This is a genomic window from Nocardioides sp. NPDC087217 (genome assembly GCF_044744805.1).
GTDB lineage: Bacteria > Actinomycetota > Actinomycetes > Propionibacteriales > Nocardioidaceae > Nocardioides.
Map to the genome: position 1 here is coordinate 1,289,433 of NZ_JBIUZB010000002.1, position 111,704 is coordinate 1,401,136.

General features: G+C 69.3%; 113 protein-coding genes (2 of these 113 cut by a window edge). 43 read left to right on the forward strand and 70 right to left on the reverse strand.

Translation table 11 applies throughout. The features are described 5' to 3' along the window. Positions 1–119: the 3' portion of a neutral zinc metallopeptidase gene (locus ACIO3S_RS13605; protein ID WP_350840439.1), read on the forward strand. It extends 835 nt beyond the left edge of the window; 119 of the gene's 954 nt are visible here — the last part of the coding sequence; the start codon falls outside the window, past its left edge; it ends in the stop codon at positions 117–119. 120 nt (positions 120–239) lie between these two features. Here ACIO3S_RS13605 and ACIO3S_RS13610 read toward each other — a convergent pair whose 3' ends face one another. Beyond that, the gene (locus ACIO3S_RS13610) at positions 240–1,157 is read right to left on the reverse strand and encodes a phosphotransferase (protein ID WP_400464211.1); all 918 of its coding nucleotides are present in this window, start codon (positions 1,155–1,157) and stop codon (positions 240–242) included. 102 nt (positions 1,158–1,259) lie between these two features. Between ACIO3S_RS13610 and ACIO3S_RS13615 the strand changes: the two genes are divergently transcribed. Continuing rightward, entirely contained in the window at positions 1,260–1,688 is a 429-nt protein-coding gene (locus ACIO3S_RS13615; protein WP_160022651.1) for a hypothetical protein, read from the forward strand. A 4-nt stretch (positions 1,689–1,692) separates the two neighbouring features. Here ACIO3S_RS13615 and ACIO3S_RS13620 read toward each other — a convergent pair whose 3' ends face one another. The 6 genes from ACIO3S_RS13620 to ACIO3S_RS13645 are packed head-to-tail and all read right to left on the reverse strand — an operon-like array spanning position 1,693 to position 6,041. After that, on the reverse strand, positions 1,693–2,307 hold the full coding sequence (locus tag ACIO3S_RS13620) for an acVLRF1 family peptidyl-tRNA hydrolase (protein ID WP_400464215.1): 615 nt from the start codon (positions 2,305–2,307) through the stop codon (positions 1,693–1,695). 9 nt (positions 2,308–2,316) lie between these two features. Beyond that, complete coding sequence (locus ACIO3S_RS13625; RefSeq protein ID WP_400464218.1) at positions 2,317–2,679, reverse strand: MmcQ/YjbR family DNA-binding protein; 363 nt, start codon at positions 2,677–2,679, stop codon at positions 2,317–2,319. A gap of 23 nt (positions 2,680–2,702) precedes the next feature. Further along, positions 2,703–3,236 (reverse strand): ASCH domain-containing protein, encoded by a 534-nt coding sequence (locus ACIO3S_RS13630; RefSeq protein WP_400464221.1) that lies wholly within the window; start codon positions 3,234–3,236, stop codon positions 2,703–2,705. Positions 3,237–3,261: 25 nt separating this feature from the next. Then, the gene (locus ACIO3S_RS13635) at positions 3,262–4,107 is read right to left on the reverse strand and encodes a GNAT family N-acetyltransferase (protein ID WP_400464224.1); all 846 of its coding nucleotides are present in this window, start codon (positions 4,105–4,107) and stop codon (positions 3,262–3,264) included. A 20-nt stretch (positions 4,108–4,127) separates the two neighbouring features. After that, a complete protein-coding gene (locus ACIO3S_RS13640; protein WP_400464227.1) occupies positions 4,128–4,763 on the reverse strand; it encodes a maleylpyruvate isomerase family mycothiol-dependent enzyme in 636 nt (211 codons plus the stop codon). A gap of 12 nt (positions 4,764–4,775) precedes the next feature. Further along, on the reverse strand, positions 4,776–6,041 hold the full coding sequence (locus tag ACIO3S_RS13645; RefSeq protein WP_400464230.1) for a dicarboxylate/amino acid:cation symporter: 1,266 nt from the start codon (positions 6,039–6,041) through the stop codon (positions 4,776–4,778). 311 nt (positions 6,042–6,352) lie between these two features. On the opposite strand from ACIO3S_RS13645, the gene ACIO3S_RS13650 reads away from it, so the two are divergent. Further along, positions 6,353–6,694, forward strand: coding sequence for a WhiB family transcriptional regulator (locus tag ACIO3S_RS13650; protein ID WP_400464233.1), 342 nt, complete (start codon positions 6,353–6,355; stop codon positions 6,692–6,694). Between the two features lie 60 nt (positions 6,695–6,754). On the opposite strand, the gene ACIO3S_RS13655 is transcribed toward ACIO3S_RS13650, so the two are convergent. From ACIO3S_RS13655 to ACIO3S_RS13690, 8 genes are all read right to left on the reverse strand, one after another. Further along, positions 6,755–7,090 carry a metal-sulfur cluster assembly factor gene (locus tag ACIO3S_RS13655; protein ID WP_160028798.1) on the reverse strand — a complete coding sequence of 112 codons (336 nt, stop codon included), beginning with the start codon at positions 7,088–7,090 and terminating at the stop codon, positions 6,755–6,757. A gap of 140 nt (positions 7,091–7,230) precedes the next feature. Next, positions 7,231–7,683: a Fe-S cluster assembly sulfur transfer protein SufU gene (gene sufU, locus ACIO3S_RS13660; protein ID WP_160022635.1), complete on the reverse strand. Its 453-nt coding sequence runs from the start codon at positions 7,681–7,683 to the stop codon at positions 7,231–7,233. Then, positions 7,683–8,936 (reverse strand): cysteine desulfurase, encoded by a 1,254-nt coding sequence (locus tag ACIO3S_RS13665; RefSeq protein ID WP_400464236.1) that lies wholly within the window; start codon positions 8,934–8,936, stop codon positions 7,683–7,685. Before ACIO3S_RS13665 ends, sufU begins: the two co-directional genes overlap by 1 nt. Before the next feature lies 1 nt (position 8,937). Beyond that, entirely contained in the window at positions 8,938–9,696 is a 759-nt protein-coding gene (gene sufC / locus ACIO3S_RS13670; RefSeq protein WP_141805059.1) for a Fe-S cluster assembly ATPase SufC, read from the reverse strand. Continuing rightward, complete coding sequence (gene sufD / locus ACIO3S_RS13675) at positions 9,693–10,877, reverse strand: Fe-S cluster assembly protein SufD (RefSeq protein WP_400464240.1); 1,185 nt, start codon at positions 10,875–10,877, stop codon at positions 9,693–9,695. The genes sufC and sufD overlap by 4 nt, the downstream gene beginning before the upstream one ends. Then, on the reverse strand, positions 10,877–12,295 hold the full coding sequence (gene sufB / locus ACIO3S_RS13680) for a Fe-S cluster assembly protein SufB (RefSeq protein WP_160022627.1): 1,419 nt from the start codon (positions 12,293–12,295) through the stop codon (positions 10,877–10,879). Before sufB ends, sufD begins: the two co-directional genes overlap by 1 nt. Beyond that, positions 12,292–13,023 (reverse strand): metalloregulator ArsR/SmtB family transcription factor, encoded by a 732-nt coding sequence (locus ACIO3S_RS13685; protein WP_350840457.1) that lies wholly within the window; start codon positions 13,021–13,023, stop codon positions 12,292–12,294. Before ACIO3S_RS13685 ends, sufB begins: the two co-directional genes overlap by 4 nt. 118 nt (positions 13,024–13,141) lie before the next feature. Continuing rightward, on the reverse strand, positions 13,142–13,525 hold the full coding sequence (locus ACIO3S_RS13690) for a hypothetical protein (protein ID WP_400464245.1): 384 nt from the start codon (positions 13,523–13,525) through the stop codon (positions 13,142–13,144). Positions 13,526–13,628: 103 nt separating this feature from the next. Between ACIO3S_RS13690 and ACIO3S_RS13695 the strand changes: the two genes are divergently transcribed. Further along, complete coding sequence (locus tag ACIO3S_RS13695; RefSeq protein ID WP_400464248.1) at positions 13,629–14,273, forward strand: methyltransferase domain-containing protein; 645 nt, start codon at positions 13,629–13,631, stop codon at positions 14,271–14,273. Between the two features lie 98 nt (positions 14,274–14,371). Here the strand turns inward: ACIO3S_RS13695 and ACIO3S_RS13700 are convergent, their stop codons facing one another. The 4 genes from ACIO3S_RS13700 to ACIO3S_RS13715 form a co-directional block, all read right to left on the reverse strand. After that, positions 14,372–15,568: a PQQ-binding-like beta-propeller repeat protein gene (locus tag ACIO3S_RS13700; protein WP_400464251.1), complete on the reverse strand. Its 1,197-nt coding sequence runs from the start codon at positions 15,566–15,568 to the stop codon at positions 14,372–14,374. 144 nt (positions 15,569–15,712) lie between these two features. Then, positions 15,713–16,912: an RtcB family protein gene (locus tag ACIO3S_RS13705; protein WP_400464254.1), complete on the reverse strand. Its 1,200-nt coding sequence runs from the start codon at positions 16,910–16,912 to the stop codon at positions 15,713–15,715. Positions 16,913–17,190: 278 nt separating this feature from the next. Continuing rightward, positions 17,191–17,661 (reverse strand): PPOX class F420-dependent oxidoreductase, encoded by a 471-nt coding sequence (locus ACIO3S_RS13710; protein WP_400464257.1) that lies wholly within the window; start codon positions 17,659–17,661, stop codon positions 17,191–17,193. Then, entirely contained in the window at positions 17,627–18,268 is a 642-nt protein-coding gene (locus tag ACIO3S_RS13715) for a glyoxalase (RefSeq protein ID WP_400464260.1), read from the reverse strand. The genes ACIO3S_RS13710 and ACIO3S_RS13715 overlap by 35 nt, the downstream gene beginning before the upstream one ends. A gap of 247 nt (positions 18,269–18,515) precedes the next feature. Here ACIO3S_RS13715 and ACIO3S_RS13720 point away from each other — a divergent pair, with 247 nt between their 5' ends. Genes ACIO3S_RS13720 through ACIO3S_RS13730 form a run of 3 tightly spaced genes read left to right on the forward strand, consistent with a single transcriptional unit; the run spans position 18,516 to position 21,158 of the window. Beyond that, the gene (locus ACIO3S_RS13720; RefSeq protein ID WP_400464263.1) at positions 18,516–19,478 is read left to right on the forward strand and encodes an ABC transporter ATP-binding protein; all 963 of its coding nucleotides are present in this window, start codon (positions 18,516–18,518) and stop codon (positions 19,476–19,478) included. Beyond that, positions 19,471–20,262: an ABC transporter permease gene (locus ACIO3S_RS13725; RefSeq protein WP_400464266.1), complete on the forward strand. Its 792-nt coding sequence runs from the start codon at positions 19,471–19,473 to the stop codon at positions 20,260–20,262. The genes ACIO3S_RS13720 and ACIO3S_RS13725 overlap by 8 nt, the downstream gene beginning before the upstream one ends. Further along, the gene (locus ACIO3S_RS13730; RefSeq protein ID WP_400464269.1) at positions 20,259–21,158 is read left to right on the forward strand and encodes a heme A synthase; all 900 of its coding nucleotides are present in this window, start codon (positions 20,259–20,261) and stop codon (positions 21,156–21,158) included. Before ACIO3S_RS13725 ends, ACIO3S_RS13730 begins: the two co-directional genes overlap by 4 nt. Before the next feature lie 21 nt (positions 21,159–21,179). Here ACIO3S_RS13730 and ACIO3S_RS13735 read toward each other — a convergent pair whose 3' ends face one another. Together ACIO3S_RS13735 and ACIO3S_RS13740 are read right to left on the reverse strand one after the other, a co-directional pair. Continuing rightward, positions 21,180–21,965 (reverse strand): GNAT family N-acetyltransferase, encoded by a 786-nt coding sequence (locus ACIO3S_RS13735; RefSeq protein ID WP_400464642.1) that lies wholly within the window; start codon positions 21,963–21,965, stop codon positions 21,180–21,182. A 130-nt stretch (positions 21,966–22,095) separates the two neighbouring features. Further along, positions 22,096–23,034 carry a heme o synthase gene (locus ACIO3S_RS13740; RefSeq protein ID WP_160022609.1) on the reverse strand — a complete coding sequence of 313 codons (939 nt, stop codon included), beginning with the start codon at positions 23,032–23,034 and terminating at the stop codon, positions 22,096–22,098. Positions 23,035–23,204: 170 nt separating this feature from the next. On the opposite strand from ACIO3S_RS13740, the gene tkt reads away from it, so the two are divergent. The 6 genes from tkt (at position 23,205) to ACIO3S_RS13770 (ending at position 31,286) form a co-directional block, all read left to right on the forward strand. Continuing rightward, positions 23,205–25,316 carry a transketolase gene (gene tkt / locus ACIO3S_RS13745; protein ID WP_400464272.1) on the forward strand — a complete coding sequence of 704 codons (2,112 nt, stop codon included), beginning with the start codon at positions 23,205–23,207 and terminating at the stop codon, positions 25,314–25,316. Positions 25,317–25,319: 3 nt separating this feature from the next. Further along, the gene (gene tal / locus ACIO3S_RS13750; RefSeq protein WP_400464275.1) at positions 25,320–26,426 is read left to right on the forward strand and encodes a transaldolase; all 1,107 of its coding nucleotides are present in this window, start codon (positions 25,320–25,322) and stop codon (positions 26,424–26,426) included. Continuing rightward, positions 26,423–28,078 (forward strand): glucose-6-phosphate isomerase, encoded by a 1,656-nt coding sequence (pgi, locus tag ACIO3S_RS13755; RefSeq protein ID WP_400464278.1) that lies wholly within the window; start codon positions 26,423–26,425, stop codon positions 28,076–28,078. The genes tal and pgi overlap by 4 nt, the downstream gene beginning before the upstream one ends. Next, entirely contained in the window at positions 28,075–28,815 is a 741-nt protein-coding gene (pgl, locus tag ACIO3S_RS13760; RefSeq protein ID WP_160022601.1) for a 6-phosphogluconolactonase, read from the forward strand. Before pgi ends, pgl begins: the two co-directional genes overlap by 4 nt. Positions 28,816–28,963: 148 nt before the next feature. After that, a complete protein-coding gene (locus ACIO3S_RS13765; protein ID WP_400464282.1) occupies positions 28,964–30,148 on the forward strand; it encodes an endonuclease in 1,185 nt (394 codons plus the stop codon). 169 nt (positions 30,149–30,317) lie between these two features. Continuing rightward, the gene (locus tag ACIO3S_RS13770) at positions 30,318–31,286 is read left to right on the forward strand and encodes a type IV toxin-antitoxin system AbiEi family antitoxin domain-containing protein (RefSeq protein WP_400464285.1); all 969 of its coding nucleotides are present in this window, start codon (positions 30,318–30,320) and stop codon (positions 31,284–31,286) included. Between the two features lie 94 nt (positions 31,287–31,380). On the opposite strand, the gene ACIO3S_RS13775 is transcribed toward ACIO3S_RS13770, so the two are convergent. The 11 genes from ACIO3S_RS13775 to ACIO3S_RS13825 all read right to left on the reverse strand — a co-directional run bounded on the left by ACIO3S_RS13775 (position 31,381) and on the right by ACIO3S_RS13825 (position 45,896). Next, the gene (locus tag ACIO3S_RS13775; protein WP_160022595.1) at positions 31,381–31,740 is read right to left on the reverse strand and encodes an RNA polymerase-binding protein RbpA; all 360 of its coding nucleotides are present in this window, start codon (positions 31,738–31,740) and stop codon (positions 31,381–31,383) included. 132 nt (positions 31,741–31,872) lie between these two features. Continuing rightward, entirely contained in the window at positions 31,873–32,103 is a 231-nt protein-coding gene (gene secG, locus ACIO3S_RS13780; protein WP_008357155.1) for a preprotein translocase subunit SecG, read from the reverse strand. 43 nt (positions 32,104–32,146) lie between these two features. Further along, the gene (tpiA, locus tag ACIO3S_RS13785) at positions 32,147–32,956 is read right to left on the reverse strand and encodes a triose-phosphate isomerase (protein ID WP_400464290.1); all 810 of its coding nucleotides are present in this window, start codon (positions 32,954–32,956) and stop codon (positions 32,147–32,149) included. Beyond that, positions 32,956–34,179: a phosphoglycerate kinase gene (locus tag ACIO3S_RS13790; RefSeq protein WP_350714764.1), complete on the reverse strand. Its 1,224-nt coding sequence runs from the start codon at positions 34,177–34,179 to the stop codon at positions 32,956–32,958. The genes tpiA and ACIO3S_RS13790 overlap by 1 nt, the downstream gene beginning before the upstream one ends. A 38-nt stretch (positions 34,180–34,217) precedes the next feature. After that, positions 34,218–35,216, reverse strand: a complete 999-nt coding sequence (gene gap / locus ACIO3S_RS13795) for a type I glyceraldehyde-3-phosphate dehydrogenase (RefSeq protein ID WP_400464294.1) — start codon at positions 35,214–35,216, stop codon at positions 34,218–34,220. A 186-nt stretch (positions 35,217–35,402) separates the two neighbouring features. After that, positions 35,403–36,389, reverse strand: a complete 987-nt coding sequence (gene whiA, locus ACIO3S_RS13800) for a DNA-binding protein WhiA (protein WP_045547796.1) — start codon at positions 36,387–36,389, stop codon at positions 35,403–35,405. A gap of 60 nt (positions 36,390–36,449) precedes the next feature. Then, a complete protein-coding gene (gene yvcK / locus ACIO3S_RS13805) occupies positions 36,450–37,430 on the reverse strand; it encodes a uridine diphosphate-N-acetylglucosamine-binding protein YvcK (protein ID WP_400464298.1) in 981 nt (326 codons plus the stop codon). 2 nt (positions 37,431–37,432) lie between these two features. Further along, positions 37,433–38,299, reverse strand: coding sequence for an RNase adapter RapZ (gene rapZ, locus ACIO3S_RS13810; protein ID WP_091041005.1), 867 nt, complete (start codon positions 38,297–38,299; stop codon positions 37,433–37,435). A 3-nt stretch (positions 38,300–38,302) separates the two neighbouring features. Beyond that, positions 38,303–40,279, reverse strand: coding sequence for an excinuclease ABC subunit UvrC (uvrC, locus tag ACIO3S_RS13815; protein WP_400464302.1), 1,977 nt, complete (start codon positions 40,277–40,279; stop codon positions 38,303–38,305). A 57-nt stretch (positions 40,280–40,336) separates the two neighbouring features. Beyond that, a complete protein-coding gene (locus tag ACIO3S_RS13820) occupies positions 40,337–41,647 on the reverse strand; it encodes a reverse transcriptase family protein (RefSeq protein WP_400464305.1) in 1,311 nt (436 codons plus the stop codon). A gap of 322 nt (positions 41,648–41,969) precedes the next feature. Continuing rightward, positions 41,970–45,896: a GH92 family glycosyl hydrolase gene (locus ACIO3S_RS13825; protein WP_400464308.1), complete on the reverse strand. Its 3,927-nt coding sequence runs from the start codon at positions 45,894–45,896 to the stop codon at positions 41,970–41,972. Positions 45,897–46,128: 232 nt separating this feature from the next. Here ACIO3S_RS13825 and ACIO3S_RS13830 point away from each other — a divergent pair, with 232 nt between their 5' ends. Both ACIO3S_RS13830 and ACIO3S_RS13835 read left to right on the forward strand, forming a co-directional pair. After that, positions 46,129–47,163, forward strand: coding sequence for a LacI family DNA-binding transcriptional regulator (locus ACIO3S_RS13830; protein WP_400464311.1), 1,035 nt, complete (start codon positions 46,129–46,131; stop codon positions 47,161–47,163). A gap of 60 nt (positions 47,164–47,223) precedes the next feature. Further along, positions 47,224–48,507, forward strand: coding sequence for a pyridine nucleotide-disulfide oxidoreductase (locus ACIO3S_RS13835; protein ID WP_400464314.1), 1,284 nt, complete (start codon positions 47,224–47,226; stop codon positions 48,505–48,507). Between the two features lie 121 nt (positions 48,508–48,628). On the opposite strand, the gene ACIO3S_RS13840 is transcribed toward ACIO3S_RS13835, so the two are convergent. Both ACIO3S_RS13840 and uvrA read right to left on the reverse strand, forming a co-directional pair. Next, the gene (locus tag ACIO3S_RS13840) at positions 48,629–49,051 is read right to left on the reverse strand and encodes a Rieske (2Fe-2S) protein (protein WP_400464317.1); all 423 of its coding nucleotides are present in this window, start codon (positions 49,049–49,051) and stop codon (positions 48,629–48,631) included. Positions 49,052–49,126: 75 nt separating this feature from the next. Then, positions 49,127–52,096, reverse strand: coding sequence for an excinuclease ABC subunit UvrA (gene uvrA, locus ACIO3S_RS13845; RefSeq protein WP_400464320.1), 2,970 nt, complete (start codon positions 52,094–52,096; stop codon positions 49,127–49,129). 150 nt (positions 52,097–52,246) lie between these two features. On the opposite strand from uvrA, the gene ACIO3S_RS13850 reads away from it, so the two are divergent. Next, complete coding sequence (locus ACIO3S_RS13850) at positions 52,247–52,930, forward strand: MBL fold metallo-hydrolase (protein ID WP_400464323.1); 684 nt, start codon at positions 52,247–52,249, stop codon at positions 52,928–52,930. Here ACIO3S_RS13850 and ACIO3S_RS13855 read toward each other — a convergent pair whose 3' ends face one another. Then, entirely contained in the window at positions 52,931–53,407 is a 477-nt protein-coding gene (locus ACIO3S_RS13855) for a hypothetical protein (RefSeq protein WP_400464326.1), read from the reverse strand. Positions 53,408–53,517: 110 nt separating this feature from the next. Beyond that, a complete protein-coding gene (locus ACIO3S_RS13860; protein WP_400464329.1) occupies positions 53,518–53,982 on the reverse strand; it encodes a hypothetical protein in 465 nt (154 codons plus the stop codon). A gap of 263 nt (positions 53,983–54,245) precedes the next feature. On the opposite strand from ACIO3S_RS13860, the gene ACIO3S_RS13865 reads away from it, so the two are divergent. Beyond that, complete coding sequence (locus ACIO3S_RS13865; RefSeq protein WP_400464332.1) at positions 54,246–54,566, forward strand: helix-turn-helix domain-containing protein; 321 nt, start codon at positions 54,246–54,248, stop codon at positions 54,564–54,566. A 24-nt stretch (positions 54,567–54,590) separates the two neighbouring features. Here ACIO3S_RS13865 and ACIO3S_RS13870 read toward each other — a convergent pair whose 3' ends face one another. Together ACIO3S_RS13870 and ACIO3S_RS13875 are read right to left on the reverse strand one after the other, a co-directional pair. Beyond that, positions 54,591–55,196 (reverse strand): ClpP family protease, encoded by a 606-nt coding sequence (locus tag ACIO3S_RS13870; RefSeq protein ID WP_400464335.1) that lies wholly within the window; start codon positions 55,194–55,196, stop codon positions 54,591–54,593. Then, positions 55,193–55,825, reverse strand: a complete 633-nt coding sequence (locus ACIO3S_RS13875) for a ClpP family protease (RefSeq protein ID WP_400464338.1) — start codon at positions 55,823–55,825, stop codon at positions 55,193–55,195. The genes ACIO3S_RS13870 and ACIO3S_RS13875 overlap by 4 nt, the downstream gene beginning before the upstream one ends. A 120-nt stretch (positions 55,826–55,945) precedes the next feature. Between ACIO3S_RS13875 and ACIO3S_RS13880 the strand changes: the two genes are divergently transcribed. Genes ACIO3S_RS13880 through ACIO3S_RS13890 form a run of 3 tightly spaced genes read left to right on the forward strand, consistent with a single transcriptional unit; the run spans position 55,946 to position 58,289 of the window. Then, entirely contained in the window at positions 55,946–56,614 is a 669-nt protein-coding gene (locus tag ACIO3S_RS13880) for a hypothetical protein (RefSeq protein ID WP_400464341.1), read from the forward strand. A gap of 21 nt (positions 56,615–56,635) precedes the next feature. Further along, positions 56,636–57,586 carry a D-2-hydroxyacid dehydrogenase family protein gene (locus ACIO3S_RS13885; protein WP_400464344.1) on the forward strand — a complete coding sequence of 317 codons (951 nt, stop codon included), beginning with the start codon at positions 56,636–56,638 and terminating at the stop codon, positions 57,584–57,586. Further along, positions 57,579–58,289, forward strand: coding sequence for a transporter substrate-binding domain-containing protein (locus tag ACIO3S_RS13890; protein ID WP_400464347.1), 711 nt, complete (start codon positions 57,579–57,581; stop codon positions 58,287–58,289). Before ACIO3S_RS13885 ends, ACIO3S_RS13890 begins: the two co-directional genes overlap by 8 nt. On the opposite strand, the gene ACIO3S_RS13895 is transcribed toward ACIO3S_RS13890, so the two are convergent. Continuing rightward, complete coding sequence (locus ACIO3S_RS13895) at positions 58,290–59,063, reverse strand: GNAT family N-acetyltransferase (RefSeq protein WP_400464350.1); 774 nt, start codon at positions 59,061–59,063, stop codon at positions 58,290–58,292. Positions 59,064–59,177: 114 nt separating this feature from the next. On the opposite strand from ACIO3S_RS13895, the gene ACIO3S_RS13900 reads away from it, so the two are divergent. From ACIO3S_RS13900 to map, 3 genes are read left to right on the forward strand one after another with little or no spacing between them, the layout of a single operon-like run. Beyond that, entirely contained in the window at positions 59,178–59,621 is a 444-nt protein-coding gene (locus ACIO3S_RS13900; protein ID WP_400464353.1) for a YciI family protein, read from the forward strand. Continuing rightward, positions 59,618–60,868: an RNA polymerase sigma factor gene (locus tag ACIO3S_RS13905; RefSeq protein ID WP_400464355.1), complete on the forward strand. Its 1,251-nt coding sequence runs from the start codon at positions 59,618–59,620 to the stop codon at positions 60,866–60,868. Before ACIO3S_RS13900 ends, ACIO3S_RS13905 begins: the two co-directional genes overlap by 4 nt. Before the next feature lie 48 nt (positions 60,869–60,916). Then, positions 60,917–61,684, forward strand: coding sequence for a type I methionyl aminopeptidase (gene map / locus ACIO3S_RS13910; RefSeq protein ID WP_355227830.1), 768 nt, complete (start codon positions 60,917–60,919; stop codon positions 61,682–61,684). A 62-nt stretch (positions 61,685–61,746) separates the two neighbouring features. Here the strand turns inward: map and ACIO3S_RS13915 are convergent, their stop codons facing one another. The 3 genes from ACIO3S_RS13915 to ACIO3S_RS13925 form a co-directional block, all read right to left on the reverse strand. After that, entirely contained in the window at positions 61,747–64,083 is a 2,337-nt protein-coding gene (locus ACIO3S_RS13915; RefSeq protein ID WP_400464358.1) for a M4 family metallopeptidase, read from the reverse strand. A 372-nt stretch (positions 64,084–64,455) separates the two neighbouring features. Next, positions 64,456–64,740, reverse strand: coding sequence for a DUF3263 domain-containing protein (locus ACIO3S_RS13920; RefSeq protein ID WP_160022554.1), 285 nt, complete (start codon positions 64,738–64,740; stop codon positions 64,456–64,458). A gap of 201 nt (positions 64,741–64,941) precedes the next feature. Continuing rightward, a complete protein-coding gene (locus ACIO3S_RS13925; RefSeq protein WP_400464362.1) occupies positions 64,942–66,036 on the reverse strand; it encodes a potassium channel family protein in 1,095 nt (364 codons plus the stop codon). A 38-nt stretch (positions 66,037–66,074) separates the two neighbouring features. Between ACIO3S_RS13925 and ACIO3S_RS13930 the strand changes: the two genes are divergently transcribed. Then, entirely contained in the window at positions 66,075–67,724 is a 1,650-nt protein-coding gene (locus tag ACIO3S_RS13930) for an acyl-CoA dehydrogenase family protein (protein ID WP_400464365.1), read from the forward strand. A 69-nt stretch (positions 67,725–67,793) separates the two neighbouring features. Here the strand turns inward: ACIO3S_RS13930 and ACIO3S_RS13935 are convergent, their stop codons facing one another. From ACIO3S_RS13935 to ACIO3S_RS13945, 3 genes are read right to left on the reverse strand one after another with little or no spacing between them, the layout of a single operon-like run. Then, positions 67,794–68,633, reverse strand: coding sequence for a carbohydrate ABC transporter permease (locus ACIO3S_RS13935; RefSeq protein WP_160022548.1), 840 nt, complete (start codon positions 68,631–68,633; stop codon positions 67,794–67,796). Further along, positions 68,633–69,628 carry a carbohydrate ABC transporter permease gene (locus tag ACIO3S_RS13940; RefSeq protein ID WP_400464369.1) on the reverse strand — a complete coding sequence of 332 codons (996 nt, stop codon included), beginning with the start codon at positions 69,626–69,628 and terminating at the stop codon, positions 68,633–68,635. Before ACIO3S_RS13940 ends, ACIO3S_RS13935 begins: the two co-directional genes overlap by 1 nt. Next, a complete protein-coding gene (locus ACIO3S_RS13945; protein ID WP_400464372.1) occupies positions 69,625–70,926 on the reverse strand; it encodes an ABC transporter substrate-binding protein in 1,302 nt (433 codons plus the stop codon). Before ACIO3S_RS13945 ends, ACIO3S_RS13940 begins: the two co-directional genes overlap by 4 nt. Positions 70,927–71,258: 332 nt before the next feature. Here ACIO3S_RS13945 and ACIO3S_RS13950 point away from each other — a divergent pair, with 332 nt between their 5' ends. Further along, positions 71,259–71,531 carry a hypothetical protein gene (locus tag ACIO3S_RS13950; RefSeq protein WP_400464375.1) on the forward strand — a complete coding sequence of 91 codons (273 nt, stop codon included), beginning with the start codon at positions 71,259–71,261 and terminating at the stop codon, positions 71,529–71,531. Between the two features lie 55 nt (positions 71,532–71,586). On the opposite strand, the gene ACIO3S_RS13955 is transcribed toward ACIO3S_RS13950, so the two are convergent. Further along, complete coding sequence (locus ACIO3S_RS13955) at positions 71,587–72,936, reverse strand: cation:dicarboxylate symporter family transporter (RefSeq protein WP_400464378.1); 1,350 nt, start codon at positions 72,934–72,936, stop codon at positions 71,587–71,589. A gap of 142 nt (positions 72,937–73,078) precedes the next feature. Here ACIO3S_RS13955 and ACIO3S_RS13960 point away from each other — a divergent pair, with 142 nt between their 5' ends. From ACIO3S_RS13960 to ACIO3S_RS13975, 4 genes are all read left to right on the forward strand, one after another. Then, a complete protein-coding gene (locus ACIO3S_RS13960) occupies positions 73,079–74,683 on the forward strand; it encodes an ATP-binding protein (protein WP_400464381.1) in 1,605 nt (534 codons plus the stop codon). Then, positions 74,680–75,372: a response regulator gene (locus ACIO3S_RS13965; RefSeq protein ID WP_400464383.1), complete on the forward strand. Its 693-nt coding sequence runs from the start codon at positions 74,680–74,682 to the stop codon at positions 75,370–75,372. The genes ACIO3S_RS13960 and ACIO3S_RS13965 overlap by 4 nt, the downstream gene beginning before the upstream one ends. A gap of 63 nt (positions 75,373–75,435) precedes the next feature. After that, a complete protein-coding gene (locus tag ACIO3S_RS13970; RefSeq protein WP_400464386.1) occupies positions 75,436–76,176 on the forward strand; it encodes a class I SAM-dependent DNA methyltransferase in 741 nt (246 codons plus the stop codon). 84 nt (positions 76,177–76,260) lie between these two features. After that, positions 76,261–76,803, forward strand: a complete 543-nt coding sequence (locus tag ACIO3S_RS13975; RefSeq protein ID WP_400464389.1) for a Uma2 family endonuclease — start codon at positions 76,261–76,263, stop codon at positions 76,801–76,803. A gap of 5 nt (positions 76,804–76,808) precedes the next feature. Here ACIO3S_RS13975 and ACIO3S_RS13980 read toward each other — a convergent pair whose 3' ends face one another. The 5 genes from ACIO3S_RS13980 to ACIO3S_RS14000 are packed head-to-tail and all read right to left on the reverse strand — an operon-like array spanning position 76,809 to position 80,161. Further along, positions 76,809–77,102, reverse strand: a complete 294-nt coding sequence (locus tag ACIO3S_RS13980) for a hypothetical protein (RefSeq protein WP_400464392.1) — start codon at positions 77,100–77,102, stop codon at positions 76,809–76,811. Continuing rightward, positions 77,099–77,392 (reverse strand): hypothetical protein, encoded by a 294-nt coding sequence (locus tag ACIO3S_RS13985; protein WP_400464395.1) that lies wholly within the window; start codon positions 77,390–77,392, stop codon positions 77,099–77,101. Before ACIO3S_RS13985 ends, ACIO3S_RS13980 begins: the two co-directional genes overlap by 4 nt. A 9-nt stretch (positions 77,393–77,401) precedes the next feature. After that, positions 77,402–78,172: a nucleotidyltransferase domain-containing protein gene (locus ACIO3S_RS13990; protein WP_400464398.1), complete on the reverse strand. Its 771-nt coding sequence runs from the start codon at positions 78,170–78,172 to the stop codon at positions 77,402–77,404. Positions 78,173–78,177: 5 nt separating this feature from the next. Continuing rightward, entirely contained in the window at positions 78,178–78,714 is a 537-nt protein-coding gene (locus ACIO3S_RS13995; RefSeq protein ID WP_160022524.1) for a GNAT family N-acetyltransferase, read from the reverse strand. Between the two features lie 4 nt (positions 78,715–78,718). Further along, the gene (locus tag ACIO3S_RS14000) at positions 78,719–80,161 is read right to left on the reverse strand and encodes a glycine hydroxymethyltransferase (protein WP_400464403.1); all 1,443 of its coding nucleotides are present in this window, start codon (positions 80,159–80,161) and stop codon (positions 78,719–78,721) included. A gap of 463 nt (positions 80,162–80,624) precedes the next feature. Here ACIO3S_RS14000 and ACIO3S_RS14005 point away from each other — a divergent pair, with 463 nt between their 5' ends. The 4 genes from ACIO3S_RS14005 to ACIO3S_RS14020 are packed head-to-tail and all read left to right on the forward strand — an operon-like array spanning position 80,625 to position 84,055. Beyond that, a complete protein-coding gene (locus ACIO3S_RS14005; protein ID WP_400464406.1) occupies positions 80,625–82,349 on the forward strand; it encodes a nitrite/sulfite reductase in 1,725 nt (574 codons plus the stop codon). Further along, a complete protein-coding gene (locus tag ACIO3S_RS14010; protein WP_350659041.1) occupies positions 82,346–82,516 on the forward strand; it encodes a hypothetical protein in 171 nt (56 codons plus the stop codon). Before ACIO3S_RS14005 ends, ACIO3S_RS14010 begins: the two co-directional genes overlap by 4 nt. Then, a complete protein-coding gene (locus ACIO3S_RS14015; RefSeq protein ID WP_141792939.1) occupies positions 82,513–83,256 on the forward strand; it encodes a phosphoadenylyl-sulfate reductase in 744 nt (247 codons plus the stop codon). Before ACIO3S_RS14010 ends, ACIO3S_RS14015 begins: the two co-directional genes overlap by 4 nt. A 55-nt stretch (positions 83,257–83,311) precedes the next feature. After that, complete coding sequence (locus ACIO3S_RS14020; protein WP_160022518.1) at positions 83,312–84,055, forward strand: CbiX/SirB N-terminal domain-containing protein; 744 nt, start codon at positions 83,312–83,314, stop codon at positions 84,053–84,055. Positions 84,056–84,137: 82 nt separating this feature from the next. Here ACIO3S_RS14020 and ACIO3S_RS14025 read toward each other — a convergent pair whose 3' ends face one another. The 8 genes from ACIO3S_RS14025 to ACIO3S_RS14060 form a co-directional block, all read right to left on the reverse strand. Continuing rightward, positions 84,138–84,548 (reverse strand): DUF3037 domain-containing protein, encoded by a 411-nt coding sequence (locus ACIO3S_RS14025; protein WP_400464411.1) that lies wholly within the window; start codon positions 84,546–84,548, stop codon positions 84,138–84,140. Beyond that, a complete protein-coding gene (locus ACIO3S_RS14030; protein WP_400464414.1) occupies positions 84,548–85,330 on the reverse strand; it encodes a HipA family kinase in 783 nt (260 codons plus the stop codon). The genes ACIO3S_RS14025 and ACIO3S_RS14030 overlap by 1 nt, the downstream gene beginning before the upstream one ends. Beyond that, entirely contained in the window at positions 85,327–86,169 is an 843-nt protein-coding gene (locus ACIO3S_RS14035) for a PPK2 family polyphosphate kinase (protein ID WP_400464417.1), read from the reverse strand. The genes ACIO3S_RS14030 and ACIO3S_RS14035 overlap by 4 nt, the downstream gene beginning before the upstream one ends. An 18-nt stretch (positions 86,170–86,187) precedes the next feature. Continuing rightward, a complete protein-coding gene (locus ACIO3S_RS14040) occupies positions 86,188–86,883 on the reverse strand; it encodes a GNAT family N-acetyltransferase (protein WP_400464420.1) in 696 nt (231 codons plus the stop codon). Positions 86,884–86,906: 23 nt separating this feature from the next. Beyond that, positions 86,907–87,407: a phosphoribosyltransferase gene (locus ACIO3S_RS14045; RefSeq protein ID WP_091040933.1), complete on the reverse strand. Its 501-nt coding sequence runs from the start codon at positions 87,405–87,407 to the stop codon at positions 86,907–86,909. Beyond that, a complete protein-coding gene (locus tag ACIO3S_RS14050) occupies positions 87,404–88,165 on the reverse strand; it encodes a regulatory protein RecX (protein ID WP_400464424.1) in 762 nt (253 codons plus the stop codon). The genes ACIO3S_RS14045 and ACIO3S_RS14050 overlap by 4 nt, the downstream gene beginning before the upstream one ends. 67 nt (positions 88,166–88,232) lie before the next feature. Next, positions 88,233–89,291, reverse strand: a complete 1,059-nt coding sequence (gene recA, locus ACIO3S_RS14055; protein ID WP_091040930.1) for a recombinase RecA — start codon at positions 89,289–89,291, stop codon at positions 88,233–88,235. Positions 89,292–89,539: 248 nt separating this feature from the next. Then, the gene (locus ACIO3S_RS14060) at positions 89,540–90,277 is read right to left on the reverse strand and encodes a DUF4396 domain-containing protein (RefSeq protein WP_400464428.1); all 738 of its coding nucleotides are present in this window, start codon (positions 90,275–90,277) and stop codon (positions 89,540–89,542) included. Between the two features lie 132 nt (positions 90,278–90,409). Between ACIO3S_RS14060 and ACIO3S_RS14065 the strand changes: the two genes are divergently transcribed. Together ACIO3S_RS14065 and ACIO3S_RS14070 are read left to right on the forward strand one after the other, a co-directional pair. Next, on the forward strand, positions 90,410–90,853 hold the full coding sequence (locus ACIO3S_RS14065; RefSeq protein WP_400464431.1) for a DUF6153 family protein: 444 nt from the start codon (positions 90,410–90,412) through the stop codon (positions 90,851–90,853). A 93-nt stretch (positions 90,854–90,946) separates the two neighbouring features. Beyond that, a complete protein-coding gene (locus ACIO3S_RS14070) occupies positions 90,947–91,591 on the forward strand; it encodes a DUF305 domain-containing protein (protein WP_400464434.1) in 645 nt (214 codons plus the stop codon). A gap of 53 nt (positions 91,592–91,644) precedes the next feature. Here ACIO3S_RS14070 and ACIO3S_RS14075 read toward each other — a convergent pair whose 3' ends face one another. The 7 genes from ACIO3S_RS14075 to ACIO3S_RS14105 form a co-directional block, all read right to left on the reverse strand. Then, positions 91,645–92,883 (reverse strand): MFS transporter, encoded by a 1,239-nt coding sequence (locus tag ACIO3S_RS14075; RefSeq protein WP_400464437.1) that lies wholly within the window; start codon positions 92,881–92,883, stop codon positions 91,645–91,647. Beyond that, complete coding sequence (locus ACIO3S_RS14080; RefSeq protein ID WP_160022500.1) at positions 92,880–93,074, reverse strand: DUF3046 domain-containing protein; 195 nt, start codon at positions 93,072–93,074, stop codon at positions 92,880–92,882. Before ACIO3S_RS14080 ends, ACIO3S_RS14075 begins: the two co-directional genes overlap by 4 nt. A gap of 15 nt (positions 93,075–93,089) precedes the next feature. Then, positions 93,090–94,232, reverse strand: coding sequence for a methyltransferase domain-containing protein (locus ACIO3S_RS14085; protein ID WP_400464441.1), 1,143 nt, complete (start codon positions 94,230–94,232; stop codon positions 93,090–93,092). Between the two features lie 71 nt (positions 94,233–94,303). Next, on the reverse strand, positions 94,304–95,116 hold the full coding sequence (locus tag ACIO3S_RS14090; RefSeq protein WP_400464444.1) for an ABC transporter permease: 813 nt from the start codon (positions 95,114–95,116) through the stop codon (positions 94,304–94,306). Between the two features lies 1 nt (position 95,117). Next, positions 95,118–95,948, reverse strand: coding sequence for an ABC transporter permease (locus ACIO3S_RS14095; RefSeq protein ID WP_400464446.1), 831 nt, complete (start codon positions 95,946–95,948; stop codon positions 95,118–95,120). After that, entirely contained in the window at positions 95,948–96,862 is a 915-nt protein-coding gene (locus tag ACIO3S_RS14100) for an ABC transporter ATP-binding protein (RefSeq protein ID WP_141806655.1), read from the reverse strand. Before ACIO3S_RS14100 ends, ACIO3S_RS14095 begins: the two co-directional genes overlap by 1 nt. Positions 96,863–96,932: 70 nt before the next feature. Next, positions 96,933–97,253 (reverse strand): hypothetical protein, encoded by a 321-nt coding sequence (locus ACIO3S_RS14105; RefSeq protein WP_350840555.1) that lies wholly within the window; start codon positions 97,251–97,253, stop codon positions 96,933–96,935. Positions 97,254–97,429: 176 nt separating this feature from the next. Between ACIO3S_RS14105 and ACIO3S_RS14110 the strand changes: the two genes are divergently transcribed. Together ACIO3S_RS14110 and ACIO3S_RS14115 are read left to right on the forward strand one after the other, a co-directional pair. Continuing rightward, entirely contained in the window at positions 97,430–99,493 is a 2,064-nt protein-coding gene (locus ACIO3S_RS14110) for a HelD family protein (protein WP_400464449.1), read from the forward strand. Beyond that, positions 99,490–100,074, forward strand: coding sequence for a GNAT family N-acetyltransferase (locus ACIO3S_RS14115; RefSeq protein WP_400464452.1), 585 nt, complete (start codon positions 99,490–99,492; stop codon positions 100,072–100,074). Before ACIO3S_RS14110 ends, ACIO3S_RS14115 begins: the two co-directional genes overlap by 4 nt. On the opposite strand, the gene ACIO3S_RS14120 is transcribed toward ACIO3S_RS14115, so the two are convergent. After that, positions 100,064–100,759 (reverse strand): aspartate/glutamate racemase family protein, encoded by a 696-nt coding sequence (locus ACIO3S_RS14120; protein WP_400464455.1) that lies wholly within the window; start codon positions 100,757–100,759, stop codon positions 100,064–100,066. The genes ACIO3S_RS14115 and ACIO3S_RS14120 overlap by 11 nt on opposite strands. A gap of 653 nt (positions 100,760–101,412) precedes the next feature. Further along, positions 101,413–102,687 (reverse strand): DUF222 domain-containing protein, encoded by a 1,275-nt coding sequence (locus tag ACIO3S_RS14125; RefSeq protein WP_400464458.1) that lies wholly within the window; start codon positions 102,685–102,687, stop codon positions 101,413–101,415. 400 nt (positions 102,688–103,087) lie between these two features. On the opposite strand from ACIO3S_RS14125, the gene ACIO3S_RS14130 reads away from it, so the two are divergent. Continuing rightward, the gene (locus tag ACIO3S_RS14130) at positions 103,088–103,507 is read left to right on the forward strand and encodes a pyridoxamine 5'-phosphate oxidase family protein (protein ID WP_400464461.1); all 420 of its coding nucleotides are present in this window, start codon (positions 103,088–103,090) and stop codon (positions 103,505–103,507) included. On the opposite strand, the gene ACIO3S_RS14135 is transcribed toward ACIO3S_RS14130, so the two are convergent. Further along, the gene (locus ACIO3S_RS14135) at positions 103,417–104,580 is read right to left on the reverse strand and encodes an NAD(P)-binding domain-containing protein (protein ID WP_400464464.1); all 1,164 of its coding nucleotides are present in this window, start codon (positions 104,578–104,580) and stop codon (positions 103,417–103,419) included. The genes ACIO3S_RS14130 and ACIO3S_RS14135 overlap by 91 nt on opposite strands. Positions 104,581–104,704: 124 nt before the next feature. Here ACIO3S_RS14135 and ACIO3S_RS14140 point away from each other — a divergent pair, with 124 nt between their 5' ends. From ACIO3S_RS14140 to ACIO3S_RS14160, 5 genes are all read left to right on the forward strand, one after another. Beyond that, on the forward strand, positions 104,705–106,045 hold the full coding sequence (locus ACIO3S_RS14140; protein ID WP_400464467.1) for a cytochrome P450: 1,341 nt from the start codon (positions 104,705–104,707) through the stop codon (positions 106,043–106,045). Between the two features lie 8 nt (positions 106,046–106,053). Continuing rightward, positions 106,054–107,643, forward strand: coding sequence for a succinic semialdehyde dehydrogenase (locus tag ACIO3S_RS14145; RefSeq protein WP_400464470.1), 1,590 nt, complete (start codon positions 106,054–106,056; stop codon positions 107,641–107,643). Then, the gene (locus tag ACIO3S_RS14150) at positions 107,640–109,181 is read left to right on the forward strand and encodes a class I adenylate-forming enzyme family protein (protein WP_400464473.1); all 1,542 of its coding nucleotides are present in this window, start codon (positions 107,640–107,642) and stop codon (positions 109,179–109,181) included. Before ACIO3S_RS14145 ends, ACIO3S_RS14150 begins: the two co-directional genes overlap by 4 nt. Then, entirely contained in the window at positions 109,178–110,008 is an 831-nt protein-coding gene (locus ACIO3S_RS14155; RefSeq protein ID WP_400464476.1) for an SDR family oxidoreductase, read from the forward strand. The genes ACIO3S_RS14150 and ACIO3S_RS14155 overlap by 4 nt, the downstream gene beginning before the upstream one ends. A gap of 85 nt (positions 110,009–110,093) precedes the next feature. Continuing rightward, positions 110,094–111,404, forward strand: a complete 1,311-nt coding sequence (locus tag ACIO3S_RS14160; protein WP_400464479.1) for an APC family permease — start codon at positions 110,094–110,096, stop codon at positions 111,402–111,404. Here ACIO3S_RS14160 and ACIO3S_RS14165 read toward each other — a convergent pair. Continuing rightward, positions 111,327–111,704 carry the 3' end of a PLP-dependent aminotransferase family protein gene (locus tag ACIO3S_RS14165; RefSeq protein ID WP_400464482.1) on the reverse strand. Its footprint extends 1,014 nt past the window's final position, so 378 of the gene's 1,392 nt are visible here — the last part of the coding sequence; the start codon falls outside the window, past its right edge; its stop codon occupies positions 111,327–111,329. The genes ACIO3S_RS14160 and ACIO3S_RS14165 overlap by 78 nt on opposite strands.

Sequence of the window (111,704 nt, forward strand, 5' to 3'; positions counted from 1 at the left end):
CGCAGTACACCCACGGCTCCTCCGAGCAGCGGATCGCCTGGTTCCGGAAGGGCATGACCACGCCCGACTCGATCGCCGGCTGCGACACGTTCAAAGCGCGGGATCTCGACAACCCGTAGGCCCGGTGCAGGGATACCCGGTTAACCGGGTATCCCTGCACTTCTCGGGCATTGCAACACCTGAGAAGTGCAGGCATTGCCTGAGCGGTGTTGCAGATGTGACGCCTGCGACCGAGCGGCTCACATCTCGAGCAGCGCCTCGACCAGCGGTGCCTGCTTCTGCAGGGTCCGCAGGTGGGGCGCGACGGCGGGGTGGCGGAACTTCGCGAGCAGCGGTCCCTCCCCCGGCTTGATCCGGCTCAGCGCCCACTCGGCTCGGCTCAGCGCGGTGTAGACGGCGCTGATCTGCGCACCGAGCGTCACCTCCTCACGAGTTGCGACGCCGGCAGGCAGCCCCAGGACGTACGCCTCCAGCAGCGGCTCGAACGACTCCCGGGCGTGCAGCAGATAGAGCCCGAGGTCACCGCCGACGGGGCCGTGGCCCAGGCTCGACCAGTCGATCGCGATCAGCCGCTCGCCGTCGTCGGTGCGGCCGAGGAGGTTCTGCGGCGCGGGGTCGCCGTGCTGGGCGACCTGGGGCAGCTCGTCGAGGAGGTTGGTGAAGCGCCCGCGCCGCTCCCAGAGGGTGTGGGCGATGTCCGCAGCTGTCGTGCGCATCATCGTCGGCCAGCCGCCGTTGTACTCCACCCGCGCGATCCGGTCGCGGAACTGGTCGCGCGCCAGCCAGCGCGCCTCGCCCAGGTCCGCGCCGGCGAAGCGGCCCATGGAGAGCGCCGCGAAGAGCCCGGAGTTGGCGGCGTCCTCGACCCACTCGCTGGTCAGGGTGATGCCCTCGTCGTCCTCGGCGACGCTCGTACGCGCGCCGATCATGCCGGGGGTGTCGTCGACGAGCCCCGAGGTGGCGACGTCCGCCGCCCGCCGCCAGTAGGCGAAGTGTCGCCGGCGGCTCAGTTCGGCCGGATCGTACGCCCCCGGCTGCCCGAGCCGCTTGACCACGACCGGCTCCTGCTCCTCGCCCACAGCGGTGCGCCAGACCCCCAGCGTGGAGGGTCCGGTGCCGCCGGGGAGGACGAGCCACCCTGGGTCGGGCTGCCACATGCTTGCCAAAGTAGCGCATCCTCGCAGGTCGCAACGGCACTCACCGCCGGGAGGCGACGACGGGATGCTGAGTTTGATCCTGGGGCCGATATGGTTGAGCCGATGTCCGAGACTGACTACTGCGAGCTGTGTGACCTGCCGAAGTCACAGTGCATCCATGGGCGGCCCCCGGCCCCGCCCGCTCCGGCTCCAGTGAAGAAGCCGACAACCCGGGTACGCAAGACCACGACGAGCTCGACGGCCGCCGCGCCGAAGGTCGTCACCAAGTCCGCTCCCCGCAAGTGGACCCCGCCGGCCGCCTTCGCGCCACTCATCCTGGAGATCCTCGAGACCGCCGGCGGCTCGATGTCTGCCGACGACGTTCTCGACGAGCTCGAGAGCCAGCTGGCCGACAGCCTCCTCCCGGGCGACTTCGAGACCACCCCGGAAGGCGAGCTCCGCTGGCGCTACGCGGCACGCCGTGCCCGTCAGACGCTGCTGACCGACGGCCTGATGGTCAAGGGTTCGCCAGGAGTCTGGCAGCTCCCCTGACGCGTCAGCTGTCGGCGTTGAGGACCTCGATCCGCACCTTCTGGGCCTCCTCGATCGCCTGATCGAGCACCGCGCGGTTGGGGTCCTGCACGGCCAGCCACGGTCCGGCCACCCTGAGCGACGCCAGCCGCCGATCCTCGAGCACGTCGTCGACGCCGCCGTGGTCGCCGCCGGTGACGAGAGGGCCTCGCAGCCCGTCGAGGATCCGGGCGGCGTGCTCGGCCGCCGCCTCGTACGCGGCACTGGCCTGGTTGGCGCGGCGCCGGGCGAAGCGCTGCTGGCTCCAGCCGCCCGCCTTGGTCTTCCCCTGGACGTGCCGCCGCCCGATCTTGTGGTCGGCGATCTCGCCGCCGCTCATCCGGGCGATCGCGAAGCCGCCCTTGCGCACCAGCAGCAGGCCCCAGTCCTGCGGCGGAGCCGAGGCGGCGATGAACGCCTCGAGATCGGCCGGCCCGGCGTACGTCTTCTCGAACGGCAGCGCCGCGATGAACGAGGATCCGTCGGCCGCGGCACCGGTCAGCGCGCCGGAGTCGACCCCGAGCCGGGTCTCGCCGTGGCGCGCGGCGAAGTTGTCGACCCAGCGCTGGATCCGAGCGACCGGGACGGCGACGTTGGGCATGTCCGTACGCTACCGGTCCAGGCCACGCAGCAGCCGAGGCGGCGCGATGTGACGATAGGCGTCCTCGCAGATCTCGGCGACCTCGTCCCAGTCGACGTCACCGTCGAGCCGCATGCCGACCCAGCCACGCCCACCGACATAGGGAGGTACGAAGAAGCGCTCGGGATCGTCACCGATGACCTCGGCCTGCACCCCCGCCGCGGCGGCCGCCCACAGATGCGGCTCGCCGCGCCCGTGATGTCCCTGCGGCCACAGCATCACGAACTGCTTCTTCACGAAGAACCCGGGCGCGCCGTGGGTGACCCGCTCAGCGCTCTCCGGGAACCCGAGGCAGATCTCTCGGACCCGCTCGGTCAGCTCGGTCGGTGTCATCCGCCCATCATCCGGGTTCCGGATCAGTCCGGCTTCGGCCAGACGAGCTCGAACTGCTCCATCACGACCGGCATGTCCTCGCTGAACTCGTTGTCGGGACCGGCGAACTCGGTGAAGAAGCGTTCGTGCACCTCGCGCCAGTACTCGAGCGACAGGTCGCCCTCGCCCTCCAGTCGCGCAAACTCCGCAGGGACCTCCCGGAACGGGGCGACGTCGACCTGAGTGGTGGCGATGAGGGCTCGTGGATGACCGGAGCCGTCGAGGATGATGCTCATGCCACCCACGGTCGGGAACGGTTCGTCTCCGCTCTCGAAGTCCCACTGCGCCGTGGCCGTCGCCGTCTTCACCCCTTCGAGAACGAGCTCGAGCAGCCCGTCTGCCTCTTCCGGCGTCCCGCCGAACGCCCACGCCGGTGGCTGCAGCGCTTCCAGCGGGGACGCACCGAAGTAGCCCGGCGCGGCGCTGAGGTGGGCGTGATGCTTCACGTCCTCCCAGAACGCAGCAACCTCTGCCTCTTGCTCAGGGTTGTCGGGAACCATGACGGCGTCGTCGCTCATAGGCGACACTCAACCACAGTTGGCACTAGCCGTGCCGGGACTCGACGGAGGTACGCGGCGTGGCTGATCGCGCGGTCACCAGACTGGCCCGGGCGCGCCAGCCGAGGCCGGCGTAAAGGGGCTCGCCCATCTCGCTGGCGACCAGAAGGCCATGGACGGCACCGGCCTCGCGGGCGGCCGAGACGAGCAGGCTCATCACCGCACCGCCGAGACCGCGGCGCCGGTGGTCGGGCTCGGTCTGGATCCGGTCGGCGACGGCGTCGGCACCGATGACGGCGATCCGCCCACGGGCCGCGACATCCTCGCCCACGCGGACCGTCACGGTGATGACGCCGCCGTCGCGATCCACCTCGGCGCGATAGCCCTCCGGAAGCCGCCGGAACGCGTGGTCGGCGAGCTGGATCGACATCAGCGCCTCTTCGCCATCGCTGGCGACCAGTCCAGCCTCGACGAACCATGGGCGTACGCCCGCGGGCGACTCGGTCACCACCGACAACCACGCCTCGGGCGTGGCCCGGGCGGTGTCGACGAGCATGGCGAGCGTGTCCGCGTCGTCGGTCGCCACCCACTCGACCCGGCGTCCCGGCTCCCCCACCTCCACGCGTACGCCTCCGGGCACCGCCGCAGGGCGGGGAAAGCCCCGGGCGTAGGCCCAACCGCGGACCCATCGGGAGACCAAGTCCGCAAGGTCGGTGTCCGCCGCCGCAGCGGACAGTGCGGCCTGACGGCCGCGGTACCACTCCCCCAGCACCGTCGCGACCAGCACGGCGACGGCCAGGCCGAACGCGAGCGGATCCAGGGTGAACAACCCGATCACCGCGAGGCCCACCGCGGCGACGTACCCGAACCAGATCCGACCAGGAGCCTCCACGTCCGGGGAGCCTACCCGGGTCAGCCGATCCGCTCCCGCAACGTCGCCACCCCTGGTCCATCGAGATCCGCCAGAGCGACCGAACGTCCGGAGAGAGCCATCGCCAGGGCCTCGCTGGGCCCCGAGACCTCCACCCCGTCCGGCGCCGTCCAGAACCAGTCCTGGTCGGTCGCGCGCAGCGCGAGCCCGTCGAGCCGGCCAGCCGGGACCACCCCCAGCGAGGCCTGCTTGGTCGGCAGCCAGTCGAGCACCGCGTGCCAGTCCTCGAGCGGGACGTCGGTGTCGAAACCGAGCGGTCGGGCGCAGTCACGCAGGTGGATGCAGTGGTCGGTGAACTGTCCCATCGGACCGACGCCGGGCGCCGGCACCCGCTTGGTGGCGTACGTCCTCAGCAGCCCGGTCAGCTCGGCCACCGGCCGCCGCGCCTGCTCCTCGGCGATCGCGGCCGAGGCCCGGTCGATGGAGCCTGTGGCCAGCAGCGTGCGCCACAGCAGCCGCCCGATCCCGACCGAGAACGGCATCGCGCTGTGGCCCAGCACCTCCCTCACCGTCCAGGCCGAGCAGAGGCCCTGTGCCTCCAGCTGGGTCTCGTCGAGGCCGTCGAAGAAGTCGGCGAGCAGGCGGCGGTTGGCTGCGGTGCGGGCGGCTACGTCCATGACTCCATCGTGTCAGGCCGCCGCCTCCGCGACAGACTCCACCATCGGCTTCGTCCCGGCGTACACGTCCCGGTCGATCTCATCCGCGCCGTGCGCCACCAGCAGAGCGACCATGGTGTCTCCGTTCACGTTGAGGAACGTACGCAGGATGCCGGTGAACCAGTCCACCGCGATGAGCAGCCCGGCGGCCTCGATGGGTAGGTCCAGGGACGTGGCCAGGAAGATGGCGACGACCGGGAACCCGCCGGGCACCGTGATCGTGCCGATGTTGAGCAGCACCGCGAGCGCCATCCCGAGCGCGATGTCGCCCGGAGAGAGCGAGACGCCGGAGGCCTGGGCGAGGAAGAGCACCACGATCGTGTAGTTGAGCACCGCGCCGCACGAGCCCATCGTCATCCCCAGGCAGAGCGTGAAGTCCGCGACCCGCTTCGAGATCCCGAACTTCTCGACCGCGTTCTTCAGCACCGTCGGGAAGGTGACCGCCGACGACGTCGTGGTGACGGCCACGACGGTCTGCTCGGCGAGCTTCGCGGGCAGGCGCAGCGGGTTGAGCCGGGTGACGGCGACGACCACGATGACGTAGAGGGCGGAGATGATCACCACGCCGGCCAGGGTCGTGCCCAAGTACGCGAGCGCGGTGGTGACCACCCCGAAGCCGACGCGGCCGGCGAGGTCGGCGAGGAGGCAGAAGACGCCGATCGGCGCCAGGAACATGACGTACCTGATCATCAGCAGAACGATCGCCTGGATCTGCTCGAAGAAGGTGAGTACGACGGTCGGGCCGTTCATCGCGGTGTAGCGGTTGAGCGCGAGACCGAAGATCAGGGCGAAGACGATGATCGGCACCATCGCGCCGGTGGCCATCGCCTCGACCACGTTGGTGGAGACGAAGCCGGTCACCGTCTGCTGCCACCCGACCGCGGTCGCCGCGGCCGAGTCGGTCAGGGTCGGGTCGAGCTCGCCGTCATAGCGCATCCCCGCTCCCGGCTCGATCAGCTCCGCCAGCCCCCAGCCGACGAAGGCGGCGACCACCGCGAACCCCAGCATCCAGCCGAAGGTCGCCCCAGCCAGCCGGCCGGCGCCCGCCCCGGTCATCGCGCCCGTCGCGACGATCACCGACGAGGCGACCAGCGGGACGATCGACATCTGGATCAGCCTGATGAAGATGTCGCCGACGAACTTGAGGTTCGCCGCCCACTCCCCCACCACCAGGCCGAAGACGATGCCGGCGACCGCACCGGCGAGGATCAGGACGGCTGGGGACTTCAAGACCTTCATCGGGTCTCCTAAGCGTCGGGGACGATGGATCCCGGACGCTAACGAGGCCGCGTACGCAGCCGGTTAAGCCGCCGTCACCGGCACGTTTCCCGCGACAAACCAGTGGTCCCGGCTGGGGCGGGGTGAATACCATTGATGTCATGCGCGAGACCACGATCTGCAAGCACCTGGGCCGACCGGTCCAGGACGTGGAGTTTGCGCGCTCGGAGCCGCAACGAACGTAGGTGCTCACCGCATCCACCAGGGCCGCTCCGATCGAATCGGAGGCGGCCCTTTCTCATGTCCAGCAGCATCACCAGGAGGTGAACGAGATGGAGATCATCACACTCTTCGGAGAGGGCAACAGCTCGAAGACCTATGAGCTGACGCTGAAGCACCCGACTCCCCGGACCGACGAGTGGGCCTGCGTGGGCGAGGACCCGGAGCTCTTTCATCCCGAGGACCTCACCCAGCTCGCCGAGGCGCAGGAGGTCTGCGCCGCCTGCCCGATGCGGCAGACCTGCCTCGAGCTCGGCACCGCCCGGCGGGAGTGGGGAGTCTGGGGCGGCGTGCTCCTGGAGAGCGGCAAACCTCGGGACACTCCCAGAACTCCCGGACGAAAGCCCTACAAGCGCAGCCAGGAAGCGATCGCGCGCGCCCGTCGCGTCGCCTGAAATGACGTGGGAGTCCTGAGGTCACCCAGTGACCTCAGGACTCCCACGTCGGGCGAACCCTCAGACGTTGAACCCGAGCGCGCGCAGCATCTCGCGGCCGTCGGGGGTGATCTTGTCCGGGCCCCACGGCGGCATCCAGACCCAGTTGATGTGCACGTCGTTGACCATGCCCTCCAAGGCCTGCGAGGTCTGGTCCTGGATGACGTCGGTCAGCGGGCAGGCCGCCGAGGTCAGCGTCATGTCGATGACCACGTTGGAGTGGTCCTCGATGTGCAGGCCGTAGATCAGACCCAGGTCGACGACGTTGATGCCGAGCTCGGGGTCGACGACGTCCTTCATCGCCTCCTCGACGTCCTCGATCTTCAGGCTCGCGCCCTCGACCGTGGACGTACGCATCCCCTGCCACTCAGGCGCCTCGTGACCGTGCCCATGGCCGTGGCCCGAGTGGTCATGACCCGAGTGATCATGGCCGGAGTGGTCATGACCCGCGTGGTCGTGTCCCGCATGATCGTGCTCAGTGTGGTCGGTCTCAGTCATCAGTTCTCCTCGGCGACAGTCTTCGCGGCGGCGTCTTTCCAGGCCATCCACGACAGCAGCGCGCACTTGATCCGGGCGGGGAACTTGGCGACGCCGGCGAAGGCGATGCCGTCCTCCAGAATGTCCTCGTCGGGCTCCACCTGGCCCTTGCCCTGCATCAGCCGCAGGAACTCCTCGTGGATCACCATCGCCTCGTCCACCGTCTTGCCCACGACCAGGTCGTTGAGCACGGAGGCCGAGGCCTGCGAGATGGAGCAGCCGAGGGCGTCGTAGGAGATGTCCTCGATCTTGCCGCCGTCGACGTGGAGCCGCAGGGTGATCTCGTCACCGCAGGTCGGGTTGACGTGGTGAACCTCCGCCTCGAAGGGGTCGCGAAGACCCTTCCCGTGCGGGTTCTTGTAGTGGTCCAGGATGATCTCCTGGTACATGCTCTCGAGGTTCGCGGCAGTCATCACTTGTCCAACTTGAAGAACGTGCGTACGTATTCCAACCCCTCGACCAGCGCGTCGATCTCGGCGGGCGTGGTGTAGAGGTAGGACGACATCCGGTTGGAGGCCTGGACGCCGAACCGCTGGTGGGCGGGCTTGGCGCAGTGGTGCCCGGCGCGGATGGCGACGCCCTTGGAGTCGAGCACCTGGGCCACGTCGTGCGGGTGCACGCCGTCGAGCTCGAAGGCGATCGCGCCGCCGCGCTTGGCGGCGTCGGCCGGGCCGAGCACGGTCACACCCGGGACGGTCGCGAGACGCTCCAGCGCGTAGGCCGTGATCGCCTGCTCGTGGGCGTGGACGTTCTCCATCCCGACGTGCATGAGGTATTCCAGCGCCGCACCGAGACCCACTGCCTCGGCGATCGGCGGGGTGCCGGCCTCGAACTTGTGCGGGATCGGCGCGTAGGTCGACTTCTCCATCGTCACCGTCGCGATCATCTCGCCACCACCGAGGAACGGCGGCAGCGCCTCGAGCGCGGCACGCCGGCCCCACAGGACGCCGATGCCGGTCGGGCCGACGACCTTGTGGCCGGTGAAGGCGAGGAAGTCGGGACGCTCCTCCTCGGCCATCGAGGCCAGGTCGATCGGCAGCACCGGGGCGGCCTGTGCAGCGTCGACGACGACCAGCGCACCGACCTCGTGGGCCTTCCGGGCGATCTCGGCGATCGGGTTGATCGTGCCGAGCATGTTGGAGACCCAGGTCAGCGCGACGATCTTGGTCGCCGGCGTGATCAGCTCGTCGATGTTCGACAGGTCGAGCTCACCGGAGTCGGTGAGTCCGAACCACTTCAACGTCGCACCCGCGCGCTGTGTGGCGAGCTGCCACGGAACGATGTTGGAGTGGTGCTCCATCTCGGTGGTCACGACCACGTCGCCGGCGGCCAGCGGCACGGTGTTGGCGACCAGGTTGAGCGCCTCGGAGGCGTTCTTGGTGAAGATCACCTCGTCGCGCTCGGGCGCGCCGAGGAAGCGCGCGACGGTGTCGCGCGCCCCCTCGAACGCCTCGGTCGCCTCGGCACCCAGGTGGTGCATCGCCCGAGCGATGTTGGCGTTGTGCCGCTCCAGGTGATCGACCATGGTGTCGATCACGATCTGCGGCTTCTGCGAGGTGTTGGCGCTGTCGAGGTAGACCAGCGGGGTCTCGCCGCCGTCGAAGGTGCGCTCCAGGATCGGGAAGTCCTTGCGGACCAGATCCAGGTCGGGCAGCAGACCCTTCATGTCAGACCCCTGCCGCGACGTACTTCTCGTAGCCGTTGGCCTCCAGCTCCTCGGCCAGGTCCGGGCCACCCGACTCCGCGATCCGGCCGGCCACGAAGACGTGCACGTGGTCAGGCTTGATGTAGCGCAGGATGCGGGTGTAGTGGGTGATCAGCAGGACCGACTTGCCATCGCGGGCACGGAAGTCGTTGATCCCCTCGGAAACGACCTTGAGCGCGTCGATGTCGAGGCCGGAGTCGATCTCGTCGAGCAGCGCGAAGGCCGGGTCGAGGATGTCGAGCTGGGCGATCTCGTGGCGCTTCTTCTCGCCACCGGAGAAGCCCTCGTTGACCGAGCGCTGCGAGAAGGTCGGGTCCAGGTGCATCTTGTTCATCGCACCGTTGACGTCCTTGACCCACGTACGCAGCTTGGGGGCCTCGCCGTCCAGCGCCGTCTTCGCGGTGCGGAGGAAGTTGGCCACGCTCACGCCGGGAACCTCGACGGGGTACTGCATCGCCAGGAACAGCCCGGCCTTGGCGCGCTCGTCGACCGACATCTCCAGGACGTCCTCACCGTCGAGGGTGACAGTGCCGCCGGTGATGGTGTACTTCGGGTGGCCGGCGATCGAGTAGGCAAGCGTCGACTTGCCCGAGCCGTTGGGGCCCATGATCGCGTGGGTCTCGCCGGAGTTGATCGTCAGGGTCACGCCCTTGAGGATCTCCTTGGCACCGTCCTCGGTGTTCACCGAGACCGTGAGGTCCTTGATCTCAAGCGTGCTCATGCGGTTGCGTCCTTCTCGATAAGGGTGTTGATGTTCTTGGCGAGCTCGGCCTCGACCGTGCTGGTCAGCTTCTCCTCGAGCTCGGGGACACCGATCTGACGGATCAGGTCGTTGAAGAAGCCGTGCACGACCAGGCGCTTCGCCTCGGTCTCGGAGATGCCGCGGCTCTGGAGGTAGAAGAGCTGCTCGTCGTCGAACCGGCCGATCGCCGACGCGTGACCCGCGCCCTCGATCTCGCCGGTCTCGATCTCCAGGTTGGGCACGGAGTCGGCCCAGGCACCGTCGGTGAGGATGAGGTTGCGGTTCTCCTCGTACGTCTCGATGCCCTCGGCCTCCTTGCGGATCAGCACGTTGCCGATCCAGACCGCGTGGGCCTTCTCGCCCTGCAGCGCGCCCTTGTAGACCACGTGGGACTTGGTCTTCGGGGCGGTGTGGTCGACGAAGAGACGGTGCTCGATGTGCTGACCGGCGTCGGCGAAGTAGAGGCCGAGCGACTCCACGGAGCCGCCGGGGCCGGAGTACTCCGCCGAGAAGTCGTGGCGCACCACGTCGCCACCGAAGCTCACCGAGACGTGCTTGAGGTTGGCGTCGCGGCCGACCTTGGCGTGCTGGGTGGAGAGGTGGACGGCGTCGTCGGCCCAGTCCTGGACGGAGACGACGGTGAGGTCGGCACCGTCCTCGACGACGATCTCGATGTTGTCGGCGACGACGGCAGAGCCCTCGAAGACCAGCACGACGGTCGCCTTGGCGAACTTCTCCGCCACGATCACCGCATGACCGGCGCCGGCGGTCTCCGAGCCGGTGCCGTGGTGGCGGATCACGGTCGCGCCCTCGACGACGGTGTCGGTCGGGACCCGCACGACGGTCGCGCCGGTGCTGGCCGCCCAGGCCCGCGCCGAGACACGGTCGGTCGGGACGAGGCCCGAGCTGCCGCGTACGTCATCGTCGGCCGCGACGGTCTCGACGGTCACGCCCGTGGCCGCCTCGACCTCCACCTTGGTCGCACCGTCGGCGAACGGGGCGTTGTCGTGGATGCCCTTGAGGCGCTTGAGCGGGGTGAACCGCCAGATCTCCTCGCGACCCTTCGGCACCTCGTGCGCCTCGACGTCGAAAGAGCCTTCCGGGTGGAGGTGGGACTCGACCTTGTCGAGCTCCAGGGCCTCCTGCACAGCTGCGGTCATCAGCCGACCGCTCCTTCCATCTGCAGTTCGATCAGGCGGTTGAGCTCGAGGGCGTACTCCATCGGGAGCTCCTTGGCGATCGGCTCGACGAAGCCGCGCACGATCATCGCCATCGCCTCGTCCTCGGCCATGCCGCGGGACATCAGGTAGAACAGCTGGTCGTCGGAGACCTTCGAGACCGAGGCCTCGTGACCCATCGAGACGTCGTCCTCGCGGATGTCGACGTAGGGGTAGGTGTCCGAACGCGAGATCTGGTCGACCAGGAGCGCGTCGCAGAGCACGTTGGACTTCGAGCCGTGCGCGCCCTCGTTGATCTGGATCAGGCCGCGGTAGGAGGTGCGGCCACCGCCACGCGCAACGCTCTTCGACAGGATCGACGAGGAGGTGTTCGGAGCGGCGTGCACCATCTTGGCGCCCGCATCCTGGTGCTGACCCTCGCCTGCGAAGGCGATGGAGAGCGTCTCGCCCTTGGCGTGCTCACCCATCAGGTAGACCGCCGGGTACTTCATGGTCACCTTGGAGCCGATGTTGCCGTCGACCCACTCCATGGTCGCGCCCTCCTCGCAGGTGGCGCGCTTGGTGACCAGGTTGTAGACATTGTTCGACCAGTTCTGGATGGTCGTGTAGCGAACGCGGGCGTTCTTCTTCACGATGATCTCGACGACCGCGGAGTGCAGCGAGTCCGACTGGTAGATCGGTGCGGTGCAGCCCTCGACGTAGTGAACGTAGGAGCCCTCGTCGGCGATGATCAGGGTGCGCTCGAACTGGCCCATGTTCTCGGTGTTGATCCGGAAGTAGGCCTGCAGCGGGATGTCCACGTGGACGCCCTTGGGCACGTAGATGAAGGAGCCACCCGACCACACGGCGGTGTTCAGCGCGGCGAACTTGTTGTCGCCGACCGGGATCACCGTGCCGAAGTACTCCTGGAAGATCTCCGGGTGCTCCTTGAGCGCGGTGTCGGTGTCGAGGAAGAGCACGCCCTGGGCCTCGAGGTCCTCGCGGATCGAGTGGTAGACGACCTCCGACTCGTACTGCGCGGCGACACCGGCGACCAGGCGCTGCTTCTCCGCCTCGGGGATGCCGAGCCGGTCGTAGGTGTTCTTGATGTCCTCGGGCAGGTCCTCCCACGAGGTGGCCTGCTTCTCCGACGAGCGCACGAAGTACTTGATGTTGTCGAAGTCGATGTCCGAGAGGTCGGAGCCCCAGGTGGGCATCGGCTTGCGGCCGAAGAGCTTGAGGCCCTTCAGGCGCAGGTCGAGCATCCACTGCGGCTCAGACTTCTTGCCGGAGATGTCGCGGACGATGGCGTCGTTGAGACCGCGCTGTGCCGCAGCACCGGCGACGTCCGAGTCGGACCAGCCGAACTCGTACTTGCCGATGCCCTTCAGCTCGGGGTTGAGCTCCTCGATGGAGGTCATGTCGTGACCTGCTCCTTCTTCTTCGAAACTTCGCCGGGACCGGAGGATCCAGGAGGGATGTGCGTCGTGCAGACTCCGTCGCCGTGGGCGATGGTGGCCAAGCGTTGTACGTGGGTGCCGAGCAGCTTCGCGATCGCCTCTGTCTCCGCCTCGCAGAGCTCGGGGAACTCCTGGGCGACGTGGGCGACCGGGCAGTGCTGCTGGCACAGCTGCTCACCTGCGTCATGGCCGTTGATCAGCGGCAGCTCCCTGACGGAGGCCGCGTAGCCGTTGGCCGTGAACACATTCGCGAGCACCTGCGCGGGGCTGAGATCCGTCTCGCCGGCGGCGATCCGGTCCAGTCCCTGCTTGATGAACGCCGCGCGGCGCTCCGCGAATTCCCGCACGGCCTCTTCGCCGGCCACCTCGGAGAGGAACCGCAGCGCCTCGACCGCCAGGTCGTCGTACTTCTTCTCGAAGCCGTCCCTACCCTGGTCGGTGAGCGCGAAGAGCTTGGCCGGGCGGCCCCGCCCACGCGTGGACGCGGTGCGCGGCTCACGCTGCTCCACCGCCTCCTCCTCGGCCAGCGCGTCCAGGTGGCGCCTGACCGCGGCCGGGGTGAGATCGAGTCGCTTGGCCAGCGTCGCAGCGGTCTGCGGGCCGTCGACAAGCAGCGACCGAGCGACCCGCTGGCGGGTGCTCTCCTCGCTGGTCTCTGCGGGCTGCAGAGTGCTCTCGTCGAATTTCACAACACCATTGTGACGTTATTCCCCCAGGCGATTCAACGAAGGCAACCCTTACTTGCTCGCTGGCCGGTGACGACGTGTCGTACGTCACCACCGCATCCTCACGGACACCTCGCCCGGATCAGCCCGTCGGCATCCCGTCAAGGGTCGGAGAGGCAAGGGCGGCGACGCCGACGTAGACGGCGTCGGGCGGCAGCCAGCGGGTGCCGCGGTCGGAGCGCAGGACCGTGCGACCGCGTTCGAGGTCGAAGATGCCGACCCGGATGCGGCCGCCGGAGCGTACGACCGCCACCTCACCACGCTTGGGCCGGCGGGGGTTGATCACGAGGTCGGAGCCGGGCGGGAGACCGCGCGAGGTGAGGTGGGCGCCGACAAGACGGTGGACCAGAGTCTCGTCCTCCGGCGCGGGCGCAGGTGCCCGCCGCGCGGGCGTGGGCAGAGCACCGGGAACGACGTCGAACGGCAACGGTACGTCGCACCGGGACGCGCCGCCAGTCGATCTCATGTTCGAAAGCGTACCGGTCGGCGACGGCACACGGAACCGGGAACGCGGACTCGTCATGCGCCCTGCTCTCCCATTCGTCGCGCCGGCTGGAGAGACTGTGGCCATGACCGTCAACGACCCCACCGACTGGGACACCGCATACATCCGCGGCACGACCGGCTGGGACCTCGGCGCCCCCTTGGCCTACATCGAGGAGAACGCGACACTCCTCGGCGAGCCCGGCACCGCCTTCGCGCCCGGCGCCGGCCGAGGGCACGATGCGGCAGGACTGGCGGCTGCCAGATGGCATACGACGGTTGTCGACCTCTCCCCCACGGCGGCCGCCTACGCCGCAGAGCACTACCCGAATCTCACCTACGCGGTCGGCGACGCCCTCGATGCCGACGTCGTCCTGGCCGCGACCGGCGGGCCGGTCGACCTGCTGTGGGACCACACCTTCTTCTGCGCGCTGCCGCCCGACTGGCGCGGCCGCGTCGGCGACCTGGCCCGCGCGGTCGTACGCCCCGGCGGGCGGGTCGCGTCGGGCATCTTCCCGATCGACCGTCCGAGGACGGAGGCGGGCCCGCCGTGGACGTACGTCCCCGAGGACATGACCCGCGCCCTCGGCCCGGACTTCGACCTGGTCCACGTCTCCGAGCCGCGCCGACTGAACCCACGGATGCCGTGGAGCCACCGCCTCGGGATCTGGCAGCGCCGCCTCAGCGTTCACGCAGCGGCGTCCTTGCGGCACTCGACACCCTCGGTCTGAGCGGCAGGTCGGCGACGGTGAAGGTCTCCTTCGCCTTCGTGCGCGACATCCTCCGCCCCGACCCATGGGAGGCGGAGCATGGTTGACGCCACGGCCCCTCAGCTCGAGGGCAGCTGGTAGGCCGTCGTCTCGCTGTCCTCGCGCGCCGCGTCGACGCCGCCCACCAGCAGCAGGTCACCGACCTTCGTCACCACGGCGGGTGTGTTCTCGACGGAGCCGACGACTTCATCGGAGCCGTCATCGAGGTCGCGACGGAGCACGCTGTAGCCGGCCTCGGACCGGGTGTCACGACCGATGTAGACGCCCTTCTCGTCAGCCCCCAGGAAGATGTCGCCGGCTTCGCTCGCCCGACTCCAAGCCTCCGTGCCCGAGGTCAGATCCCACGTTCGCACGGCGCCGTCCGCGGCGGCGTCGGACCCGGACAGCTCCTCGTCGTAGGCGCCGGCGATCCGGTCTCCCACGACGTCGGCCAGCCCGAGCGTCGGCGTCGCAGCGCCAGCATCCAGGGACCGGCCGACGATCCTTCCCAGCTGACCGGTGGGTGGGTCGATCATGCGAACGCCTTGCATCCCGTCGACCCACACGTCGGCGACGATCGGTTCGGTGGCGTAGACGGCGCCCACCTGTGGGCGGTCGCCGGCGACCGTCCACAGGCGCTTGCCGGTATCGACGTCGAAGCCACTGAGGCCGTCCTTCTCTGGGACCAGCGCGGTGTTGCCCGTGGTGGCGACCCGGCACCCGAACGAGCCCAGCTCGGCGGCACCGTCGCGAGCCATCAGCGGCTCCAGGCGATCACCGGACGCCGCCTCCCAGCGTTCGACTGCGCAGTCGGTCGTAACCGACACGGTCGTCTCGGTCAGCCCGACCATGCCACCGCCCTCGGAGCGTCCACCGATCGACTCGAAACTCTCCGACCACAGGGGGTCGCCGTCGGAGGTGTCCACGACCGTGACCCGGTTGCAGCCATGAGAGCCCGGTGGGTGGTCACGCACCGCGACGAGCCCGGCCTGGTTCACCGGCGAGATCTCGCACACGTTCTCCTCGAGAGGCAGGTGCCAGGCTTCCTCGCCGTCGGCAAGGCGTACGGCTTCGATCCGGGAGGAGTCGATGTTGGCGTAGATCCACAGCTCGTCGGTCGCCGTCCAGGAGCCCGAGGACAGGAACTCGCTCTCCGGACCGCCTGCTCGAGACCACTTCTCGACCAGCGCTGACCCCGCTCCGCCCGTCTCGCCGCAACCGACGAGCAAGGTGCCGGCCAACACGAACGTCGCCAGCAACCTCTGCTGAGATTTCATGGGCCTCAACGCTAAGACCCCTCACGATCGCGGTGTCGGCTTTCCAGAAACCAGCCACGCTGCAACTCCACCGGAGAAGTGGTCATTTTGGGCCCTCGGCAGGGTCGCCTTCGGGCCCAAATTGGCCACTTCCTGTTTCCTGCCTCAGCCCTTCACACAGAGCAGCGTGCGCAGCCGAGCCTCCACGGAGACCAGATCCGTCTGTGCCTCGATGACGCTCTCCAGGGACTTGTACGCACCGGGGATCTCGTCGACGACACCGGCGTCCTTGCGGCACTCGACTCCCTCGGTCTGCGCGGCGAGGTCGGCCACGGTGAAGGTCTTCTTCGCCTTCGTACGCGACATCTTCCGTCCCGCGCCGTGGGATGCGGAGCAGTAGGACGCCTCGTTGCCGAGCCCGCGCACGACGTACGAACCGGTGCCCATCGATCCCGGGATCAGCCCGTACTCGTCGGACTTGGCCGAGATCGCGCCCTTCCGGGTGACGACCAGGTCCACGCCGTCGTACGTCTCCCGGGCGACGTAGTTGTGGTGGGCGTTGACCTCCCGGCCCCACACGACCTCGGGGAAGAAGCGCGCGAAGACGCTCTTGACCGTAGCCATCATGATCCGCCGGTTGAGCTTGGCGTAGTCCTGGGCCCAGTAGAGGTCGTGCAGGTAGGCGTCCATCTCCGCGGTGCCGGCCAGGAAGACCGCCAGGTCGCGGTCGGGCAGGCCGAGGTTGTGCTCGAGCCCCTTGGCCGCGTAGATGTGCCGCTCGGCGATCTCCTTGCCGATGTTGCGGCTGCCGGAGTGCAGCATCAGCCAGATCACGCCGTCGTCGTCGGCGGTCACCTCGATGAAGTGATTTCCACCGCCGAGCGAGCCGCACTGCGCGACCGTCCGCTTGTGCCGGTCGCCGAGCTTCGGCGCCCGCAGCTCCTCGAAACCGCCGAAGAGCTTGTCGAAGGCGACCTTCAGCGTCAGGTCCTTGCGGACGACGCCGGCCTGGCCGTCGTTCGCCTGGAACCCGACCGGGACCGCCTCCTCGATCGCCGAGCGCAGCGGGCCGAGGTCGTCGGGCAGGTCGCTGGTCGTGACGGAGGTCTTGACCGCCATCATCCCGCAGCCGATGTCGACGCCGACCGCGCTCGGCGAGACGGCGTCCTTCATGGCGACCACGGAGCCGACCGTGGCGCCCTTGCCGAGATGCACGTCCGGCATGACACGTACGCCGTGCACCCAGGGCAGCTTGGAGATGTTGCGCAGCTGGTCCTGGGCGGCGTGCTCGATCTCGTGCGGGCGCGCCCACATCAGGGTCTCGGCCTTGGCACCGGCCAGGGCGATCGGGAACTCGTTCGTCATCTCTTTCTCTCCTTCGACAGGGCCGGGGCATGCGAAAGGGCCGCTCCGGCCGGGTTCTTGCGGCGGGAGCGGCCCTTTGTCGGCGCTGATGCTCAGCGCGTCGTCGGCTCCTGGCCGATGCGGTCCGAGCGGAGGTCGGAGCGCAGGCGGGCTTCGCTCGCCAGACCGGGGTTCCCGGCGGCGGAGCGGATCTCGACCGACCTGCGCATGCTCATCTCCTCGTGGTGTTCCTGTGTGCTGGAAACGGTAGTCAGCGGCGTACGTCTGGTGCCACTGGTTTACGCAAGGCGGGCGGGGAAGCCGCCGGTGGCGACCGGGCCCCAGCGCTTCGGGGTGATCCGGAGGAGGGACTTGCCCTGGTCGACCATCGCCTGGCGGTACTCGTCCCAGTCCGAGTGCTCGCCGGAGATGTTGCGGAAGTAGGTGACGAAGGCGTCCAGGGCCTCCTCGCCCGCGGTCGCGTCGAGCACCTCGGCGTCGCCGTCGACCTGGACCCAGGCGCCGTTCCACTCCTCGGAGAGGACCATCACGCTCACCTGCGGGCGGCGGCGGGCGTTGCGGGTCTTGGCGCGTTCGGGGTAGGTCGCGATCACGATCCGCCCGTCGTCGTCGACGCCACCGGTGACCGGCGAGAGCTGCGGGGACCCGTCGGCTCGGCTGGTCACCAGGATCATCTGGTGGCGGGGACGTACGAACTCCAGGAGCCCCTCGAGATCAACGGTCGTGTTCGTCGCGATCGTGCGTGCCATGGTCACCAGCCTGCCAGGTGAACCCGTCCGGGTCGGTGAAGGCCTCGCTGCCGCCACCCAGGACGATTCCGTACGCAGCGTCCGGGTCGACCGCGACACCGGTCTCCTTCTCCAGAGCACGCCGGGGATAGATCGCGAGCTGGACGGCACCGGGAGCGGCCTCGAACTCGGCGTACTTGCCCCCGAAGCTCCGCTTCACGCCCAGTCCGTGCTCGGCGTAGAACCGCTTGGTCGCCTTGACGTCGGCGACGCCGAGGAGCAGGACGATGTCGTCGATCTCGCGGGTGGCGGGGCCGTTGTCCTTCTTCGCCGAGGTGGCGATCTTCCAGATCGAGCCGTCGGGAGCCTGGACGATGCCGCCGTAGCCCCAGAACGACTTCTCGACCGGCTTGAGGGAGGTGGCGCCGGCCGCGAGCGCGGAGTCGACGAGGCTGTCGACCGTCGAAGGCTGGCCGACGACCAACGAGATGGTGAACGGCCGGCCGGTGCCGGTGCCCGGGCCCTGGCGTACGGAGATCTGGTCGGTGAGCCCGAAGGCCTTCTCGTAGAACGCCCGGGCGTCCGTGGGGTCTGCAGCGTCGAGGGTGATGGTCTGAAGTGTGAACATGTCTCGACCTTAGGAATCCCGGGGCCTTGCGGGCTTCTCGATTCCTGACCGCCTTGCTTGTTGATCTCCTGAGCAGAAATTGTGTCTGAGACACCGCGTCATAGGACTGGGGGCATCGCGTCTCATCCCCGCGTTGGCCGTCCTTCGGTGGGAGTTGGGCGGCCAACGTCCTGACAGACACCTAAGAATCCATAGGATCGCACCTAGGCGATTGGGCCGGTGGCGTACGCCTTCTTAGACTGCCGCCGTGGACTCTTCCGTCGCCAGGCCTGCTGTCGAGGTACGCGACCTGCGCATGACCTATGGCGACAAGACGGCCGTCGACGGACTCACGCTGAGCGTCGCGGAGGGCTCGATCACGGCCGTGCTCGGGCCCAACGGTGCCGGCAAGACGACGACCCTGGAGACCTGCGAGGGCTACCGGAAGCCCCAGCAGGGGACGGTTCGCGTCCTCGGGCTCGATCCCATCGCCGACCGCAAGCAGCTGCTCCCCCGGATCGGGGTGATGCTGCAGGGGCAGGGCGCCTGGAGCGGCGTACGCGCCATGGAGATGCTCAAGCACATCGCCCGGCTGCACGCGCATCCGCTCGACGTCGACTACCTGGCCGAGCGGCTCGGCCTGGGCGAGTGCGGCCGCACCCCCTACCGGCGACTCTCCGGCGGGCAGCAGCAGCGGCTCGGGCTGGCGATGGCGCTGGTGGGCCGTCCGGAGCTGGTGTTCGTGGACGAGCCCACGGCGGGGATGGACCCGCAGGGGCGGCGTACGACCTGGGAGCTGCTGCGCGAGCTCAGGCAGGACGGCGTCACCGTCGTGCTGACGACGCACTACCTGGAGGAGGCCGAGGAGCTGGCCGACCAGGTGCACATCATCGACCGTGGCCGGATGATCGCCTCGGGCACTCCGCTGGAGCTCACCAGGGGTGGTGCGACCGCCACCGTGAGACTGGTCGTGACCAAGCCGTTCCCGCCCGGTGCCCGCGAGTCGCTGCGCAAGGCACTCGGTGAGGACACCGAGGTCACCCTGCTCGACGAGCGCTCGATGCGGGTCACCGGCAAGGCCGACCCGACCACGCTCTCCAAGGTGAGCCGCTGGTGCGAGGAGAACGACGTCCTCCCGGAGTCGCTGACCCTTGGCCGCAGGAGCCTCGAGGACGTCTTCCTCGATCTCACCGGCGGCCTTCACCTCACCGAGGGGATCGAGCATGTCTGAGGTCGCCACGGGGACCTTCACCCCCAAGCCCGGCGGTGCGCCGATCACCCAGCAGGTGGTCGCCCAGGCGCTGATGGAAGCCAAGCTGATGCTCCGCAACGGAGAGCAGCTCCTGCTGGCCGTCGTGATCCCGGTGATGGTGCTCGTCGGCGGCGTCACCGCCGGCAACGCCATCGACCTCGACCTCGGCACCGACCGCCCGCTGGTCGACCTCCTGACCCCCGGCGTCCTTGCGCTGGCCATCATGTCGACGAGCTTCACCAGCCTCGCGATCGCGACCGGGTTCGAGCGGCGCTACGGCGTGATCAAGCGCCTCGGCGCCTCACCGCTCCCCCGGATCGGCCTGCTCGCCGGCAAGGTGCTCGCGCTCGGCTGCGTACAGCTCGTGCAGCTCTTCGTCATCGGCGGCGTCGGCCAGATCCTCGGCTGGACTCCCGCCGCGGGGTTCGGCACCGTTCTCGCCTTCTTCCTCGCCATCGCGATGGGCACGCTGGCCTTCGCCTCGCTCGGGCTCTTCGTCGCCGGGGTGTTGCGCGCCGAGGCGACCCTGGCCGCCGCCAACCTCATCTATCTGCTCCTCCTGGCCGGCGGTGCCGTGGTGCTGCCGCTGACGGCCTACGGCGCCTACGGCGATGTCGCCCGCTGGCTCCCCTCGGGCGCGCTCGGAGAGGCGGTACGCACCGCCTTCCTCGACGGCGTCCCGGCCTGGCGGGACCTCGGGGTGCTCCTCGTCTGGGCCCTCCTCGGCTCGACCCTCACAGCTAGGACCTTCAAGTGGGAATGACCACCACCGAACCTTCCACCGACCCGGGCCGCTCGGCCAAGGACAAGGTCCTCGGCTGGCTCCGCGCGCATGCGTTCGGGCTGGCCATCGCCAACCTCGTCGCCAACATCGGGATCGTGGTGACCGGTGCGGTGGTCCGGCTGACCGGCTCCGGCCTCGGCTGCCCCACCTGGCCCAAGTGCACCGAGGAGTCCTACGTGGCTCACGAGGCGCTCGGGATCAACGGCGTCATCGAGTTCGGCAATCGGCTGCTGACCTACGTCCTGGCCGCGATCGCCATCACCGTCGTCATCGCCGTCTGGAACCGCCGGGGCACCATCCGCACCCTGGCGATCGTCATCGCCCTCGGTGTCCCGCTGCAGGGTGTCATCGGCGGCATCACCGTCCTCTCCGAGCTCAACCCGTACGTCGTCGCGCTCCACCTGCTCGCCTCGATGGCAATGGTCGGCCTGTGCGTGTGGCTGCTCGACGACCTCCGCTCGCCGGAGCGTGAGGCCGCGCCGCGCAACGTACGCATCGCCGCCGTGGTCACCTTCGTCGTCGGCTGGCTCTCCCTCTGGCTCGGCACGGTCGTGACCGGCTCCGGCCCGCACTCCGGCGACCTCGAGTCCCGCCGGACCGGCCTCGACCCGGCGCTGATGTCCCACATCCACGCCTACGCCGTCTACGCGCTCATCGCTGCGACCCTGGTCACGCTGTGGCTGGGCCGCAAGCACGCGTACGTCCGTCAGGTCACGCTCGTCCTGCTGGTCATCGAGCTCGCCCAGGGCCTGATCGGCTGGGTGCAGTACCTCACCGACCTTCCCGTCCTCCTGGTCGGCTTCCACATGCTCGGCGCCGCCCTCATCTCCGCCGGCCTCGCCCGCGTCGTCTGCTCGGTCCGCGCCCACGCCTAGCCCCGACGTGGTCGGCTCCCGTCAGAGCAGCGCGCCGTTGTGGATGTACGTCGTGGGCGGAGCCATCCCGCGAACCCCCAGGTAGCCGTCGGTGCCGAGGCTCAGGCGACAGGCGAGCCCGACGTCCGTCGCCCACTGGTTGGCGGCGGTGACATGGCCGACGACGGCCCGCTTGTCCGTGGTGCGCGCCAGGCACTCCCACAGCAGCCGGACTGCGGTCTCCTCGTCGAGGGCGGCGAGCAGCGCGGGGCCGCTGGTGCCGCCATAGGCATACCCACGACCCGCGGTGTCGACGACCAACGTGCCCATCGACGCGAGTGCCTCGTGATCGGGACCGTGGCCCGCGCCGCGGGCGATCCGGTCGATGCGGTCGAGGAGCCCGACGTCGTCCAGCGAACCCTGCCGCAGTCCGCCGACGGCCGGCAGGGCTGAACGGTCGACCTGGCCCCACAGGACCATCTGCGGGTGCAGGTCGAAGCCTGCCAGCCGGTAGCGCCGGACCGCCTTCGGATCATCGCTCGCGGACAGCATCCACCGCGGGCAGCCCGCACCGTGCCGGGCGGCCAGGGAGAGGATGCGCTTACCGACCCCTTGCCCCTGCAGCCCGGGACGTACGGCATAGGTCGCCAGCGCCCACACCGCATCGTCGCGGCGGATCGAGGTCGCGAAACCGGCGAGTCCGTGCTCGTCGACCGCGACGACACACCCCGCCGGGTCGGTGTCCAGGAACCGCTGCGTACGCCGGTTCCACTTCTCCGCCTGCTCGGGGGACCGCTTCTCCGGCTCGGTCTCGTGCGGCCGCGGGATCCGTACGTCGAGCTCGTAGAACGCCTCCGCGCTCCGCCAACGGGACGTCCTCGGGCTGCATCGACCGGATCTCCACGCCGGAACCCTATCGAGCCACGCAGCGGGTCGTTCAGCCCTGCGGGCGGAGGTCTCAGCGCAGGAGCGGGTCGACCGCGAGGGCGACGAAGAGCAGGCTCAGGTAGAGGTTGCTCGAGTGGAAGAGCTGCATCGGGCGGATCTTGGTGAGGTCCTCGGTGCCCTTGGCTCGCGCGTGCAGCTGGTGGGCCTGGACGAGGAAGACGGCGCCGAGGCCGATCGCTGCGACCGGGTAGAGCCAGCCGGTGGAGGCGAGGGGCCACAGCAGCAGCGAGGTGGCGACCATGACCCAGGAGTACGCCACGATCTGAGCGCCCACGTAGCGGGCGGACTTGACCACCGGCAGCATCGGCACGTCGACCTGGGCGTAGTCCTCGCGGTAGCGCAGCGCCAGGGCCCAGGTGTGCGGCGGGGTCCAGAAGAAGACGACCATGAACAGGATCAGCGGCTCCCAGTTCACCGAGTTGGTGACCGCGGTCCAGCCGATCAGGGTCGGGAAGCAGCCCGCGATGCCGCCCCAGACGATGTTCTGCGTGGTGCGCCGCTTGAGCAGCATCGTGTAGACGAAGACGTAGAACGCGTTGGCGGCCACCGACAGCCCGGCGGAGAGCCAGTTGACGAAGAGGCCGAGCACGACCACCGACAGCACCGCGAGGACCGACCCGAAGATCAGCGCCGCCCGCGGGGTGACCACGTGCCGCGGCAGAGCCCGGCGTCGCGTACGCCTCATCTGCTCGTCGATGTCGCGGTCGTAGACGCAGTTGAAGACCGAGGCCGAGCCGGCCGAGAAGATCCCGCCGACGACCGTGGCCGCGACCAGGCCGACGCCCGGCACACCCTGGGCGGCGAAGAACATCACCGGCACGGTCGTGAGCAGCAGCAGCTCGATCACGCGGGGCTTCGTCAGGGAGACGTACGCCGAGATGACATCGCGCATTGACGCGCGGTCGCTACGCTGGTCGAGGTCGGGGACCGGCTGTTCGACGTGCGTCACTGAGAAGATCCTTCTCGATCGGGTTGAGGCTTCACATGCGGCTCATACAGGCAGTTCACAGCATGCGGCTCGCAGTCTAACCCGGGGCGTGAGTAGGCTCGGATTCGGCAGCCCCCCACGGCCAGCCCAAGAACTTCCCAAGTGGACTCTCCGATTTGAAAAGGCACCTCGTGAGCACCAAACCTGTACTCGAGTGGACCGATCTGGACAGCAAGGCCGTGGACACCGTCCGCGTTCTCGCCATGGACTCCGTGCAGAAGGTCGGCAACGGCCACCCTGGCACCGCGATGAGCCTGGCCCCTGCTGCCTATCTGCTCTTCCAGAAGGTGATGAAGCACAACCCGGCCGACACCGACTGGCTCGGTCGCGACCGGTTCGTGCTCTCCGTCGGCCACTCGAGCGTCACCCTCTACATCCAGCTCTACCTCGGCGGCTTCGGTCTCGAGCTCGGCGACCTGGAGAGCCTGCGCACCTGGGGCTCGCTGACCCCGGGCCACCCGGAGCGCGGCCACACCCGCGGCGTGGAGGTGACCACCGGCCCGCTCGGCCAGGGCGTCGCCAACGCCGTCGGCATCGCGATGGCCCAGCGCCGGCTGCGCGGCCTGCTCGACCCGGACACCCCGGTCGACCAGCCGAGCCCGTTCGACCACAAGACGTACGTCCTGGCCGGCGACGGCGACCTGCAGGAGGGCGTCAGCAGCGAGGCGAGCTCGATCGCCGGCACCCAGAAGCTCGGCAACCTCACGATGATCTACGACGCCAACCGGATCTCGATCGAGGGTGACACCAACGTCGCGTTCACCGAGGACGTCGCGGCTCGCTACCGGGCCTACGGCTGGCACGTCCAGGAGGTCGACTGGACCCACGACGGCACCGGCTACGCCGAGGACGTCCCGGCGCTGTTCGACGCGATCAACGCCGCCGGCGAGGTCACCGACCAGCCGTCGCTGATCGTGCTGCGGACCATCATCGCCTGGCCCGCCCCGAACGCGCAGAACACCGAGGCGGCCCACGGTTCGGCGCTCGGCGCCGAGGAGGTCGCCGCGACCAAGGAGATCCTGGGCTTCGACCCGGCGAAGTCCTTCGACGTCGACCCCGAGGTGCTCGCCCACACCCGCAAGCTCATCGAGCGCGGCGAGAAGGCCGAGCAGGCCTGGCGCGCCGAGGAGGCCGCCTGGGCCGAGGCCAACCCGGAGGGCGCCAAGCTGCTCGAGCGGATGCAGGCAGGGGAGCTTCCCGCCGACGTCGCCGACGCGCTGCCGTTCTTCGAGGCCGACGCCAAGGGCATCGCCACCCGTGCCGCCTCCGGCAAGGTGATCAACGCGCTGGCGCCGGTGCTGCCCGAGCTGTGGGGCGGCTCGGCCGACCTCGCCGGCTCCAACAACACCACCATCGCCGGTGCGCCCAGCTTCGTCCCCGAGGACCGTTCCACTCACGAGTGGAAGGGCGACCCCTACGCCGGCCGCGTGCTCCACTTCGGCATCCGCGAGCACGCCATGGGCGCGATCCTCAACGGCATCGTGGCCCACTCGCCCACCAAGGCCTTCGGCGGCACGTTCTTCCAGTTCTCCGACTACATGCGCGGTGCCGTACGAGTCGGGGCGCTGTCCAAGCTGCCGGTGATCCACGTCTGGACCCACGACTCCGTCGGTCTGGGCGAGGACGGCCCGACCCACCAGCCGGTCGAGCACCTCGCCGCGGTCCGGGCGATCCCGGGTCTCGACGTGGTCCGTCCCGCCGACGCCAACGAGACCGCCGCCGCCTGGCTCGAGGTGCTCAAGCACCACGACCGCCCCTCGGCGCTCATCCTGACCCGTCAGGCGCTGCCGACCTTCCCCCGCGGAAAGGACGGCTACGCGACCACCGAGGGTGTAGCCAAGGGTGGCTACGTACTCCTCGACTCCCCCACCGGCACCGTCGACGTCGTCCTGCTCGGCACCGGCTCCGAGGTGCAGTACGCCGTCGCCGCCCGCGAGGAGCTGGCGAAGGAGGGCATCGGCGCCCGCGTCGTCTCGCTGCCCTGCCTGGAGTGGTTCGAGGCCCAGGAGCAGGACTACCGCGACTCGGTGATCCCGCCCAACGTCAAGGCGCGCGTCAGCGTCGAGGCCGGTGTGAAGCAGGGCTGGCGGGAGTACGTCGGCGACGCCGGCCGGATCGTCTCGCTCGAGCACTTCGGCGCCTCGGCGTCCGGTGCGCTGCTGTTCAAGGAGTACGGCTTCACCCCCGAGGCGGTCGTCACGGCCGCCAAGGAGAGCCTCGCCGCCATCAACAAGGGAGCATGAAACATGTCTGACCGTCTCAAGGCGCTGGCCGAGGCCGGCGTATCCATCTGGCTCGACGACCTCTCCCGCGAGCGGATCGAGACCGGCAACCTCGCCGATCTCGTCAAGGAGAAGTCCGTCGTCGGGGTGACCACCAACCCGACCATCTTCGCCGCTGCGATCGCCAACGGTGAGCGCTACGACGAGCAGCTGCGCTCGCTGGTGGCCGACGGCAAGAACGTCGACGAGGTCATCTTCGGCCTCACCACCGAGGACGTACGCAACGCCTGCGACATCCTCGCGCCGGTGGCCGAGTCCACCAAGGACGACGGCCGGGTCTCGATCGAGGTCGAGCCCACCCTGGCCAACGACACCGAGGCGACCATCGCCTCCGCGAAGGCGCTGTGGGCCGCGGTCGACCGCCCCAACGCGCTGATCAAGATCCCGGCGACCCTGGAGGGGCTCCCGGCGATCACCGCCGCGATCGCCGAGGGCATCTCGGTCAACGTGACCCTGATCTTCTCGGTCGAGCGCTACCGGGCCGTGATGGACGCCTACCTGACCGGTCTGGAGCAGGCCAAGGCGGCCGGCAAGGACCTGTCCACGATCCGCAGCGTGGCGTCGTTCTTCGTCTCCCGCGTCGACACCGAGATCGACAAGCGGCTCGAGGCGATCGGCACCCCCGAGGCCAGCGCTCTGCTCGGCAAGGCCGCGGTGGCCAACGCGATCGCCGCCTACGCCGCCTTCGAGGAGGTCCACGCCGGCGAGCGCTGGACCGCGCTGGCCGCTGAGGGCGCCAACGCCCAGCGCCCCCTGTGGGCCTCGACCGGGGTCAAGAACCCGGCCTACCCCGACACCCTCTACGTCACCGACCTGGTCGTCGCCGACACGGTCAACACCATGCCGGAGAAGACCATGGAGGCCTTCGCCGACCACGGCGAGGTCAAGGGCGACGTCGTCACCGGCAAGGGTGCCGAGGCGGCCACCGTCTTCGAGTCGCTCCGCTCGGTCGGAGTCGACCTCGATGACGTCTTCCTGGTGCTGGAGACCGAGGGCGTGGACAAGTTCAAGGTCTCCTGGACCGAGCTCGTCGACACCGTCGTCGCCCAGATCGAGGCGGCCAAGCAGTGAGCGAAGGCCCGGTCGACGCGACGACGACGGACGCTTGGAAGGCACTCACCGAGCGGCGGGCCGGCTTCGAGCCGGACCTGCGCTCGTGGTTCGCCGATGATCCCGGCCGGGCCTCACGCTTCACCTTCGAGGCCGCCGATCTCCACGTCGACCTCTCCAAGGATCTCATCACCGACGACCTCCTGGCCGATCTGCTGGCGCTCGCCGAGCAGGTCGGCCTGGAGGCGCGGCGCGACGCGATGCTCGCCGGCGAGCACATCAACGTCACCGAGGACCGCGCAGTGCTCCACACCGCCCTGCGCCTTCCCGCCGACGCCTCGCTCGAGGTCGACGGCACCGACGTGGTGCCCGCCGTCTACGAGACCCTGGCGAAGATGTACGCCTTCGCCGACCGGGTCCGCTCCGGTGAGTGGAAGGGCGTCACCGGTGAGCGGATCCGCACCGTGGTCAACATCGGCATCGGCGGCTCCGACCTAGGCCCGGTGATGGCGTACGAAGCGCTCGAGCCGTTCCGTCACCCCGAGATCGAGTGCCGGTTCATCTCCAACATCGATCCCACCGACGCCGGCCAGAAGCTGAAGGGGCTCGACCCCGCGACCACGCTGTTCGTCGTCTCCTCCAAGACCTTCTCGACGCTGGAGACGCTGACCAACGCCCGCCTCGCGCGCACCTGGCTGCTCGACGCGCTCGGTGACGATGTGGACGCCGCCGAGGCCGTCGCGAAGCACTTCGTGGCCGTCTCCACGGCCCTGGACAAGGTCGCGGCCTTCGGGATCGACCCGGAGAACGCCTTCGGCTTCTGGGACTGGGTCGGCGGCCGCTACTCGGTCGACTCCGCGATCGGCACGTCCCTGGCGATCGCCATCGGGCCGGAGGGGTTCGCCGAGTTCCTCGGCGGGTTCCACGCGATCGACGAGCACTTCGCGAAGACCCCGCTCGCGCAGAACGTGCCGGCGCTGATGGGTCTCCTGAACGTCTGGTACGTCAACTTCCTCGACGCTCAGACCCACGCCGTGCTGCCATACTCCCAGCTGCTGCACCGGTTCCCTGCGTACCTTCAGCAGCTGACGATGGAGTCCAACGGCAAGTCGGTGCGCTGGGACGGCACCGCCGTCACCACCGACACCGGCGAGGTGTTCTGGGGAGAGCCCGGCACCAACGGACAGCACGCGTTCTACCAGCTGATCCACCAGGGCACCCGGGTGATCCCGGCCGACTTCATCGCGTTCGCCAACCCGGCCTATCCGCTCGCGGACGGGGACATCGACGTGCACGAGCTGTTCCTGGCCAACTTCTTCGCCCAGACCCAGGCGCTCGCCTTCGGCAAGACCGCCGAGCAGGTGCGCGCCGAGGGCACCGCGGAGAACATCGTCAACGCGCGGGTCTTCTCCGGCAACCGGCCGACCACCTCGATCATGGCGCCCGCGCTGACCCCCGGCGTACTGGGCCAGCTGATCGCCCTCTACGAGCACATCACCTTCACCCAGGGCGTGGTGTGGGGCATCGACTCCTTCGACCAGTGGGGCGTCGAGCTCGGCAAGCAGCTCGCCGTCCAGATCAGCCCGGCGGTCTCCGGTGACGCGGACACCGCCAAGCAGCAGGACACCTCCACCCAATCCCTCATCGCCTACTACAGAGAGAAGCGCACGTGACCAGCGACGGTCATCCCGAGTCACTCATCGAGGTCCACGACAGCGCTGAGGCCCTGGCCTCGGCGGTCGCCGGAGAGTTCCTCAGCCGCCTCGCCGACCTGCAGGCGGCCGGCGACGTCCCCACCATCGGCCTCACCGGTGGCACGATCGCCGAGGCGATCCACCGCGAGATCGCCCGCCTCGCACCCGAGTCGGGTGTCGACTGGGGCGCGGTCGAGTTCTTCTTCGGCGACGAGCGCTATGTCGCTGCCGACTCCCCCGACCGCAACGCCGGTCAGGCCCGCGCCGCCTTCCTGACCGAGGTCGGCGTCCCGGACCACCGCATCCACGAGATGCCCGCCACCGACTCCGGCCTCAGCGTCGACGAGGCCGCGGCACGGTTCTCCGAGGACGTACGCAGCCACGGCTCCGGCGGCTTCGACATCCTGATGCTCGGCGTCGGCCCCGACGGCCACATCGCCTCCCTCTTCCCCGGCTTCCCGCAGCTCGAGGCGAAGGACGCGATCGCGGTCGGAGTCACCGGCTCCCCCAAGCCGCCGCCCGAGCGGATCACCTTCACCTTCGAGGCGCTGCGCCGGTCCACGACCGTCTGGTTCCTGGTCAGCGGCGAGGGCAAGGCCGAAGCCGTGGCCAAGGCACACGCCGGCGCTCCGATCACCGAGATCCCCGCCACCGGCGTCACCGGCACCACCGAGACGACCTGGTTCCTGGACCGAGCGGCCGCGTCCAAGCTCTGACCCCCTCCCGACTCGGCGCGACTGTCCCACCCAGGAGCGCCGAGTCGGCGCAAATGTCTCGGGAACTCCGTTACCCAGGTTGCTAACTGCAGGTAAATCTTTCCCGCAGCGGGTTCCGCGGGCACCTGCCGACTGCCACCATCCGAGCATGTCCCTCAGCGCCTCTCGGCGGCTCGGCCTGACCCTGGCCAGCCTCGTTGCCCTCGCCCTGGCGAGCTTCATGGCGGTCGTGATCACGACCGCCCCGGCCCAGGCGGCCACGATCAACGTCACCACGGCGATCGCCACCCAGAACGGCTCGACGGCCACCGTACGCGGCTACGTCGTCGGCCAGCCCACAGCGACCAGCACGGTCGTGACCAGCAACTACCCCAGCGACTACGCTCTCGCGATCGCTGACTCGGCGTCGGAGACCAGCACGTCCAAGATGCTCTACGTGCAGATCCCCGACGCGTTCCGCAGCGCATGGGGCCTCCGGTCCAACCCGGGCCTCAAGGGGCGTCAGATCGACGTGACCGGCACCCTGACGGCGTACTTCTCCCATCCCGGCCACAAGAACGCGACCGCCTTCGCGTTCGCGGGCTCCACGCCGACTCCGACCCCGACCCCGACGGCCACCCCGACCGCGGACCCGAACATCCCGGCGGGCTACTACGACTCGGCCGCCGGCCTGTCCGGATCGTCGCTGAAGTCGGCGCTGCACAACATCATCGACGGCCACACCACGCTGTCCTACAGCGCGGTCTGGGAAGCACTGAAGGTCCTCGACCAGGACCCGAACAACTCCGCGAACGTCATCGAGTTCTACTCCGGGGTCTCCACACCGAAGACCAACAACGGCGGAGACGCCAACAACTGGAACCGCGAGCACACCTGGCCGCAGAGCCACGGGGACTTCGGCACCAGCAACGGCCCCGGCACCGACGTACACCACCTGCGTCCGGAGGACGTCACCGTCAACTCCACCCGCGGCAGCAAGGACTTCGACCTGGGCGGGTCGGCGGTCTCGGAGTGCGGCGACTGCTGGACCGACTCCGACTCCTTCGAGCCACGCGACAGCGTCAAGGGCGACCTCGCCCGCGGCATCCTCTACATGGCCGTGCGCTACAACGGCGACGACGGCTTCGCCGACCTGGAGGTCAACAACTCCACCAACGGCTCGACCAACTACCTCGGCAAGGTCTGCGTACTGCTCAACTGGCACACCGCCGACCCCGTCACCGCGGCCGAACGCACCCGCAACAACACCATCTACTCGACCTACCAGCGCAACCGAAACCCCTTCATCGACCACCCGGAGTACGCCGAGTCCATCTTCGGCGCCACCTGCTGACCCTCCTAGCCGAGTCGGCGCATCTGTCCCACGCAGAGGCGCCGACTCGGCGCGTCAGCCCCGCTCGAGCGCCCCGAGCCGGCGCGTCAGCCCCATACTGTCCACAGACTTTTCCACAGGCAGCCGACGACCGCTGGCGGGATCCGGGGACGGCTCCCAGACTCTGGGCATGGACATCGACGAGATGCTGTTCAACGGAAGCCTCGGAAGCAGCTTCCCGCTCCCGACGACCGAGCCATTCACCTTCAGGATGGCCCGCGAAGCCGGGATCTCGCGGAGGCGGCTCGGCACGCTTCTCGAGACGGGCCTTGTGCGTCGCCCCATCAAGGGTGTGTATCTGGCCACAGAGGCGGGCGACTCCCTCGCCGTCCGCGCTGCATGCTTGAGACTGGTCGCACCCGCCGACTGCATCGTCGTCGACCGACATGCCGGCTGGCTCCTCGGAGCCGAGATGATCCTCGCCCCCGGCGAACACATCAGCCTTCGACCACTCTCGTTCTTCCGCCCGTCCGGCCGCGGCCGCCTTCGCAACCACATCGCCAGCAGCGGGGAACGCGACGTGGCGGACAGCGAGACCGAGGAGATCGGCGGCCTGAGGGTCACCACCGCGCTGCGTACGGCCTGGGATCTCGGTCGCGTCCGCTGGCCTGACGAGGCGATCGCCGGAGTCTCGATGATGCACCGGCTCGGCGCGTACGAGCCTGAGGAGTTCATCGAAGGGATCGAGCAGTTCCGCGGTCAGCGATGGGTCACCACGCTTCGCGGAATCGGCCCGCTGGCGGACGGGCGGTTCGAGTCACCACCCGAAGCGGTGCTGGGTCTGCACTGCCATCATGCGCGGTTTCCCATGACGCCGCAGGTCGAGGTCTCCACGGTGACCGGACAATTCGTCGCCCGTCTCGATCTGGCCAACGAGGACCTTCTCGCCGCCGTCGAGTACGACGGCGCGGAATGGCACTCCTCCCCCGACCAGCAGGTACGTGACCGGGAACGGCGTCTGGAGGTGTGCCGAGAAGGCTGGCTGGTCGAGGCGTTCACGAAGAGCGATATCTTCACGCGGACCGGCACCGCAGACGTAAGCATCCGGCAACTGCACCATCGGGCACTCCGGCGGCGCGGTGGACGGCTGGCGAGCTGAACGGGACAGTTGCGCCGACTCGCGCTCCACGGGCGGGACAGATGCGCCGAGTCGGCGCCTCTGCTTGGAGCAGATGCGCCGACTCGGCGGGGGTTCAGAAGATGATCTCGCCGGATTTGCGGCGGGAGCGGAGGAGAGCGATTGCCTCCTCCAAGATGTCCTCGGCCTCGGCGTCGGAGCGGCGCTCCTTCACGTAGGCGAGGTGGGTCTTGTAAGGCTCGATCTTCGGCGCCGGGGGCGCGTTCTCCTCGTCCAGACCGGCTGGGAGCCCACACTTGGGGCAGTCCCAGGAGTCCGGTGGCGTCGCCTCGACGGCGAAGGTGATGACCGAGCGATGTGCGTTGGTGCAGAAGTAGGTGACGGCCTTCCGCGGCGCAGCCTCGCCGCGCTCCGCCTCACCCATCGGCCCAGCACCGACTCGGGAGCCCCGAATCGCGTTCCCTCCACCTGCCATGGTGCTGCGGTGTCCTCTCTCAACTTAAAGTTCGCAGCCCCGAGAGGCCACTTTGGGGGAATCGGACGGCAAAATCTCCGTCCAGCGTCGATGAGTTTAGACGCTATCGCGCGTGCGCTGAAGGGGAATGTTTCAGTAGGCCATCAGCAGGCCGAGCGCGATCACACAGGCGAACCAGATGACACCGATGCCGATGGTGAGCCGGTCGAGGTTGCGCTCGACGACTGAGGATCCACCCAGCGAGCTCGAGACACCGCCACCGAACATGTCGGAGAGTCCGCCACCGCGGCCCTTGTGAAGCAGCACGAGCAGGATCATCAGCGCACTCGCGATGACCAGGATGATGGTGAAGAGAAGTTCCACGTCTGAAATCCTATCTGGAGAGCCCGAAACCTACAGCACTGGCCTAGAGGACCGGCAGGTCGTAGTAGCGCGAGATGGCCGCGAAGTCCTCGACCGAGAGGCTCGCCCCGCCGACCAGCGCCCCGTCGACGTCGGCCTCCTGCATCAGCGCGGCCACGTTGTTGGGCTTCACCGAGCCGCCGTAGAGGATGCGTACGCCATCGGCGATCTCCGCGCCGTAGCTCTTCTCGAGCTGGTCCCGGATGCCCGCACAGACCTCCTGAGCGTCCTGCGCGGTGGCGGTCTCCCCCGTGCCGATCGCCCAGACCGGCTCGTAGGCGATCACGACCTGGCCGACCTCGGCGTCGGTGAGCCCGGCCAGCGATCCCTCGACCTGGGCGGTGCAGTGGTCGAGGTGGTTGCCGGCCTGGCGGACCTCGAGGCCCTCGCCGACGCAGACGATCGGGATCATGTTGTGCTTGAGCGCGATCTTGGCCTTGAGCGCGACGATCTCGTCGGTCTCGCCGTAGTGCTCACGACGCTCGGAGTGACCCACGATCACGTAGGAGCAGCCGAGCTTGGCCAGCATCGCGGCCGAGACCTCGCCGGTGTAGGCGCCGGACTCCTGGGTGGAGACGTTCTGGGCACCGTAGGTGATGCGCATCTTGTCGCCGTCGACCAGCGTCTGCACCGAACGGATATCGGTGAACGGCGGGAAGACCGCCACCTCCACGGCGGCGAAGTCGTGGCGCTTGTCAGAGAGCGTCCAGGCGAGCTTCTGGACCAGGACCACCGCTTCTTGGTGGTTGAGGTTCATCTTCCAGTTGCCGGCGATGAGCGGGGTGCGCCCCGTGGTCGGCTTCTTGGCCGCCATCAGCCCAGTCCTCCGACCACGGTCGCCTCGTCCAGCACGGCGACGCCCGGAAGGGTCTTGCCCTCCAGGTATTCGAGCGAGGCACCGCCGCCGGTCGAGATGTGACCGAACTGGTCATCGGCGAAGCCGAGCTGGCGGATCGCCGCGGCGGAGTCGCCACCACCGACGACCGAGAGGCCGTCGATCGTGGTGAGCGCCTGGGCGACCGCGCGGGTGCCCTCGGCGAAGGCAGCCTGCTCGAAGACGCCCATCGGGCCGTTCCAGAAGACCGTCTTGGCGCCCTCGAGCGCGGCGGCGTAGGCCTGGGCCGACTCCGGGCCGATGTCGAGCCCGAGCGAGTCGGCCGGGATCGCATTGGCCGCGACCACACGGGCGGAGGCCTCGTCACCGAAGGAGTCGGCGACCACGACGTCGGTCGGCAGCAGGATCTCGACGCCGATCTCCTCGGCGCGCTCGAGGTAGCCGAGCACGGTGAGGATCTGGTCCTCCTCGAGCAGCGACTGGCCGACCTCGTAGCCCTGGGCCTTGAGGAAGGTGAAGACCATGCCGCCCCCGATGAGCAGCTTGTCCGCCTTGCCGAGCAGGTTGTCGATCACGCCGAGCTTGTCGGAGACCTTCGAGCCGCCGAGGACGACCACGTAGGGGCGCTCGGGGGTCTCGGTGAGCCGCTTGAGGACCTCGATCTCGGTGGCCACCAGGCCGCCCTGCGCGCTCGGGAGCAGCTTGGCCACGTCGTAGACGGAGGCCTGCTTGCGGTGGACCACGCCGAAGCCGTCGGAGACGAAGGCGTCGGCCAGGGCGGCGAGCTCGGCCGCGAAGGTGGCCCGCTCGATGTCGTCCTTGCTCGTCTCACCGGCGTTGAAGCGTACGTTCTCCAGCAGCGCGACCTGGCCGTCAGCGAGTCCGCCGACGACCGAGCTGGCGGAGTCGCCGACGGTGTCGGTCGCGAAGGCGACCTCGGCACCGAGCAGCTCACCGAGGCGGGTCGCCACGGGCGCCAGCGAGTAGGCCGGGTCCGGCTCTCCCTTCGGCCGACCGAGGTGGGCGACCACCACGACCTTGGCGCCGGCATCGGCCAGCGCCTTGATCGTGGGCACCGAAGCACGGATGCGACCGTCGTCGGTGATCGTCGTGCCTTCCAACGGGACGTTGAGGTCGGAGCGCACGAGAACTCGCTTGCCCGCGACACCCTGCTCGATGAGCTGCGTGAGATTCAGAGACATAACGGGCTAGACCCTAACCTGTGAGGCAGGTCGTTGGGTCACAGGCTCGCGCCAACGTACGCCACCAGGTCACCGAGCCGGTTGGAGTAGCCCCACTCGTTGTCGTACCACGCTGCCACCTTGACCTGGTTGCCGATCACCTTGGTCAGCGGGGCGTCGAAGATCGAGGACGCCGGGTTGGTGACGATGTCGGAGGAGACGATCGGGTCGGTCGAGTAGACGAGGTACTTCCCGTCCGCGGCCTTCTCCATGATCGAGTTGATCTCCTCGACCGAGGTCTCGCGCGAGGCCTCGAAGGAGAGGTCGACGATCGAGCCGGTCGGCACCGGCACGCGCAGGGCGTAGCCGTCGAGCTTGCCCTTCAGCTCCGGCAGCACCAGACCGATCGCCTTGGCGGCGCCGGTCGAGGTGGGCACGACGTTGAGAGCGGCCGCGCGGGCGCGGCGCATGTCCTTGTGGATGTTGTCCTGAAGGTTCTGGTCGGCGGTGTAGGCGTGGATGGTCGTCATCAGGCCCTGGTTGATGCCGACGCCGTCGTTGAGCGCCTTCGCCAGCGGCGCCAGGCAGTTGGTCGTGCAGGAGGCGTTGGAGATCACCGTGTGGGCCTCGGGGTCGTAGACCGACTCGTTGACGCCCATCACGATGGTGGCGTCCTCGTTCTTCGCCGGCGCGGAGATGATCACCTTCTTCGCCCCGCCGGAGTCGATGTGGGCGCGGGCCTTGGTCGCGTCGGTGAAGAACCCGGTCGACTCGATCACGACGTCGACGTCGAGGTCCTTCCAGGGGATGTTGGCCGGGTCGCGCTCGGCGTACGCCTTGATCTCCTTGCCGTCGACGACGATCGCGTCCTCGGTGGCGGACACGTCGGCGCCGAGCGGGCCGAGGATCGAGTCGAACTTCAGCAGCGTCGCGAGGGTCGCGTTGTCGCTGAGGTCGTTCACCCCGACGATCTCGATGTCGAGGTCGGAGGCGCGCACCGCGCGGAAGAAGTTGCGGCCGATCCGGCCGAATCCGTTGATGCCTACTCGAACTGTCACGTGGACTCCTGGTTCGCGTCGAAAAGATTGTGCGCGGGATCACCCGCTGACGCCGACACTACCCAGCGCCTCTGAACAGCGGGAGACTGGGTTGGATCGTTCCAAAAGACGGACGAGTAGCAAACGGCCCGAGCCCCTCGATCAGTCGAGGGGCTCGGGCCGGTTCTCAGGTTGTGGATGCTGCTCTCAGGCGTCCTCGGCGAGCATCTCGGCGGTCAGCGACGCCTCCGTGTCGGGGATGCCGAGCTCCTCGGCCCGCTTGTCGGCCATGGCCAGCAGGCGGCGGATGCGGCCGGCGATCGCGTCCTTGGTCAACACCGGGTCGTGGAGCTGGCCGAGCTCCTCGAGCGAGGCCTGCTTGTGCTCGAGACGGAGTTTGCCGGCCTGGCGCAGGTGGTCGGGGATGTCCTCGCCGAGGATCTCCAGGGCGCGCTCGACTCGGGCGCCGGCGGCGACCGCGGCACGGGCCGAGCGGCGCAGGTTGGCGTCGTCGAAGTTGGCGAGCCGGTTGGCGGTGGCGCGGACCTCGCGGCGCATCCGGCGCTCCTCCCAGGCCATCAGCGACTCGTGGGCACCCAGGCGGGTGAGCAGCTGGCCGATCGCGTCACCGTCGCGGATGACGACACGGTCCACGCCGCGTACCTCCCTCGGCTTCGCCGAGATGCCGATACGGCGGGCGACGCCGACGAGGGCGAGAGCCGACTCCGAGCCCGGGCAGGTCACCTCCATCGAGGAGGAGCGGCCCGGCTCGGTGAGCGAGCCGTGAGCCAGGAAGGCACCGCGCCAGGCGGCCACCGCGTCGCAGGCTCCGCCCGAGACGACGGCAGGCGGAAGACCCCGCACCGGCCGGCCACGCTGGTCGAGAAGGCCGGTCTGACGCGCCAGCGCCTCACCGTCCTTGACCACGCGCACGATGTAGCGGCTGCCCTTACGGAGTCCGCTCGCCTGGATGAGAGCCACCTCTGCCTCGTGACCGAAGACGTCGGCGATGTCTCGCTTCAATCTCCTGGCGGCCAGACCGGTGTCGAGCTCAGCCTCGACCACGATCCTGCCTGCCACGATGTGGATCCCCCCAGCGAACCTCAACGTCGAGGCAACCTCTGCCTTCCGGCAGCATGTCTTGGTGATCTGAGTGGAGGCCAGCTCGGCCTTCACCTGTCCCGTCATCGCCATGCCGGAGAGTCTTTCATTGATGTCAACGACCCTCGAATCGGTTCCACGTCAGAGGCCGCGCTAACCCGCCCCGATCACCCTCGCGTACGCAGCGGCAAGCCGCTCCGGGTCGTGGCGAGGAGTCCCGTCGCCGACGGCCACATCGGCGACCTCGACCTGCGCACCGCATTTCTCGGCCACTCGCGACAGCTCTTCGAGGCCGTCGAGGGAGGAGTCGACAAGGACGGTGTGGATGCGGAGGTCGGGGGCGTGCTCGAGGAGGACCGAGAGGTGCTCGGCAGGGCCGAAGCCGGTCGTCTCCCCCGGCTGCTCGCCGAGGTTGAGCACGACGACGATCTTCGCGGAGGTCGCGACCAGGGCCTCACGCAGCGCGCGGACCATGAGGTGTGGCAGCACCGAGGTGAACCATGATCCTGGACCCAGGAACACCCACTCCGCCTCGCGGATCGCCTTGACCGCGTCGGGCGCGGCAGGAGGGTTGTCCGGGATCAGCCGGATCGACTCGATGATCCCGTCGGTGCTGGCGACCTCGACCTGGCCCTGCACCGAGGTGAGGGCCTCGGGAGACTCGAGCACCAGGCCGCGTACCTCGGCGACGATGTCCATCGGCACCAGCGCCATCGGCAGGACCCGGCCCTTGGCGCCCAGCAGGCGGCCGACCCAGTCGAGGGCCTCGACGTGGTCGCCGAGCTGCTCCCACAGGCCCACGATCAGCAGGTTGCCAAGATTGTGGCCGCGCATCTCGCCCTCGCCGGCGAAGCGGTGCTGCAGCACCTGCGCCCAGGTGTCGTCCCAGCGGTCCGCGCCGCACAGCGCGGCGAGCGCCATCCGCAGGTCGCCCGGCGGGAGCACGCCGAACTCCCGTCGGAGCCGGCCGCTGGAGCCGCCGTTGTCTGCGACCGTCACGATCGCCGTGAGCTGGTCGACGGTCAGGTCGTCGACCAGCAGCCGCAGCGCGCTCAACGACGCATGCAGTCCGTGCCCTCCCCCCAGGGCGACGACGGCCTGGGCATCTGCCCCGGGTCGGTCGGCCCCGGCCACTCTCACTCCCGCCCGAGGTCTCGGTGGATCGCCTTAGCATCCAGGCCGGCATCTCGCAGCCGCCTGGAGATCTCCTCCGCCATCGCCACGCTGCGGTGCTTGCCGCCCGTGCACCCGATCGCCACGCGCATGAACCTCTTTCCTTCGTGGAGATAGCCCTTGGTCACTCCGATGAGCACCGGAACATACCCGCTCAGGAACTCCTCCGCACCAGGGCGTGAGTAGACGTAGGCGGCGACGTCGGGGTTGTCGCGTCCGTTGCCGTCCTTCAGCTCCGGCACCCAGTGCGGGTTGGGCAGGAAACGCATGTCGGCCATGAAGTCGGCGTCAACCGGGATCCCGTACTTGAACCCGAAGCTCACCACCGACACCTTCAGGGTGGTGCGCTCCGGAGTGCCGAACGCCTCCGCGATCCTCGCGGTGAGCTGGTGCACGTTGAGCTGGGTGGTGTCGATGACGAGGTCGGCGGCACCACGCAGGTTGGCCAGCACGACCCGCTCCCGCTCGAGCGCGTCCAGCAGCCGCTCGTTGCCCCGCTGCATCGGGTGCGGCCGCCGCGCGGCCTCCTGACGGCGTACCAGGGTGTCGTCGGCGGCGTCGAGGAAGACCAGCGTCGTACGCCGCCCGGTGGCTCCCTTCGCAACGATCTCCTCGAGCTCGGCGAAGAAGGACCCCGAACGTACGTCGGTCACGACCGCCACCGGCTGCTCCGGGCCGCGGGCCGCGTCGACCCGCTCGACCACCTGCGGGAGCAGGCTCGGCGGCAGGTTGTCGACGACGTAGTAGCCGAGGTCCTCCAACTCCTTGGCGGCGGTGCTCCGCCCGGCACCGGTCATGCCGGTGATGACGACGACCTCCCCCTTGTGCATGACCTACTCCTCGATGATCTCGCCGGTGGTGACGTTGATGGCGCTAACCTTGCCATTCTTCGCGGTCTGCTCCACAGCGGTCTTGATCGCTGTCGCGGTGCCGGGGCCGATGCCGGGCACCTGAGCGATCTCCTCCACGGTCGCCGCCTTGAGCTTCTTGAGCGAGCCGAAGTGCTTCATCAGCGTCTTGCGGCGCACCTCGCCGAGGCCGGGTACGTCGTCGAGCAGGCTCTCCACCATGGACTTCGACCGGCGGCCGCGGTGGTGGGTGATCGCGAACCGGTGTGCCTCGTCGCGGACCCGCTGCAGCAGGTAGAGCCCCTCGGAGCTGCGCGGCAGGATCACCGGGTCCTCCTCGTCGGGGACCCAGACCTCCTCGAGCCGCTTGGCCAGGCCGACGACCGGGATGTCGTCGATGCCGAGCTCGGCCAGGGCGCGCTGCGCGGCCGCCACCTGGGGCGCGCCGCCGTCGACGACGACCAGGCCGGGGGCATAGGCGAACTTGCGAGGCCGGCCGGTCTCCGGGTCGACCAGCATCGGACCGCTGGCCCCCTCGACCTCGGTCGAGACGATCGACGTCGACTGCTCGTCGAGAAGCCGCTTGAACCGCCGGGTGATCACCTCGTGCATCGCCTTGACGTCGTCGGAGCCGTCCTGGCCCTTGATGATGAACCGGCGGTATTCGGACTTGCGGGCGAGGCCGTCCTCGAAGACCACCATGCTGGCCACGATCTCGGTGCCCTGCAGGTGGGAGATGTCGTAGCACTCGATGCGGAGCGGCACCTCGTCGAGCTCGAGCGCCTCCTGGATCTCCTCGAGCGCCCGGTTGCGGATGGTCAGATCGCTGGCGCGCTTGGTCTTGTGGAGCGCGAGCGCCTGCTTGGCGTTGTTGGCGACGGTCTCCTGGAGCGTCTTCTTGTCGCCGCGCTGCGGGACCCGGATCCTGACCTTCGCCTTCCGTACGTCCGAGAGCAGGTCCTCGAAGGTCTCGTGGTCGGGCGGGAGCGCCGGGACGAGGATCTCGCGCGGGATCGCCTCCGCATCCTCGCCGGCGTAGAGCTGGAGCAGGAAATGCTCGACCAGGCCGGCGGTGTCGGCGTCGTCCATCCGGTCCGCGACCCAGCCGCGCTGGCCCTTGATGCGGCCACCGCGTACGTAGAAGATCTGCACGCCGACCTCGAGCGGGTCCTCGGCCAGGGCGATCACGTCGGCGTCGGCACCGTCGCCGAGCACCACCGCCTGCTTCTCCAGGGCACGCTGCATCGCGGCGAGATCGTCACGCAGCCGCGCGGCCTTCTCGAAGTCGAGGGCCTCGGACGCGGCGTACATCTCCTTCTCGATCCGCTTGGTGAAGGTCGTGGTGTGGCCGGCCATGAAGTCGCAGAAGTCGTCGACGATCTCGCGGTGCTCCTCGGCGGAGATGTTGCCGACGCACGGGGCGGTGCACTTGTCGATGTAGCCGAGCAGGCAGGGACGGCCGATCTGCTGCGAGCGCTTGAAGACGCCGTTGCTGCACGAGCGCATCGGGAAGACCCGCAGCAGGATGTCGACGGTCTCGCGGATCGCCCAGGCGTGGCCGTAGGGGCCGAAGTATCTGGTGCCCTTGCGCTTGGCCCCGCGACCGACCATGACCCGCGGGAACTCCTCGCCGACGGTGACCGCGAGCCACGGGTAGGACTTGTCGTCGCGGTACTTGACGTTGAACCGCGGGTCGAACTCCTTGATCCAGGTGTATTCGAGCTGGAGCGCCTCGATGTCGTTGTTGACCGTCGTCCACTCGACACTCGCCGCGGTGGTGACCATCGTCGCCGTGCGCGGGTGGAGCGACGGGATCGGCTGGAAGTAGTTCGCGAGCCGCTGGCGCAGGTTGATCGCCTTGCCGACATAGATCACCCGCCCCTTGGGGTCGCGGAACCGGTAGACCCCTGGCTGGGTGGGGATGTCTCCAGCTCGGGGGCGATAGCTCTGCGGATCGGGCACGCCGTCAGCCTATCGGCGGGCACCGACACTCGAACCGCGCCCGGCGGGCCGTACCTGTCAGCGGCTCCAGTCGATCGCGTCGAGCTCGGCCAGCAGCCGGGCGCCGCGTACGGGATCGTGCTGGGCCACCCAGGAGACACGGCCGCGCAGATGCTCCTCGAACGCCGGGACCTGGTCGCGGTTCTGTGTGCTCGGGCCATGGCGGCGGCAGTTATGGAGGATCGCGCGGAGAAGGTCGACATCCTCACGTGGCACGCGGGGTCGATCGTTCACGACCAGCCCGGCCAACCGCTGACGGCCACCGCGTGGCATCACGCCGGTCTTGCGCGGGTTGAGCCGGAAACCCTCATCACGCACGATCTCCTCGATCGCGTCGAGCAACCGCGAGGTGCCATGCCCCCAGCCGGCCTCCCCCGAGAACGCCAGGTCGTCGGCGTACCGGGTGTAGCGGCCGCCCCATGAGCGGGCGAGAGCGGTGAGTCGGACATCGAGGCCGTACGCGGTGAGGTTGGCCAGTGCGGGCGACGTCGGTGCACCCTGGGGCAGATGGGGTGCGGCCAGCCGGCGGCCGAGCCGCCAGTGGGCATCTAGAAGCTCTTCCTCTGCGGGGCGCGGGACCGCTCGCCAGGCCCCACGCGGCAGTACGCAGGTGGTCAGTCCGGCCAGGCAGTGCGCGACCGGTTCGGGATAGCCCGCCGTGCGCCAAGTGCCATAGACCCGAGAGACGCTCACGCTGGCGAAGAACGCCTCCAGATCCAGGCGCAGGACGATCGGCCGGCCGGCATGCGGTACGGCGTACGACCTCACCGATCCACCCGGCCGGAAGCCACGAGCCGCATCGTGCGGCGGGATCCGCGAGACGATCCGGTCCAGGAGCAGCCGCTGGATGGCCCGCAGCCGGGGCTTGGGTGCCTCGAGCACGCGGATCGCGCCGCTCGGAGCGGTCCGGTGGCTGATCCGGTAGTGCTGGAGCCGGGGCTCGTCGGCGGCTCGGGCCCAGCGCCGCAGGTCGGCGAACCAGTCCAGCTCGGCTGCGGTCACGTCGAGGAAGGCAGCGACCGAAGCCAAGTCGTCGAGCCCAGGCAGGGCCCAACGGTTGGTGACCATCCGGGTCCCTGCCACCGGCTGGGTGACCGGGCCGACGGCTACCGCCTTGTCGGCTGCTGGCAGGCTGCGCAGGACCATGGCGAGCTCGCGCGGCCGGTCGTGGGGCGGCCGGGGATAGAGCTCGAGCGCCTGCGTCGCCAAGGAGCGCAGCCAGGCCAGGCGTCGCCCGAGGACGACCGCGCCGCTCGCGACCAGGCCGTCGCGGGTCCACTCCCCCGCCAGGAAGCCCGCCGCCAACGCCCGCGCCAAGTCGGCTCTCACCGCGGCGGCCAGGGGCCATGAGCACCGCTGGAGTGCGGCAGCGCTGCTCGACCTGTCCCGTCGTGCGCGCGGCGACCTGCAGCGGAGCGCAGCCTGTCGCGCGCGGTGCCGTGCCCGGACGTACCGGTGACCCCCGGGGTAGCCCCGGGGAGGCTGACCGGTGTCACGCACCGGCTCGCCGTCTCGAGATGACGCTGCCGCACGTCAGCACGATAACGTCCCCAGACGTGGTGGCCGTCCGCAACCGGCCGCGCGCTGGGATTCCGTCGAGGATCGGCTGATGCCCGACCGGTGTGGGCCGGGCATCAGCTCACCCGACGGGCTAGCCCAGCAACTCCACCTCCGAGAGCGTGATCGGCTCGCCGGACGTACCGGTGAACTCGATCCGGATCCGGTTGAACCTCGACTCCGACTCGAGCTTGAACGGCCGGGTGGCCTGCTGCCAGGCGAACTCCTCACCCGAGCGCCGGTCGAGGACCTTCCAGTCGGTGCCGTCGTTGGACCCCTTGACGACCCAGCCGCTCGGCGAGCGGCCGTCGGCGCCGTTGGTGAGGGTGTAGAAGGAGACCGGCACCCTGGTCCCGGAGAACCGGTACTCCACCCAGCCGTCACCGGCCACGGTCGTCTGGGTCCCGGAGTCGTTGTCCACCAGTCTCTCGCCATCGTTGCCACTGGCCGAGACCGTGCCCTTGCCCGCACCGGACTTGTCGGCGATCGGCGTTGCCGGCTCCGAGCCAGTGGTCAGCGAGGGCGGGACGGCGTTGGGCGAGGTGCCCCAGCGCGACGGCTTCGAGCCCATGTCGAACTCGATGGTGCCGCCGTCGGCGAGCTCCTGGTGGGAGACGTACGTCTTGTCCCAGGTCTTGCCGTCGATCCTGACGCCCTGGACGTAGATGTTCTCGTTGCTGTTCTTCGGTGCCTTGATCACCAGGTCCTTGCCGCCCTCGAGGTGGAGGGTGGCCTTGGTGAACTGCGGCGAGCCGAGCACGAGGTTCTCGCTGCCCATCTGGAGCGGGTAGAGGCCGAGGGCGGCGAAGAGGTACCACGCCGAGGTCTCGCCGTTGTCCTCATCGCCGGCGTAGCCCTGCCCGATCTCGGAGCCGGTGTACATCCGGCGCAGGGTCTCGCGGACGATCTTCTGCGTCTTCCAGGGCTGCCCGGTGTAGCTGTACATCCACGGGATGTGGTGGCTGACCTGGTTGGAGAAACCCCACTGCCCCATGCGTACGTCACGGGCCTCACGGATCTCGTGGATGATGCCGCCGTAGGACCCCGGGTACTCCCCCGTCTCCGGGGTCGCGAAGAACGTGTCCAGCTTCTTCGCGAGCCCGCCGCGACCGCCGTAGAGGTTGGCCAGGCCCTGGCCGTCCTGCGGGGTGTGGAACGCGAAGTTCCAGCCGTTGGTCTCGGTGTAGTCGTGGTCGCTCCCCCAGATCAGCGGGTTGTAGTCGGCCGGCGACTTCTTGAAGGTGCCGTCGGCGTTGCGGCCCTGGAAGAAACCCACCTTGGGGTCGAAGGTGTTGACGTAGTTGCGGGCCCGGCCGAGGAAGTACTCCGACTCCTCCCGCAGCCGCTTCCGCTCGGCCGAGGAGATTCCGTCACGCTCGGCGAGCTTCGCGGCCATGTTCCCGATGCCGTAGTCGTTGATGTAGCCCTCGAGCCCCCAGGAGACGCCCTCGCTCACGGCCGCCGGCGTGTAACCGAGGAACACCGAGGTCTGCATGCCCTTGCGACCGACGTTGGAGTTGGTCGCGGAGCCCGGCGGCCGGACGGTGGCGTTCTTCACGGCGGCCGCATAGGCGGCCTCGGCGTCGATCCCCTCCACACCCTTGACGTACGCGTCGGCGAAGGAGACGTCCGAGCTGGTGCCGGTCATCAGGTTGGCGTAGCCCGGTGAGGACCAGCGCGAGATCCAACCGTTGTCCTTGTACTGCTGCACGAAGCCGTTGACCATCTCGGCCGCCTGGCTCGGCTCCAGGAGCGAGTAGGCCGCCCAGGTGGTGCGGTAGGTGTCCCAGAAGCCGTTGTTCACATAGACCTTGCCGTCCTTGATCTCGGCCCCGGTGTGAGTGGGCGTCGTGCCCGGCGGGTTGGTGTCACCGGAGGTGGACTGCACGGCGTGCTTCCAGACCGGCTCGTCCTCGGTGCCGGTGTTCTCATGCCCCGAGTTCGGGTAGAGGAAGAGCCGGGCGAGGTTGGAGTAGACGGTCGTCTTCTGGTCCTCGGTCGCACCCTGGATGTCGAGCACGTCGAGCTTGTCCTGCCACAGTGCCTTCGCCTTCTCCTTGACCGTGTCGAAGGAGTCGTCGCCGACCTCGAGCTCGAGGTTGCGCTTGGCCTGGTCGATGCCGATCAGGCTCGTGGCGATGCGCATCGTCACGGTCCGGTCCGCGCCGGCGTCGAAGGCGAGATGGCCCTGTACGTTCGGGCGCTCGCCGGTAGCGTACTTGCCGCCGCCGGTGACCGGCTGGTCGAAGGTCGCGTAGACGTACATCCGGGTCGCGCCGTTGGACAGGCCGCTGCGGGTGTCGGTGAACCCGGTCAGCGTCCCGGCCGCCGGGTCGAGGGTCAGCCCGCCGTCGTTGTTGACGTTGTCGAACACCAGCCGCGCGGAGTCGCCGGGGTAGGTGAAGCGGAAGACGGCCGCATGGTCGGTCGGTGCGATCTCGGCGCTCTGCCCGTTGTCGAAGCCGACCTTGTAGTAGTGAGGACGGGCGGTCTCGTTCTCGTGATCGAAGGTGAGCTCACGCGCGTTGCGGCCCGGGTCGGGGACGCCCTCGGCGGCCGACGGCATCACCTGGAAGGTCTGCCGGTCACCCATCCACGGGCTGGTCTCGTGGCTCAGCGTCAGCGCCTGCAGGCTGGTCCGGTTCTGAGCGTCGTTGTCCTGGTGGTAGCGGTAGAACCACGACAACGAGCCGGCGTTGGTCATCGGCGCCCAGAAGTTGAAGCCGTGCGGGACCGCGGTGGCCGGGATGTTGTTGCCCCGCGAGAAGCTGCCGCTGGACTGGGTGCCACGGGTGGTGACGGCGTAGTCGACGCGGCTGGTCCCCTCCGGCGCCTCGGGGGATGCGGTGATCTCGATGTCGTCGTACCAGCCACGGAACTTCGTCGGGCCGCTCGGGGCGTCGACGGCGACCAGGATCCGGTCGATCGTCCTGCCCGCGGCGACCTCGCCGATGACGGAGGTCCTCTTGTTCCACTGGTTGGTGTAGAGCGACTTCGACTCGCCCTGGCCCTCCGGGGACAGTACGTAGCCCTGCTCATCGCGCGCGCCGAGCTCCGAGAGCAGGGTCCCGTCGGTGAACGCCAAGTCGACGGCCGTGTAGGTGCTCGGGTAGCTCAGGTCGCCCTCGATGAACTCCGGGAAGACCAGGTAGGACAGCTCGGTCTCGGCGCCGACCGGGATGTCGACGTCGAAGACGCGGTTGTAGGAGTGGCCCTTGTCGGCGGTGATCTTGCCGGCGTACTCGAAGGCGTGCACGCCGGTGAAGCCGACCTTCGACTTCGCGGCGTACGCCGAGGCGGGACCGTCGTCGGGGTGGCTCGTCATGTTCTTCAGCGGTGGCGGGGGCTCGGAGCCGTCGGAGAGCTGCCACTCGGCGAGCTGGATGATGCCGCCGCTCTGGTTGGCGGAGATGTCGATGCGGTAGTGGGAGTACGCCTGCGGCGAGGCGATCTCGAACTCACGGGTCTGGAAGCGCTCGTCCCAGGACTGGCCGGTCCGCGTGTCGACGGTCGTCCAGGTCTGGCCGTCGGTGGAGCCCTGGATCACCCAGTTCTTGGGGTCACGTTCGGCGGCGTCGTTGGCCGAGGTGAGGGCGTACCTGACGACGTTGACGGGCTGGTCGAGCTCGATCTGCACCCAGCCGGTGGTCGCGAAGGTGAGCCACTTGGTGTTGATGTCGCCGTCGACGAGCTCGGCGGCCCCCTCGCCCGAGCCGGAGTTCTCTCCGCTGGCGGAGACGCCGGTGATGTGCTCGGAGATGTCGCCGGGGATGCCGAAGGGGTCGGGTCCGGTGACGCCCGCGGTGCGTGGGTGGCCGTCGTCATCGGTGTCGACGAGGTCGGCCCAGCTGGGCTGCGGGTCGTCCTCCTCGAAGGAGGTGGCCCAGTCGCCGCCCTCGGCGGCCCGCTGGGGATCGGCGGTGTTGCTCCTCGGGGCCGAGGGCTCAGGTGCCTCCGGCGTCGCGAGCGCTGGTGCGGTGCCGCTCATGGCAGCCATCAGCGCCGCCGTCGCGGCGATCATCGCGGCCAGGCGGGCCCGGCCTCTCGTTCTGCGTGGTACGTCCCAACGATGCATCGGTGTGATCTCCTTCACATGGGGGCCATCCCAGATGGAACCGTGAGATGACAACGTTGTCAACGGCGTTGTCGAAGGATTTACGCGTGCGCTCTGTGGATTCCTCGCGATTTGTGCCGACACACGGGAAGAATCGAGACATCGTTGTCGCGCTCGGATCGACGTCTACGCTGAGCACGTGGCATCACCCTCGTCCGAGCAGACCCGTCAGCAGCGCCGCCCGACCATGAAGGACGTCGCGGCGTCGGCCGGGGTGAGCCTGAAGACCGTCTCACGGGTGGTCAACGGCGAGTCGAACGTCAACGACGACCTACGCGCGGCAGTGCTCGAGTCGATCGCCAAGCTCGGCTTCCGGCGCAACGCCAGCGCACGCGATCTCCGGCAGGGACGGTCGGGCACCGTCGGACTGCTGCTCGAGGACGTAGCCGACCCGTTCTACTCGATCCTGTCCCGCGCGGTCGAGGAGGTCGCCCGGGAGCACGGGACGATGGTCTTCGCCGGATCCTCGGCCGAGGACGCCGACCGGGAGCGCGAGCTAGCTCTCGCGTTCTGCGAGCGACGCGTCGACGGGCTGATCGTCGTGCCGGCCGGCACCAGCCACTCCTACCTCCTCCCCGAAATGCGGGCCGGTATCCCGGTCGTGTTCGTCGACCGGCCGCCCGGGGACATCGAGGCCGACATGATCCTCACCGACAACCGCGGTGGCAGCCGGCGCGGCGTCGAGCATCTGCTCACTCACGGACATCGCCGCATCGGCTTCATCGGCGACGCGCCGGAGATCTACACGGCCGGGGAGCGCCTGCGCGGCTACCGCGAGGCGCTCGAGGCCGCCGGGATCCCCTTCTCCGACGATCTCGTCACGCAGGCGCCTCCGTCACCCGCGTCGACCGCCGACGCACTGGACCGGCTGCTCGACGGACCGTCACCGGCGACGGCGCTGCTGTGCGGCAACAGCCGCACCACCGTCAGCGTGCTCCGTGAGCTCGCCCGGCGCTCCACGCGACTGGCCCTGGTCGGGTTCGACGACGTCGAGCTCGGTGACCTCCTCCAGCCGGGACTCACGGTCGTCGCCCAGGATCCCGGGGCGATGGGCGCGGCCGCCGCGCGACTCCTCTTCCAGCGCATCGCCGGCGACACCGCCGGCCCACCCCAGACGGTCACCATCGGCGCCCGGCTGATCCCCCGGGGCTCCGGCGAGCTCCCGGCTCCCTGAGTCTGGGGAAATCTGCCGCGTCGGCCTGGGTTTTAAAGTCTAGTGGTCTAGTATGGTTATGTGCCTTGTCGTGACCGCTACGGATACGCGCTGACCACCAGCGACGAAGCTGCCCTGGCCTACTCCCAGGGGCTGCTCGACGTGCTTCGTCTACGGGACGGCGCCCTCGCCTCCTTCGCGGCCTCGATCGTCCTCGACCCGACGTTCGCGCTCGGACACGCCGCGCTGGCACTGCTGGGCCACGAGATGTGCGCGCCCGTCGACGTCGGCGCTCGCCTGAAGCAGGCCAGGCTGCACGCCCGGCGGGCGACCGAGCGCGAGCGCAGCCACGTGCACGCGGTCGAGGCCCACATCGGCGGCAATCCGCGGCCACTGATCGACCACCTGGCGGCTTTCCCGCGAGACGCGCTGCTGCTCTCGACCGCGGTGCCGACCATCGCCTTCGCCGGGGCCACCGAGGTGCCTGAGGAGGCATGGGCGATCGTCGAACGTGCCAGGCCCGCCTACGGTGACGACTGGTGGTTCGCCGGCCTGCTCGCTTTCGTACGCCAGGAGCAGCGGCGCTTCGACGACGCGATGTCGCTCTCCTGTGCCTCGCTGGCGGTGGAGCCCAGCGCCGGCCACTCCGCCCACGCCCGCGCACACGCCCACTACGAGACCGGCGACCACGAGGCCGGACTCACCTGGATGTCCTCGTGGGTGCTCGGCGACGGCGCCCAGATCGACTCGCTCTCCCACTTCTCCTGGCACGCCGCGCTGCACGAGCTCTCGCTGGGCGACCTGGAAGCCGTACGCCGCCGCTACGAGACCCAGCTTCAGCCCGGCCACGCGCTGGGCTGTCGTGCGCTGGTCGACTCCGGCTCGTTGCTCTTCCGGTGGGCGCTCACGCCGGGTGCTCACGACGTTCCCGACATCGCCGAGGTCGTACGCGTCACCGGCCGCGAGACGATGATCCGGCCCGCCACCCCGTTCCTGGCCATGCACACCGCGGTCACGCACCTCGCCACCGGTGACGCCGGTGCGCTCGACGAGCTGAGGTCGTGGGCCGCCGGGCACGTACATCCGACCATGGCCACGGTCGTCTCCCCGCTCGCCGAGGCGCTGGGGATGATGGCCCGCGACGAGAACTCGGCTGCCGCCGACCGGCTCGCCGCGCTCGCGCCGTCGATCCGCCGTCTCGGCGGCTCCGACGCGCAGCGGGAGATCATCGAGGAGGCCCGCATCGCCGCCCTGCTCCGTGCCGACCGCTGGGACGAGGCTCGGGTCCTTCTCGATGCCCGTCTCGACCGCCGCCGCTCTCCGCGCGACGAGCTGTGGCGGGCACAGGCGCTCGCACGCGCCTGATCGGCCCCGCCGAATCCTCAGTTGTGGGTGACGAAGGTCGACAATCGTCACCCACAACTCACCACTCGGTGGCCACAACTACAGATTCGCACCCCACAGGTGAGGATTCGGCCGCGGTGGCTCAGCTGGGAACGATCTCGCCGTCGGTGACCTCGAAGGCGACCTCCTCCAGTGCACTCGTAGCCGGGCCCTGCGTTACCGAGCCGTCCTCGATCGAGAATCGGCTGCCGTGACACGGGCAGTCGATGGTGCCGCCGGCGACCTTCGTGACCGGGCAGCTCCGATGGGTGCAGATCGCGGAGAAGACCTTGAACGTGCCCTCGGTCGGCTGGGTGGCCACCAAATTGCGGTCGGCGACGATCACTCCCCCGCCGACCGGGACCTCGCTGGTCGCGACCAGCGGGCCGCTGCCACCTGACCCGCCGTCACCCGAGGGGCCGGTGTCGCCGTCACCGCTGCCGCATGCTGCCAGGAGAGGGACGCCGACCGCGGTCATCGCGGTGCCGGTGACGACCTTCCGCCGGGTGATTCGAGATTCACTCATGCCGCCCAGAATAGGCGCGCCGGCGACGCACGTCCCTCGCCGAGCGCAAACCTTCTGGCAAATCTCGATCTCGGGTCAGGACGCGCTGACCTTCTTCCGCGTCGCCGGTGCCTTCTTGGCCGGTGTCTTCTTGGTCGCCGTCTTCTTGGCCGGCTCTGCCTTCGCCTTCACCGGCTTGTCAGGCGGCTGCTCGGCGGCCTTGCCGTCGAGCAGCGGGGCGAGGAAGCCGCCGGTGTGGCTGCCAGGGGTCGCGGCGACGGTCTCGGGAGTGCCCTCGGCGATCACCGTGCCGCCACGGTTGCCGCCCTCCGGACCCATGTCGATGATCCAGTCGGCGGTCTTGATCACGTCGAGGTTGTGCTCGATCACCAGCACCGTGTTGCCCTTGTCGACCAGCGAGGAGAGGACGCCGATGAGCTTGCGGATGTCCTCGAAGTGGAGGCCGGTGGTCGGCTCGTCGAGGACGTAGAGGGTCTTGCCGGTCGAGCGCTTCTGCAGCTCGGCGGAGAGCTTGACCCGCTGTGCCTCACCACCCGACAGCGTCGTCGCGGGCTGCCCCAGCCGCACGTAGCCCAGGCCGACCTCGACCAGGGTCTTCATGTGGCGCGCGATCGCGGGCACGGCGGCGAAGAACTCCACCGCCTCCTCGATCGGCATGTCGAGCACCTCGGCGATCGACTTGCCCTTGTAGTGGACCTCGAGCGTCTCGCGGTTGTAGCGCGCACCGTGGCAGACCTCGCACGGGACGTAGACATCGGGCAGGAAGTTCATCTCGATCTTGATCGTGCCGTCACCCGAGCAGGCCTCGCAGCGGCCGCCCTTGACGTTGAACGAGAACCGGCCCTGCAGGTAGCCCCGCATCTTGGCCTCCGGGGTGGAGGCGAAGAGCTTGCGGATGTGGTCGAAGACACCGGTGTAGGTGGCCGGGTTGGACCGCGGCGTACGCCCGATCGGGGACTGGTCGACGTGGATCACCTTGTCGACGTTGTCCAGGCCGGAGATCTTGGTGTGCCGGCCCGGAACCGTGCGGGCGCGGTAGAACTCCTTGGCCAGGGCGGTGTAGAGGATGTCGTTGACGAGCGTCGACTTGCCCGAGCCGGAGACGCCGGTGACCGCGAGGAAGAGCCCCAGCGGGAAGGTGACGTCGATGTCCTTGAGGTTGTTCTCCTTGGCCCCGTGGACGGTCAGCTCGCGCCCGGCGGTGCGGGGGCGGCGTACGGCCGGGACGGCGATCTCGCGGCGGCCAGCCAGATACTGACCGGTCACCGACTGCTCGTTGGCGAGCAGCTCCTCGACCGTGCCGGAGTGGATCACCTGTCCGCCGTGCTCGCCCGCGCCGGGGCCGATGTCGACGACCCAGTCGGCGACCTTGATGGTGTCCTCGTCGTGCTCGACGACGATCAGGGTGTTGCCGAGCCGCTTGAGCCGCTCGAGGGTCTCGATCAGCCGGTGGTTGTCGCGCTGGTGGAGGCCGATGGACGGCTCGTCCAGCACGTAGAGGACGCCGACCAGACCGGAGCCGATCTGGGTCGCGAGCCGGATCCGCTGGGCCTCACCGCCGGAGAGCGATCCCGAGGGCCGCTCCAGGGAGAGATAGTCGAGGCCGACGTCGAGGAGGAAGCGCAGCCGCGCCTGGATCTCCTTGAGGACCTGCTCGGCGATCTGCCGCTCCCGGCCGCTGAGCTCGACCTGGTCGAGCCACTCCGCGGCCTCGTTGATCGGCAGCGCGCACAGCTCGGCGATGTTGAGACCGCCCTCGCTCCGCTCACCGAGCGTCACCGAGGTCGAGACGGGCTTGAGCCGGGTGCCCTTGCAGGTCGGGCACGGCACCTGGCGCATGTAGCCCTCGAAGCGCTCCCGGGTGGTGTCGGACTCGGCCTCCTTGTGGCGGCGCTCCACCCAGCGGCGTACGCCCTCGAACTCGGCGTCGTAGGAACGGCGGCGGCCGTAGCGGTTGACCGAGACCACGTGCACCTTGCGTCCGTGACCGTCGAGGATCGCCTTCTGACCGGCGGCTGGGATGTCGTCCCACGGGGTGTCCAGGTCGAAGCCGAGCTCACCGCCGAGAGCCTCCAGGAGGCGCAGGAAGTATTCGGCGACGTGGGCCTGGGACCAGGGCTGCAGCGCGCCTTCGGCGAGGGTGGCTGCCGGGTTGGGGACGACCAGCTCGGGGTCGACCTCCATCCGCGTGCCGAGGCCCGTGCAGGCCGGGCAGGCGCCGAACGGCGAGTTGAACGAGAACGACCGCGGCTCGAGCTCGTCGGTGTCGAGCAGGTGGTCGTTGGGACACGACATCCGCTCGGAGAACTTCATCTGCTCGCCTGTGTCGACGAAGTCGAAGACGACCAGACCGCCGGCCAGCTCCAACGCGGTCTCGACCGAGTCGGTCAGCCGTCGCTTGGAGGACTCCTTGACCGCGAGCCGGTCGATGACCACCTCGATGGTGTGCTTCTTCTGCTTCTCCAGCTTGGGCGGCGCGTCGAGCTGGTGGGTCTCGCCGTCGACCCGCACCCGGGAGTACCCCTGCTGCTGCAGCTGGCTGAAGAGCTCGACGTACTCCCCTTTGCGGGCCCGGATCACCGGGCTCAGCACCTGGAAGCGGCGCCCCTCCTCCAGCGTGAGCACGTGGTCGACGATCTGCTGCGGCGTCTGCCGCTCGATCGGCGCACCACAGGTCGGGCAGTGCGGACGGCCCGCGCGCGCGTAGAGCAGACGCAGGTAGTCGTAGACCTCGGTGATGGTGCCGACCGTCGAGCGCGGGTTCTTCGAGGTCGACTTCTGGTCGATCGACACCGCCGGGGAGAGCCCCTCGATGAAGTCGACGTCCGGCTTGTCCATCTGGCCGAGGAACTGTCGAGCGTACGCCGACAGCGACTCGACGTAGCGCCGCTGGCCCTCCGCGAAGATGGTGTCGAACGCGAGGCTCGACTTACCGCTTCCGGACAGGCCGGTGAACACGATCATCGAGTCCCGAGGCAGGTCGAGGGAGACATCCTTGAGGTTGTGCTCCCGGGCTCCCCGGATGATCAGCTGCTGCTCCGCCACGTTCTTTCCTCGTCCAGTGCTTATCGCATCGCGCTACCGCGTCGAACAGATGTTCGCATCATACGACGCTGGGAAGACTCCCAGACGGCACCCTCTCACGGAGCACCGACATTTTACTTCTGGTCGTGTCCGACGTGCTTGCATAGGCGTATGAGCGATGCCCCTACCACTTATACAGGCGCGGTGAAACCGGGCGGCCCGGCGGACGTACGCGAGCTCGGCCGACTGACCGTCACGAAGGTCGCCGTCGACGCGCAGATGTCCAACAACTGCTACCTGCTGCGCTGCCGAACCACCGGCCAGCAGCTTCTCATCGACGCCGCCGCCGAGCCGGAGACCCTGCTCCCCCTCATCGGCGGCGAGCTGGCCACCCTCGTCACCACCCACCAGCACTGGGACCACCACCGAGCCCTGGCCGACGTGACCGCCGCAACCGGCGCCGCCACGCTCGCCGGGGAGCCCGATGCCGCCGCGATCACGGAGGCCACCGGCGTACCCATCTCTCGCACGCTCTCCCACGGAGAGACGGTCGCCGTCGGCGATTGCACCCTCGAGGTCATCGCGCTGCGTGGGCACACGCCCGGGTCTGTCGCTCTCGTCTACCGCGACCCCGAGGGCACGCCTCACCTGTGGACCGGCGACAGCCTGTTCCCGGGCGGCGTCGGAAACACGCAGCAGGATCCCGTACGTTTCACCCAGCTGCTCGACGATGTCGAGGAGCGCATCTTCGGCACCCTCCCCGGCGAGACCTGGTTCTACCCCGGCCACGGCGACGACTCCACGCTCGGCGCCGAGCGTCCCCATCTGGCCGAGTGGCGCGAACGGGGATGGTGACTACGGCTCCGTAGTCGGAGTCGCGGTCTCCGTCGGCGTCGGATCCGTGGACGGATCGGCCGACTCGGTCGGCTCGGCGGTCGGCTCCGGCTCCGTCGTAGGCGTGGGCCTGGAGGTGGGAGTCGAGCCACTGGTCTCGGCGGGCTCCTCCGGCTCACGCGACGCCGTCGGCCGGTCCGGGCCGCCGGCCGTGGAGGGGTCGGTCTCCCCCGGTTCGTACGTTGAACCGTCACGATCGTCCGCCGCGCCGTGCGGACGCGACGAATAGCCGGCGTAGGGCTCCTTCGACGGCTTCGAGCCGGGCGGCGGCAGCGGATCCACGTCGGGATAGACGTTCCCGACGTCCTCATAACCCGTGACCGGGTCACGATCGGATCGCTCAGCCTGCGCCAAGCCGGCGATGAGGACGACCACCCCGAGACCGGTGATGACCCCGCCGGTCAGGATGCCTGCCACGGCGACCTGCTTGCTCTGCAACTCGACTCCCTGTACCCGCCCCGCGCATGGTGTGGCGCACAGCGTAGGGCAGCGCCGCCGCGAGCGTTACCCACCCGGGGGCATCGCGGCCGGTGCTCGAGGAGCCGAGGTCAGTCGGTCGGGCTCTCGCTCGGCGACTCGCTGGGCTCGCTCGGCGACTCGGTCGGCTCGCTCGGCGACTCAGTGGGGTCGTCGCTCGGCGACTCGCTGGGGTCACTGGGGCTATCGCTCGGCGACTGGCTGGGCTCGCTCGGCGACTCGGTCGGCCTGCCCGTCGGCCTCGGCTCCGACGGCACCTGAGTAGGTCGCGCCGGGAGCGGCATGTAGCCGTCTGCCGACTCCTCGACCGACCGCGGGCTCGCCGGGACCGGCTCAGCCACCTCGGGAACCTCGCTCCCGGGACCCATCTGGCTGGGAGGACCAGCCTGCGACGGCGTCGAGGACGACTTCGACTTCTCCAGCGGCGCCACCGGCGAGATCAGGCTGACCCCGGACTCGTCCGTGGCGTAGTGATGACCTGGCTCTTCCGCTCCGGCGTTGCCGACGATCAGGCCACCAATCCCGATGCTCGTCATGGCCAGCCCCGTTGCCATTCCAGCCAAGGCGATCTGCTTGCGATGCAACACGATTCCCCCGTGATACCAACGACTCGACAAGTTCTCTGGTCGTGCACAGTAGACCTACAAAGATCGAAACTGTGCGACCACTATCGGAGTGTCGGGCCTCGCTGGCAAGTCCTTGTCATCTATCGTTCGACCGATATAACCCCTGGTAAGAGGTATGTTCGCCCGGCGCGAACGGTCCGTCCGGGCCTCGGGTGGGGCGCTAGTGTGTTGGCATGGGCGAAGTGATCAGGTTTCCCGGCCATCCGCTGCCGGACCGCGACAAACCGGCGCCGCTGTGGCGTGAGGCCGCCGGCCAGGTGATCCGCGAGGAGCGGTCCCGCCAGGAGCGCACCCTCGCCGACGTCGCCGACGATGCCGGTGTCTCGACGCAGTATCTCTCCGAGATCGAGCGCGGCCGCAAGGAGCCGAGCTCCGAGATGCTCGAGGCGGTTGGGGGCGCGCTGGGCCTCGGCCTCGTCGACCTCACCGAGCGGGTCACCCGCACACTGCGCGCGGGCGCCCGCCCGTCCGGCCCGATGGCTCTCGCCGCCTGACCCGGAGGGCCAGGTCGACCCAGGTCATACCGAAGCGAGCTTGCGGCTCTCCAGCACTGCGTCCACCAAGCCGTACGTCACTGCTTCTTTGGCGCCTAGGACGAGGTCGCGCTCGGTGTCGGCGTGGATCTGGTCGGTGTCGTGGCCGGTGTGGCGCGCCAGCAGCGCGTCCATCTCGGCCCGCACCCGGCCGATCTCCTTCGCCGCGACCTGCAGGTCGGTGACATCGCCCCGCTGACCGTCCTGGCCCGGCTGCTGCAGCACGACCCGCGCGTGCGGGAGGATCGTACGCCGCCCCGGCTCCCCCGCAGCCAGCAGCACGGCCGCGGAGCCTGCAGCCTGGCCCACGCAGGTGGTCGCCACCGGGGAACGCAGGAACTGCATCGTGTCGTAGATGCCCAGCATCGCGGTCGGATCACCGCCGGGCGAGTTGAGATAGAGCTCGATCTGCCTGTCGGGCGCGTCCGACTCCAGGTGGATCAGCTGCGCGATGACCACATTGGCGACCCCGTCGTCGATCGGCGTACCGAGGTAGACGATCCGGTCCGAGAGCAGGCGACTGTAGACATCGAGCGCCCGCTCGCCACGTGGGGTCTTCTCGATGACGGAAGGAATCGTGTACGAGCTCATCGGGCACCCCCGGCCGCGGAGAGACCGAAGGCGACGCTGCGCTGCTGCACCGGCGTCACCGACTGCACGTCGTTGAGCACCTCGTCCACGAACCCGTACTCGCGCGCCTCCTCGGCGGTGAACCACCGGTCGCGCAGCGAGTCCTGGTCGATCTGCTCGACGCTCTGACCGGTGTGGGCGGCGGTGATCCGGAGCATCTGCTCGGTCATCCGCGCCAGCCGCGCGGCCTGCACCTCGATGTCGGCCGCCGAGCCGCCGATCCCCGCGGACCCCTTGTGCAGCAGCACCTCGGTGTGCGGCAGGACGTAGCGCTTGCCCGGAGTCCCGGCGGTGAGCAGGAACTGCCCCATGCTGGCCGCCATCCCCATCCCCAGCGTGGAGACGTCGTTGGGGATCAGGTGCATCACGTCGTAGATCGCCATCCCGGCCGTCACCGAGCCGCCGGGCGAGTTGATGTAGAGGGAGATGTCGCGGTGCGGATCCTCGGCGCTGAGCAGGAGCAGCTGCGCGCAGATCCGGTTCGCGATCGCGTCATCCACCTCCTGGCCGAGCACGATGATCCTCTGGTTCTGCAGTCGTGCCGTGAGCTGCTCGTCGAGCGGCCCGGCCGCCACTGGTGTCTGAGTCATGCTGTCGAGCCTGACTCAGGCGTGAGCCGCGATCCAGCGATTCTGCCGGGAGCAGATCTGCCCTGAGCAGATCACCCGGTCGAGCCCCACAACAGCCGAGGCTGCGGCACACTCTCACCCGTGCTCGCCGATATCGAGGTCGTCCACGTCCTGGCCGCAGGACTGCTTGCGTACACCAGCTACGCCGCCGTGGTCGCGACGGTGACGGGAGTCAGGATGCGCAGGCTCACTCGGGACTCCGGCCCCGACACCGCGTACGTCGCACTGTGTGCGAGCCACGGCTGGACGTACGCGAGTCGTGACGAGGGCCTGCCGGCGAGATTCCAGATGATGCCGACGCGCATGGACTCCGCGGTCCCCGAGCCGAAGGCGGTCAACGTGGTCACCGGCACCTACGCCGGCCTGGCGTTCCTCTCCTACGAGCACAGGTCGTTCGAGAGGGAACGCCTGGTCCAGGGGCTCTACCGCTACCGCACGGAGTCCCTCCATCTGGTCGGGTTCGACCTCGAGCACCTCCACCCGTGGCTGCACCTGCAGCCGAGGCGCCGCAGCGACAGCTTCGAGCGCGCGTACGCCGTGGAGACGACCCGCACGTCGTTCTCCAGGGCCGTCCTCCACGACGAGATGCGCGATCACCTCCTCCGCAGCAGGGCCCGCTACCAGTTCGACGGGACGTGGCTGGTCATGGTCGTCGACGGGCCCGCACGGCCGGATGACCTCGAACCACGGCTGGCCGACCTGACCGCCTTTCTCGACCTCGTTCCCGATCACCTTCTGAACCGCTACTGACCGACCTCGTACGCTCTGCACGTGCGCTGCGTGATTCTCGACGACTATCAGGACGTGGCGAGGACGTACGCCGCCTGGGGCTCGCTCGACGGGGTCGAGGTGACGTCGCTGACCGAGCACCTCGGGGCGGACGCCCTGGTCCGGGCGCTCGACGGTGCCGAGATCGTGGTGGCGATGCGGGAGCGTACGCCGTTCCCGGCCGCCGTGCTGGAACGGCTGTCCGACCTGAAGCTGCTGGTAACGACCGGGATGCGCAACGCCTCGATCGATCTCGCCGCGGCGGCCCGGCTGGGGATCACCGTGTGCGGCACGCCGTCGAGCCCGCATCCGCCGGTCGAGCTGACCTGGGCACTGATCCACGCGCTGACCCGCCACATCGTCACCGAGGCGACCGGGCAGACCTGGCAGCGGACCGTCGGGAGCGACCTCCACGGCCGGACCCTCGGCCTGCTCGGCCTCGGCAAGATCGGGGCCCGGGTCGCGGCCGTCGGGCAGGCGTTCGGGATGGACGTGATCGCCTGGAGCCCGCACCTCACCGCCGAGCGCGCCGAGCCGCTCGGGGCGCGCGCGGTCGACAAGGCCACCCTGTTCGAGTCCAGCGACATCGTCTCGCTCCATCTCGTGCTGTCGGAGGCCACGCGACACATCGTCGGAGACGCCGATCTGGCCTCGATGAAGCCGACCGCCCACCTCGTCAACACCTCCCGTGCCGGGCTGGTCGACACCGACGCGCTCATCGCCCACCTTGGCTCCGGCACGATCGCCGGCGCGGGCCTGGACGTCTTCGACGTCGAGCCGCTGCCCGCCGACGACGTGCTCCGTTACCTCCCGAACGTGGTCGCGACGCCACACCTCGGCTACGTCACCGAGGACAACTACCGCCGGTTCTACGGTGGCGCCGTCGAGGACATCGCCGCCTGGCTGGCCGGTGACCCGATCCGTACTCTCCTGCCGAAGGACCCTGATGTCTGACCCGATCCAGTTCGCCGCCGATCTGGCACCGACCGGGGTCCTGCGCGCCTCGATCAACCTCGGCAACCCGGTCCTCGCCCAGGGCACCCCCGAGGCGCCGAGCGGGGTCACCGTGGACATCGCCCGAGAGCTGGCGAGCCGGCTCGGCGTACCGGTCTCCTTCCAGTGCTTCGACGCCGCCCGCAAGTCCTTCGAAGCACTGCGGACCGGCGCCGCCGACGTCGCCTTCCTCGCGGTCGAGCCCGCCCGGGCCGCCGAGGTCGAGTTCACCGCGCCGTACGTCCTCATCGAGGGCGTCTACGCCGTCGCGGCCGACTCCCCGATCCGGACCGCGGACGACGTCGACCGCCCGGGCGTTCGGGTCGGCGTGAAGGAGGGCTCGGCCTACGACCTCTTCCTGACCCGCACGCTGGAGAACGCCGAGGTCGTACGCGGCGCCGACGGGATCGACGCCTTCCGTGGGCTCGGGCTCGAGGTCGCCGCCGGGATCCGGCAGCCTCTCGGCCGGCATGTCGCCGCCGACCCCGGTCTGCGGCTGGTCGAGCCGCGGTTCATGCAGATCCGCCAGGCCGTCGCGGTCGCGCGCCACCATCGTCCTGCCACCGTGAGCTTCGTGCACGAGCTGGTCGAGGACCTGAAGTCGAGCGGACGGATCGCCGAGTCGCTGGCCACCTCGGGGCAGGACGCGTCGGTCGCTCCCTGATCACTGTGAGCTGCGCCGGACGTAGGGCGTCGTGGTTCCGACCTTCGCCAGCCCCGAGCGCTCCAGGATCGGCCGGGAGAACTCGGTGGAGTCGCTGTGGATGTAGCGCTTGCCCCGGGCGATGGCGGTGCGGGCGCGAGCGGCGGTGAGCGCACGGTAGATGCCGCGGCCGCGCCACTTCTCCAGCGTCGCTCCGCCCCAGATGCCGGCGAACTCCGTGTCCGGCACCATGTCGATCCGGCCGGCACTGACGATCTCGCCGTCCGCCTCGGCGACCCACATCGCGCTCTCCCCCGCCGCGATGCCTCGCAGCTGGCTCTCGACCCGAGCCTCCGAGGCGGGTGAGCCGAAGACGCCGTCCTGCATGCTGCTGGCGGCGCGTACGTCCTGCTCGCTGGTGATGGCACGCAGGCCGATCCCGGCCGGCAGGGGCACGTCGACGGCCAGAAGCGCAGCCTCGCCGACCATGATCGACTCCGGCTCGTCGGGCGCGAAGCCGTGCCGCAGCAGCGTGTCGTGCAGCCCCGGGGCGTGGTCGTGGCCGCGGGTCTTCCACTCGACCTCCTCGATCGCCGGGTCGGCATCGAAGTGCGCGACCGCGGCGGCGACCAGCTCCTCGACACCGGCTGCGTCGGCCCCGTCGAGGTCCTGGTAGGAGATGAATCCTCGTCCGCCACCGAAGGTCGCGAGGCGCAGCGGTCCGTGTCGGGTCACCGACACCGCCCCGGAGGTCTCGGCATCGGTTCGCAACTGCTCGTCATAGGCCTTCAGCACGGCGAGAAACCTACGTCGAAGTCGTACGCCGATGCATGTAGTTATCGGGCGGCCGGCTCCGTTCCCCTCGTGAATGGCGCTTACAAGGAGCGCCCGAAGTGGAAGGGTGAGAACATGCCTCGCTACCTGATGATCCTCGACTACCAAGCCGGCAACGACGAGACTCCCGGCGGCATGGCTGGCTGGAAGCCGGAGGAGGTGCAGGGCCACATGAGCTACTACGAAGCGCTCAACAAGGCCCTGACCGAGTCCGGCGAGCTGGTGCACGTCGAGGCCCTGACGCCGCCCGACCAGGCGTTCGTGGTGACCTCCGACGGTGCCGACAGAACCGTCACCGACGGGCCGTTCCAAGAGTTCAAGGAGTGGGTCGCCGGCTACATGATCATCGACGCCGAGACCCTGGAGCGCGCGCTGGAGATCGCCGGTCTCTACTCCGCGGCTCCGGGCCCGGGCGGGCGGCCGATCGAGCAGCCGATCCAGGTGCGCCGGATGTACCACGGCACCGACGGCTCCTCGGTCGACGACACGATCGCCTTCGGCGAGGCGAGCATCGAGTGACCGAGGCGCTGCCGGGTGACCTCTTGCGCGACCTCACTCCGCAGGTCGTCGCCGTCGTCACCCGGCGCTGCGGGGATTTCGACGCCGCGGAGGACGCCGTCCAGGAGGCGCTCGTCGAGGCGGTACGCACCTGGCCGGAGCGCGGCGTACCGGAGAACGCTCGCGGCTGGCTGATCGCCACCGCGATGCACCGCCTCATCGATGCCAAGCGCAGCGAGTCACGCCGCCGCGACCGCGAGCATGCTGACCATCTCGCCGAGCCCGAGGGTCAGAACGCCTCTGGAATCGACGACTCCCTCGACGTACTCCTGCTCTGCTGTCATCCCAGCCTGACCCCGGCCTCGGCAGTGGCGCTGACCCTGCGGGCGGTCGGCGGGCTCACCACCCGGGAGATCGCGAACGCCTACCTCGTCCCGGAGAAGACGATGGCGCAGCGGATCTCCCGGGCGAAGGCGACGATCAAGGGACGCTCGCTCGGGATCGACGGCTCCGCCGACCTCGCCGCGCGGATCCCGGCGATGATGAAGGTGCTCTACCTGCTCTTCAACGAGGGGTACGTCGCGACCGAGGGCGACCACCTGCAACGCGTCGACCTGTGTGCCGAGGCGATCCGGTTGACCCGCCTCGCCCGCACCGCGCTCGCCAGGATGACGGGGACCGCCCACGGCGAGCTCGGCGGTCTGCTCGCGCTCATGCTGCTGCTCGATGCTCGCCGCCCCGCCCGGATCGACGCGCACGGCGCCGTGGTGCCGCTGGCCGACCAGGACCGGAGTCGGTGGCGTCACGAGGCCACCCGCGAGGGGGTCGCGCTGGTCGACTCCGTCATCGGCACCGGCCGGCCGGGGACCTACCAGATCCAGGCCGCCATCGCCGCGCTCCACAATCGCGCGCCCACCGCGGAGGGGACCGACTGGCTGCAGATCACCGCGCTCTACGGGTTGCTGGAGAAGGTCGCACCCGGGCCGATCGTGACGCTCAACAAGGCTGTCGCGGTCGGGTACGCCGACGGCCCGGGCCCCGCGCTCGCGCTGCTCGACGAGCTCCTGCGCGACTGTGCCCAGAACGGCGCCGGAGGCTTCGCCGACCATCCACGGGTGCCCGCGGTGCGCGCTCATCTGCTGGAGCTCGCCGGCGACCTGGACGGTGCTGCCGCTGCGTACGATCTGGCCTCGGTGCGGGCCACGAACCTCGCCGAGCGCCGTTTCCTGACGTCGAAGGCGGCCGCGCTGCGCGATGCTCGCTGCTGACGCATCGCTGAATTCTAGTGAGAACCGTTCTCAGGATACGCTGTGCCTGTGATCGAACTGCGCACCCCGACCCAGATCGAGCAGATGAAGCCCGCCGGCCGATTCGTGGCCGACGTCCTGACCGCACTCCGCGAGCACGCTGCCGTGGGCGTCAACCTGCTCGAGCTCGACGAGCTGGCGCACAAGATGATCAAGGACCGCGGCGCGGAGTCCTGCTACATCGACTACCACCCGAGCTTCGGCGCGATGCCGTTCGGGAAGGTGCTCTGCACCTCGGTCAACGACGGTGTGCTGCACGGCCTGCCCTTCGACTACAAGCTGCAGGACGGCGACCTGCTCAGCGTGGACTTCGCGGCCAGCGTCGACGGCTGGGTCTCCGACTCGGCCCTCTCCGTCGTCGTCGGTACGCCCCGCCAAGAGGACCTCGACCTGATCGAGACCACCACCCAGGCGCTCGCCGCCGGTATCGACGCCGCGCGCGTCGGCAACAAGGTCGGCGACATCTCCCACGCGATCGCCAGCGTCGCCCGCGCGAAGGGCCTCAAGATCAACACCCAGTTCGGCGGCCACGGCGTCGGCCGCACCATGCACGGCGACCCGCACATCGCCAACGACGGTCGCCCCGGCCGCGGCTTCAAGCTGCAGCCCGGCCTCGTCATCGCGATCGAGCCGTGGTTCCTGCACACCACCGACGAGATCTTCACCGACCCGGACGGCTGGACCCTGCGCAGCGCCGACGGCTCCCGCGGAGCCCATATGGAGCACACCGTGGCGATCACCGAGGACGGGCCTCTGATCCTCACCGCGCGCGACTGACGTACGAAGAACGACGGCGCCCCGCTCCCGAGAGGGAAGCGGGGCGCCGCGCTTTGTCTCGCCTACGACAGGTTCACGGCCGTGTCATCGATCAGGAAGCTCGTCGCGAGGGAGGAGTCCTCCGTACCGGTGAAGGTGAGGGTGACCGTGGAGCCCGCCTGCCCGCTGAGGCTGAGCGACTTCTGGACGTAGCCCGAACCCTTGTTGAGGTTCGAGTAGGTCGCCAGGGTGGTCGTCCCGGCCTTGACCGTCAGCTTGTCGTACGCCGAGGTCGTGGTCGTCTCATCGGAGTCGACGTACAGCCAGAAGGTGAGCGAGGCGGCACACCCGGACGGGATCGTCACCGACTGCGACAGCGTGTCGGTGTGGGTGGAGCCGTACCCGTTCAGCCAGGCCTTGTACGACCCGGAGTGCGCCGGCGCGCTGGTCGAGCTGTCGATCACACCCGAGGAGGCGGTCCAGCCGGTCGCGCCGGACTCGAAGCCCGGGTTGGTCAGCTTCTGGCCCGAGCAGGTGCCGCCGCCGGTGCCTGAGACGGTGAAGGTGAACTGCACGTTGCCGGTCACACCGGCGGCGTCAGTCGCGGTGACCGTCGGCGTGTAGGTGCCGGCCGCGGTCGGCGTGCCGGAGACCGTGCCCGAGGACGAGATCGAGACGCCCGCCGGGAGGCCGGTCGCGGTGTAGGTGTAGGGCGAGGTGCCGCCCGAGGCCGTGACCGTGAGGGACGAGATCGCGGTGCCGACGGTGCCGGTCTTCGAGCCCGGGGAGGCCACCGTCACGGGGCTGCTGCCGCCACCCGGGGTGCAGGTCGGGTCACCGGTCTGGGCGGGAACCGAGACGGCGTTCCAGGCGGCCTTGACCGCGTTGAACTCGGTGCAGGTGGTGGTGCCGTACAGGTTCTTGGCCGCGGTGAGCGTCCAGGTGCGGTACTTCAGGTACGACGACGAGGAGGTCTTCAGCAGCATCGCGTTGTACATGACCTTCATCGCCTTCTGGATCCCCACACCGGTGACGGTGGACCCGTTGCAGGTCGGCGAGGTCGGCTGACCGTTGGTCGGGTTGGACCCCTCGGCGAGCAGGTAGAACCAGTGGTTTCCCGGTCCGGCCGCGGCGTGGACCTCGTCGCCCGGCGTCGAGGACGAGTAGCAGTTGTCGTCACCGACCAGCGACGGGTTGTACATGTTGCGGATCGGGCCGGCGCCCACCAGGTCGACCTCCTCACCGACGGTGTAGTCGGGGGTGTCGTTGGCGGTCTGGTTGTCGTACCACTCGGTGGCGGCGCCGAAGGTGTCCGCGACGAACTCCTGGGTGTTGCCACCCGAGATCCCGCCGGGGGTGTGGTCGTCGATGCCGTGGCCGAACTCGTGGGCGACGACGTCGAGCGAGCCGATCCAGCGGGAGCCGGACTGCGAGTGCCCGATCTGCACCTGCGTACCGTCGTAGTAGGCGTTCACGTCGGCCAGACCCACCCGGATCGGGAGCCAGCCGCCGGAGCCGTCCATGCCCGAGCGACCCAGCCACGAGGTCAGCATGCCCTTCTCCTGCTGGGCGGCGTAGAACGCATCGACACAGCCGGTCTCCCGGTTGGTCGGGTCGCCGTTGCCCCAGGCGTCGTCGGTGCCGGTGTAGGTGACGTTGCCGCTCGAGTTCTGACACTTGAGCGTCGTCGCAGACGGGTCGGTCAACGAGTACGTCGACCCGGAGAGCTGCGTCGAGATCGACACGGACCCGGAGTAGCCCGAGTTGCCGGTGCCCTCGACGACGTGCTCCTTGGTGGAGAGCACCTTGCCCGTGGCGGCGTCGACGAAGACCGAGAGCCGTGAGGGCTCGCCCGCGCGAGTGCCGGTCACGATCGTCTCGTACGCCAGGTCCGAGCCGGCCTCGCCCTGGACGATGACCAGCTCGCTGGACTCGACGACCGGCTTGGTCACCTTGCCCTTGGCGACCGTCCGTGCCTTCGCCTCGGTGATCGCGGGCTTCGTGGTGGAGACCTTGACCGGGGCGTCCTGGGCGACCGAGGTGCCCAGCAGGTTGCCCTCCGCGTCGGCGGCGACCACGAAGTCACCGCCGACGACGCGCAGGCCCTGGTGGGTGCGGTCGTAGGAGACGTACTGCAGCCCGGAGGACTGGTACGTCTTCAGCCTGACGGCCTCGTCCTTGGCGCCGAGGTTCAACGCCGCGGGATCGGCGGCGACGAAGGCCGCAGCTGACCTCTCCGCCTTGGTCCTGGCTTCCTTGCCGCTGACGACGGCGCGGCCGTCGTCGGTCTCCTGGGATGCCACGGTGCCTTTGCCGGGCTTGGGGTCGCTGGCCGCCTGCACGCCTGTGGGCATGCTGATGGCGGCCACCGCCGAGATGAGGGCCATGGTCAGGCCCTGTGCTACGCGTCTGTTGTTCACGCAGACTCTCCTTGAGCCGGCCCCGCCGAGGCGAGCAGCCGATACTGACCTGTGGACAGTGGCGATCGGCCGCGGAGCGGGTCAATGCGCGTCCAGCCTCACAATCGCGCACTGCACGGAGTCGCATTTACGCCAACATATGAATACCCGCGGGCACATGTCGGATGCGTCAGTTTTCGCGTGGGTTGCCGGAGGCGCTCGCCTGCGACGGCAGCCCGGAAAGTGGGCCGAAATAGAAGTCAGCCGCTGGCGTCTCGGGTCACCAGCGGCTGACAAGAAGAACGTTAGCCGACGAACCCGAACACGTGCAAGCACTTGCAATGCAAAAGACTGCAAATGACCCGAACGGGCTACTCAGCCCACCTGAGCGGGCTATGAGCGCGGGTTCTTCGAGCGCTGCGTACGCCGCGCGTCGCGCTGCCGCCGCAGCCGGCGCACCAGGACGCCGTCGTACGCGAGCGCCTCGGGCTTGTCGATCAGGTCGTTGACGGCTCGGTGGTATTCGGCCGCGCTCATCCCGAGCTGCTCCCTGACCGCCTCGTCGCGTCCAGTGCCGGCCGACCACCAGGAACGCTCGAAGTCCAGCAGTTGCTTCTCGTTCTCGGAAAGGCCCGGCTGCCCGTCGGCAGACCCGGGGCTGTGGGGCGCCTCGGTCATGCGTACATCATCCCAGGCGCGACGGGCGCCTCCGAAACCGCCACGCGTCACCGTCTAGAACTACCCGGCATAGCCCATCTGGGCCATCTTCATAAAAGTGCAGAACAACTCTTTGAAGCCCGCCGGACCGTCCGCTAATCTCTTCCATGTCAGCCGCTGGTGACCCGAGACGCCAGCGGCTGACTTCTATTTCAGCGGGTGTTACGCCTCCGCGGTGTCCTCGCCGTGCGTCCCCGGACGCGGCGCCCAGGGCAGCTCTCTCGCGGCCCGCACGACGACCAACCGGTCCCCGCGCGACAGGGTGCCGACGACCGGGTCGAAGTAGCGGAAGACCTTCTCGTCGCGTACGACCGCGATCACCTGGTCGGCCAGCTGCTGCGGCTGCTTGCCGACCTCGTTGACCAGCAGGTCGCGCTCGGCGACCTCCAGGCCGGTGCCGGAGTTGAGCAGGTCCTCCATGACCGACCCGAGGGTCGGCGAGATGGTGGACAGACCCATCAGCCGGCCGACCGCGTCGGCGGAGGTGATCACCGAGTCGGCTCCGGACTGCTTCATCAACGGCGCGTTCTCGCGCTCGCGCGCGGCAGCGACGATCCACGCCTCGGGGTTGATCTGCCGCACCGTCAGGATCGTGAGCACGTTGGAGTCGTCACGGTTGGTGGTGATGATGACCTGCTCGGCGTCCTTGACGCCCGCCCGCATCAGCACCTCGCGCCGGGTGGCGTCGCCGGTGACCACGGCGATCCCGTCGGAGTGGGCATCCGAGCGTGCCACCGGGTCGGGGTCGACCACGACGAACTCCTCGGGATCGGCACCGCTGGTCAGCAGCGTCTCCACGGCGCTGCGGCCCTTGGTGCCGTAACCGACGACGACGATGTGCTGGGACATCTTCTTCCTCCAGCGAGCGACTCGGATGAGGTCACGGCCCTGCTTGGTGAGGACCTCGAGGGTGGTGCCGATCAGCAGCACCAGGAAGGCGATGCGAGCCGGCGTGATGATGAACGCGTTGATCATCCGCGCGTGCGCCTCGACCGGGGCGATGTCGCCGTAGCCGGTCGTGCTCAGCGTCACCGTCGTGTAGTAGATCGCGTCGATCAGGCTGATCTGGCCGGTGGGATCGTTGTTGTCGGCGTACGCGTCGCGGTCGAGATAGACCAGCAGGACCGTTCCGATCAGGATCGCCAGCGCGGCCAGCAGCCGCCGCCCGAGCTGCCACCAAGGCGACCGCACTGTCTCGGGAAGAGCGACCTGCTCGACACCGGCCCACTTCGGGGCATATGCAGATGTCTCGGACACATCTGTGACCCTATCCGCCGCGCTCTATCGTCTGTTGCATGAGTGCCTCCGACATCCGCCGTGTCACCAACCAGGCGCCCGCGCTCGCGGGTCACAACGTGGTCACCGGGGATGCCGCACTGTCGGCGGCGGTCCTGCGTCACGCGGGCGAGGAGACCCTCGACTCGCTCGTCTCCCTGGGCGCCGAGGCCGGCACCGCCGAGGCACAGGAGCACGGCCGCCTCGCCAACCGCTTCCACCCCGAGCTGGTCCCCTACGACCGCTACGGCAACCGGATCGACGAGGTCGCCTTCCACCCGTCCTGGCACTGGCTGATGGAAAAAGCCGTCGGCCACGGTCTGGCCGCCGCGCCCTGGGCACTGGCGGAAACGGGTGAGGGGAACGCCCACGTACGCCGCGCCGCCGGGTTCCTCGCCTGGTCCCAGACCGAGCCCGGACACCTGTGCCCGATCTCCATGACGTACGCCGCGGTCCCCGCGCTCCGCGCCGACGAGTCCCTCGCCGAGGAGTGGGTGCCGAGACTCGCCTCCACGAGCTACGACTTCGGTCTCCGCGACCCCGCCGAGAAGCTCGGCGCCCTGGCGGGCATGGGGATGACCGAGAAGCAGGGCGGCTCGGACGTACGCCTCAACATCACCGAGGCGCATCCCGTCGGCGACGGCGTCTACGAGCTGCACGGGCACAAGTGGTTCACCTCGGCACCGATGAACGACGTCTTCCTGGTGCTGGCCCAAGCACCTGATGGCCTGACCTGCTTCCTCCTCCCTCGCATCCTGCCCGGCGGCAGCCGCAACCAGCTCGACGTGGTGCGGCTCAAGGACAAGCTCGGCAACCGCTCCAACGCCAGCTCCGAGCTCGAGTTCCGCGGCACCACCGCCTACCGGCTGGGCGAGGAGGGCCGCGGCGTACGAACGATCATCGAGATGGTCGCCGCTACCCGCCTCGACTGCGTGCTGGGCTCGGCCTCCTTGATGCGCCGGGCCGTGGCCGAGGCGAGCTGGCACGTCGCCCACCGCTCCGCGTTCGGCGCCACCCTGGCCGACAAGCCGTTGATGCAGAACGTGATCGCCGATCTGGCCGTCGAGTCCGAGGCGGCCACGACCCTGGCGATGCGCCTGGCCGCCGCCGTCGACCGGCCGGACGAGGAGCACGAGCGGGCATTGCGCCGTATCGGCCTTCCGCTGGCGAAGTTCTGGGTCTGCAAGCGCACTCCGGCGATGGTCGCGGAGGCGCTGGAGTGTTTGGGCGGCAACGGCTACGTCGAGGAGTCGGTGATGCCCCTGCTCTTCCGCGAGTCCCCGCTCAACTCGGTCTGGGAGGGCTCCGGCAACGTCAACGCCCTCGACGTCCTGCGTGCCATCCAGCGCGAACCCGGGGTCCTCGACGCGTGGATCACCGAGGTCGGCAAGGCCAAGGGCGCCGACCGGCGCTACGACCGCGCCGTCGACGCCACCCTCTCCCTGCTGGGCGAGTCGATGACCAGTCCCGAGGAGCTGGAGCGCTCGGCCAGGCGCCTGGCCGGCAGCATGGCGACACTCCTCCAGGGGAGCCTCCTGGTCCAGCACGGCCCGGACGAGGTGGCCGACATCTTCTGCGCCAGCCGCCTGCCGGGCCACGGCGGGACGTACGGCATGCTCGCCGGCGGCGACCAGGTGGCGGTCGTGCAGCGGGCGAAGCCGACCCTGTAGAGGTGGCTGGACGCACGGCGGGCGCCATGCCCCGAAGGAGACATGACGCCCGCCGTTGCGGACCGAACCTCAGCCCTTGACGGACCCGGCCGTGAGCCCACGGACGAAGTAGCGCTGCAGCGAGAAGAACACCAGCAGCGGCACCGTCATCGTGATGAACGCGCCAGCAGTGAGCAGGTGCCACTCCTGGCCACGGTCGCCGATCAGGTCGCGCAACGTGATCGTGACGACCTCGTTGTCACCCGCCCCGAGGAAGATGAGCGCGACCAGAAGGTCGTTCCAGACCCAGAGGAACTGGAAGATCGCGAACGCTGCCAGTGCGGGCACCGACATCGGCACGATCAGCCTCCAGAAGGTCTGGAAGTGGGAGGCCCCGTCGATCTCGGCCGACTCGATGATCTCCTGTGGCAGGGTCGCCATGTAGCTGCGCAGGATGAAGACAGCCAACGGCATCCCGAACGCCGTGTGGGCCAGCCACACCGCGAGGAAGGTGCCGTTGAGGTCGTAGCTCCCGAACAGGTTGAGCAGCGGCACGAACGCCACCTGCAGCGGGACCACCAGCAACCCGACGATCACCATGAACAGCACGTTGCGCCCCGGGAACCGCATGAACGTGAATGCGTACGCAGCGAACGCGGCGATCATGATCGGCAGCACCGTCGCGGGGACGGAGACGACGATCGAGTTCACGAAGGCGTTCGCCATCCCGCTCTCGAGGACCTGCGAGTAGCTGTCGAAGGTCCACTGGGAGAACGGGTCGGTGATGACCGTCCACCAGCCCGACGACTTCACGTCGGCCTCGTCGCGGAACGACGAGATCAGCAGACCCAGCGTCGGGATGAACCAGAGGACGCACAGCAGGACGATGCCCACACGGACAGCGACGCTGCCGAGGGTGAAGCTCCTCATCAGCGGGCCTCCTGCTTCTTGAACTGGCGCATCTGGTAGACCATCACCGGGATCACCGCGATCATCAGGACCACGACCACCGCGGCCGCGCGACCGGCGTCACCGAACTCGAAGAGCTCGAGGACGAAGGTGTTGGCCAGCACCGAGGTGCCGGACCGGCCACCGGTCATCACGTAGACGATGTCGAAGACCTTCATCACCAGGATGAGGATGGTCACGAAGACCACGATCACCGTCGGCCAGATCTGCGGTACGACGACCTTGAAGAAGATCTGGATCTCGCTGGCCCCGTCGATGCGCGCCGCCTCCACGGTGTCCTCGGGGACGCTCTTGATCGCCGAGGAGAGCAGCACCATCGCGAACCCCGCCTGCAACCAGATCATGATGACGATCAGGAGCAGGTCGTTGAGGTTGTAGTCGGAGATGCGCAGCCAGGCGACCGGCTCGAACCCGAGACTGGTCGAGATCGCCGAGAGGAGCCCGATCTGCTTGTCGCCCTGCGCGAACCTGGTCGCGTAGACGAAGCCCCAGATCGTGCTCGCCCCGACGAAGCTGATCGCCATCGGCATGAAGATGACCGACTTCGCGACCCGCTCCGGGAACGCCTTCAGCTGGTCGGCCAGCACCGCCACGAGCAGGCCGACGATGACGCTGGCGGCCGGGACGATGAGGATCCAGAGCAGGTTGTTGACCAACGTGCCGATGAACTCGTCGTCCCGGAAGAGCGCCGTGTAGTTGTCGAACCCGACCCAGTTGATGCTGTTGTCATCGGCGAAGCTGTAGATCACCGTCATCAGGGCCGGGTAGACCAGGAAGACGGCGACCACCAGGATGGCCGGGCCGATGAAGACGTACGGCTTGACCCGCCTCTCCCACTGGCCCGGCAGCAGGCCCGAGAGGAAGTTGAGCAACCAGAAGAGAGCAGCGGTGCCACCGACCCCGAGGACGATCGCGATCAGGCCGTTGAGGATCTTCAGATATGGGTCATCGCTCATCCTCGCCAGCTCTCCTCGATCGCGTCGGCCGCCTCCTGAGCGCTCTTCTCACCTCCGACGTAGGCGTTCATCTCGCTCCAGAACGTCCCGGCGCCGACCTGTGCGGGCATCAGGTCCGAACCGTCGAAGCGGAACGTGTCGGCGTCCTGCAGCAGGGTCGCGATCTCGCCGAACATCGGGTCGGCGTAGTTGGAGTTGTCGAACTCGACGCTCGGCGAGAGCCAGCCACCGGACTTGGCCCACTCGACACCGAAGTCGGGGGACGCGAAGAACTCCATCAGCTCGACCACGTCGGTGTCGTTGGTGAAGGCGGTCGCCATGTCACCGCCGCCGAGCACCGGGTTGCCCTCGAAGCCGCCCTCCATGCTGCCCGGGAGCGCGAAGACGCCGACGTTGCCGGCCAGGTCCTGCTGGACGTCCTTCGGGAAGAAGGTGGTGATGAAGTTGGCCTGACGGTGCATCTGGCAGCCCGGCTTCGCGTCGAAGAGCGGGAGCGGGGAGTCGCCGAAGGGCTCGCTCAGGGTGCCGTCGGCCCCGCCGCGTACGTTCTTCGGCTTGTTGATGATGTCGCCCATGGTCTCGATCGCCTCGACGATCTTCGGGTCGTTGAAGGGGACCTCGTGGGAGACCCACTCGTCGTAGAACTCCGGGCCCTCCTGGCGCAGGACGATCTCCTCGACCCAGTCGGTGTAGACCCAGCCGGTGTCGGCACCGGCCTCGGCGCCGAGGCACCACGGGGTCTGGCCCTTGGCGATCATCTGGTCCTCGAGGCTTCGCAGCTCGTCCCAGGTCGTGGGCGCCTTGTAGCCGGACTGCTCGAAGTTCTTCGGGGTCCAGACCAGCGACTTCATCGAGACGCGGATCGGGACGCCGTAGGTCTTGTCGTCGATCTCGACCGAGTCCATCAGGCCCGGGATCATGGTGTCGTCGAGCGAGCCGACGTCGATGAGGTCGTCGAGCGGGAGCGTGTCACCCGACTCGGTCAGGTCACCGACCAGACCGGGCTGCGGGAAGAGCGCGATGTCGGGCGCGTCGTTTCCGTTGACCTTGGTGCGGATCTCGGTGGTGAAGTCCGTGGAGGGGGTGTAGGTCACCTCGATCCCGGTCTCCTTGGTGAACGTGTCGAGGGCCGCGTTGAGCCCCACGGCCTCGCCCTCGGGGATCGCGCCGAGGATCTGGATGCTGCCGTCTCCCTCTTCGGTGTCGCCGGCATCGTTGCTGCCGCCGCCACCGGGGACGCCGCAGCCGGTCACAGCGAGCAGACCTGCGACTACTGCTCCGATTTGCCACTTTCGCACGTGCATCTGATTGCACCCTCCATCGTCGTGTTGATCCACGGAGTCGTGCCACGCAGGCCGCGTCGGGTCCACGAGGCAGCGCCTCGTTATGTGATCTCCATAACATTAGTCGTTATGGTCCTTCGATGTCCCGGGCAAATTGTCGAACACTCACCCGAGAACGCGCAGGACGATACCTGTCACGCACTCCGGCACCATGACGACCCGCCATCCCGGTGTGGCTCCGGCAGCCGGGTTAGGCCAGAATCAGCGCCCAAATGAACTATCCGCATCCTCCCCATCAAGGCCCCGGCCAAGGGCCCCATCACCAGCCGCCTCGCGACCCACTGGCCGTGGCCGGCCGGCTGGCCGCCGTCATCTGCTCGATCCTCTTCTGGCTGATCGGAGCGATCGCCGTGATCGCCGCCGTCATCGGCATCTTCCGGGCCTTCGGCGGCGACCTGGCCTGGCGTACGGTCGGGATCTGGGCCGTCGGTGGTATCGGCTGCTTCGCCTTCTCCTGGATCGTCGCCGCCCTCGGCCGGATCGGGCTCGACGACGAGCCGATCGGGTCGTGGCGCGCCGCGCCGTTCGAGCTGGCGCGGATCCTCTACCGCAACCGATGACGACAGGCCGTACGTCGCGCGTGTCCGCGCGGCGTACGGCCTGTTGTCGTGGGGTCTAGACGAGCGCCTTGTCGGTTTCGGCCGCAGGCGGGGCGGCGTGGTCGTCGACCATGGTCGTCTCGTCGAACGGGTCCTGACCGTCCAGGACGCGGTCGAGCTGGCTGTGGTCGATGGTCTTGGTCCAGTGGCCGACCAGGACGGTGGCGACCGAGTTGCCGGCGAAGTTGGTCAGCGCGCGGGCCTCGGACATGAACCGGTCGATGCCCACGATGAGCCCGACCCCGTCGACCATCTCCGGGCGGTGGGACTGCAGTCCGCCGGCCAGGGTCGCCAGGCCGGCGCCGGTGACACCGGCGGCACCCTTGGAGGCGATCATCATGAACAGCAGCAGGCCGATCTGCTCGCCGATGCTCAGCGGGTCGCCCATCGCGTCCGCGATGAAGATCGAGGCCATCGTCAGGTAGATCGCGGTGCCGTCGAGGTTGAACGAGTAGCCCGTGGGGACCACGACACCGACGGTCGCCTTCTCGACACCGGCGTGCTCCATCTTCGCGATCAGACGCGGAAGAGCCGACTCGGACGAACTGGTGGAGAGGATGAGCAGGAACTCGCGGGCGAGGTACTTGAGCAGCTTGAAGAGGTTGACGCCAGTCGCCAGCTTGAGGAGCACGCCCAGGATGCCGAAGACGAAGATCGCGCAGGTGATGTAGAAGGCGACCATGATGACGGCGAGGCTCTTCAGGGCGTCGATGCCGGTCTCGCCCACCACACCGGCGATGGCGCCGAAGGCGCCGACCGGGGCGGCCCACATGATCATCGCGAGCACCCGGAAGATCAGGTTCTGGATCATGGTGATCGCCTTGAGGATCGGCTTGCCCGACTCACCCATCCGCTGCAGCGCGAAGCCGACCAGGAGCGCGACCAGCAGGGTCTGCAGCACCACGCCAGAGGTCAGCGCCGAGAAGAGCGAGGTCGGGATGATGCTGAGGAGGAAGTCCGTCGTGCTCGCGTGCCCCTCCGAGGCAGCCTCCTGGCCCGCGCTGGACGCGTCCGAGCTCAGCTGGAGGCCGGTGCCCGGGTCGATGATGTTGCCGACGACCACGCCGATCGCCAGGGCGACCGTGGACATCACGATGAAGTAGGCCAGCGCCAGGCCACCGACCTTGCCGACCTTGGCCGCGTTGGCGACCGAGCCGACGCCGATGACGAGGGTGCAGAAGATGATCGGCTGGATCATCATCTTGATCAGATTCACGAAGGCCGTGCCGATCGGCTTCAGCTCCACCGCGAACGACGGGGCGATCAGCCCGACCAGAATGCCGAGGACCACCGCGGCGATCACCGCGATGTAGAGATAGTGTGTCCGGTCCTTCTTGGGTCTTGTCTCAGTCGTGGTCGTACTCATCGTTCCTCCTGGTCCGGTGTGTCCTGCCCTCCGGGGCAACTCGGGCAACTCTCCGGGAGAACGTGACGACCGTCACTGTTGTGTTCGTTGTGTTCGTGGCCGCGATCACATCCACGCAACGGAGGTGGTCCAGAATGTTGTCGTGCCCCGTGTCCACCCGTTCCGCCCTCGCGTTCTCCGCGATCGGCCGGTGGCCCAGCAGGTGCTTCTCCTGCAGTTCGGCACAGTGCTGCTGCTCGTCGTCACCGGCATCCTGATGGCCTCCTACGACGCCCAGCGCGACTCCTACAGCCGCGCCACCCAGCGCGCGGTGGCCGTCGCCCAGACCGTCGCCGACTCCCCCACCGTCAGCACGGCGCTGCGTGGCGAGGACCCGACGGCGACCCTCCAGCCCTGGACCGAGCAGGTACGCCGCGATACCGACACCGACTTCGTCGTGGTGATGGCCCTGGACCGCACCCGCTACACCCACACCGATCCGCGCCAGATCGGCGGGAAGTTCGTCGGCGACCTCGGCGGCGCGCCCGACGGCGAGGTCTTCATCCAGCAGTACACCGGGACGCTCGGCCCGTCGGTCCGCTCGGTGGTGCCGGTCGAGGACGGCGACGAGGTCGTCGCGCTCGTATCCGTCGGCATCACGGTCAGCGACATCAACCGCGGTCTCAGGCGCGACGTCACGATCGTGCTGCTGTGCGGCGCGCTGGTGCTGGCCGTGGGGCTGACCGGCGCCTGGCTGCTGAGCAGGCGCCTGCACCGGCTGACCCATGGCATGGGCGAGCGTGAGCTGGCCCGGATGTACGAGTACTACTCCGCCGTCCTCCACTCGGTCCGCGAAGGTCTGCTCCTGCTCGACGGGGAGGGGCGCGTGCAGCTGGTCAACGACGAGGCGCGGCGCCTGCTGGCGCTGCCGGAGGACGTCATCGGCACCCGGATCGAGGACCTCGACCTGGCGCCCGGGCTTGTCGCCGCCGCCCGCGGCCGCACCGCCGAGTCCGACGATCTCTACCTCGCCGGCGAGCGGATCCTGGTGGTCTCCTCGGCCCCCGCCCTGTGGGACGGCCGCGAGGTCGGCGCCGTGGTGACGCTGCGCGACCACACCGAGCTGCGCTCGGTGACCGGCGAGCTCGAGGTCGTACGCCGCCTCACCGAGTCGCTCCGGTCCCAGAACCACGAGGCCGCCAACCGCCTCCACACCGTGGTCTCTCTCATCGAGATGGGCCGCGAGCAGGACGCGGTCGAGTTCGCGACCGAGGAGCTCCAGGTCGCCCAGCTCCTCACCGACCGGGTCGTCGGCGCGGTCGAGGATCCCGTCGTGGCCGCGCTCCTGCTCGGCAAGTCGGCCGAGGCGGCCGAGCAGGGCGTCGAGTTCCGTATCGTCGGCGAGGTGCCGTCGGGCACGGGCATCCCGCCCCGCGACCTGGTGACGGTGCTGGGCAACCTCGTCGACAACGCCTTCGACGCCGTCTCCGGCTTCGAGTCCCGCCAGGTCGAGGTCCACCTGACCGGGGACGACGACACCCTCACGGTGCGCGTGGGCGACAGCGGACCTGGCCTGGACGACGCTGACTCGGCGCGCGTCCTCGACCGCGGCTGGACTACGAAGGCCGAGCCCGGCACCGGCCGCGGCTTGGGCCTCGCACTGGTCGGGCAGATCGCCCGGCGTCATGGTGGCGAGGTCGTCATCGGCCGCTCCCACCTCGGCGGGGCCGAGTTCACCGTCACCCTCGGCACGGAGGTGGCCGGATGAACGTGCGTGTCCTGGTCGTCGAGGACGAGGCGCTCGCCGCCGAGGCCCACGCGGCGTACGTCGGCCGGGTCTCGGGCTTCGCCCTGGCCGGGATCGCGCGGTCGGCGCGCGAGGCCGTCCGCGCGCTCGATGCGGCCCGCGACGCCGGCACTCCGGTCGACCTGATCCTGCTCGACATGAACCTGCCCGACGGGCATGGGCTCGGGCTGCTCAGCAGGCTGCGCGCCGCCGGGCACCTGTGCGACGTGATCGCGGTGACCGCGGCCCGGGACACCAAGGTCGTGCGGCAGGCCGTCGTGCAGGGGGTCGTGCTCTACCTGCTCAAGCCGTTCACGTTCGCGACGTTCCGGGACAAGCTCGAGCAGTACGCCGACTATCGCGCCCGCTTGGACGCTGCCCCCGAGGAGGTCGTCCAGGACGAGGTAGACCAGCTGCTGGGATCGCTCCGGCCCACCGGCAGCACACCTCTGCCCAAGGGCATGAGCGCGGAGACGCTGCGGGCGGTGACGGCCGCGCTGCGCGAGGCCGACCGCGACCTGTCCGCGAGCGAGGTCGCCGCGGTGGTCGGCGCGTCGCGGGTGACGGCGCGGCGCTACCTCGAGCATCTTGCCGACAAGGGCCTGGCCGCGCGCGGGGTCCGCTACGGTCCCAGCGGCGGCCGGCCCGAGGTCGGCTACTCCTGGCTCTGAGCCGGACGTCAGACCGGGAAAATGGTTCGCGCCGGGGCATCTCGCCGGGCAGAGTCGACGCCCATGACCAGCAGCGATCTGTGGACCCGCGACGACGCCGAGCGCTACGACGACCCCGACGACTGGGTCAACTCACCCGAGGTGACCGGCCCGGTGGCCCGCTTCCTCGCCGACCTCGCCGACGGCGGCCCCGCGCTCGAGCTCGCCATCGGGACGGGCCGGATCGGCGTACCGCTGCGGGAGCTGGGGGTGCCGGTCACCGGCATCGAGCTGTCCCAGCCGATGGTCGACGTCCTACGGCGCAAGGTCACCGAGGAGGAGATCCCGGTGGTGGTCGGCGACATGGCTGCCGCCGAGGCGCCCGGGGTGGGGACGTACTCGTTGGTCTATCTGGTCTACAACACGGTCTCCAACCTGCTGACCCAGGACGAACAGGTCGCCTGCTTCGCCAACGCTGCTCGTCATCTGGCCCCGGGCGGGCGGTTCGTCATCGAGCTGTGGGTGCCGGAGCTGCGCCTCCTTCCACCCACCGCGGTCGCGGCAACGTTCGACGTCTCGGAGCGTCACGTCGGTCTGGACACCGTCGACATCGCCATGCAGCTGCTGACCTCTCACCACTTCACCAAGGAGGGCGACACCTACCGGCGCGGCGAGTCGAACCACCGCTACATCTGGCCCTCCGAATGCGACCTGATGGCGCGGTTGGCCGGAATGACCCTGGAGGCGCGCTACGGCGGCTGGGATCGATCCCCGTTCACCAGCGACTCGCTCAGTCATGTCTCGGTCTGGCGCAAGCCGGCATAGTCCTGGACCTGTTCCCGCGGATCGGCGAGACTGAAGACGGACGACGAATCCACCTTCCAGATCGCCACCAGAAGGGAGCATGTGATGAGCATCGCCAGCCATTCTGGCGACCTCACCCGCGTGCCGATGTCGTGGGACGAGTATCTCGCCCTCGAGGACACCCCGGGTGAGTACTACGGAGGATCGCTCGTCACCATGGCACCGCCAGGACGCAAACACCAGCGCATCATGTTCGAGCTCCAGACGCTGATCCGCCATCACCTCGCGCCGGGCGCCGATGTGACCCAAGTATGGGGGTGGTCGCCGAACGACGTGCGAGAAGAGCTCATCCCCGACCTCATGGTCCATGTCCAGACCGACGAGGAGCGGACGTTGACCAGCACACCGCACCTGGTCGTCGAGATCCTCTCCAGCAACCGTCGCGACGACCTCGTCGGCAAGCTCAACCGCTATGCCCAGTGGGGCGCCCCGGCGTACTGGATCGTCGACCCTCGTGACCACGTCATCCTCACCCATCGCCTCGAGGGCGGCTACTTCGTGGAGACCGGCCGATACACGGACGGGACAGCGACGCTGACCTACGTCGACGTCAAGGTCCCGGTCGACGTCGACGCTCTCCTCGGCTGATCGGGTCAATCGCCGCGCTGGAACTCCCAGGCGAGCTGTATCGCTGATTTCACGGCCTCTGAAGGGGCACGGTCGAGGTAGGCCTCGATCTTGTGATGGGCCTCCAGCCGGGGCGGGATGCCGAAGGCGTCCGGCCAGCGCTCGACCAACTCCTCGCGGCGCTCGACCGGGACCCGGACGAGCAGGGTGGTCGGGTCGACCAGCCTGGCGACCAAGCGGTCGTGGACATACCAGCCACGCGGTTTGTGGCGGCAGCCGTCCAGCGAGGAGAGGAAGGCGTCGACCTCGTCCGGAGTCATGCCTGTGGAGCGTACGCCGCTCGCCACCGCTCGGCAGCCATCTGCGCGGCCTCGCTGATCAGCGCGGTCAGCTCGGGGCGGTCCGGGACCGGGAACGAGGTGTAGGCGCTGCGGCCTCCCTCGACCGGGCGGCCGTACGCCTTGGCCGCGAGGCGCCCGTCGGGCAGGAGACGTACGTTGAGGGTGCTGAGCCGGAAGACCACGTCGCGGCGGGTGTCGGTCCACTGAAGGGCCTCGGGAACGGCGACATTGATCGCCAGGGCGCTGACCTCGACCTCATCACTCGTCACGGGCCGAGTCTAGGGCCGCCACAGCCCGATCTCCGCCGCGAAGCGGGTGGCGATGGACTCGATCACGCCGCCGGCAGCGAGCAGCGCCGCGGTCTCGTCCGCGGAGGCACCACCGCTGTCGCAGAGTGTCCGGAGCCTGGCCAGCTGCGGCGCCAGCGTTGGTTCGATCTCGCTCCAGCGGGCTGCGGCCGCGAAGCGGTCGGTGGTCCAGGTGCCGTCGTGGACGCTGACCAGGCCGGCCAGGGCGAGCAGGGACTTGCGTGCGATCCGGCGGGAGAGGTCGCTCGGGTCGTCGCGGCCGAAGGCGGTGCGCCACCGGCGCAGGGCACGCTCGATGTCGCCGTTGAAGCCGCGGGCGGCACGAGCGTCTGCCGGGAATCCGGGCAGGGCCTCGCCCGGGTCGGGGCCGGCCAGATGGGCGCAGTAGTGGTGCAGGAAGACGCGGTTGCCGTACGCCTCGTCGCCCTCCCCGGCGTAGTCGTCGGCGGACGCGGCGGCGATCTCCACGCCGCGGCAGACCCGGTCGAAGGCCGCCGACGCCTCGGCGCCGAGCGCGGAGGCGTCCGCCGCCGGGAGTCCGATCGTCAGCAGGTCGACGTCGGAGGTGGGCTCGGTGGCCGTGCCGTTGGCCACCGAGCCGTAGACGTGGACCGACACCTCGGGTGGGACCCGCCCGAGGACGTACGCCAGGACCGGCTCGTACGCGGACGGCACCCGGTCACGGCGCGCTCCCGTGACGATCAGACCGTCGGGGGTCACGCCCTCGCGTGGATCGGCCATCGCGGTCAGGTGAGGCGGAGCGCCATCTTCGACTCGGTGCGGGGGTCGCCCTCGGGGAAGGGCTGCGTCTCACCGGTGAGCTCGAAGCCGAGGCGTTCGTAGAGGCGGCGCCCGGACTCGTTGCCATCGACGACCCACAGGGTCAGCACGGAGGCACCGTCACGACGCGCCCAGCCGGCGACGGCCAGGATGAGGCCCTCGGCGAGACCATGGCCACGCGCCTCGGGGGCGAGCCACATGTTGATCAGGTGGTGCTCGCCGTCGTGGATGATCCCGGCGGCGAGCCCAGAAGGCTTCTCGCCGAGCCAGGCGATGTAGGCGGCGCCGGACGCGGCCCACAGCCGCCAGCGCTCGTCGGGCCAGGTCACCACCTCGTCGTAGGAGGCCCAGAACGCACGAGGAGTGTCCTGGAGAGCCGCGAGGCGCACCTTCTTCAGCGCCGGCCACTCGTCCTCGACGACGACACGCACCTCCGCCGTCGGGACCACCTTCTCAGGGGCCCCGACGCCGGGGATCGAGCTGGGTCGCTTCGGAGCAGGCACGAGCTCAGGCGAGGTCGAGACCGGGGTACAGCGGGAACTTCGCGAGCAGCTCCGCCGCGGCGGCCTTGGTGTTGTCTGCGACGGAGTCCTCGATGGCGTAGGACGCCTTGGACGGGCCGCCGGCCTTCGTGGTGCCGGGGGTGGTCTTCGAGAGCACGTCGACGATGAGCTCGGCGACCCGGTCGAACTCGTCGGCGCCGAAGCCGCGAGTGGTCAGCGCCGGGGTGCCGAGGCGGATGCCCGAGGTGTACCAGGCACCGTTGGGGTCGGCCGGGACCGAGTTGCGGTTGGTGACCACGCCGGAGTCGAGCAGCGCCGACTCGGCCTGGCGGCCGGTGAGGCCGAAGCTGGTCACGTCGAGCAGGACGAGGTGGTTGTCGGTGCCGCCGGTGACGAGCTTGGCGCCACGCTTGAGGAAGCCCTCGGCGAGCGACTTGGCGTTGTCGGCGACCTCCTGGGCGTAGATCTGGAAGCTCTCCTGCTTCGCCTCGGCGAACGCGACGGCCTTCGCGGCCATGACGTGCGAGAGCGGGCCGCCGAGGACCATCGGGCAGCCGCGGTCGACGCTCGGGGCGTACTCCTCGGTGGCCAGGATGAAGCCGCCGCGCGGGCCGCGGAGGGACTTGTGCGAGGTCGAGGTGACGACGTGGGCGTAGGGAACCGGGTTCTCCTCGCCCTGGAACACCTTGCCGGCGACGAGGCCGGCGAAGTGGGCCATGTCGACCATCAGGGTGGCGCCGACCTCGTCGGCGATCTCGCGCATCTTGGCGAAGTTCACCCGGCGCGGGTAGGCGGAGTAGCCGGCCACGATGATCAGCGGCTGGAACTCCTTGGCCTTGGCGCGCAGCGAGTCGTAGTCGAGCAGCCCGGTCTCGGGGTCGGTGCCGTACTGGTTCTGGTGGAACATCTTGCCGGAGATGTTCGGGCGGAAGCCGTGGGTGAGGTGGCCGCCGGCGTCCAGCGACATGCCCAGCAGGCGCTGGTTACCGAGCTCGCCACGGAGCGTCTCCCAGTCGGCCTCGGAGAGCTCGTTCATGTTCTTGACGGCCATCTTCTCCAGCCACGGGCCTTCGACCCGGTGGGCGAGGATGGCCCAGTACGCCGTCAGGTTGGCGTCGATGCCGGAGTGCGGCTGCACGTAGGCGTACTCCGCACCGAAGAGCTCCTTGGCGTGCTCGGCGGCGATCTGCTCGACGGTGTCGACGTTCTGGCAGCCGGCGTAGAAGCGGTGACCGACGGTGCCCTCGGCGTACTTGTCGGAGAACCAGGTGCCCATCGTCATCAGCGTGGCGGGGCTCGCGTAGTTCTCGCTCGCGATCAGCTTGAGGCTGGCGCGCTGGTCAGCGAGCTCCTGCTTGGTCGCCTCGGCGATGCGGGGCTCCACGGAGGCGATGACCTCGAGGGCTTGGTTGTAGGCAGAACTCGTCAAGGCGGACAGATCGCTCATGGTCACAGCGTAGTCAGCCGCGCGGACGAGAGCAGCATCGTGGTCGCCCGGTGCGTTGCGTACGTCCTCTATCACCGCCCGCGGGAATGACCGACTGCTCAGCCTGGTTAAGAGACCGTGACCAGATGGTGACCTCGGCCACACCGCCCGCGTGAACGAGCGGGAACGTCCCACATAACGGACCGATGTCTCATATATCGGGATTCCAGATTGCGTGAGGGCCGTCCGCTACCTGAGACTCCTTGACATGGTCACTGCTGCAACACATGCGCACCTCGTGGTTCGACGCCACGTGGACTATTGCCGCATCCGCAGCTCGATCTGTTGGCGCCACTGACGCCCAGCGCTCCGCATCCCCCGCGTCGAGCCGCTGGCCCGCCGCCCGACAGACATCCCGGGCGCCCGCCGCGAGCACGTCCCTGCTCCGCCGTGCGTCCACGACCGACGCAAAGGTTTCTCTGACATGAGCGACAACCGGTTTCAGGCCAAGCGCGCCACCCGAACCGAGATCCCCCGGCCCAAGAAGGGCGAGGGCCAGTGGGCCCTCGGCTACACCGAGCCGCTGAACAAGAACGAGGAGTCGAAGAAGAACGACGACCCGCTCAACGTTCGCGACCGGATCCTCTACACCTACTCCAAGCGCGGGTTCGACTCGATCGACCCGGCCGACATGCGCGGCCGCTTCCGCTGGTTCGGCCTCTACACCCAGCGCAAGCCCGGGATCGACGGCGGCAAGACCGCCATCCTCGAGGAAGAGGAGCTCGACGACCGCTACTTCATGATGCGTGTCCGCTCCGACGGCAAGCTCCTCTCCCCCGCCGCGGTGCGCACCCTGGGCCAGATCGGCGTCGACTTCGCGCGGGACACCGCCGACATCACCGACCGCGAGAACATCCAGTACCACTGGATCGAGATCGAGAACGTCCCGGAGATCTGGTCGCGCCTCGAGGAGGTCGGGCTGCACTCGACCGAGGCCTGCGGCGACTCGCCGCGTCCGTTCCTCGGCTCGCCGGTCGCCGGCGTCGCCGCCGACGAGATCATCGACGGCACCTCGGCGCTGCGCGAGATCGAGTCCCGCTACCTGGGCGACCCGGCCTTCTCGAACTTCCCGCGCAAGTTCAAGACCGCGCTGACCGGCCACCCCTCGCACGACGTGGCGCCCGAGATCAACGACATCGCCTTCGTCGGCACCGTCCACCCCGAGCACGGCCCCGGCTTCGACGTCTGGGTCGGCGGCGGTCTCTCCACCAACCCGCGCCTGGCCGAGAAGCTCGGCGTGTGGGTGCCGATCGACGAGGTCGCCGACGTGTGGGCCGGCGTCGCGGGCATCTTCCGCGACTACGGCTACCGCCGGCTCCGTTCCCGGGCCCGGCTGAAGTTCCTGGTCGCCGACTGGGGCAAGGAGAAGTTCCGCGAGGTCCTCGAGAACGAGTACCTCGACCGTCAGCTCGTCTCCAACCCCTCGCCCGAGTCGCCCCTGGGCCACCGTGACCACGTCGGCATCCACGACCAGAAGGACGGCAAGAAGTACGTCGGTCTGGCCCCGATCGCCGGTCGCATCTCCGGCACCCACCTGGTCGAGCTCGCCGGCGTCATGGAGAAGTTCGCCGTCGAGGGCGCTCGGCTCACGCCGTACCAGAAGATCGTGCTGATCGGGGTCTCGCCCGAGGTGGTCGAGGACCTGGTCACCGCGCTGGACGCGATCGGCTTCTCGGCCCGGCCCTCCAACTGGCGCCAGAACACGATGGCCTGCACCGGCATCGAGTTCTGCAAGCTCGCGATCGTGGACACCAAGGACCGGGCGCGCGACCTGATCGCCTCGCTCGAGTCGCGGTTCCCCGAGCTCGACGCCTCCATCACCGTCAACGTCAACGGCTGCCCCAACGCCTGCGCGCGGACGCAGGTCGCCGACATCGGCCTCAAGGGCCAGCTGGTCCTCGACGACGAGGGCAACCAGGTCGAGGGCTTCCAGGTGCACCTGGGCGGCGCGACCGGGCTGACCGCCAACTTCGGGCGCAAGCTGCGCGCGCACAAGGTGACCTCGGCCGGGCTCGACGACTACATCTCCGCGTTGGTCGTCAACTACCTGGCCGACCGCACCGACGGCGAGACCTTCTCCGCCTGGACCGCGCGGGCCGACGAGGTCCTGCTGCGCGGCGAGAAGACCTTGGACGAGGTGACCGCATGAGTGAGCGCGCAAGCACCCCGTTCCACTGCCCGTTCTGTGGCGAGACCGACCTGTGGCCGCACGAGGCCACGCACGGGTCCTGGGAATGCCGCGCCTGCCTGCGCGCCTTCCAGCTGAAGTCACTGGGACAGATCTCTCGGGCAACCACGAAGGAGGCGCACCGATGAGCGTCAGCACAGCAGCCGCCCGTGCCAACCGCGCGGTGGACACCGAGGGACGTACGCCCGAGGAGCTGCGCGAGATCGTCTCCCACTGGGGAGCCGAGCTCGAGCTCGCCCCGGCCGAGACGATCATCGAGTGGGCCGCCGCCACCTTCGGTGAGAGGTTTGCGATCACGTCCTCCATGGGGGACGCGGTCCTGGCTCATCTCGCCTCGAAGGTCGTACCCGGGATCGACGTGGTCTTCCTCGACACCGGCTACCACTTCATCGAGACGATCGGCACCCGCGACGCCGTCGAGGCGACGATGCCGGTCAACCTCCTCACGATCACGCCCGTGCAGAGCGTGGCGGAGCAGGACGCCGAATACGGCAAGGACCTCTACCGGACCGACCCCGACCTATGCTGCGCGCTGCGCAAGGTCAAGCCCCTGGCCGACTCGCTCGCCTCCTACGACGCCTGGGCCACCGGCCTGCGCCGCGCAGAGACGAAGAACCGGGTCATCGCACCGGTCATCGGCTGGGACGCCAAGCGCCAGAAGGTCAAGGTCTCGCCGATGGCGCGATGGTCCGACGAGCAGGTCGAGCGATATATCGAGGACAACGGAGTGCTCGTGAACCCGCTCGTCTACGACGGGTATCCCTCGATCGGCTGCGCGCCGTGCACCCGCCGGGTAGCCCCCGGCGAGGACCCGCGCAGCGGGCGATGGGCCGGCACCGGCAAGACCGAGTGCGGCATCCACGCCTGATCGGCCTCTCCACCACACCAACAGACTTTCCCTGCAACACCGAAGGATGAAGACAATGGCAGCTCCTGCACTGGTAGCCCTGGCTCACGGCAGCCGCGATCCGCAGTCGGCCGCGACCATCAACGCACTCGTTGCCGAGGTCCGGGCCCTGCGCCCCGACCTCCGCATCGAAGCCGCCTTCCTCGACCACTCCCGGCCGCGTTTCCAGGCCGTCGTCGACAAGCTGGTCAAGGCCGGCCACGACGAGATCGTCGTCGTGCCCCTGCTCCTGACCGAGGCGTTCCACGCCCGCGTCGACGTACCCTCGGTCATCGCCGAGGCCACCGCGCGCCACTCCGGCCTGCGCATCCACACCAGCGAGATCCTCGGCCTCGAGAGTGTCTTCCTGCAGGTGCTCGACGAGCGCCTCCGGGCGTCGCTGAAGGCCGCGCGGGTGCGTGAGCTCGACGCCCTCGTCCTGGCCGCCGCCGGCTCCTCGGACTCGCTGGCCAACCAGTCGGTCGCCCGCCTGGCCCGGATCTGGGGTGCCCACCACAAGCTCCCGGTCGTGGCTGCGTACGCCTCGGCCGCTCCGCCGGCCACCGGCGAGGCCGTCCGTGCCTTCCGTGCCGAGGGCCGCCGCCACATCGCCGTCGGCATGCTCTTCCTGGCTCCCGGACAGCTGCCCGACCGTGCCAAGGAGCTCGCCCTCGAGGCCGGCGCCGTCGCGGTCAGCGACCCGATGGGCGCCCACCCCGAGGTCGCCCGCACCATCCTGGCCCGCTACGCCGTCGGTGCCGTCGAGCTCGTCCCGGTCTGATCCACTCCGCGCCGAGTCGGCGCATCCTGACATCGAATCCCGCCGAGTCGGCGCGTCATGACGCGCCGACTCGGCGGGGTTTTCAGGTGATCTGGTGGCCGAAGACGCGGTCGAGCTCGGCGGCGGCGTCCGTGGTCACGCCGCCGTGGACCGGGCCGGGCTGGAGGACGGTGCTCTTCGGGGCCTTGAGGAGGCCGAAGCGGGCCGACTCGTTGTCGGAGAGCGCTCGGAGGCCGTACGCCGTGGCGCGGACGCCCGCGCCGAAGCCGGCGTGGGCGGCGCCGGCGCAGATCAGGTCCACCGACTCCAGGGCGGCCCGTACGAGGGAGAGGTCGAGGCCCGGGGCGAAGGCGGCAAGACGCTGCTCGTCGAGCGCCCACCGGGCGGCGAGGAACTTCTGCTCGGGGCAGTAGAGGACGACGCCGACGTTGAGGAACTCCTCGCGCTCGGGGCGAGGTACGCAGCGGAGCACGACGTACTGGTAGGCGTCCATCACGCCTCCTGGGTGGGCTCGGCCGCCGGCAGCCACGGGCGCTCGCCGTCGAGGCGCGCCCGCAGGAACGCGACGTAGCGCTCGCGCAGCGACTCCGGGGTGTCGTAGCCGGGAACGGGCTCGAGCCACTCGTCGGGTACGTCGGCGAGCACCTTCTCCAGCACCGCGTCGTCGAGCCGCGCGGCGAGGTCGTCGTTCTGGGCGATCGCCTCGGCCGCGTAGGACCGCAGGATGTGCTCGGAGGTGTCGAACGGCTGCGCCGCGTAGCGCGCCGGGTCGCCGCCTCCGCCGGGCCAGACGTGATGGAAGTAGAGCGAGGCGCCGTGGTCGATGACGTAGAGCGCGCCGTTCCACAGCAGCATGTTGGGGTTGCGCCAGGAGCGGTCGACGTTGGCGATCAGCGCGTCCAGCCACAGGATCCGGCCGGCCAGCGACGGGTCGGGCGAGTAGGCGGCGTCGTAGCCGAAGGCACCCGCCAGGAAGTCGATGCCGAGGTTGAGCCCGGCGCTCACGTTGAGGAGGTCCTGGACCTCCTCGTCGGCCTCGTAGCGGGCGATCTCGGGATCCAGATCGAGCACGACCTGGTCGGGCGTGGGGATGTCGAGCGCCCGGCACAGGCCGGTGACGATCACCTCCGCGACCAGCACCCTCAGCCCCTGTCCGGCGCCGCGGAACTTGCAGACATAGGTGCCGAGGTCATCGGCCTCCACGATCCCGGGCAGGCTGCCGCCCTCCCGGAGCGGGGTGACATACCGCGTCACCCGCACCGTCTCCAGACTCACGAGATGGTGTCCTCTTCCAGTCGTCTCTTCTCCTCGGCGACGTCGAAGGTGGGCGCGGGCCAGTCCAGATCGAGCCGGTCCAGGGTCTCCAGGAGCAGCTCGCCGATGGCCAGGTTGCGATACCACTTCTTGTCGCTCGGCACGAGGTACCACGGAGCGTACTCGGTGTTGGTGCGCTCCAGCGCAATCTCGTACGCCTCCCGGTAGCCGTCCCACTGCTGACGCTCGTCGATGTCCCCGGGGCTGTACTTCCAGTGCTTCGTCGGGTCCTCCAGCCGCGCCAGGAGCCGCTTCTTCTGCTCCTTGGGCGAGATGTGCAGCATGCACTTGAGGATGATGGTGCCGTCGTCGGCCAGCCGCTTCTCGAAGTCGTTGATGGCGCCGTAGCGCCGCTCGATCTCCTCGGGTGGGGCGAGCTCGCGGACGCGGCCGATCAGCACGTCCTCGTACTGGGAGCGGTCGAAGACACCGAGGTAGCCGGGCTCCGGCACCGCCTTCTCGATGCGCCACAGGAAGTCCTGGGCCCGCTCCTCGTCGGTCGGCGCCTTGAAGCTGGTGATCTTCACGCCGACGGGATCGACCAGCCCGACGGTGTGCTTGAGCACGCCACCCTTCCCGGAGGTGTCCATCCCCTGCAGGATGAGCAGCACCCGCCTGGGGTCGCCGCTCTCCTTGGAGGCGAACAGCTTGGTCTGCAGCTCGAGCAGCATCGGGCCGAGCTCGGCGAGCACCTGCTTGCCGGTCTCCTTGTCGACGTCGACGCCGGGTGCGGAGTTGGTGTCGTACTTCCGCAGGTCCACCGGTCCGGCCGGCAGCCGCAGCTCGTCAAGAAGGGTCATGGCTAGACGATAGGCGCCTCAGCCGAGAACGCGCCGCAGATCCAGGGAGCAGCCGACCATCGTGGTCGTCGTGCCGTCGGGCTGAGGCTCGTCGAACCAGGTGCCCTGATCGAAGCCGACCTTGGCGAGCATCCGCAGCGAGGCGGCGTTGCGGTGGTCGGGGGCCGCGAAGCAGGCCGTCGCACCGGGATAGCGGCGCGGGATCGAGGTGAGCCAGACCCAGGCCATCCGCGGCCCGATCCCGCGGCCCACGAAGGCCGGCTCCCCGATCGCGTAGTCGAAGCCGATCGCGTCCGGGTCGGGGGTGAGCAGCGCATAGTCGGGCTCGTCGCTGATCCGGTAGTCCTGGCAGAACCCGATCGAGCGACCGTTGACCTCGATCACCCAGAACGTCACCGGCGTCTTGCCGTCGATGTCGGGCCCGTAGTTGTCGGCCACCCAGTCGGGTGTGGGGTCGCCGTCCACGCCGTACCACCGGTGCACGTGCTCCGCGTTGAGCCAGCGGACCAGGTGGGGTAGGTCGCCGCGGGTCATCGGTCGCAGCGCTACCACCGGCATCGGGTCGGAGGAGAACTCCTTCACCTCACCGGAGAGGTCCACCGCGTACGCAGGCCGCCCGGCGATCCTCGTCGCCGCCGCTGCCCAGCTCTCCCCCGGGCGCGTCACCCCGCCGAGACGGTGTGTCCCGTTGTGGACCGCAACCGGCGTGAACATGCACCCAGGTTAACGCCGCTGGGTCAGTGGGCCTGGCCGCCGCGGCGGTCGACGAGCGGCGGCTGGGAGGACCACGGGAAGTCGATCCAGCGGTCGGTCTTCTTGTAGACGTAGTCGGCGTTGATCACAGTCCACGGCTTCTCGAAGATGACCGCGGTGCGGGCCTCGGCCACGTGGCCCTCGCAGAAGTCGTGGACGATCTCGAGGGTCTTGCCGGTGTCGGCGACGTCGTCGGCGATGAGCACCTTCATCCCGGTCAGGTCGACGGCCGCCGGGGTCGGCGGGAGCATGATCGGAACGTCGAGGCGCTCGTTGATGCCGGTGTAGAACTCCACGTTGACCGCGGACAGGTTCTTCACGTCGAGCGCGTAGCCCAGGCCCATCCCGAGGGCGAGGCCACCACGGGCGATGGAGAGCACGATGTCGGGCTCGTAGCCGCTGTCGACGACCTTCTGGGCGATGTCGCGCACCGCGGTGCCGAAGAGGTCGTAGGTCAGGATCTCGCGCTCTTGCTGCTCACTCACAGATCGGATTCTGGCACGAGACCGCCGGCGCCATCGTCATCGGCCAGGCTGAGCTCCTCGCGAACGATGCTGTAGGCCACACCGGCGCCGTATCCCTTGCGGGCGAGCATCCCGACCAGACGGCGGGTCTTGGTCTGGTCGTCGAAGCGCTCCAGGGAGCGTAGCTTCCGCCGGACCATCCGCCGGCCGGCCTCACGCTCGTCGTCGGGGTCGATCTCGTCGAGCGCATCGCGGGCCACGTCGTCGTCGATGCCCTTGCGGCGCAGCTCCTGGGCCAGGGCTCGTCGGGCCAGGCCCTTGCCGGGCTGTCGGCTGGCGATCCAAGCCCTGGCGAAGGCCTCGTCGTCGATCAGGCCGACCTCTTCGAAGCGGTCCAGCAGCCGCGTCGCCAGGGCTGCCGGGACCTCCTTCTTCTCCAGCTTGTCGGCAAGCTCCTTGCGGCTGCGCGCCTGGCCGGTCAGGGCGTCGAGGAGGATCTTCCGGGCGATCGCCTCGTGGTCGGGCTCGGGGTCGTTCTTGGGATCGGCCGGGTCCGCGGGGCGGGGTTTCCGCCGACGGGAACGTGTTGGTTTCGACTCGTCGTCGCTCCTTCGTCGCGACGACGGCTCGACCGACGGGGGCGACGGCTCGACCGACGGGGGCGACGGCTCGACCGACGGGGGCGACGGCTCGACTGACGGGGACGGGGCCTTTCCGGCCCAGGCTTCGACGCCGAGAGTCACGTCCCCCAGCCAGTCGGGCGCAGGCCGTTCGTCCACCCAGGGATCCTGGGTGGACGAACGATCAGGCCTTGACGAAGCCACGGGTCAGCCGGTGCCTGTGGACCTAGAAGTCCTCGACGCCGGCGGGCTCGGCCGCGGGCGCCTCGCCGTCGGCCGGGGCGTCGACCGTCGGCACGACCCCGAGCTTCTCCAGGATCCGCTTCTCCAGCTCGTTGGCCAGGTCGGGGTTGTCCTTGAGGAAGTTGCGGGAGTTCTCCTTGCCCTGACCGAGCTGGTCGCCCTCGTAGGTGTACCAAGCGCCGGCCTTGCGGACCAGGCCCGCCTCGACACCGACGTCGATCAGGCCGCCCTCACGGGAGATGCCCTTCCCGTACATGATGTCGAACTCCGCCTGCTTGAACGGCGGGGCGACCTTGTTCTTCACGACCTTGACGCGGGTGCGGTTGCCGACCATGTCGGTGCCGTCCTTGAGCGTCTCGATCCGGCGCACGTCGAGTCGCACCGAGGAGTAGAACTTCAGCGCGCGACCACCGGTCGTGGTCTCGGGCGAGCCGAACATCACGCCGATCTTCTCGCGCAGCTGGTTGATGAAGATCGCGGTCGTGCCGGAGTTGTTGAGCGCACCGGTCATCTTTCGCAGCGCCTGGCTCATCAGTCGAGCCTGCAGACCGACGTGGCTGTCGCCCATCTCGCCCTCGATCTCGGCCCGCGGCACCAGCGCCGCGACGGAGTCGATGACGATCAGGTCGAGCGCACCCGAGCGGATCAGCATGTCGGCGATCTCCAGGGCCTGCTCACCCGAGTCGGGCTGGGAGACCAGCAGGGCGTCGGTGTCGACGCCGAGGTTCTTCGCGTATTCCGGGTCGAGCGCGTGCTCGGCGTCGATGAAGGCCACGATGCCGCCGGCGCGCTGCGCGCTGGCGACCGAGTGGAGGGCCACCGTCGTCTTACCCGAGGACTCCGGACCGTAGATCTCCACGACCCGCCCGCGGGGCAGACCGCCCAGACCCAGCGCCACGTCGAGCGCGATCGAGCCGGTCGGGATCACTTCCAGCGGAGCCCGGGTCTCATCGCCCAGCCGCATGACCGAGCCCTTGCCGAACTGCCTCTCGATGTTGGCGAGAGCGGCGTCCAATGCCTTCTCGCGATCACCTGCCGCCATGTTCTTTCCTTCCTGAGGGGCAGACTTCTTCCCCTTGCCTGCCGCTTGTCCACGTGTCTTCGTCGTCATCAAGGCAGACGCTAGACGGGACCACCGACAGTTTTGAACGGGACCCTCTGGCACGGTGTTTCACGACCCGGTTTTTGCCTGGGCGATAGCACGAACCACGCTCCACCTACTACCACACACTAGCCCGAACAAGCGTTCGATGTGAACACCTGTTCGGGCGTGTCGGGGTCGTCGGATCCTCAGTGGCCCTGCATCTCGACCTGCTCGGCGGGAGCCGAGCCGCCACCCATCTCGTCGGCGACGGCGACCGACAGGCCACCGAGCATGAAGGCGATGATCACCGCGGCCAGGGCACCGCTCGAGAAGGACGGGATGAAGCGGCGTACGCCTTCCTGGACCGGCTCCGCGCCGTGGTACTGATGAGTGAGCGCATGCCCCTTGCCCCGCTGGAGCAGGTATCGGTTCACCGGGAAGGCCGCCACGAAGGCCACCGAGAGGGCGATCATCATCCCGATCCAGAACACGACGTTGACCAGGCCGGCCTCCATGGCCCCGGGGATCAGCGCCATCACCAGGTTGTCGACCAGCTCCATCGTGGCGATCGAGAGGGTGTCGGCGGCCAGCACGACGCTGAACGCCGCACCGACGGCCAGACCCGACTTGAGCAGCGGCAGCGTCGAGAGCGCGTAGCCGAAGGCGAACGCCAGCGCGACGGCCAGGACGATCGTCCACCCTGTGCTGAGCCCGATGGCGGTGCCGATCATCAGTCCGGCGATCTCGCCGATCGCACATCCGGTGAGGCAGTGCAGCGTGGCACTGGCCGCCATCGCGTTCACCCCGCCCCCGTGCGCGCCGTGCGCATCATGCGCGCCGTGCGCCGAGTGGTCGCCGCCATGACCCTCATGGTCCTCGTGCATCGAGTGCTGATGTCCGCCGTGGTCGTGTCCAGCATGCAGATGCTCGTCATGCGACGTCATGTCGCTCCCTTGGTCGATCGGTCCGTTGTGCCTACCCGACATTCATACCCCATGGGGGTATGTACTCGCAAGCGACATCTGGTCGGAGACCTCACTTTGTCCAACCACGAAGGACTCCTTAGGGTGTGCTGTGTGTGGACGGCAGCGCGACGACGGCAGTGGACGACCCGTGCGGTCGCGCGCGCCGGCCTGCTGGCGGCGGTCGTGGTCACGGTCGCCGGTCTCCTGGCCATGCATGCGCTGAGCCTCCACGGCACCGACTCCGACGGCGAGCACGGCGCGCTGAGCCTGCCCGCCGCCCACGTCGAGCACACGCACGCTCTCGAGCACACCGGCCACGGAGCGGCCGACGCCGCCGGCCACCCGGGCGGCGACGGGCACACGGCGATGATGCTGTGCGCGGCCTTCCTGCTCGCCGCCGGCGTGCTGCTGCTGAGCGGGCTGTGGCGGCGTACTCCTTCCTGGTGGTTCTCACGGGCCCGCGGCTGGTCCCGGACCAGCGGATTCGCGCCCTTGCTCACCTGTCCCGCGACCGGGCCGCCCTCCGTCTGGGCCTACTCCGTCATCAGGTGCTGAGCGGCCTGACGCCACCCGCGGCCCGGCCATGCCCGAGGTCCGCTGGTGGGTCAGCGATGCCCGTAATCAGCACTTGACAAGGAGAAACAACAGATGCGTACGCAACGTCCCCTCTTCCGCGCGACCTGGGCGGCGGCCGGCCTGGCCGTGCTGCTCACCCTGTCGGCCTGCGGCGGCAACGACGAGGCCGAGGCGCCTCAGAAGCTCTCGGAGACCGAGCACAACAAGGCCGATGTCACCTTCGCGACCGACATGATCCAGCACCACGCCCAGGCCCTGTCGATGGTCGACCTGACCATGGACCGCAACCTCGAGCCCGAGGTCCAGGAGTTGGCGGACTCGATCCGGGCGGCCCAGAGCCCCGAGATCGAGACCATGTCCGGCTGGCTCCAGCAGTGGGGCGAGGAGGTGCCGTCGACGATGCGTGACCACGTCAACGGCGGCCACGAGGGCCACGGCGACGGCGAGGACAGCAGCATGTCCGACTCCATGGAGGGCATGGACGGCGACATGCCCGGGATGATGTCGGCCGAGGACATGGACGCCCTCGAGAACGCCTCCGACGCCGAGTTCAGCGACATGTGGCTGACGATGATGATCGAGCACCACGAAGGCGCGGTCGAGATGTCGGAGACCGAGCAGGACGAGGGCCGGTTCAAGCCGGCCGTCGACCTGGCCGGGACGATCATCGAGTCGCAGACGGCCGAGATCGACACCATGGAGAAGCTCCTCGGCTGAGGACGCCGTGGTGGGCAGGGCCGCCCAGCGGCCCTGCCCACCAGGCAGGCCCGTCAGGCCGCCTTACGGGCCACGTACGCAGCCCCGAACAGCACCGTGACCAGCAGGATCGTGCCGAGCGCGAGCGCCGGATATCCGGCCAGGTCGACGACGACGCCCGACACCGCCCCGGCAGCGGCGGCGGCGACGCCCATGATCAGGTCGGCGGTGCCCTGGACGTCGGCGCGCACCTCGAGCGGGGTGTGGTCCGCGACCGAGGTGGCCGCGGCGATCGTGGCCAGCGACCAGCCGAGGCCGAGCAGGAAGAGCCCGACGAAGATCCGCGCGGAGCTGCCCTCCGGCGCGGCGGCGCACAGGACCAGGGACACCAGGAGCACCCCGCCGCCGAGCGCCATCACATCGGCCCGGCCGACGCGGTCGGCGAGCCAGCCGGCGATCGGCGCGAAGGCGAACATGCCCAGTACGTGCCCACTGATCACCAGGCCGATGATCTCCAGTCCGGCGCCGCCGTGCTCCATGTGGAGCGGGGTCATCACCATCACCGCGACCATCGTGGCGTGGGCCGCGGCCTGCCCGACGACCGCCGCCGCCAGCGCGGGCCGCTCCCGGATGACGGAGATCGCCCGGCGCCAGCTCGTGCCCTTCGCCTTCTCCGCCGGCGGAGCGCCCTCCCGGGCGACCAGCAGCGGGTCAGGTCGCAGGAAGACCCCGACCACCAGCGCGGCGGCCAGCATCCCCATCGACCCGATCGCGAACGGCCCGGTCAGTGCCGGGATCCCGACGGAGTCGGAGAAGATCTCGGCGACGCCGGTCAGGTTGGGCCCGATCACCGCCCCGAACGTCGTGGCCCAGACCACGACCGACAGCGCTCGCGCACGGCTCCTGGCAGGTGCCAGGTCGGTGGCCGCGTACCGCGCTCCGTTGTTGGCGGCGGTGGTCGCGCCCAGCAGCACGGCGCCGACCAGCAGCAGCGTCATCGATCCGACCACGCCGGCCAGCACCGCCAGCAGCCCACCGGCCGCCCCGAGCAGGTAGCCCGCCACCAGCCCGAACCGGCGCCCGCGCGCGTCCATGACCCGCCCCAGGACGTACGCAGCGACGGCAGCGCCGAGCACCTGGGTCGTCTGCGAGAGACCTGCCATCGACTCCGAGCCGGACAGGTCGCGCGCCAGCAGGGAGGCGGTCGCGATGCCGATCGTGATGCCCATCGCCCCGACCGCCTGGGTGGCGACCAGGGTGAGGATGGTGCGCTTCTGGACCGCGGCCACCGAGGCCGGTGCGACCAGCGTCACCGCTCACGCGCCGGCAGCTCCAGGGCCTTCCAGACCGCGGCCCAGACCTCCTTGGGCGGGACGCCGTCGTCGAGGGCCTCCTGGGCGGTGCGCCCGCCGAGGTCGCCCATGACGAACTGGCGTGCCCACGCTCGCGCGTAGCCCGCGCCGAGCGCCTCGTCCATCCGGGACCAGAACTCCGTGTGTCTCATCGCCTCGAATGCTACTCAGGCGCGCCGACGGGCGAGGACGTCGAGCCAGACGTCGCCGAGGCGTCCGTCGGCGTGCCCGACCTCGAGCACCTCCCAGCCGGCCTCGTCCAGCGCCGCCCGGAGCGCGGGCTCGCGCCAGTAGACGAAGAGGCGGGGAGCCTCGATGTGACCGCGGTTGGTCCACTCCTCGCCGTCGCCCTCCTTCATCGACACGTGCAGTGCACCGCCGGGGCGGGTCACCTCGGCGAGCCGGGCGAGCACGGTCCCGAAGTCGTCGCGGGCCACGTGCAGCAGCGTCGCCGAGGCCCAGACCGCGGCATAGGGGACGTCCGGGTGGACCGGGTCGCGCAGATCGTCGGTCAGCGGGTCCAGGCAGGCAGCGGCGTACCCCTGCTTGCGCAGGTGCGCCACGAACCCCTCGCTGATGTCGGTGCGCCGCACCCGCACTCCCCCGGCCTCGAGCGCCTTCGCGTCGTGGCCGGGTCCGGTGCCGATCTCGAGTACGTGGTCGCCGGGCTCGAGCACGGCCAGGAACCTGTCCAGGACCGAACGGTTCTCCTCGGCGAACGAGCTGCCCTGGACGTACGTCGCGACGCTGGCGTCGTAGGCGGCGACGGTCGCCTGCTTGGCGGCCGCGCGTACGTCCCACAGGTGGTGGACGACGTCATGGAGGTGGTAGCGGCCCAGCGACTCGACGCTGAACACGTCGCCGTTGGACCGGGTCCCGCGACGGCCCCAGGCGTCCGGCGGGACCTTCTCGTAGATCGTGGCGATCTCGTCGGCGGCGTCCATCAGCTCCTCGGCGACGACCGCCGGGTCCTGGCCGGCGTAGTCGCCCTCGAGGGCGGCCTCGTCCTGGTCCCAGTTGGCGAAGCGCGGCTCGTCCTCGGTCAGCATCTGCTGCAGCCGCTCCCCGAAGACTCTGTGGACGTCGCGTACGTGTGCTCCGTACTCCAGCGCCGACCACACTCCGGGCTGGGGGCGGTCGCGGGCGTTGTCGGCGGCGAGGTAGATCTCCCAGTACGTCGCGTTGTCCCGCACGATCTCGGGGAGCTGGTCCGCGGTCACGGCACCGGCGATGAAGCCGCATTCCGGGCAGGGCCGGTCGAGCACCCACGTCCAGTCCTTGGTGTCCGGCTCGATCGCGTCATGAGTCATGGATCAATCTTGACGGCCCGCCCGGGCCCTCACGAGGGAGATCCTGCCTTTGAGACGCGAGTTGCTGCCCCTCAGGTGAGGAGTAGGGCGTCGAGCCGGCGGCGCACGACGACCAGGCCGACCGCCCCGAACGCCAGCAGGTAGACCACCGAGACCAGCGAGCCCCACGACGGCACTCCGAGCGTCAGGTCTCGGCACAGCACGACCCCGCGGTAGAGGGGCGTGACCTCCACGACCCAGCGCAGCCACTCCGGATAGGCCGTGACCGGGAAGAACGTCGCGCTGAACAGGAACATCGGCATCATCGCGAGGGTGACCTTCTCGAAGTCCTGCCAGGAGGTCATGTAGGTCGTCAGCGCCATGCCGACGGCCCCGAAGGCCGACCCGATGAGCAGCGCCGCCGGCACCACCAGGATCGCCCACCAGGAGTGGACCAGGTCCATCGCGACCATGATCAGCAGGAACGCGGTGACATAGATCCCACTGCGCAGCTGGTTCCAGAGGATCTCGCCGACCGCGATGTCGACCGTACGCAGCGGGGTGGCCAGCATCTGGTCGTAGAGCTTGTTGTACTTCAGCTTGAAGAAGAAGTTGAACGTCGCATCCAGCAGCGACCCGTTCATCGCCGAGGCCGCGATCATCCCGGGGGCGACGAACTCGCGGTAGTCGACCGGCTTGCCGGCGTACTCGAAGCCGACCACCATCGCGCCCACGCCGATGCCGATCGAGAACAGGTAGAAGACCGGCTCCAGGAAGCCGGTGATGAAGACCAGCCAGGCGCGCCGGTAGACCAGGATGTTGCGCCACAGCAGCAGCCGGGCGGCTTCACCGCCTCGCAGCGGCCGGGCGACGGTGGCGCCCACGGCAGCGGAGAAGAGCGCCATCTCAGGAGACCAGCCTCTCGCCCAGCTTGCGCACCGCGAGCCACCAGCAGACGCCCGCGAGCAGTCCGAGATAGCCGACGTGGAACGCGGCCAGCGCCCAGTCGATCTCGCCCAGCGCGAGCATCCGGGTCAGGTTGACGCCCTGCCACAGCGGCGAGGCCATCGCGACCTTCTCCAGCACCGGCCCGAGGTTGGCCACGGGGAAGAACGTGCCGGAGAACAGCGTCAGCGGGATCATCCCCAGCCGGAAGATCAGCGCGAAGGACTCCTCGCCCTTGATCGAGAGCGAGAAGAGCAGCACCGGCGTCGCGAAGGCCAGCACGACCAGCCCCTGCACCAGCCACGCCGTCAGCACGCCCCACCACGTCTCGAAGACGCCGAACGGGGCCAGGACCAGCAGGAAGACGCCGCAGGCGAACAGCGTACGCAGCATCAGGAAGCCCAGCTGGGCCAGCACGATGTGGGAGGCGGTCAGCGGCGAGGCGATCATCGAGAAGTAGATCCGCTGCCACTTGACCATCCCGTAGACCGGGTAGGTCATCTCGGAGAAGGCGATCGTCATCGCGTGGGCCGCGACCATTCCCGGGGCGACGAAGGCCAGATAGGAGTCTGCACCCTCCAGCGTGGCCGGGTCGGCCTCCACGAAGCCGCCGAGCAGCACGCCCAGCGCGAGCACGTAGAAGAACGGCGTCACGAAGGTCGTGATCACCCCGCCCTTCCAGGTGCGCGCCAGGACGGTGAGCCAGTAGTCGCCCATCCGCAGCGCCCCGGAGACCAGCCCGGCGGGCGCGGTCGGCGGGGTCGCCGGTCCCGAGTCGGCGTAGTCGGCCATCAGTCCACCAGGGTCCGGCCGGTCAGGTGCAGGAAGACGTCCTCGAGGGAGGAGCGCCGCACCAGGGTGGCGACCGGCGACAGGTCGCGGCTGTGGACGGCCTCGATGACCGCCTCGCCGTCGTCGCTGTAGAGCAGCAGCCGGTCGGGCAGCACCTCGACCCGCTCGGCGAGGTCCTCGACCTTGGCCGCCAGCGCCTCGTGCTCACCGACGCCGAAGCGCAGCTCGGCGACCTCGCGGGTGGAGTGCTGCTGGATGAGTCCCAGCGGCGTCCCGTGGGCCACGATCCGGCCCTGGTCCATCACCACGAGCTCGTCGCACAGCTGCTCGGCCTCGTCCATGTAGTGAGTGGTCAGCAGCAGCGTCACGCCCGCCTGCTTGAGCCGGAAGAGCCGGTCCCAGATGACGTGGCGGGCCTGCGGGTCCAGACCGGTGGTCGGCTCGTCGAGCACCAGGATCTCGGGCCGGTTGATCAGGCTGCGGGCGATCGTCAGCCGTCGCTTCATGCCGCCGGAGAGGTCGTCGACCTTCGCCTTGGCCTTGTCGGTGAGCTGGACGAAGTCGAGCAGCTCCTCGATCCGGCCCTTGACCTCGGCCCTCGGCAGCCCGAAGTAGCGGCCGTAGACGAAGAGGTTGTCGTAGACGTTGAGCTCGACGTCGAGGGTGTCCTCCTGCGGGCACACTCCGAGACGCGCCTTGATCCTCGGCCCGTCCTTGGCCGGATCCATCCCGAAGACCCGCAGCTCTCCGCCGCTCGGCGGCGAGACGCAGCAGATCATCCGCATCGTCGAGGACTTGCCGGCGCCGTTGGGCCCCAGGAAACCGAAGGCCACACCGGGGCGCACCGACACGTCGATCCCGCGCACCGCCTCGAAGTCGCCGAAGGACTTGCGCAGCCCGCGCGCCGAGATCATCAGGTCCTCACCCACGTCGGCAAAGACTAGATGGCAGCGCCGACAGTTTCGAACGAGTTCGGCCCGGCGCCTACCGCCCCTGCTGCTTCTGGCGCCGGTTGTAGTCGCGCATCCGCTGAGGTACGCCGACCACCGCGGCGTCGTAGGACGGGACCTGGTGCTTGTTGGCGAACTTGTGCGCCCACTGCGCGGACGGCACTCGCCGCCGGGTCCACTCGCCGTCATGCGCGACCAGCAGCAGGGTCACCTCGCTGACGACGGTGCGCGGCTCGACGAACCCCTCGACACCGCGCCGGGTCTTCACGAACTGCTCGAGATGCTGTTGGTCGGTGGAGTCCGCGGCGCGCACCCTTGTGGATCCGGTGTAGCTCTCGCCCGTCGGACGGCTCATGCGCGTCCCGCGGCGTCGGAAACGATCGAACAGGCTCACGGTGCAATTGTGCATCCCAACGCCCAACGCACGCCCGGATAAACCTGTTGGGGGTCCACTCCGTGGTCGCCTATGTTGGAGCCTTTGACCCCGCGCCCCATCGAGACCTGCCGCCACGGAGAAGCGATGAACCAGCCATGCCCCTAGACGACCTCGACGCGGAGCGCGAGCATCTGGCCGCCTCTCGGCAGGATCTGGCCCGGATGCGGAAGAAGGTGGAGTCGCTGGACTCCTCGACGGCCGGCAACTGGGTCAGCGCCGAGATCCTCGACGCCACCCTCGCTCGCAGGCTGGAGCAGCTCGCCGACGATCCGGACGTGCCGCTCTTCTTCGGTCGCATCGACCGGGCCGCCGATCTGAGGGCGGAGTCCTTCCACATCGGCCGGCGCCACATCTCCGACGGCGCGGGCGATCCGATGGTGGTCGACTGGCGGGCCCCGGTCAGCGTGCCGTTCTACCGGGCCTCGCGGACCGAGCCGATGGGGCTGGCGCGGAGGCGGCGCTACGGCTTCTCCCACGGGGAGCTGACGGCGTTCGAGGACGAGTCGCTGACCGACGCCGGACCCGGGCCTGAGCACTCGGCGATCCTCGAGGCCGAGATCGAGCGGCCGCGTGTGGGGCCGATGCGCGACATCGTCGCGACCATCCAGCCCGAGCAGGACGTGCTGGTCCGCGCCGACCTGTCCCAGACGATCGTCGTGCAGGGTGCGCCGGGGACGGGCAAGACGGCCGTCGGGCTGCACCGGGCGGCGTACCTCCTCTACGCGCACCGCGACCAGCTCACCCGGCGCGGGGTCCTGATCATCGGCCCCAACGCCTCGTTCCTGCGCTACATCCGCGACGTCCTCCCCGCGCTGGGTGAGATCGAGGCCAAGCAGGCGACGATCGCGGAGCTGGTCGCCAAGAATGGGCAGAGCCACGGTGCCGTCCGCGCTGAGGAGGCCGCGCCGGTGGCGACGCTGAAGGGCGACGTACGCATGGCCGAGGTGCTCCGCCGGGCGGTCTGGTCCCACGTCGGCGACCCGGAGGAGGCGCTGGTCGTCCCACGCGGCTCGCGACGCTGGCGGGTTCCGTCCTACGAGGCGCGGGAGGCGCTGGAGGGGCTGCGTGCCAACGACCTTCGGTACGCAGCGGGCCGGGCGCTGCTCCCGCGTGCCCTGGCCCACCGGGTGCTGGTGCAGATGGAGCGCTCGGGCGACTCGCCCGACGACCGGGTGCACGACGCGGTCGCACGGGCGAAGCCGGTCAAGGACTACGCCGCCGCGCTCTGGCCCGATCTCAAGCCCGCCCGGGTCCTGTTCCGGCTGTTCACCGACGCGGCCTGGCTGGCGGAGGCCGCCGACGGGCTGCTCTCGGAGGCCGAGCGGGCGAGCCTGCTCTGGGAGAAGCCGCCGCGCTCGGCCGGCGCGGCGCGCTGGTCGCTGGCCGACCTGGTGCTCCTCGACGAGATCGCCGACCTGCTCGACCGCACGCCGTCGGTCGCACACATCGTCGCCGACGAGGCCCAGGACCTCTCCGCGATGATGCTGCGCGCGCTCGGTCGCCGTTCGACCACGGGCTCGCTGACGATCCTCGGGGACCTCGCCCAGGCGACCACGCCGTGGGCCTCCTCGTCGTGGGCCTCCGCGCTGGAGCATCTCGGCAAGCCCGACGGCCATGTCGAGCAGTTGACGCGTGGCTTCCGGGTCCCGGCCGACGTGATCGCCTACGCGGCTCGCCTCCTCCCCCACATCGCCCCCGACCTCGAGCCGCCGGTCGCGGTGCGCCGCACCCGCGGAGACCTCACCTTCACCACCTCGTCAGTCGTCGAGGCGCTCGGGGCTGCCCTGGAGCGCCCCGGGTCGGTCGGGCTGATCGTGCCCGACGCCTCGCTGGCGGCGGTGCGCGCCGAGCTGACCGCGGCCGGGCTCTCCTTCGCCGAGATCGCCCTCGGCGAGCTCAGCGCGGACGAGGAGGAGACCGAGTTCGACTCCCATCTCGACCTCGTCCCCGCCTCGCTGGCGAAGGGGCTCGAGTTCGACCACGTCGTCGTCTCCGACCCAACCGGGATCGTCGCCGGCGAACCCGACCGCGACACCGGGCTCCGCCGCCTCTACGTCTGCCTCACCCGCGCGGTGACCTCCCTGGTCGTACGGCATGATGGCCTCCCCGAAGAACTCGGTGGCGTCCCGGAGCGGGTTGATGCGAAGGTGGGCGCATGATCGACACCCGCCCTGATCCGCTGGTGAAGGCCGAGTGGCCGCTGCGCACCGAGCGCCTGGTGATCCGCCGGATGGTGGCCGCCGACATCGAGCCGACCTGGGCCTTCCGAGGCCTTCCCGAGGTGGCCGAGTGGGTGACCACCGCGTTCGCGGACCTCGAGGCCTACCGCAAGGTCTTCGAGAATCCCGACGTCATCGGCCCCGCTCTGGTGATCGAGCGTGACGGCGTCATCGTCGGCGACCTCATGCTGCGGATCACCGACCCGTGGTCGCAGACCGAGGTGCGCGAGCACGCCAACGGCACCCAGGCCGAGCTCGGCTGGACGATCGACCCCGCCCACCAGGGCAACGGCTACGCCACCGAGGCCGTACGCGCCGTGCTCGACGTCTGCTTCGGCCCTCTGGGTCTGCGCCGCGTCGTCGCGGAGTGCTTCGCCGACAACGAGGCTTCCTGGCGGCTCATGGAGCGCCTCGGCATGCGGCGCGAGTCGCACACCGTCAAGGACTCCCTGCACCGCACGCGCGGCTGGCTCGACGGCCTCTCCTACGCGATCCTCGCCGAGGAGTGGGCTACGCGTTGAGCGCAGCCTCGATCGCCGCCTCGCAGTGCAGGCGGGTCGTCGGGAACAGCGGCACACCCGCGTACGCCTCGATCGGCAGCAGCAGCTCGATCTCGGTGCACCCGAGGATCACGCCCTCGCAGCCGGCGGCGACGAGACGATCGATGACCTCGAGGTACGCCTGCCGGGAGCTGTCCATGAACGTCCCCAGACACAGTTCCTCGTAGATGATCCGATGGACGGTCTCCTGGTCCGGCTCGGTCGGGACGATGACCTCGAGACCGTGGCCGCGGAGCCGGTCGGCGTAGAACGGCTGCGACATGGTGAACCCGGTGCCGAGAAGTCCCACCCGCCCGACCCCCGCCGCCTCGACCGCAGCCGCCGTCGTGTCGCCGAGGTGCATGAAACGATCCCCGTACGTCTCCTCCAACGCCCCGGCCACCTTGTGCATCGTGTTGGTGGCCAGCACGATCACCTCGGCCCCGGCGTCGCTGAGCGTCGCCGCCTCCGCGGCAAGGCGCTCCCCCGCCCGCTCCCACTCGCCGGATGCCTGCATCTCCTCGATGTCGGCGAAGTCCACCGACCGTACGAGCAGGTCCGCCGAGTGCAGTCCCCCGAGCCGCTTCGCGGTGATCTCGTTGAGCAGGCGGTAGTACTCCGCCGTCGACTCCCAGCTCATCCCACCCAGTACGCCGATCCGTCGCATGCCTTTCAGTCTGCCTGGGCGGCCAACTGCCACCTTGCTTCTTGGTCCCGCGAGGGCGCGCGAAGGTTGGCGTGGGTTCATTTCGAGGTTCGCCGCCGACCCTTGGTTCGATTGTTTCTCGATCACACACCGCGTCAAGGACGGGCTTCGCCCGCCGGCTTCACCGGTCGCCTTCGGCGATCCTTGACCCGGTGCGCGATCGAGAAAGATTTGGCCTGTATCGGGTCGGCGGCAGGGTTTGGCGCAGCGGATTCAGTTGGGCACGGGCTTGGGGCCCTGGCTGGTCGTGCGCCGGCGGATCGTGCCTCGTGGGTGCCTACGGCTGTGGGCGCGATCTTGTGAATGGTTCACAAGCGAGCCGTTGCCTTGACCGGATCGGGCTCGGTGGCGGCAGGGTCGCGAGTTCCCCACCGATGGAGAGAGTTCCCCACGGGCGTGGAGGTTCCCCATGCCCCGGATCGTGGGGAACCTCCACTGCGGTGGGGAAGTGTCCTCGCCGGTGGGGAGCGGCGGGCGTGGAGTCGAGAAGGGTGGCTGGAACGCTCATGTGGGCACCGGGACGGACGGTTTCAGCGAGAGCTGAGACCGCTCGACGGTTGGAGTCGTCAGGCCCGACGGGCAGGACCCGGTGAAGTGGTTCCTCGCCCAGTCGGTTAGGGGCGGCGGGTGAACCTGATGGTGCCGTCGGGTAGTCGCTCATGAACGTAGGCCGCATTGTGGGCCAGGCGGTGATGGTGGGGACAGAGCAGCGCCCCGTCCTTCAGGTCTGTCTTGCCGCCGGCGGCCCAGGGGTCGAGATGGTGGGCGTCGCACCATTCCGGTGGCATGTCACACCCTTCGGCTTGGCAGCACTTGTGCTGCAACCGGAGCGCCTTGCGTTGGATGGGCTGGAAGAACCTGCTGCCACGACCAGCATCGAGGACCTCGCCGTCACCGCCCAACACCCAGGGGATGATGGTGGCGTTGCACGCCATCCGCCTCGCCTCCGCCGCCGAGATCGTGGCCCCGTTGGTCTCGTCATAACCCAACGTGGCGATGCCGAGGTCCTTGCGGAGTTCCTCGAGGCTGATGACCACGTTGACCACGGTGGCGTCACCGCCGTGGCGGGGCAGGGCGGCCGGGTCGACGGTCTCCAGCAGCCGCGAGAACCCTTGGCCCATGAGTCGTTCCCACGGCGGCAACGGAGCACCCTTGCCGACGAGCTGTTGCTTGCGGGGCTGGGCCCAGGCCTCCACCAGACGCTTGAACCGCATCCCCATCGAGACCGGCAGGACGCCGTCGAAGCCGACGGTGCCGTCGTGGTTGTCCCAGACCCGTAGCGCGGTCTTCTGCTGAGCACGCTCCTCTTCAGCCAGCAGGGCTTTGGCTTCGGCGTCCTCGAACCGGGCCGGGTCGATCTCACGCAGGATCCGTCGTCCGACGATGCGGAGCTCGTTGGCGGTCAACCGGGTGGCGTAGTCAACCAGCAGCTTCTCGGCGAGGACCAGGTCCTCGCTGCTGGCGACCGGGTCGGTCTCGATCTTGTCGAGCGCCTGGGTGATCACCCGGGCCTTGTCCTGGGACACCACACCCTCGGCCAGGCCGGCGGCCACGAGGTCGTACTTGGTGACCGCTGCCGCGAGTTTGATCTGCGAGCGTGCCACAGCCTTGTCGACCAGGAGCTCGGTCCGCATCCATCCGGAGGCGTCTTTCGCGCCGGTCTCCTCGGCGATGTCGCCGGCCGTCGCGAGCACTCTCAGTTTCAGTGCGGCTTGTTGGGCCTGGAGCTTCTCCAGCCGCTCGAGCAGGTCCTTCTTCTGGCCGGTGCGCCAGTAGGCGGGATCGGTGGCCAGCAACTCTTGGAGGGCGGTCTCGATGGCGGCCAGGGCAGCGTCGATCGCATCCCCGGGGTTGGTGCCCCAGTGGTCGATCGAGCGGCCGAGACTCATCGCTGATCCTCTCCTTCAGAGGTGTGCTGTGATGTGTCCGATTCTACGCTTCACACGCCGTTCTGACTATCTATTTTCCCAGGTCAAGCACTGTTTTCGCGGTGAGCGAACGACCTCGTATCTGTGGATGGTAAGTGGCCCGAAGGGCCACCCTCATGCCCCATCAACATCACCGGTCCCAAACAACATTCACTCCGCGCCACACCCGGGCCGCCGCCCCGATAGCCAGCCAAATCTTTCTCGACGGGCCCCGGTGTCAAGGACCGCGAAGCGGCCGGCGAAGCCGGCGGCCGCAGGCCGTCCTTGACTCCGGGGTTCGTCGAGAAGACCCTCGAAGAACGGGTCGGCGGCCCACCCCAACCCCGAAAACACCCCTGGCCCACGACGTACGGTAAAGAGCATGGGTATCCCACTCGAAGACCGCCAAGAACTCCTGACCCAGCCCCTGATCGCAGCGCTCTCGGTGAGCAGAGAAGACGGAAGGGCGCCGCTGACGGTCCCGATCTGGTACGACTACACCCCCGGCGGCGAGGTGTGGTTCGTGACCGGGAAGGACTCGCTCAAGGCCCGGCTGCTCGCAGCCGCCGGACGGTGCACCCTGATGGTGGAGCGGCTGGATCCGACGGTGCGCTACGTGTCGGTCGAGGGGCCGGTGCGGATCGCCGACGCCGCCGAGCGCGAGTCGGAGGCGATGGCGCGACGGTATCTGCCTCCGGATGCAGCCGACGCCTACCTGGCGGAAGCGGCGAACTTCCCGCCCGAGGTCACCGTCCGGCTGTCGCCGGAGAACTGGCTGTCCGCCGACCTCGGCGCCTTCTGAGGCTCAGCCGCCTGAGGCTCGGCCAATTGTCGTCGGACCGCAAGCGCCGCGGCCCGGCCGGCGCGACTGGCCCCGATCGTGCTCGCGGAGGGACCGTAGCCGACGAGCTGGACACGCGGGTCGTACGCAGCGGTGACGGCGGTCTGGACGTCGGCGGAGTCGCGCAGCAGCGGGATCCCACCGTGCGAGCTGCGCAGATGAAGCGGAGCGAGGTGGGTGACGGCGGGACGGAAGCCGGTGGCCCACAGGATCGCGTCGACCGGTTCGAACGCCCCCGAGTCCCACCGCAGCCCGTCCGGCTCGATGCGACTGAACATCGGCAGCCGGCGCTCGTAGACCCCGAGCCGCGCGGCCTCCTGCTCCTGCGGCCGCAGCGAGAGACCCGTGACGCTGACGACGCTCGCCGGCGGCAGGCCGGCCTCGACCCGCTCGGCCACGAGCGTGACCGCCTCGCGCCCACGCTCGGCATCGAAGTCGGAGCGCCAGACCGGCTCACGCCGAGTCACCCAGACGACGTCGGTCACTGGCGCGAGCTCGCCGAGGAACTGCACCGCCGAGGCTCCTCCACCGACCACCGCGACGCGCTTGCCCCGGAAGTGAGCAGAACCGGGATAGTCGTGGGTGTGCACCTGCTCCCCGAGGAAGGTCGATGCGCCCGGGTAGTGCGGGACGAACGGTCGCGTCCAGGTCCCGGTCGCGTTGACCAGCGTACGGGTGAACCACGTCCGTCCGTCGGCCGAGTGCACCGCGAGCAGGTCGCCGACCGAGGTCACCGAGGTGACCTTCACCGGGCGCTCCACCGGCAGGTCGTGCAAGGACTCATAGGTCCCGAACCATCCCGGCACGGCGACGTTGGCCCGCTCCCCCGACCCACCCGGCGCCCGTCCGTCCGGCAGATCCGCGACCCCGTGGACGTCGTGCATGGTAAGCGAGTCCCAGCGGTGCTGCCAGGCGCCGCCCGGGCGACGCTCGGCGTCGAGCACGACGTGGCGTACGCCCAGCCGGCTGAGGTGGTAGGACGCCGACAGACCGGCCTGACCGGCACCGATCACCACTGATTCGTAGCTCTCCACGCAGACCTCAACAACGCGCGAGGCCCATCCATGCCCCGTGAACGGCTGCGGGAACACGTTCTACTTGACTAACCTCAGCAGAGTCACTCGGGACCGGGAGGTCGGGCATGATGGATCAGGCACCATGACAGCGACCGAGGCGCTACGCGAGATCCCACGACTCGCGCCCGGCGACCGCGGCCTCCCCTGGATCGGCCGGCTGCTGGACTACTCCCGCGACCCGGTCGGCTTCTACCGGCACCAGTGGGAGACGTACGGTCCGGTCTCGCCGTTCTTCCGGGCCGGCGAGGCCGGGGTGGTCGCGCTCGGACCGGACGCGTGCGAGGCGGTGCTGCGCAACAAGGACAAGGCCTTCGCCAACGGGCCGGCCTGGGGGCAGATCGTCGGTCCCTTCTTCGACCGCGGCCTGATGCTGCTCGACTTCGAGGAGCACCACGCCCATCGCCGCATCATGCAGGAGGCCTTCACACGGGACCGGCTCGCCACCTACACCACCGCGATGCACCCGGCGATCGCGCACGGCATGCGCAGCTGGGCCAACGCTCCGGCGTTCCAGGCCTATCCGCGGCTCAAGCAGCTCACCCTCGACATCGCCGCCGACATCTTCATGGGTGGTGCGGCCGAGACCAGCCGAGCCGAGATGGACCGGGTCAACAAGGCGTTCATCGCCTGCGTGCAGGCGGCCGCCGGTGTCGTACGCGGCGATGTGCCGATGACCCGCTGGGGCCGCGCGTTTCGCGGCCGGAAGGTGCTGGAGGGCTTCCTGCGCCACTACCTGCCCGCCAAACGGGCCACCGCGAGCGACGACATCTTCTCGGTGCTGTGCCACATCGAGACCGACGACGGCGAGCGGTTCAGCGACGAGGACGTCGTCAACCACATGATCTTCCTGATGATGGCCGCGCACGACACCTCGACCATCACCTCCTCGACGATGCTCCAGTACCTCGGCCAGCATCCACAGTGGCAGCAGCGCTGCCGCGAGGAGGCCCTCGCGCTCGGCGAGGCGCCGACGATGCAGGAGATCGAGAGCCTCACCAGCCTGGACCTGGTGATGCGGGAGGCGCTGCGGCTGCGCGCCCCGGTGCCGGCGCTGATCCGGCGTACGGTCAAGGAGACCAGCCTCCTCGGGGTCCGTATCCCGGCCGACATGGGCGTGATGGTCGGGGTCCAGTTCAGCCACATGATGGAGGACTACTGGACCAACCCGAGCGTCTTCGACCCCGAGCGCTTCGCGCCGCACCGGCGCGAGGACAAGAGCCACCGGATGGCGTGGGAGCCGTTCGGCGGCGGGGTGCACAAGTGCATCGGCCTCTACTTCGCCGGCCTGGAGGTCAAGTCGATCCTGCACCGGCTCCTGCGCAGCTACCGGTGGAGCGTCTCCCCCGGCTACCGCGCGCCTCTGGACAACAGCTCGCTGCCGTTCCCGAAGGACGGCAACCCCATCCATCTGACCCGGATCTGAGGAGATCGATGACCACGAAGACAACGGAGGCCGCGAGCGTACGTCCCGGCTGGATCGACGAGGCACGGCTCGCCTCCTGGACGCGATGGGTCTCGGCTCCGATCTCCGGGGGCGACGGCACGCTGACAGCGGTCGCACCCTACGACGCCCAGCCGACCGCCCCGGTGCCGTCGGTGACCGCAGCGGACGTCGCCGAGGCCGCCACGGCGGCGCGGGCGGCCCAGCCCGACTGGGCCACGCTGGCCTTCCAGGACCGCGCCGAGGTCATGCTCCGCTTCCACGACCTGCTGGTCGAGCGTCAGGACGAGGTGCTCGACCTGATCCAGTGGGAGATGGGCAAGGCCCGCTTCCACGCCTGGCAGGAGATCCTCCAGGTCGGCACGATCGCCCGCCACTACACCCGGCGCGGCCCGGCGTACCTGGCCGACAAGCGCGTCCGCGGGGCCATCCCCGGCATCACCTCCGTGAAGGAGGTGCGGGTGCCGAAGAAGGTCGTCGGGATCATCTCGCCGTGGAACTATCCGCTCTATCTCGGGGTCGGCGACGCCATCCCGGCCCTCCTCGCCGGGGCAGCCGTGATCAGCAAGGCCGACCCGCAGGCGCCGCTGACGCTCCTGTGGGCCCGCGCCCTGATGGCCGAGGCGGGACTGCCCGAGCACGTCTGGCAGGTCGTCACCGGGCCGGGCGCGGCCACCGGTGAGGCGGTCATCGACAACGTCGACTACATCGCCTTCACCGGTTCGACGGCCACCGGGCGGATCGTGGCTCAGCGGGCAGCGGGCCGGCTGATCGGCGCCTCGCTCGAGCTCGGCGGGAAGAACCCGCTCATCGTCCGCCGCGACGCCGACCTCGCCCAGGCCGCTCGCGGCACGGTGATGGCGGCCTTCGCCAACACCGGACAGATGTGCGTCCACATCGAACGCGTCGTGGTGCACGAGGACGTCTACGACGCCTTCCGCCAGGCCCTGGTCGCCGAGACGGAGAACCAGGTCGTCCGCCAGACCTTCGACTACTCGGCCGACGTCGGGTCGCTCGCCTCGCAGGCGCAGCTCGACAAGGTCACCGCCCATGTCGCCGACGCGGTCTCGAAGGGCGCGACCGTGCTCGCGGGCGGCGAACCGCTCGCCGAGGTCGGTCCGTACGCCTTCGCCCCGACGGTCCTGGAGGGCGTGACCTCCGAGATGGATCTGTGTCTCGGTGAGACCTTCGGCCCGGTCCTCGCGCTCTATCGCGCCGACAGCGACGAGGAGGCGGTCCGGATCGCCAACCAGGGCGAGGCCGGGCTCTCGGCGAGCGTGTTCAGCAAGAACGTACGCGAGGCCGACATGATCGCCCGGCGCATCCGCGCGGGCGCGGTGAACATCAACGACGGCGCCGCCCTGGCGGCCGGGAGCATCGAGGCCGGGATGGGCGGCATGGGATCGAGCGGGCTCGGGCGCCGCCACGGCGCGGACGGGATCCGGAAGTTCACCGACGCCCAGACCGTCGCTGCCTCCCGGATGGGGCCGATCGGGCCGTTCAAGGGCCAGACGGTCGAGAAGTTCGTCGCGCTGGGCAACGGGCAGCTCAAGGCACTACGGAAGCTGGGCGCCCGATGAGCGAGCCGCAGCCCGGCGAGCACAACCTGGCGGTGCTGGCCGAGGAGTCCTATGCCCGCCACGGCGACCACCCGATGGTCTTCTTCGAGGGCACCTGGCACTCGTCCAAGGAGATCGCCGAACGGTCCGCGCGGGTCGCCGGCGGCCTGCGCGAGCTCGGGATCGAGCCCGGCGACCGGGTCGTGGTGCTCACCATGAACACCCCGGAGGTCTTCGTCAGCTATCGCGCCCTGTGGCGCCTCGGCGCGGTGGTGACGCCGGTGATCTTCCTGCAGACCCCGCCCGAGCTGCGGCACATCCTGCAGGACTCCGGAGCCAGGGCGGCCATCGTGACGCCCGAGCTGCTGCCGCTGGTGCAGGCTGCCGGCGACGGTCTCGACCTCACCGTTGTCGTGGCGGGGGACGTTCCGGCGGGAACGGATGCGGTGGCGTACGAGAGCCTGGAGAGCGCCGAACCGATCGACATCGCCCCGCGCGGCGACGACGACCTCGCGGCCCTGCTCTACACCGGCGGCACCACCGGGCGGGCCAAAGGCGTCATGCTGAGCCACCGTGGCCTGTGGGAGTCCGGGCACGCGCTCCACCGGGTCGGCGAGAGCCAGGGCACGACACGGTGGCTGCTGCCGCTGCCGCTCTCCCATGCGTACGGCCTGATCGTGGTCATCAGCGGGATGCACTCCTCGCGCCCGCAGAGCTCGGTGCTGCAGCGCTGGTTCGACGCCAAGGGATGGCTCGAGCTCGCCCAGGAGCACCGGGTCGAGTCGAGCACGGTGGTCCCCTCGATGCTGCAGATGCTGCTCGACCAGCCCTACCAGGACTACGACCTGAGCTCGCTGCGCTCCTTCGGCAGCGGTGGCGCGCCGCTGCTGCCGGCGCTGCGGGAGAAGGCCGAGGAGGCCTTCGGCGTGACCATCCTGGAGGGCTACGGCTGCACCGAGTCGAGCGCGGTGATCGCCGCTTCGACGCTGGAGGAGTCGCGGCCGGGCAGTGTCGGCAAACCGCTGTCCCACGCCGAGGTGATCATCGCCGGACCCGACGGCTCGCCGGTCCCGACCGGCGAGGAGGGCGAGATCTGGGTACGTGGCCCCGGGGTGATGCAGGGCTACTGGAACGACCCGGCACAGACCGCCGCGACCGTCGTCGACGGCTGGCTGCACACCGGCGACATCGGACACTTCGACGCCGACGGCTACCTCTACGTCGACGACCGGATCAAGGACCTGATCATCCGGGGCGGGTTCAACGTCTTCCCCCGCGACGTCGAAGACGCGCTCCTCGCCCACGAGGCGGTCACCGCCGCCGCGGTGGTCGGGCGCCCGGACGCTCACAAGGGCGAGGAGGTGGTCGCGGCCGTCGCCCTCCATCCCGGCGCACGCACCACTCCCGAGGAGCTGATCGCCTTCGTCAAGACGCGGCTCGCGCCGCACAAGTACCCCCGCGAGGTGCTCATCCTCGACGCCGTCCCCGTCACCAGCGTGGGCAAGACCGACAGAAAAGCCGTACGCAGCCTGGTCCGCACCACCGAAGGAGAGTCATGACACGCGAGATCGAGGGAACTGCCGTCATCGTCACCGGAGGCGCCCGTGGCATCGGCCGCGCCACGGTCGAGCGGCTGGCCCGCGCCGGGGCGTCGGTCGCCGTCGGCGACCTGGACCCGGACCTGCTCGACGATGTGACCGCCGAGTTCGGGTCGCGGGTGATGGCCGCACATCTCGACGTCACCGACCCCGCCTCCTGGCGTACGTTCCTCGAGTCGGTCGAGGACCTGGGGCCGTGGGACGTGCTGGTCAACAACGCCGGGATCATGCCGCTCGGGTCGGTCCTGAAGGAGGAGGACGCGCTCACCCGGGCCATCTTCGAGGTCAACGTGCACGGCCCGATCAACGGGATCAAGGCGGTCGCGCCGGCGATGGTCGAGCGCGGCCAGGGCCACATCGTCAACGTCTCCTCGGCGGTCGGCCGGGTGCCGGTGCCGGACGCGGCGACCTACTCGGCCTCGAAGTTCGCCGTGGTCGGCTTCTCGGAGGCGCTGCGGATGGAGCTGGCGCCCTCCGGGGTCGACGTCTCGCTCATCCTGCCGGCGGTGGTGCAGACCGAGCTCTCCGACGGCGTGCCACAGGCGAAGGGGATGAAGCCGGTCACTCCCGAGGACGTCGCGGCCGCGATCGAGGACGTCATCCGCGAGCCGCGGCCCGAGGTCTGGGTGCCCAACTGGGCCCAGGCCCTGACCAAGATCACCCAGGCGATGCCGCGCCGGTTCCAGGACTTCGTCGACCGGACGACCAACGCCTCGCAGCTGCTCGCGGGCGTCGACCCGGCGGCTCGGGCGGCCTATGAGGAGCGGGTGCGGCGCAACGTACGTTAGGGCCGGATCAGCCCGGGATTGGCCCAGGTGATGAGGGCCTGATTGGCCGGGCGCGGAGGGCTCTGGTCTCACTAGCGTCAGACTCGTGAAGAACGACGGACTCTCCGTGCCCCAGGGCGCGGCTCTCACCCTCGGCGCGGTGCTCGGCACCGGTGTCATCTCTCTGCCCGCGCTGGCGGCGAGCGAGGCCGGACCGGCCTCGCTCGTGGCCTGGTTGGCGCTGATCCTGCTCTCGGTGCCGCTGGCGGCGACCTTCGCCGCGCTGGGAGCTCGGCATCCTGACGGCGGCGGGGTGGCGACGTACGCACGGCTCGCCTTCAACCAGCACGTCGCGACGATGGTCGGCTGGGCGTTCTACCTGACGATCGGCGTGGGGGCTCCGGTCGCGGCGGGGTTCGGTGGGGCGTACGTCGCCGACGCCGTCGGCGGCGGGCGGGGTACGTCGCTGGCGGCGACGGCGGCGATCATCGTGCTGGTCACCGCGATGAACTGGTTCGGGATCAAGGTGTCCGGAGGCGTGCAGCTGGGGATCGCCGGGGCCATCGCGGTGCTGCTCGCGGTGGCGGTCGTGGTGGCGCTGCCGCATGCGGAGCTCGAGCGGCTGACGCCGTTCGCGCCGCACGGGTGGGGTGCGGTGGGCACCGCGGCGGCGATGCTGGTGTGGGCGTTCGCGGGGTGGGAGATCCTCTCCTCGCTCTCGGCCGAGTACCGCGACCCGGCGCGTGACATCCGCCGGGCGACCTTCCTGGCGCTCGGAGTCGTGACGGTGCTCTACCTCGGGATCGCGTTCGCGACGGTCGCCTCGCTCGGTTCCACCTCCGGTGCGGCGCCGCTGGCGGACCTGCTCGTCCTGGGATTCGGGGAGCCGGCGCGACCGGTGACGGCCGTCGTGGCCGTGCTGCTGACCGTCGGGGCGATCAACGCCTACTTCGCCGGAGGCTCACGCCTGGGAGCGTCGTTGGCGCGCGAGGGTGCGCTGCCACGGCTTCTGGCCGACCCCGCGTCCAGCATCCCGCGCCGCTCGCTGCTCGCCATCTGTGCCGTGGCGCTCGGCTCTCTCGCGTTCATCTGGGTCGCCGGGTCCTCGACCGACGCCCTCCTCCTGATGGCTTCGGGGACCTTCTCCCTGCTGTACGTGGTGGGAGCGGCGGCTGCGCTGCGACTGCTTCCTCGTGGCACCGGGTCCTGGTGGGCGGCGGTCTGCTCGATGGTCGCGGCACTGGTGCTGCTGGGCCTCACCGGCGCCCACCTGCTCGGTCCGGTGCTCTGCGGCGGTGCCGGTCTCGTGTGGTCGCTGGTCCGCGCCCGTCGAGAGCGGTCACGCCCAGCCCGCGAGCTCACCCAGGAGCTCGAGCCCGTCGGGCAGGCTGTCTGTCCGGACGGCTCCGTAGCCTAGGAAGAGGCCGTCGCGTCCAGGCAGCTGGCGATGAGCGGCGATGGTGTCCACCGCCAGCCCCTCGGCAGCGGCACGCTCGGCCAGGTCGGCGGGGAGCTCCACGTAGGCGGACAGGTGCAGTCCGGCAGCCGACGGGAGCACCTCGACCGGCCACGTGGAGAGGGTCTCGAGGAGGATCGAGCGGCGCTCGGCGTACGTCTTGGACGCCTTGCGCACGTGACGAGCGAGGAGGCCCTCCTCCAGGAAGCGGGCCAGCGCGGCCTGGGGCTGGACCGGGCCGAAGCCGTCGCCGAGCTGCTT

Excerpts from the sequence above, each read along its gene's own strand:
- ACIO3S_RS14145 (WP_400464470.1), top strand. The coding sequence starts at position 106,054 with ATGACCACGAAGACAACGGAGGCCGCGAGCGTACGTCCCGGCTGGATC.
- ACIO3S_RS13775 (WP_160022595.1), bottom strand. The coding sequence starts at position 31,740 with ATGGCAGGTGGAGGGAACGCGATTCGGGGCTCCCGAGTCGGTGCTGGG.
- ACIO3S_RS13940 (WP_400464369.1), bottom strand. The coding sequence starts at position 69,628 with ATGAGCGATGACCCATATCTGAAGATCCTCAACGGCCTGATCGCGATC.
- ACIO3S_RS13715 (WP_400464260.1), bottom strand. The coding sequence starts at position 18,268 with ATGTTCACACTTCAGACCATCACCCTCGACGCTGCAGACCCCACGGAC.
- tal (WP_400464275.1), top strand. The coding sequence starts at position 25,320 with ATGTCTGACCGTCTCAAGGCGCTGGCCGAGGCCGGCGTATCCATCTGG.
- sufC (WP_141805059.1), bottom strand. The coding sequence starts at position 9,696 with ATGAGCACGCTTGAGATCAAGGACCTCACGGTCTCGGTGAACACCGAG.
- ACIO3S_RS14020 (WP_160022518.1), top strand. The coding sequence starts at position 83,312 with ATGGCAGCTCCTGCACTGGTAGCCCTGGCTCACGGCAGCCGCGATCCG.
- ACIO3S_RS13645 (WP_400464230.1), bottom strand. The coding sequence starts at position 6,041 with ATGAAGGTCTTGAAGTCCCCAGCCGTCCTGATCCTCGCCGGTGCGGTC.
- ACIO3S_RS13965 (WP_400464383.1), top strand. The coding sequence starts at position 74,680 with ATGAACGTGCGTGTCCTGGTCGTCGAGGACGAGGCGCTCGCCGCCGAG.
- recA (WP_091040930.1), bottom strand. The coding sequence starts at position 89,291 with ATGGCGGCAGGTGATCGCGAGAAGGCATTGGACGCCGCTCTCGCCAAC.
- ACIO3S_RS14010 (WP_350659041.1), top strand. The coding sequence starts at position 82,346 with ATGAGTGAGCGCGCAAGCACCCCGTTCCACTGCCCGTTCTGTGGCGAG.
- ACIO3S_RS14060 (WP_400464428.1), bottom strand. The coding sequence starts at position 90,277 with ATGACGTCGCATGACGAGCATCTGCATGCTGGACACGACCACGGCGGA.
- ACIO3S_RS13725 (WP_400464266.1), top strand. The coding sequence starts at position 19,471 with ATGTCTGAGGTCGCCACGGGGACCTTCACCCCCAAGCCCGGCGGTGCG.
- tpiA (WP_400464290.1), bottom strand. The coding sequence starts at position 32,956 with ATGGCGGCCAAGAAGCCGACCACGGGGCGCACCCCGCTCATCGCCGGC.
- ACIO3S_RS14100 (WP_141806655.1), bottom strand. The coding sequence starts at position 96,862 with ATGATCTCGGCGCGCGGGCTGCGCAAGTCCTTCGGCGACTTCGAGGCG.
- ACIO3S_RS13615 (WP_160022651.1), top strand. The coding sequence starts at position 1,260 with ATGTCCGAGACTGACTACTGCGAGCTGTGTGACCTGCCGAAGTCACAG.
- sufB (WP_160022627.1), bottom strand. The coding sequence starts at position 12,295 with ATGACCTCCATCGAGGAGCTCAACCCCGAGCTGAAGGGCATCGGCAAG.
- ACIO3S_RS14070 (WP_400464434.1), top strand. The coding sequence starts at position 90,947 with ATGCGTACGCAACGTCCCCTCTTCCGCGCGACCTGGGCGGCGGCCGGC.
- ACIO3S_RS13850 (WP_400464323.1), top strand. The coding sequence starts at position 52,247 with ATGAGCGATGCCCCTACCACTTATACAGGCGCGGTGAAACCGGGCGGC.
- ACIO3S_RS14080 (WP_160022500.1), bottom strand. The coding sequence starts at position 93,074 with ATGAGACACACGGAGTTCTGGTCCCGGATGGACGAGGCGCTCGGCGCG.
- ACIO3S_RS13875 (WP_400464338.1), bottom strand. The coding sequence starts at position 55,825 with ATGACTCAGACACCAGTGGCGGCCGGGCCGCTCGACGAGCAGCTCACG.
- ACIO3S_RS14155 (WP_400464476.1), top strand. The coding sequence starts at position 109,178 with ATGACACGCGAGATCGAGGGAACTGCCGTCATCGTCACCGGAGGCGCC.
- ACIO3S_RS13865 (WP_400464332.1), top strand. The coding sequence starts at position 54,246 with ATGGGCGAAGTGATCAGGTTTCCCGGCCATCCGCTGCCGGACCGCGAC.
- ACIO3S_RS13705 (WP_400464254.1), bottom strand. The coding sequence starts at position 16,912 with ATGACGAACGAGTTCCCGATCGCCCTGGCCGGTGCCAAGGCCGAGACC.
- ACIO3S_RS13935 (WP_160022548.1), bottom strand. The coding sequence starts at position 68,633 with ATGAGGAGCTTCACCCTCGGCAGCGTCGCTGTCCGTGTGGGCATCGTC.
- ACIO3S_RS13765 (WP_400464282.1), top strand. The coding sequence starts at position 28,964 with ATGTCCCTCAGCGCCTCTCGGCGGCTCGGCCTGACCCTGGCCAGCCTC.
- ACIO3S_RS14105 (WP_350840555.1), bottom strand. The coding sequence starts at position 97,253 with ATGAGCCGTCCGACGGGCGAGAGCTACACCGGATCCACAAGGGTGCGC.
- ACIO3S_RS13790 (WP_350714764.1), bottom strand. The coding sequence starts at position 34,179 with ATGTCTCTGAATCTCACGCAGCTCATCGAGCAGGGTGTCGCGGGCAAG.
- ACIO3S_RS14115 (WP_400464452.1), top strand. The coding sequence starts at position 99,490 with ATGATCGACACCCGCCCTGATCCGCTGGTGAAGGCCGAGTGGCCGCTG.
- ACIO3S_RS13860 (WP_400464329.1), bottom strand. The coding sequence starts at position 53,982 with ATGACGAGCATCGGGATTGGTGGCCTGATCGTCGGCAACGCCGGAGCG.
- ACIO3S_RS13690 (WP_400464245.1), bottom strand. The coding sequence starts at position 13,525 with ATGAGATCGACTGGCGGCGCGTCCCGGTGCGACGTACCGTTGCCGTTC.
- ACIO3S_RS14125 (WP_400464458.1), bottom strand. The coding sequence starts at position 102,687 with ATGAGTCTCGGCCGCTCGATCGACCACTGGGGCACCAACCCCGGGGAT.
- sufD (WP_400464240.1), bottom strand. The coding sequence starts at position 10,877 with ATGACCGCAGCTGTGCAGGAGGCCCTGGAGCTCGACAAGGTCGAGTCC.
- ACIO3S_RS13955 (WP_400464378.1), bottom strand. The coding sequence starts at position 72,936 with ATGAGTACGACCACGACTGAGACAAGACCCAAGAAGGACCGGACACAC.
- ACIO3S_RS14150 (WP_400464473.1), top strand. The coding sequence starts at position 107,640 with ATGAGCGAGCCGCAGCCCGGCGAGCACAACCTGGCGGTGCTGGCCGAG.
- ACIO3S_RS13700 (WP_400464251.1), bottom strand. The coding sequence starts at position 15,568 with ATGAAATCTCAGCAGAGGTTGCTGGCGACGTTCGTGTTGGCCGGCACC.
- ACIO3S_RS13840 (WP_400464317.1), bottom strand. The coding sequence starts at position 49,051 with ATGAGTGAATCTCGAATCACCCGGCGGAAGGTCGTCACCGGCACCGCG.
- ACIO3S_RS13930 (WP_400464365.1), top strand. The coding sequence starts at position 66,075 with ATGAGTGCCTCCGACATCCGCCGTGTCACCAACCAGGCGCCCGCGCTC.
- ACIO3S_RS13630 (WP_400464221.1), bottom strand. The coding sequence starts at position 3,236 with ATGAGCGACGACGCCGTCATGGTTCCCGACAACCCTGAGCAAGAGGCA.
- ACIO3S_RS14130 (WP_400464461.1), top strand. The coding sequence starts at position 103,088 with ATGGGTATCCCACTCGAAGACCGCCAAGAACTCCTGACCCAGCCCCTG.
- ACIO3S_RS13990 (WP_400464398.1), bottom strand. The coding sequence starts at position 78,172 with ATGGCCGATCCACGCGAGGGCGTGACCCCCGACGGTCTGATCGTCACG.
- ACIO3S_RS13695 (WP_400464248.1), top strand. The coding sequence starts at position 13,629 with ATGACCGTCAACGACCCCACCGACTGGGACACCGCATACATCCGCGGC.
- ACIO3S_RS14025 (WP_400464411.1), bottom strand. The coding sequence starts at position 84,548 with ATGGACGCCTACCAGTACGTCGTGCTCCGCTGCGTACCTCGCCCCGAG.
- ACIO3S_RS13825 (WP_400464308.1), bottom strand. The coding sequence starts at position 45,896 with ATGATCGCCGCGACGGCGGCGCTGATGGCTGCCATGAGCGGCACCGCA.
- ACIO3S_RS13710 (WP_400464257.1), bottom strand. The coding sequence starts at position 17,661 with ATGGCACGCACGATCGCGACGAACACGACCGTTGATCTCGAGGGGCTC.
- ACIO3S_RS13870 (WP_400464335.1), bottom strand. The coding sequence starts at position 55,196 with ATGAGCTCGTACACGATTCCTTCCGTCATCGAGAAGACCCCACGTGGC.
- ACIO3S_RS14120 (WP_400464455.1), bottom strand. The coding sequence starts at position 100,759 with ATGCGACGGATCGGCGTACTGGGTGGGATGAGCTGGGAGTCGACGGCG.
- ACIO3S_RS13975 (WP_400464389.1), top strand. The coding sequence starts at position 76,261 with ATGAGCATCGCCAGCCATTCTGGCGACCTCACCCGCGTGCCGATGTCG.
- ACIO3S_RS13610 (WP_400464211.1), bottom strand. The coding sequence starts at position 1,157 with ATGTGGCAGCCCGACCCAGGGTGGCTCGTCCTCCCCGGCGGCACCGGA.
- ACIO3S_RS13890 (WP_400464347.1), top strand. The coding sequence starts at position 57,579 with ATGTCTGACCCGATCCAGTTCGCCGCCGATCTGGCACCGACCGGGGTC.
- ACIO3S_RS14000 (WP_400464403.1), bottom strand. The coding sequence starts at position 80,161 with ATGAGCGATCTGTCCGCCTTGACGAGTTCTGCCTACAACCAAGCCCTC.
- ACIO3S_RS14005 (WP_400464406.1), top strand. The coding sequence starts at position 80,625 with ATGAGCGACAACCGGTTTCAGGCCAAGCGCGCCACCCGAACCGAGATC.
- ACIO3S_RS13730 (WP_400464269.1), top strand. The coding sequence starts at position 20,259 with ATGACCACCACCGAACCTTCCACCGACCCGGGCCGCTCGGCCAAGGAC.
- ACIO3S_RS13665 (WP_400464236.1), bottom strand. The coding sequence starts at position 8,936 with ATGAAGGGTCTGCTGCCCGACCTGGATCTGGTCCGCAAGGACTTCCCG.
- rapZ (WP_091041005.1), bottom strand. The coding sequence starts at position 38,299 with ATGCACAAGGGGGAGGTCGTCGTCATCACCGGCATGACCGGTGCCGGG.
- sufU (WP_160022635.1), bottom strand. The coding sequence starts at position 7,683 with ATGACTGCCGCGAACCTCGAGAGCATGTACCAGGAGATCATCCTGGAC.
- ACIO3S_RS14035 (WP_400464417.1), bottom strand. The coding sequence starts at position 86,169 with ATGACCCTTCTTGACGAGCTGCGGCTGCCGGCCGGACCGGTGGACCTG.
- ACIO3S_RS14095 (WP_400464446.1), bottom strand. The coding sequence starts at position 95,948 with ATGGCCGACTACGCCGACTCGGGACCGGCGACCCCGCCGACCGCGCCC.
- ACIO3S_RS14015 (WP_141792939.1), top strand. The coding sequence starts at position 82,513 with ATGAGCGTCAGCACAGCAGCCGCCCGTGCCAACCGCGCGGTGGACACC.
- ACIO3S_RS13620 (WP_400464215.1), bottom strand. The coding sequence starts at position 2,307 with ATGCCCAACGTCGCCGTCCCGGTCGCTCGGATCCAGCGCTGGGTCGAC.
- ACIO3S_RS14110 (WP_400464449.1), top strand. The coding sequence starts at position 97,430 with ATGCCCCTAGACGACCTCGACGCGGAGCGCGAGCATCTGGCCGCCTCT.
- ACIO3S_RS13655 (WP_160028798.1), bottom strand. The coding sequence starts at position 7,090 with ATGCGTACGTCCACGGTCGAGGGCGCGAGCCTGAAGATCGAGGACGTC.
- whiA (WP_045547796.1), bottom strand. The coding sequence starts at position 36,389 with ATGGCGATGACGGGACAGGTGAAGGCCGAGCTGGCCTCCACTCAGATC.
- ACIO3S_RS13900 (WP_400464353.1), top strand. The coding sequence starts at position 59,178 with ATGCCTCGCTACCTGATGATCCTCGACTACCAAGCCGGCAACGACGAG.
- ACIO3S_RS13770 (WP_400464285.1), top strand. The coding sequence starts at position 30,318 with ATGGACATCGACGAGATGCTGTTCAACGGAAGCCTCGGAAGCAGCTTC.
- ACIO3S_RS14090 (WP_400464444.1), bottom strand. The coding sequence starts at position 95,116 with ATGGCGCTCTTCTCCGCTGCCGTGGGCGCCACCGTCGCCCGGCCGCTG.
- ACIO3S_RS13980 (WP_400464392.1), bottom strand. The coding sequence starts at position 77,102 with ATGACTCCGGACGAGGTCGACGCCTTCCTCTCCTCGCTGGACGGCTGC.
- ACIO3S_RS13970 (WP_400464386.1), top strand. The coding sequence starts at position 75,436 with ATGACCAGCAGCGATCTGTGGACCCGCGACGACGCCGAGCGCTACGAC.
- ACIO3S_RS13920 (WP_160022554.1), bottom strand. The coding sequence starts at position 64,740 with ATGACCGAGGCGCCCCACAGCCCCGGGTCTGCCGACGGGCAGCCGGGC.
- ACIO3S_RS14085 (WP_400464441.1), bottom strand. The coding sequence starts at position 94,232 with ATGACTCATGACGCGATCGAGCCGGACACCAAGGACTGGACGTGGGTG.
- ACIO3S_RS13625 (WP_400464218.1), bottom strand. The coding sequence starts at position 2,679 with ATGACACCGACCGAGCTGACCGAGCGGGTCCGAGAGATCTGCCTCGGG.
- ACIO3S_RS13640 (WP_400464227.1), bottom strand. The coding sequence starts at position 4,763 with ATGGACGTAGCCGCCCGCACCGCAGCCAACCGCCGCCTGCTCGCCGAC.
- ACIO3S_RS13650 (WP_400464233.1), top strand. The coding sequence starts at position 6,353 with ATGGAGATCATCACACTCTTCGGAGAGGGCAACAGCTCGAAGACCTAT.
- ACIO3S_RS14040 (WP_400464420.1), bottom strand. The coding sequence starts at position 86,883 with ATGTTCACGCCGGTTGCGGTCCACAACGGGACACACCGTCTCGGCGGG.
- ACIO3S_RS14140 (WP_400464467.1), top strand. The coding sequence starts at position 104,705 with ATGACAGCGACCGAGGCGCTACGCGAGATCCCACGACTCGCGCCCGGC.